92 protein-coding genes, 7 tRNA genes, 1 other RNA gene and 2 pseudogenes (1 of these 102 running past the window's edge) are annotated in these 115,343 nt (G+C 38.1%); 67 read left to right on the forward strand and 35 right to left on the reverse strand.

Annotated features, from left to right (window positions below; translation table 11 throughout):
* The first annotated feature begins 204 nt into the window (after nucleotides 1-204).
* The gene (locus tag GA0116959_RS01295; RefSeq protein ID WP_092717542.1) at nucleotides 205-1,089 is read left to right on the forward strand and encodes a hypothetical protein; all 885 of its coding nucleotides are present in this window, start codon (nucleotides 205-207) and stop codon (nucleotides 1,087-1,089) included.
* Between the two features lie 40 nt (nucleotides 1,090-1,129).
* Here the strand turns inward: GA0116959_RS01295 and GA0116959_RS01300 are convergent.
* Nucleotides 1,130-1,424, reverse strand: a pseudogene (locus tag GA0116959_RS01300) (transposase); the annotation flags it as partial.
* Nucleotides 1,425-1,553: 129 nt separating this feature from the next.
* On the opposite strand from GA0116959_RS01300, the gene GA0116959_RS01305 reads away from it, so the two are divergent.
* The 9 genes and pseudogenes from GA0116959_RS01305 to GA0116959_RS01345 all read left to right on the forward strand — a co-directional run bounded on the left by GA0116959_RS01305 (nucleotide 1,554) and on the right by GA0116959_RS01345 (nucleotide 12,197).
* A complete protein-coding gene (locus GA0116959_RS01305) occupies nucleotides 1,554-2,087 on the forward strand; it encodes a hypothetical protein (protein ID WP_092717546.1) in 534 nt (177 codons plus the stop codon).
* Nucleotides 2,088-2,099: 12 nt separating this feature from the next.
* Complete coding sequence (locus tag GA0116959_RS01310) at nucleotides 2,100-3,242, forward strand: hypothetical protein (RefSeq protein ID WP_092717549.1); 1,143 nt, start codon at nucleotides 2,100-2,102, stop codon at nucleotides 3,240-3,242.
* Nucleotides 3,242-4,282 carry a TRAFAC clade GTPase domain-containing protein gene (locus tag GA0116959_RS01315; RefSeq protein WP_092717552.1) on the forward strand — a complete coding sequence of 347 codons (1,041 nt, stop codon included), beginning with the start codon at nucleotides 3,242-3,244 and terminating at the stop codon, nucleotides 4,280-4,282. Before GA0116959_RS01310 ends, GA0116959_RS01315 begins: the two co-directional genes overlap by 1 nt.
* 2 nt (nucleotides 4,283-4,284) lie before the next feature.
* Nucleotides 4,285-5,151, forward strand: a complete 867-nt coding sequence (locus GA0116959_RS01320; RefSeq protein WP_244878549.1) for a TRAFAC clade GTPase domain-containing protein — start codon at nucleotides 4,285-4,287, stop codon at nucleotides 5,149-5,151.
* A gap of 1 nt (nucleotide 5,152) precedes the next feature.
* On the forward strand, nucleotides 5,153-7,774 hold the full coding sequence (locus GA0116959_RS01325) for a hypothetical protein (RefSeq protein ID WP_092717555.1): 2,622 nt from the start codon (nucleotides 5,153-5,155) through the stop codon (nucleotides 7,772-7,774).
* A gap of 529 nt (nucleotides 7,775-8,303) precedes the next feature.
* Nucleotides 8,304-8,534: pseudogene (locus GA0116959_RS01330) on the forward strand (type IV secretion protein Rhs); the annotation flags it as partial.
* 208 nt (nucleotides 8,535-8,742) lie between these two features.
* Nucleotides 8,743-9,699 carry a metal-dependent hydrolase gene (locus tag GA0116959_RS01335; RefSeq protein ID WP_092717558.1) on the forward strand — a complete coding sequence of 319 codons (957 nt, stop codon included), beginning with the start codon at nucleotides 8,743-8,745 and terminating at the stop codon, nucleotides 9,697-9,699.
* A gap of 41 nt (nucleotides 9,700-9,740) precedes the next feature.
* The gene (locus GA0116959_RS01340) at nucleotides 9,741-10,586 is read left to right on the forward strand and encodes an SDR family NAD(P)-dependent oxidoreductase (RefSeq protein ID WP_092717562.1); all 846 of its coding nucleotides are present in this window, start codon (nucleotides 9,741-9,743) and stop codon (nucleotides 10,584-10,586) included.
* A gap of 15 nt (nucleotides 10,587-10,601) precedes the next feature.
* Complete coding sequence (locus GA0116959_RS01345; protein WP_092717565.1) at nucleotides 10,602-12,197, forward strand: flavin-containing monooxygenase; 1,596 nt, start codon at nucleotides 10,602-10,604, stop codon at nucleotides 12,195-12,197.
* 78 nt (nucleotides 12,198-12,275) lie between these two features.
* On the opposite strand, the gene gltA is transcribed toward GA0116959_RS01345, so the two are convergent.
* The gene (gene gltA, locus GA0116959_RS01350; RefSeq protein ID WP_053579837.1) at nucleotides 12,276-13,553 is read right to left on the reverse strand and encodes a citrate synthase; all 1,278 of its coding nucleotides are present in this window, start codon (nucleotides 13,551-13,553) and stop codon (nucleotides 12,276-12,278) included.
* A gap of 1,005 nt (nucleotides 13,554-14,558) precedes the next feature.
* Between gltA and sdhC the strand changes: the two genes are divergently transcribed.
* From sdhC to GA0116959_RS01430, 15 genes are all read left to right on the forward strand, one after another.
* Nucleotides 14,559-14,957: a succinate dehydrogenase, cytochrome b556 subunit gene (gene sdhC, locus GA0116959_RS01355; RefSeq protein WP_053579838.1), complete on the forward strand. Its 399-nt coding sequence runs from the start codon at nucleotides 14,559-14,561 to the stop codon at nucleotides 14,955-14,957.
* Nucleotides 14,957-15,322: a succinate dehydrogenase, hydrophobic membrane anchor protein gene (sdhD, locus tag GA0116959_RS01360; protein ID WP_053579839.1), complete on the forward strand. Its 366-nt coding sequence runs from the start codon at nucleotides 14,957-14,959 to the stop codon at nucleotides 15,320-15,322. The genes sdhC and sdhD overlap by 1 nt, the downstream gene beginning before the upstream one ends.
* A 12-nt stretch (nucleotides 15,323-15,334) precedes the next feature.
* The gene (locus GA0116959_RS01365; protein WP_092717568.1) at nucleotides 15,335-17,233 is read left to right on the forward strand and encodes an FAD-binding protein; all 1,899 of its coding nucleotides are present in this window, start codon (nucleotides 15,335-15,337) and stop codon (nucleotides 17,231-17,233) included.
* 14 nt (nucleotides 17,234-17,247) lie between these two features.
* On the forward strand, nucleotides 17,248-17,958 hold the full coding sequence (locus GA0116959_RS01370; protein WP_053579841.1) for a succinate dehydrogenase iron-sulfur subunit: 711 nt from the start codon (nucleotides 17,248-17,250) through the stop codon (nucleotides 17,956-17,958).
* An 817-nt stretch (nucleotides 17,959-18,775) separates the two neighbouring features.
* A complete protein-coding gene (locus GA0116959_RS01380) occupies nucleotides 18,776-21,616 on the forward strand; it encodes a 2-oxoglutarate dehydrogenase E1 component (RefSeq protein WP_092718063.1) in 2,841 nt (946 codons plus the stop codon).
* Nucleotides 21,616-22,824, forward strand: coding sequence for a 2-oxoglutarate dehydrogenase complex dihydrolipoyllysine-residue succinyltransferase (gene odhB / locus GA0116959_RS01385; protein ID WP_053579843.1), 1,209 nt, complete (start codon nucleotides 21,616-21,618; stop codon nucleotides 22,822-22,824). The genes GA0116959_RS01380 and odhB overlap by 1 nt, the downstream gene beginning before the upstream one ends.
* Before the next feature lie 94 nt (nucleotides 22,825-22,918).
* Nucleotides 22,919-24,352, forward strand: a complete 1,434-nt coding sequence (gene lpdA / locus GA0116959_RS01390; RefSeq protein WP_092717575.1) for a dihydrolipoyl dehydrogenase — start codon at nucleotides 22,919-22,921, stop codon at nucleotides 24,350-24,352.
* Nucleotides 24,353-24,536: 184 nt separating this feature from the next.
* The gene (gene sucC / locus GA0116959_RS01395; RefSeq protein ID WP_092717578.1) at nucleotides 24,537-25,703 is read left to right on the forward strand and encodes an ADP-forming succinate--CoA ligase subunit beta; all 1,167 of its coding nucleotides are present in this window, start codon (nucleotides 24,537-24,539) and stop codon (nucleotides 25,701-25,703) included.
* Nucleotides 25,704-25,716: 13 nt separating this feature from the next.
* Nucleotides 25,717-26,607, forward strand: coding sequence for a succinate--CoA ligase subunit alpha (gene sucD, locus GA0116959_RS01400; RefSeq protein ID WP_092717581.1), 891 nt, complete (start codon nucleotides 25,717-25,719; stop codon nucleotides 26,605-26,607).
* A 484-nt stretch (nucleotides 26,608-27,091) separates the two neighbouring features.
* Complete coding sequence (gene cysD / locus GA0116959_RS01405) at nucleotides 27,092-28,000, forward strand: sulfate adenylyltransferase subunit CysD (protein ID WP_171250383.1); 909 nt, start codon at nucleotides 27,092-27,094, stop codon at nucleotides 27,998-28,000.
* 46 nt (nucleotides 28,001-28,046) lie between these two features.
* Complete coding sequence (cysN, locus tag GA0116959_RS01410) at nucleotides 28,047-29,663, forward strand: sulfate adenylyltransferase subunit CysN (RefSeq protein ID WP_092717584.1); 1,617 nt, start codon at nucleotides 28,047-28,049, stop codon at nucleotides 29,661-29,663.
* Between the two features lie 81 nt (nucleotides 29,664-29,744).
* Nucleotides 29,745-30,695, forward strand: a complete 951-nt coding sequence (locus GA0116959_RS01415) for a DUF4238 domain-containing protein (RefSeq protein ID WP_092717587.1) — start codon at nucleotides 29,745-29,747, stop codon at nucleotides 30,693-30,695.
* Between the two features lie 138 nt (nucleotides 30,696-30,833).
* Nucleotides 30,834-31,826 (forward strand): NAD(P)H-quinone oxidoreductase, encoded by a 993-nt coding sequence (locus GA0116959_RS01420; RefSeq protein WP_092717590.1) that lies wholly within the window; start codon nucleotides 30,834-30,836, stop codon nucleotides 31,824-31,826.
* A 211-nt stretch (nucleotides 31,827-32,037) separates the two neighbouring features.
* The gene (locus GA0116959_RS01425; protein WP_092717593.1) at nucleotides 32,038-32,244 is read left to right on the forward strand and encodes a hypothetical protein; all 207 of its coding nucleotides are present in this window, start codon (nucleotides 32,038-32,040) and stop codon (nucleotides 32,242-32,244) included.
* A 167-nt stretch (nucleotides 32,245-32,411) separates the two neighbouring features.
* Entirely contained in the window at nucleotides 32,412-33,320 is a 909-nt protein-coding gene (locus GA0116959_RS01430; protein WP_092717596.1) for a helix-turn-helix transcriptional regulator, read from the forward strand.
* 138 nt (nucleotides 33,321-33,458) lie between these two features.
* On the opposite strand, the gene GA0116959_RS01435 is transcribed toward GA0116959_RS01430, so the two are convergent.
* Together GA0116959_RS01435 and GA0116959_RS01440 are read right to left on the reverse strand one after the other, a co-directional pair.
* A tRNA-Leu gene (locus tag GA0116959_RS01435) sits at nucleotides 33,459-33,544 on the reverse strand.
* Nucleotides 33,545-33,556: 12 nt separating this feature from the next.
* A tRNA-Cys gene (locus tag GA0116959_RS01440) sits at nucleotides 33,557-33,630 on the reverse strand.
* Between the two features lie 151 nt (nucleotides 33,631-33,781).
* Between GA0116959_RS01440 and folD the strand changes: the two genes are divergently transcribed.
* Both folD and GA0116959_RS01450 read left to right on the forward strand, forming a co-directional pair.
* Nucleotides 33,782-34,630 (forward strand): bifunctional methylenetetrahydrofolate dehydrogenase/methenyltetrahydrofolate cyclohydrolase FolD, encoded by an 849-nt coding sequence (gene folD / locus GA0116959_RS01445; protein WP_092717600.1) that lies wholly within the window; start codon nucleotides 33,782-33,784, stop codon nucleotides 34,628-34,630.
* Nucleotides 34,631-34,902: 272 nt separating this feature from the next.
* Nucleotides 34,903-35,571: a class I SAM-dependent methyltransferase gene (locus GA0116959_RS01450; protein WP_092717603.1), complete on the forward strand. Its 669-nt coding sequence runs from the start codon at nucleotides 34,903-34,905 to the stop codon at nucleotides 35,569-35,571.
* 27 nt (nucleotides 35,572-35,598) lie between these two features.
* On the opposite strand, the gene GA0116959_RS01455 is transcribed toward GA0116959_RS01450, so the two are convergent.
* On the reverse strand, nucleotides 35,599-36,024 hold the full coding sequence (locus GA0116959_RS01455; RefSeq protein ID WP_092717606.1) for a hypothetical protein: 426 nt from the start codon (nucleotides 36,022-36,024) through the stop codon (nucleotides 35,599-35,601).
* A 344-nt stretch (nucleotides 36,025-36,368) separates the two neighbouring features.
* Between GA0116959_RS01455 and glpK the strand changes: the two genes are divergently transcribed.
* The 3 genes from glpK (at nucleotide 36,369) to glpD (ending at nucleotide 40,593) form a co-directional block, all read left to right on the forward strand.
* Nucleotides 36,369-37,877: a glycerol kinase GlpK gene (gene glpK, locus GA0116959_RS01460; protein WP_092717609.1), complete on the forward strand. Its 1,509-nt coding sequence runs from the start codon at nucleotides 36,369-36,371 to the stop codon at nucleotides 37,875-37,877.
* A gap of 273 nt (nucleotides 37,878-38,150) precedes the next feature.
* Nucleotides 38,151-38,915 (forward strand): DeoR/GlpR family DNA-binding transcription regulator, encoded by a 765-nt coding sequence (locus GA0116959_RS01465; protein ID WP_092717612.1) that lies wholly within the window; start codon nucleotides 38,151-38,153, stop codon nucleotides 38,913-38,915.
* A gap of 145 nt (nucleotides 38,916-39,060) precedes the next feature.
* Nucleotides 39,061-40,593 (forward strand): glycerol-3-phosphate dehydrogenase, encoded by a 1,533-nt coding sequence (gene glpD / locus GA0116959_RS01470; RefSeq protein WP_092717614.1) that lies wholly within the window; start codon nucleotides 39,061-39,063, stop codon nucleotides 40,591-40,593.
* A gap of 83 nt (nucleotides 40,594-40,676) precedes the next feature.
* On the opposite strand, the gene GA0116959_RS01475 is transcribed toward glpD, so the two are convergent.
* Complete coding sequence (locus GA0116959_RS01475; protein WP_092717616.1) at nucleotides 40,677-42,509, reverse strand: phosphoenolpyruvate carboxykinase (GTP); 1,833 nt, start codon at nucleotides 42,507-42,509, stop codon at nucleotides 40,677-40,679.
* A gap of 417 nt (nucleotides 42,510-42,926) precedes the next feature.
* Between GA0116959_RS01475 and GA0116959_RS01480 the strand changes: the two genes are divergently transcribed.
* The 4 genes from GA0116959_RS01480 (at nucleotide 42,927) to groL (ending at nucleotide 46,987) form a co-directional block, all read left to right on the forward strand.
* On the forward strand, nucleotides 42,927-43,865 hold the full coding sequence (locus GA0116959_RS01480) for a diacylglycerol/lipid kinase family protein (RefSeq protein ID WP_092717618.1): 939 nt from the start codon (nucleotides 42,927-42,929) through the stop codon (nucleotides 43,863-43,865).
* On the forward strand, nucleotides 43,846-44,610 hold the full coding sequence (locus tag GA0116959_RS01485; RefSeq protein WP_092717620.1) for a metallophosphoesterase family protein: 765 nt from the start codon (nucleotides 43,846-43,848) through the stop codon (nucleotides 44,608-44,610). The genes GA0116959_RS01480 and GA0116959_RS01485 overlap by 20 nt, the downstream gene beginning before the upstream one ends.
* Before the next feature lie 377 nt (nucleotides 44,611-44,987).
* Nucleotides 44,988-45,278 carry a co-chaperone GroES gene (locus GA0116959_RS01490; protein WP_053579860.1) on the forward strand — a complete coding sequence of 97 codons (291 nt, stop codon included), beginning with the start codon at nucleotides 44,988-44,990 and terminating at the stop codon, nucleotides 45,276-45,278.
* Nucleotides 45,279-45,352: 74 nt separating this feature from the next.
* The gene (groL, locus tag GA0116959_RS01495; protein WP_053579861.1) at nucleotides 45,353-46,987 is read left to right on the forward strand and encodes a chaperonin GroEL; all 1,635 of its coding nucleotides are present in this window, start codon (nucleotides 45,353-45,355) and stop codon (nucleotides 46,985-46,987) included.
* A 66-nt stretch (nucleotides 46,988-47,053) separates the two neighbouring features.
* Here groL and GA0116959_RS01500 read toward each other — a convergent pair whose 3' ends face one another.
* On the reverse strand, nucleotides 47,054-47,806 hold the full coding sequence (locus GA0116959_RS01500) for a copper resistance protein NlpE N-terminal domain-containing protein (RefSeq protein ID WP_092717622.1): 753 nt from the start codon (nucleotides 47,804-47,806) through the stop codon (nucleotides 47,054-47,056).
* Nucleotides 47,807-47,975: 169 nt separating this feature from the next.
* The gene (locus GA0116959_RS01505; protein ID WP_092717624.1) at nucleotides 47,976-48,467 is read right to left on the reverse strand and encodes a copper resistance protein NlpE; all 492 of its coding nucleotides are present in this window, start codon (nucleotides 48,465-48,467) and stop codon (nucleotides 47,976-47,978) included.
* A gap of 283 nt (nucleotides 48,468-48,750) precedes the next feature.
* Here GA0116959_RS01505 and GA0116959_RS01510 point away from each other — a divergent pair, with 283 nt between their 5' ends.
* A complete protein-coding gene (locus tag GA0116959_RS01510) occupies nucleotides 48,751-49,302 on the forward strand; it encodes a 1-acyl-sn-glycerol-3-phosphate acyltransferase (RefSeq protein ID WP_081405786.1) in 552 nt (183 codons plus the stop codon).
* Between the two features lie 126 nt (nucleotides 49,303-49,428).
* Here the strand turns inward: GA0116959_RS01510 and GA0116959_RS01515 are convergent, their stop codons facing one another.
* Complete coding sequence (locus GA0116959_RS01515) at nucleotides 49,429-49,758, reverse strand: hypothetical protein (RefSeq protein ID WP_092717627.1); 330 nt, start codon at nucleotides 49,756-49,758, stop codon at nucleotides 49,429-49,431.
* A 285-nt stretch (nucleotides 49,759-50,043) separates the two neighbouring features.
* Here GA0116959_RS01515 and GA0116959_RS01520 point away from each other — a divergent pair, with 285 nt between their 5' ends.
* Nucleotides 50,044-50,235, forward strand: coding sequence for a membrane lipoprotein lipid attachment site-containing protein (locus tag GA0116959_RS01520; RefSeq protein ID WP_092717629.1), 192 nt, complete (start codon nucleotides 50,044-50,046; stop codon nucleotides 50,233-50,235).
* Nucleotides 50,236-50,325: 90 nt separating this feature from the next.
* On the opposite strand, the gene rsmD is transcribed toward GA0116959_RS01520, so the two are convergent.
* Together rsmD and mrdA are read right to left on the reverse strand one after the other, a co-directional pair.
* Nucleotides 50,326-50,883 carry a 16S rRNA (guanine(966)-N(2))-methyltransferase RsmD gene (rsmD, locus tag GA0116959_RS01525; protein ID WP_092717632.1) on the reverse strand — a complete coding sequence of 186 codons (558 nt, stop codon included), beginning with the start codon at nucleotides 50,881-50,883 and terminating at the stop codon, nucleotides 50,326-50,328.
* Between the two features lie 3 nt (nucleotides 50,884-50,886).
* Nucleotides 50,887-52,899, reverse strand: coding sequence for a penicillin-binding protein 2 (mrdA, locus tag GA0116959_RS01530; protein ID WP_092717634.1), 2,013 nt, complete (start codon nucleotides 52,897-52,899; stop codon nucleotides 50,887-50,889).
* A 222-nt stretch (nucleotides 52,900-53,121) separates the two neighbouring features.
* Here mrdA and GA0116959_RS01535 point away from each other — a divergent pair, with 222 nt between their 5' ends.
* The 4 genes from GA0116959_RS01535 (at nucleotide 53,122) to GA0116959_RS01550 (ending at nucleotide 56,053) form a co-directional block, all read left to right on the forward strand.
* On the forward strand, nucleotides 53,122-53,646 hold the full coding sequence (locus GA0116959_RS01535) for a hypothetical protein (protein ID WP_053579869.1): 525 nt from the start codon (nucleotides 53,122-53,124) through the stop codon (nucleotides 53,644-53,646).
* Nucleotides 53,647-53,706: 60 nt separating this feature from the next.
* Nucleotides 53,707-55,023 carry a DUF445 domain-containing protein gene (locus tag GA0116959_RS01540; protein WP_092717637.1) on the forward strand — a complete coding sequence of 439 codons (1,317 nt, stop codon included), beginning with the start codon at nucleotides 53,707-53,709 and terminating at the stop codon, nucleotides 55,021-55,023.
* Nucleotides 55,024-55,106: 83 nt separating this feature from the next.
* On the forward strand, nucleotides 55,107-55,766 hold the full coding sequence (gene adk, locus GA0116959_RS01545; protein WP_053579871.1) for an adenylate kinase: 660 nt from the start codon (nucleotides 55,107-55,109) through the stop codon (nucleotides 55,764-55,766).
* Nucleotides 55,767-55,864: 98 nt separating this feature from the next.
* On the forward strand, nucleotides 55,865-56,053 hold the full coding sequence (locus tag GA0116959_RS01550; RefSeq protein WP_053579872.1) for a hypothetical protein: 189 nt from the start codon (nucleotides 55,865-55,867) through the stop codon (nucleotides 56,051-56,053).
* Here GA0116959_RS01550 and nth read toward each other — a convergent pair.
* Both nth and GA0116959_RS01560 read right to left on the reverse strand, forming a co-directional pair.
* On the reverse strand, nucleotides 56,050-56,763 hold the full coding sequence (nth, locus tag GA0116959_RS01555; protein ID WP_092717640.1) for an endonuclease III: 714 nt from the start codon (nucleotides 56,761-56,763) through the stop codon (nucleotides 56,050-56,052). The two genes, GA0116959_RS01550 and nth, sit on opposite strands and share 4 nt — an antisense overlap.
* A 3-nt stretch (nucleotides 56,764-56,766) precedes the next feature.
* Complete coding sequence (locus GA0116959_RS01560; protein WP_092718066.1) at nucleotides 56,767-57,561, reverse strand: RnfABCDGE type electron transport complex subunit B; 795 nt, start codon at nucleotides 57,559-57,561, stop codon at nucleotides 56,767-56,769.
* A gap of 346 nt (nucleotides 57,562-57,907) precedes the next feature.
* Between GA0116959_RS01560 and gdhA the strand changes: the two genes are divergently transcribed.
* The gene (gene gdhA, locus GA0116959_RS01565; RefSeq protein WP_092717643.1) at nucleotides 57,908-59,251 is read left to right on the forward strand and encodes an NADP-specific glutamate dehydrogenase; all 1,344 of its coding nucleotides are present in this window, start codon (nucleotides 57,908-57,910) and stop codon (nucleotides 59,249-59,251) included.
* A 76-nt stretch (nucleotides 59,252-59,327) separates the two neighbouring features.
* On the opposite strand, the gene GA0116959_RS01570 is transcribed toward gdhA, so the two are convergent.
* The 3 genes from GA0116959_RS01570 to rlmH all read right to left on the reverse strand — a co-directional run bounded on the left by GA0116959_RS01570 (nucleotide 59,328) and on the right by rlmH (nucleotide 61,674).
* Nucleotides 59,328-60,095 (reverse strand): META and DUF4377 domain-containing protein, encoded by a 768-nt coding sequence (locus tag GA0116959_RS01570; RefSeq protein WP_092717646.1) that lies wholly within the window; start codon nucleotides 60,093-60,095, stop codon nucleotides 59,328-59,330.
* A gap of 153 nt (nucleotides 60,096-60,248) precedes the next feature.
* Nucleotides 60,249-61,025 (reverse strand): dioxygenase family protein, encoded by a 777-nt coding sequence (locus GA0116959_RS01575; protein ID WP_092717648.1) that lies wholly within the window; start codon nucleotides 61,023-61,025, stop codon nucleotides 60,249-60,251.
* Between the two features lie 166 nt (nucleotides 61,026-61,191).
* Nucleotides 61,192-61,674 carry a 23S rRNA (pseudouridine(1915)-N(3))-methyltransferase RlmH gene (gene rlmH, locus GA0116959_RS01580; RefSeq protein ID WP_053579877.1) on the reverse strand — a complete coding sequence of 161 codons (483 nt, stop codon included), beginning with the start codon at nucleotides 61,672-61,674 and terminating at the stop codon, nucleotides 61,192-61,194.
* A 126-nt stretch (nucleotides 61,675-61,800) separates the two neighbouring features.
* On the opposite strand from rlmH, the gene GA0116959_RS01585 reads away from it, so the two are divergent.
* Entirely contained in the window at nucleotides 61,801-62,787 is a 987-nt protein-coding gene (locus GA0116959_RS01585; RefSeq protein WP_244878550.1) for a M28 family peptidase, read from the forward strand.
* Between the two features lie 225 nt (nucleotides 62,788-63,012).
* Here the strand turns inward: GA0116959_RS01585 and lon are convergent, their stop codons facing one another.
* The 3 genes from lon to GA0116959_RS01600 form a co-directional block, all read right to left on the reverse strand.
* Nucleotides 63,013-65,439 (reverse strand): endopeptidase La, encoded by a 2,427-nt coding sequence (gene lon / locus GA0116959_RS01590; protein WP_092717651.1) that lies wholly within the window; start codon nucleotides 65,437-65,439, stop codon nucleotides 63,013-63,015.
* A gap of 145 nt (nucleotides 65,440-65,584) precedes the next feature.
* On the reverse strand, nucleotides 65,585-66,172 hold the full coding sequence (locus tag GA0116959_RS01595) for a 5-formyltetrahydrofolate cyclo-ligase (RefSeq protein ID WP_092717654.1): 588 nt from the start codon (nucleotides 66,170-66,172) through the stop codon (nucleotides 65,585-65,587).
* A gap of 46 nt (nucleotides 66,173-66,218) precedes the next feature.
* Nucleotides 66,219-66,599: a MerR family transcriptional regulator gene (locus GA0116959_RS01600; RefSeq protein ID WP_053579880.1), complete on the reverse strand. Its 381-nt coding sequence runs from the start codon at nucleotides 66,597-66,599 to the stop codon at nucleotides 66,219-66,221.
* A gap of 83 nt (nucleotides 66,600-66,682) precedes the next feature.
* Between GA0116959_RS01600 and GA0116959_RS01605 the strand changes: the two genes are divergently transcribed.
* Nucleotides 66,683-69,547, forward strand: coding sequence for a heavy metal translocating P-type ATPase (locus GA0116959_RS01605; protein ID WP_092717657.1), 2,865 nt, complete (start codon nucleotides 66,683-66,685; stop codon nucleotides 69,545-69,547).
* Nucleotides 69,548-70,097: 550 nt separating this feature from the next.
* Nucleotides 70,098-71,798, forward strand: a complete 1,701-nt coding sequence (locus GA0116959_RS01615; RefSeq protein ID WP_053579883.1) for an NAD-dependent malic enzyme — start codon at nucleotides 70,098-70,100, stop codon at nucleotides 71,796-71,798.
* A gap of 683 nt (nucleotides 71,799-72,481) precedes the next feature.
* On the opposite strand, the gene ssrS is transcribed toward GA0116959_RS01615, so the two are convergent.
* The 3 genes from ssrS to GA0116959_RS01630 form a co-directional block, all read right to left on the reverse strand.
* A non-coding RNA gene (ssrS, locus tag GA0116959_RS01620) (6S RNA) lies at nucleotides 72,482-72,665 on the reverse strand.
* A 99-nt stretch (nucleotides 72,666-72,764) separates the two neighbouring features.
* Nucleotides 72,765-73,049: a cell division protein ZapA gene (locus GA0116959_RS01625; RefSeq protein WP_053579884.1), complete on the reverse strand. Its 285-nt coding sequence runs from the start codon at nucleotides 73,047-73,049 to the stop codon at nucleotides 72,765-72,767.
* A 2-nt stretch (nucleotides 73,050-73,051) separates the two neighbouring features.
* Nucleotides 73,052-73,603: a hypothetical protein gene (locus tag GA0116959_RS01630; RefSeq protein WP_092717660.1), complete on the reverse strand. Its 552-nt coding sequence runs from the start codon at nucleotides 73,601-73,603 to the stop codon at nucleotides 73,052-73,054.
* Between the two features lie 64 nt (nucleotides 73,604-73,667).
* On the opposite strand from GA0116959_RS01630, the gene GA0116959_RS01635 reads away from it, so the two are divergent.
* From GA0116959_RS01635 to GA0116959_RS01655, 5 genes are all read left to right on the forward strand, one after another.
* Nucleotides 73,668-74,300 (forward strand): UPF0149 family protein, encoded by a 633-nt coding sequence (locus GA0116959_RS01635; protein WP_092717662.1) that lies wholly within the window; start codon nucleotides 73,668-73,670, stop codon nucleotides 74,298-74,300.
* Nucleotides 74,301-74,378: 78 nt separating this feature from the next.
* Nucleotides 74,379-75,701, forward strand: a complete 1,323-nt coding sequence (gene pepP, locus GA0116959_RS01640) for a Xaa-Pro aminopeptidase (RefSeq protein ID WP_171256849.1) — start codon at nucleotides 74,379-74,381, stop codon at nucleotides 75,699-75,701.
* A gap of 46 nt (nucleotides 75,702-75,747) precedes the next feature.
* Entirely contained in the window at nucleotides 75,748-76,956 is a 1,209-nt protein-coding gene (locus tag GA0116959_RS01645) for an FAD-dependent monooxygenase (RefSeq protein WP_092718071.1), read from the forward strand.
* Nucleotides 76,953-78,197 (forward strand): FAD-dependent monooxygenase, encoded by a 1,245-nt coding sequence (locus tag GA0116959_RS01650; protein WP_092717668.1) that lies wholly within the window; start codon nucleotides 76,953-76,955, stop codon nucleotides 78,195-78,197. Before GA0116959_RS01645 ends, GA0116959_RS01650 begins: the two co-directional genes overlap by 4 nt.
* Nucleotides 78,198-78,374: 177 nt before the next feature.
* Entirely contained in the window at nucleotides 78,375-78,623 is a 249-nt protein-coding gene (locus tag GA0116959_RS01655; RefSeq protein ID WP_092717671.1) for a hypothetical protein, read from the forward strand.
* Nucleotides 78,624-78,732: 109 nt separating this feature from the next.
* Here the strand turns inward: GA0116959_RS01655 and rsmI are convergent, their stop codons facing one another.
* Complete coding sequence (gene rsmI, locus GA0116959_RS01660) at nucleotides 78,733-79,572, reverse strand: 16S rRNA (cytidine(1402)-2'-O)-methyltransferase (RefSeq protein ID WP_092717673.1); 840 nt, start codon at nucleotides 79,570-79,572, stop codon at nucleotides 78,733-78,735.
* A 402-nt stretch (nucleotides 79,573-79,974) separates the two neighbouring features.
* On the opposite strand from rsmI, the gene GA0116959_RS01665 reads away from it, so the two are divergent.
* From GA0116959_RS01665 to GA0116959_RS01675, 3 genes are all read left to right on the forward strand, one after another.
* On the forward strand, nucleotides 79,975-80,406 hold the full coding sequence (locus GA0116959_RS01665) for a YraN family protein (protein ID WP_092717676.1): 432 nt from the start codon (nucleotides 79,975-79,977) through the stop codon (nucleotides 80,404-80,406).
* Between the two features lie 65 nt (nucleotides 80,407-80,471).
* The gene (locus tag GA0116959_RS01670; RefSeq protein ID WP_092717679.1) at nucleotides 80,472-81,155 is read left to right on the forward strand and encodes a BON domain-containing protein; all 684 of its coding nucleotides are present in this window, start codon (nucleotides 80,472-80,474) and stop codon (nucleotides 81,153-81,155) included.
* Entirely contained in the window at nucleotides 81,145-82,032 is an 888-nt protein-coding gene (locus tag GA0116959_RS01675) for an alpha/beta hydrolase (protein ID WP_092717682.1), read from the forward strand. The genes GA0116959_RS01670 and GA0116959_RS01675 overlap by 11 nt, the downstream gene beginning before the upstream one ends.
* 1 nt (nucleotide 82,033) lies before the next feature.
* Here GA0116959_RS01675 and nudC read toward each other — a convergent pair whose 3' ends face one another.
* The 3 genes from nudC to dnaQ form a co-directional block, all read right to left on the reverse strand.
* The gene (nudC, locus tag GA0116959_RS01680) at nucleotides 82,034-82,807 is read right to left on the reverse strand and encodes an NAD(+) diphosphatase (RefSeq protein WP_092717685.1); all 774 of its coding nucleotides are present in this window, start codon (nucleotides 82,805-82,807) and stop codon (nucleotides 82,034-82,036) included.
* Complete coding sequence (locus GA0116959_RS01685) at nucleotides 82,807-84,453, reverse strand: chemotaxis protein (RefSeq protein ID WP_092717688.1); 1,647 nt, start codon at nucleotides 84,451-84,453, stop codon at nucleotides 82,807-82,809. Before GA0116959_RS01685 ends, nudC begins: the two co-directional genes overlap by 1 nt.
* A 126-nt stretch (nucleotides 84,454-84,579) precedes the next feature.
* The gene (gene dnaQ / locus GA0116959_RS01690; RefSeq protein WP_092717691.1) at nucleotides 84,580-85,980 is read right to left on the reverse strand and encodes a DNA polymerase III subunit epsilon; all 1,401 of its coding nucleotides are present in this window, start codon (nucleotides 85,978-85,980) and stop codon (nucleotides 84,580-84,582) included.
* A gap of 223 nt (nucleotides 85,981-86,203) precedes the next feature.
* Between dnaQ and GA0116959_RS01695 the strand changes: the two genes are divergently transcribed.
* The 6 genes from GA0116959_RS01695 (at nucleotide 86,204) to GA0116959_RS01720 (ending at nucleotide 96,331) form a co-directional block, all read left to right on the forward strand.
* Entirely contained in the window at nucleotides 86,204-89,452 is a 3,249-nt protein-coding gene (locus GA0116959_RS01695; RefSeq protein ID WP_092717694.1) for a LysM peptidoglycan-binding domain-containing protein, read from the forward strand.
* A gap of 27 nt (nucleotides 89,453-89,479) precedes the next feature.
* On the forward strand, nucleotides 89,480-91,318 hold the full coding sequence (locus GA0116959_RS01700) for an extracellular solute-binding protein (RefSeq protein WP_092717697.1): 1,839 nt from the start codon (nucleotides 89,480-89,482) through the stop codon (nucleotides 91,316-91,318).
* Nucleotides 91,319-91,350: 32 nt separating this feature from the next.
* A complete protein-coding gene (locus GA0116959_RS01705) occupies nucleotides 91,351-92,415 on the forward strand; it encodes a microcin C ABC transporter permease YejB (RefSeq protein ID WP_092717700.1) in 1,065 nt (354 codons plus the stop codon).
* On the forward strand, nucleotides 92,415-93,428 hold the full coding sequence (locus tag GA0116959_RS01710) for an ABC transporter permease (protein WP_092717703.1): 1,014 nt from the start codon (nucleotides 92,415-92,417) through the stop codon (nucleotides 93,426-93,428). Before GA0116959_RS01705 ends, GA0116959_RS01710 begins: the two co-directional genes overlap by 1 nt.
* Complete coding sequence (locus GA0116959_RS01715) at nucleotides 93,403-94,992, forward strand: ABC transporter ATP-binding protein (RefSeq protein WP_092717706.1); 1,590 nt, start codon at nucleotides 93,403-93,405, stop codon at nucleotides 94,990-94,992. Before GA0116959_RS01710 ends, GA0116959_RS01715 begins: the two co-directional genes overlap by 26 nt.
* A 94-nt stretch (nucleotides 94,993-95,086) precedes the next feature.
* On the forward strand, nucleotides 95,087-96,331 hold the full coding sequence (locus GA0116959_RS01720) for an NADH:flavin oxidoreductase/NADH oxidase family protein (RefSeq protein WP_092717708.1): 1,245 nt from the start codon (nucleotides 95,087-95,089) through the stop codon (nucleotides 96,329-96,331).
* Nucleotides 96,332-96,552: 221 nt separating this feature from the next.
* Here GA0116959_RS01720 and GA0116959_RS01725 read toward each other — a convergent pair.
* The 8 genes from GA0116959_RS01725 to pyrC form a co-directional block, all read right to left on the reverse strand.
* Nucleotides 96,553-96,628, reverse strand: a tRNA-Glu gene (locus tag GA0116959_RS01725).
* A gap of 11 nt (nucleotides 96,629-96,639) precedes the next feature.
* Nucleotides 96,640-96,715: transfer RNA gene (locus GA0116959_RS01730), tRNA-Glu, on the reverse strand.
* A 127-nt stretch (nucleotides 96,716-96,842) separates the two neighbouring features.
* Nucleotides 96,843-97,736, reverse strand: coding sequence for a hypothetical protein (locus GA0116959_RS01735; RefSeq protein ID WP_092717710.1), 894 nt, complete (start codon nucleotides 97,734-97,736; stop codon nucleotides 96,843-96,845).
* Nucleotides 97,737-97,817: 81 nt separating this feature from the next.
* Nucleotides 97,818-99,236 carry an amino acid permease gene (locus GA0116959_RS01740; RefSeq protein WP_092717713.1) on the reverse strand — a complete coding sequence of 473 codons (1,419 nt, stop codon included), beginning with the start codon at nucleotides 99,234-99,236 and terminating at the stop codon, nucleotides 97,818-97,820.
* 109 nt (nucleotides 99,237-99,345) lie between these two features.
* Nucleotides 99,346-99,421: transfer RNA gene (locus tag GA0116959_RS01745), tRNA-Glu, on the reverse strand.
* Nucleotides 99,422-99,802: 381 nt separating this feature from the next.
* Nucleotides 99,803-99,878 (reverse strand) — tRNA-Glu (locus GA0116959_RS01750).
* Nucleotides 99,879-99,897: 19 nt separating this feature from the next.
* Nucleotides 99,898-100,557: a ribonuclease T gene (rnt, locus tag GA0116959_RS01755; RefSeq protein WP_053579905.1), complete on the reverse strand. Its 660-nt coding sequence runs from the start codon at nucleotides 100,555-100,557 to the stop codon at nucleotides 99,898-99,900.
* Nucleotides 100,542-101,576 (reverse strand): dihydroorotase, encoded by a 1,035-nt coding sequence (gene pyrC, locus GA0116959_RS01760; RefSeq protein WP_092718074.1) that lies wholly within the window; start codon nucleotides 101,574-101,576, stop codon nucleotides 100,542-100,544. The genes rnt and pyrC overlap by 16 nt, the downstream gene beginning before the upstream one ends.
* A gap of 151 nt (nucleotides 101,577-101,727) precedes the next feature.
* Here pyrC and GA0116959_RS01765 point away from each other — a divergent pair, with 151 nt between their 5' ends.
* Nucleotides 101,728-102,987, forward strand: coding sequence for a GGDEF domain-containing protein (locus GA0116959_RS01765; RefSeq protein ID WP_092717716.1), 1,260 nt, complete (start codon nucleotides 101,728-101,730; stop codon nucleotides 102,985-102,987).
* Between the two features lie 54 nt (nucleotides 102,988-103,041).
* On the opposite strand, the gene argG is transcribed toward GA0116959_RS01765, so the two are convergent.
* A complete protein-coding gene (gene argG / locus GA0116959_RS01770; protein ID WP_092717719.1) occupies nucleotides 103,042-104,385 on the reverse strand; it encodes an argininosuccinate synthase in 1,344 nt (447 codons plus the stop codon).
* A 763-nt stretch (nucleotides 104,386-105,148) separates the two neighbouring features.
* Here argG and lldP point away from each other — a divergent pair.
* The 8 genes from lldP to tcuA all read left to right on the forward strand — a co-directional run.
* The gene (lldP, locus tag GA0116959_RS01775) at nucleotides 105,149-106,819 is read left to right on the forward strand and encodes an L-lactate permease (protein ID WP_171256845.1); all 1,671 of its coding nucleotides are present in this window, start codon (nucleotides 105,149-105,151) and stop codon (nucleotides 106,817-106,819) included.
* A 21-nt stretch (nucleotides 106,820-106,840) separates the two neighbouring features.
* Nucleotides 106,841-107,584, forward strand: coding sequence for a transcriptional regulator LldR (gene lldR, locus GA0116959_RS01780; RefSeq protein ID WP_092717724.1), 744 nt, complete (start codon nucleotides 106,841-106,843; stop codon nucleotides 107,582-107,584).
* 5 nt (nucleotides 107,585-107,589) lie between these two features.
* Entirely contained in the window at nucleotides 107,590-108,744 is a 1,155-nt protein-coding gene (lldD, locus tag GA0116959_RS01785) for an FMN-dependent L-lactate dehydrogenase LldD (protein WP_092717727.1), read from the forward strand.
* A gap of 286 nt (nucleotides 108,745-109,030) precedes the next feature.
* Nucleotides 109,031-110,734, forward strand: a complete 1,704-nt coding sequence (gene dld, locus GA0116959_RS01790) for a D-lactate dehydrogenase (RefSeq protein ID WP_092717730.1) — start codon at nucleotides 109,031-109,033, stop codon at nucleotides 110,732-110,734.
* A 179-nt stretch (nucleotides 110,735-110,913) separates the two neighbouring features.
* Complete coding sequence (locus GA0116959_RS01795; protein WP_092717733.1) at nucleotides 110,914-112,947, forward strand: NADPH-dependent 2,4-dienoyl-CoA reductase; 2,034 nt, start codon at nucleotides 110,914-110,916, stop codon at nucleotides 112,945-112,947.
* Between the two features lie 87 nt (nucleotides 112,948-113,034).
* A tRNA-Ser gene (locus tag GA0116959_RS01800) sits at nucleotides 113,035-113,124 on the forward strand.
* Nucleotides 113,125-113,896: 772 nt separating this feature from the next.
* Nucleotides 113,897-114,826, forward strand: coding sequence for a LysR family transcriptional regulator (locus tag GA0116959_RS01805; protein WP_092717736.1), 930 nt, complete (start codon nucleotides 113,897-113,899; stop codon nucleotides 114,824-114,826).
* Between the two features lie 101 nt (nucleotides 114,827-114,927).
* Nucleotides 114,928-115,343: the beginning of an FAD-dependent tricarballylate dehydrogenase TcuA gene (tcuA, locus tag GA0116959_RS01810; RefSeq protein WP_092717739.1), read on the forward strand. The gene runs 979 nt beyond the window's last position; only the first 416 of its 1,395 coding nucleotides appear in the window; it begins with the start codon at nucleotides 114,928-114,930; the stop codon falls past the right edge of the window.

Below are 115,343 nucleotides of genomic sequence, written 5' to 3' on the forward strand. Positions count from 1 at the left end.
TAGTATCTTGACGCAAATCATCAATTTCTTGACGTGTCATTTGATAGTCATCTGGGAATTTAGTCATAAAAACAACTCCAAATTTAAAACATTATCAGTTCAATTAATATTTTTTGAGGACTATATTCCTCTTTTTGTGTTAATCTTACTACACTCAATAATATTAAAAATACCTAGTTTTATATATCGTTCGGAATTATTTAAATGAAAAATATAGATTTATTTATTGTTTTGAGCTTGTGTTTACCATTTGTGGGATGTGTAACAGCGAACTCAATTAAGCCTAGTGATGTAAAAGCTTATAAAACACCAAATCATTTAATCGCTGCTAAGTCTCTCAACGGTAAAGATGGAAATGGTAAGGAATATCTATTTGAGTCATCTGTACCTGATGCTTTAATTCCTTATGTCTATATGAGTAATCTCTGTGCTACTCAAGATGGTCGTTTCTTTCAAATGTCTAAGAGTATGTTTCGCTATTTAAGAGGCACACATATACCTGCTTTGAATAATCAACGTCTAATTTCAGCAACAGGTACATTTATATGTGCATCAAAAACACCATGGAATGTCTCCATTGAACCTGTTTTATCTCGTATTGGTGGAATGGGGCAACCCTTAAACTTTGTAACCCTTAAGACAGCTGTTATTTCTGATAATGAAGTACACAGCAATTTGACTGTATATCAGTCGCAAAAGAATATTGAAGAAAATAATAAAAAGCTAGCTATTGAAAAACACAAACTTGAACAACAGCGATTAAAAAATGACTATGAAAGAAATTTAGTGATTAATGCTCCTAAATCTAAGGATATTGGTCAAACGATTTGTAAAAATGCAGAGTTGTCTGAATTTACTGGGACTATTGTTCTCGGACAAGCCACATATCGCCAAGTTGATGGCTTAGTTATAGCTAGTTTTGAAGGTTTTTCAAATGATTATGTTAATTTGAAAATTAATATGAAGGGCTGGTTGAATAACTTCAATCAAATATCGTCAGGACCAAATGTTTTATATAAACAGACTCCTTTAGAGTCAGGTAGACTGATTTGGGACAGCAAGCAGGGCTGGTATAAGTGTGACCATTAAATATGCACGATGTACAGTTGATATGAGCATGAGATTATAACTCAGTAAAGCCTTTTAGCTTATATACACAAGCAACAGGAATACCTTGTACCTCACGATTTTTCAGTTCTGTCATCACGGATAGTCAGAATTTAACATTCTCTGTCTAAGCAATCCACATACCAAATAATTCTTTCTGCCCATCCATATTATAATGCCTAAAGCAAAATATATAGACTTGCTAATTAGATTGTAGTCTGCCGAAATTTTGCAACGATATAGTCGAGATAAATAACATCATACAAACTGTCTAATACTTTATTTTGCCACTCCGTTACTTTCTTAATCATAGCATCTTAACTGACTTATTAAAAAAATATATGAAAAAATGATATTAATTATTATCGTAAATTTTTAATCGTTAGTTGAAAAAAGACAGTAGAGTCAATATCATAATTTCAATAATTTTTTACTAAGAGCTATAAATGCATACTTCATTTCATCCTAATACAAAAAACTTTTTAAAAGAAAATTTTTCCTCTTATTTAGAAACAAAAAATTTGTGGGTAGAGGCTGGAGGTAAAGCATCAATGATTGCAGATACTCATGATGCTAAAACTAGATGGGAAGACTTATTCCGTAAGATGGATTCTGGCGCAATAGAACCTATAAAGTTGATTATAGGGGCACTATATGGTTACCCACTAAACAAAACATTACTTATTGAATTAAGAAATCAATTATCTGAAGGTGATCTAGATAAAGCAAGAAAATTTCTTGCACTACCTAATAATAATTCAATAATTGATTTAAATCAGATTCCTATAGAGAACGCATCAGCAGCTGTTAGTATTGCTTTGACAGAAAGTATTCAACCTAAAGTTTTAAGCGACAAATATGAAGATGCAGCAACTCAAGAGTTTAAGAAATCATTTGCTAGTAAAGCTGGTGAACTTATTGCTGTAGCAGGAAGTGCTGGATGGACACAAGTTTTTCAAACCATAATTTCAAATTTATAAGGACTTAGAAACATGACAATTGATGAAATTCACACAAAAATTTCAGATAAAATTAATCAAGATATTCTATTAAATTGGGCAGGAAAAAAAGAACTAAAAGAAGAAGATTCAGAGAGTATTAATAACTTTGTTCAAGAGTATAGTGAAGATCTGATTTCTAAAGAATTTATTGAGCTGGCTGAGATAGTATTGTCTGTGATCTATGTATCAAAGGATGGTAAGTCTTTAGAAAAATTGAAAAATGATATTTTTACTAGTATCAGTGAAAAGCATCCTTTACTTTTTCAAGGAATGGCTGACACTGGTGAAAAACCATTAGTATTTGCTAAAAATATTATATTATTAGCAATTAATCAGATGTTTAAAAATGAGATAGAAGAGGGTGAAAATCCTCATAAACTAATTGCACTAAGTATATGTATTGATTTTTTAAAATATTATAGTGCTAATATTAATGTTGAGAATAAATTTAGTCAGGAGTTTATTGATATTATATCTCAGTATAATAGAGATATAATTGATAGGGATTGGGGAAATAAAGTCATATCAAGAGGTACTGTACTGCCCTTATCAAATTTTATTAATTTAACATTTGAAGAAGGTCAGTCAATTCCTAGTGAAGAAAATTATATTTTAAAATCCCACAGTAATTCGGTAAATTTATATAACACTACAAAATCTATAGAAAAAAATTTTATTAATTTCAGAAATTCTGTTATTAGTTCTTATACACAAATTAAACGTGAACAGGATTTATTATGGTGGTTGAATGTAAGTCACACTACAAGCCATCCAGACCATCAATTTTATTCGTATAAAGAATTCTTAAATCCCTTAATCAGTGCTGTATTTATGGCTAATGATTTATGTGAGATAGAATCTTTAGAATTACCAGTTCCAAATAAAGTTAAAGCATTATTATTAGAATCATTATATAAATGTTTTCCAAAAATTATAAATGAAAATGTTGATTTGGTTGTAATTAAGGTGGTTTTTGATGATGAATTTAATATATATCCTAATATTGAAATTCTTCGAAATATATTGAAGTTTTTGGAAAAATATTGTGATTTAAACTTAAATGTTAAACCATCTATGTTTATTTTAAAGATATTGTCACTGGTTGAAATTTCTAAATTAGGATTTGAAGAATAATGTTATATACCTGTGGTAGATCTGAATGTGCTGTTAAAAATTGTTTGGATAATGGTGATATACCATGTTTAGAGGGAGATGCATATGAAGATTGTCAATATATAAAATTAATTAATAATGAAAATAACTTGCAGGAAGATAATGAAGCGAATCAGGTGGTTGAAGAGAGTGAAATAGATTTTAAAAATATATTAAGTAGTAGGGGTTTTATAAAAAGTGAAAATATTAAGTTTTTCGGTCTAGAAGCTGAGCCAAGTATTGCAACATTAATAGGTTTGCCAAACTCAGGAAAAACAAGCTTATTAACTTCAATGTTATACGCATTGCGGATGGACAATGAACAGCAATTAAGTTTTATGGGTTCATCTACATTAAATGCTTGGAGCAATTTAATTAATTTAACTTTATATGCTCACGGTAACACTCCTCGGCATCCAGAAAGGACAATTGACAGATCGGAAACCCAATACCTTCATCTATTAATTAACAAAGATGATATTGGATATGATCTTTTACTAGGTGACACAGCAGGAGAGATTTTTTCAGGTATAGTTGAGAACTATGATACAGAAAGCCAAGAATATAAAAGAATTATAAAATGGATATCAGAAGTAAAAACGCTATTGATTTGTTTAGATAGTTCAGATTATTACACAGCAGATATATGGATATCTAAAGAAAACCATATGATTTTTATTGATAGAATTTCAGAAATTATTGCTGATTTTAATCCTGATGTAAGAGTGGTATTTGTACAGACTAAATATGATAAAGTTGATGAAAATCATAATAATTTCGAATATCATAAAGAAGTTAATGATTATTTTTTAGAAAAATTAAGCGATAATTTAGTGGGTATTGCAAAAACAATTAGTATTACTGCTAATCAAGGTGTTTTACCTAAAGATATTGATAATATATTAGCTTTTTGTATTAATAATTCATATGTTATTCTAGATGAAAAAGTTCACCTAAATATAGATGATAAAATATCAAGTAAAGAAAAATTAATTTATAATCATTTAAAAGAGTGGATTTGATAATGTATAACTTTTTAATCTTAGGTGAACCTGCAGCAGGTAAATCAAATTTTTTAAGAATGTTAGCTTATAACTGGTCATTAAAAAATTCTTCTGTAATACAAACTAAAACACCTTCAAAATTACTGAGTCAAGATATATTGCAAGGGTATGTAGTTGATAGGACACAAGAATCATATAAAAATTTTGAATGGTGTTTAAAATATCAAGATAAGGTAATTAATATAGAATTACCAGAATATAATGGTGAAGAGTTTTTAGCATTAGCACAATCTCCAGAGTGGAGTAAAGAGTGGGTTGAACGTATTGAAGATTGTAATGGTATCATTTTAGTAATTTCTGCAGATAAAGATGAGGTTTATGATTTGGCTCGACCAGCAGAGAGCCAAGTTGAAACCCAAAAAAATGATAAAACTGGGAAAGATAACTTAATAAATAACGATCTAAATTATATTGCTTTCTTTCAGCAACTCTTCTGTTTGAAACAAATTTCACGAAAAACAAAGAAGAAAATACCATTACTTATTGTAATGAATTTTTGGGATAAAGTCATAAAAGATAAAATCGATATAAATCCAGAACAGAAATTAAAAAATGAATTGCCGTGGTTCTATGAGTTTATAAAAACAAACTGGGATACCGAATATTTGAAAATATTTGGAATTAGCCCATTAGGTGATCATGCAGAAAACTTATATGTCAAATCTAAATACCCTGATAAGCCTTTAAAAAAAGTATCAGATGCTAAAGGAAAGTTTGTTAAAAGTTTACCTACTCAGTCGTGGGTTGTAAATAATGATAATCCACAAGAAAAAATAAGAAATTTAAGTTTGCCTTTTATGTGGTTATTTGAAAAAGTTGGAAGTTAAAATGTTTTTTGATTGGGCTTGTATTTATTCTGATGATAAAGTTTCTACAAACAAAGGACATCAATACAGAAGTGGTTCGTTAGATTTAAACTCAAGTCAAAAAACTGAATTAAAAAGCTTTTTTTATATTCCAAGTAATTTCCCAAAAATACCAGTGATTAGTGGGAAATGGTTTGATAATATTAATAAAATGGCAATTGGTGCTACTCAGATATTGCCTAATGAAGGTAGAACAAGTTATTTAACTTTTATTATTTTTCTAAGTAAAGAAGAATGTTCATCAATTATAGATATTTATAATATTCTGAAATACATCATAAATGATCCTACTAAATTGAAAGCTATTTGTGATCTATATGCTAAAGAAAAAATATTTATAGAGTTGGAAGTTAATAATAAAGTTAATGATGAAAAAATAGAAATATATAATAAAGCAAAAAATATAATTGTAACTTTATATGATCTTTACGCTAAAAGGGAAAATGGTAAGCCTGTCGTTCAGGATGGAATTTTAAACAGTCAGGATTATATTTTAATTTTAAGCCTTGTATGGAGTTTTATTTTTCCTTCATTAAGACACGAGTTTCATTGGTTTGGATTAATAAAACATATTGATATCCCTTTTGACGATCTTCCAAAGATTATATTTACTGATAAGATTTCACAACAATGGGAAAGTTCATTTATTTCTAAAAAGATTGTATTTGCTAATGAAATTATTAGTACTCCGTTATCGGAATACTATACTAATAATTTTTTCAATAAAACTGATACTCAAAATATTTTAGATAATTATCTTGGTGGATTGGAGGACTTATATCTTTTAAGTAATTATTTTACATATTTGAAAGGTTTTAATTTGACTGATGATACTACATTTAAAATTAATAATTTACTCTCGGTTTGTTCTTCTCTAAATTTATTATTAAGTAGAGGAGTTATATCGCAAGATTATTTTTCTTCATATTATTTGGTGCTGCAAAAAGATTTATATTTATTGCTGTCTGAAGTAGTAAGTATTAATCAGTTGAAAAGATTTTTCGCTGATAAATATTGTTTGCTCAGTACTGAAAATTTAAAGTTTTTGAAAAATATCATTATTAATTTTATCCAAGCTGGTCAATGTTTAGATAAGGCAATTTTAGCACATTCAGCAAAGTTCGATTGGGTGAAAATATTTTTTTTGGATGTTTATAGTAATATTAATTATAGTCATAAAATGGTAATAAAATCAATTTTATTAACTATTACTCAAGAATTAGATGAGATTAGAAGTAGTATTTTTGTTAATTTTATCTCTCGGTCTAGAGAAACACTATTTAAAAATTTCTTAATATATGATTATTTTAAAGAGGAATTTGTCGTTAGTAGTTATTCTTTATTTATTGATTTTTTTAAAAATGTCGATTGGGGGGAGTTTTCTATAATTTTTTCAATAATTTCACTCACAGTTGTTGAGGATAATAATAAAAAATTATTTGCTGAGATTTTAAAAAAAATAGAAATATATTCTTTATATTTAGAAGAATTTAAGAGCGCCATAAAATCAATATTGGGTAGTGATAAATTTACTGAGTTATATATTGAATTTTCTGAAGTTGTTTTGTTAGATGTATTCATATTATTTTTTGCTGAAAATTTAAAAATTATTAAAGGAACGAAAGTATCAAAAAATATTATTGATATAATTATAAAGATATTACCTACTTTATCTTCAAGTGATAAATCAATTTATTTTAATCAAGAATATTTTGATTTGTTGCTTAAATTTATGATTGATAAACAGTTGAAAGGGCTCATCTCAGTCCTGCTTGTAGAATTAAATGGTGTTAAGGATTTACATTTTTATAATTTAAGTTATAAAGAGCGTGAAATTCTTTGGGTGCTTGCAGGATCAATGAAATATTTACGACCTACTACGTTAAGGTGCATATCTAAAAACACACCCATTACTACAATTGAGACTACTTTATTTAAGGATATAAATATATTTTTGGTTGAAAACAGTGCGAATAGGATAAATAGCTATCTTGTTGATTATTTGAAAGATCCTCGTGTAATTTACTCTGTAGAACATAAAATTGTTTTAAATATTTTATCTTATTACATGAGTTCTTCTGAAATGAATGTATATATTTCAAAAATGAAGGTAAAAAAAGATGCTTTTAAAAGATTTGTTGATATTTTTAAAAGTAATAATAAAACAAAACTTAATAAGCTAAGAGATTATCATAGGATCATAATATTAGAGAATTTATCTTTAGAGGAAAAATTAGATGCTTGCTCACCAAATCACTTAACTGATGTTGATATTAACTTTAGCCAATGGGTTTTTTCATTTCAGGAGTGTTTGACTAATTTAATTAGTTCTAGACTTGAATTGGAAAATATTTGTCAATCATCTGGATTAAAGTATAAGAATTTTCCTAATGGTAATAGTATTTCTGAATTTGTTTCTATAGTTGTTTCTAAGGTTTTTAATCAAAAAATTATAAATCCCAGTGTATTTTTTAATTCTATACAGATTCATATTGGAATTGAAGATAGTGCTATTAACTATGATATTTTGAATAGCTATAAGTTATTTATTTTATTAAAAAGGTATTATGTTTTGAAATTTTAATTTACTCCCTGTTTGTTGTTTAAATTTTATACATATTTGGCTGTTATTTTTTCTTTTATGTAGTCAATATAAAAATGAAATATGTATCAATAATCTTAAGTAAGCTGTTGTTTAAAGTTACTCCATTATCTTAAAGCTTTATAGTATCTATTGTTGTAATGTTATTTTTACTATTAAGTAGTTTAAAAATAGGACTATTTAAGTTCTATTATTATTATAGGGATATTCTATTTTTTATATTTCAAGGAAATTTTATATTTCGCCTTTCAGTTCATTATTTTATCTAGGACCAGTCCACTTAAAGCAATACTTTAATTTATGAGCAAGTTTATTAAAGTATCTAACTTAGATGAGAATGAGTGTTCAAGAAGATGTTGATTTTTTATTAGGGTGTTTTTTGTTCAAATGAAATGATATTAAAAATGGACTAATATACAGAAATTTGTCCATTCCAATTATCTTTGTAATGGACTTGTTTTCGTGTATAGAGTCTATAACCTCTTGATTTTATTTGTCCATCACTAATCAACTTGTAGATAAATTAGCACATGTGTGGCAAATTCAGCAAGGTTTGGCCGTGGTGAGAAAAGCATTATTTGATCGTCAATATCATTATGTTTTAGAGCAGGGTAAGCTCTTTTTAAACTATGGAATTGAACAACAGGCACAAATGGTACAAGACTATTTTATACAAAAACAACGCGGTCAAAATTGTCAGGCTTATGAGGCATGTATTCCGTTCTTGTCACCTAAAGCATGATTCTGTCCTGAACTGCTAAATTGTTGGAAAAATTGTTAGACAAATAATTTTAAAGTCATAATTTGCTAATCAGATGATGTGAATTGCTAATGGCATATAAGGTGCTATCACTTAATTTTTCTATAAGGTTTGGTTTTTATTTTTAAGTTCGAGACACAATTCGACTTAGAAATAGAGGGAATTCAACATAGAAAAATAAGGTGTCACCATGTTATTTACACAATCGATAAAAGCAGTTTTTGCAAAGACATTTGCAGGTGCGCCATTCAATTTAGATCATCAATCTCCTGTTGTACCTATTCGCCATATGAAGTTTGATTTTGATCCTCAGCAGATTGATTATAAATTTTATATGAATGCCGAATTAGCGAGTGCATATTTTGCTTCGTTGTCGATTTTTCTCACCTATGGCGAGGATTTGGTCATTGATACGGCACGTTATCACCGGAATTTCATTCAAAACCCATTACTCAAACAACGCGTGACTTCGTTGATTGGTCAAGAAGCATTGCATTCTAAATTGCATGAAGAGCTGAATGATGCATTTCTACAGGTGGATTTGCCTGTAAAATTGTTTCGCACTTGGGCAGGTTGGGTCTTTAATTACGGCTTTAATCGTTTACCGCAACCGATTAAATTATCATTGATGGCAGCAATTGAGCATTTCACTGCAGTTTTAGCTGAGTATATGATGAATCATGAAGAAATCTTTTTTGCTTCTCAAGATGAAAAACAACGTGCGATATGGATGTGGCATATGCTGGAGGAATCAGAGCATAAAGATATCGCTTTTGATGTGTTTCAGACTTTATCCAATAATTACGCGTTACGTATCGCAGGTTTCTTTCCTGCCCTCGTCACAATTTTAGTCCTGATTTCAGCAGCATCTTTATTGGTTCCTTTTTATCGTAATCCTAAAAATTTAATCAGCCTAGCCTATTGGAAGGATATGCGTCGAAGTGTTGGGCTTATTTTTGGGTTTAAAGAAGGGGTGTACGGAAGCAGTATTTCGCATATTTTTGATTATTTACGTCCTGACTTTCATCCGAATGATCATGATACTTCGGCATTTTTAGAATATTACAAACAACGTTTGCTCAATCCAGTTGATGGTGTTTTAGCGCCTTATTTTATAAAAGAATTTATTCCTGCATTAAAAAGCTAAATCTAAAAAATAAGTAAATATAAAATCAATGGACAAAAAATATGGTTATTTTTTCAAAAAAATCACTACCATCAAAAAAAGCCTATGCCGTGGTTACTGGGGCTGGAAGTGGTATTGGGCGTAGTTTTGCTGTGGAGCTCGCAAAGCGAGGTGGATGCCTGGTTTGTGCAGATATTAATTTAGCTGCAGCCCAAGAAACTGTGGATATGATCCGAACTCAAACTTCCTCAGTCGCTTTTGCTGTTCAGTGTGATGTCAGGGATCCAGAGCAAATTCAGAATTTGTCGGAACATGCTGAACAACTCATGAATCATCCCGTAAGTTTGTTAATTAATAATGCTGGCGTAGGGCTAGGTGGAAAATTTGATGAAATGACCTTGGATGATTGGCAATGGTGTATGGCGATCAATTTATGGGGCGTTATTTATGGTTGTCATTATTTTGTACCAAAATTTAAGCAGCAGGGTTTTGGTGCAATTATCAATGTGGCTTCGGCCGCGGGCTTCACCGCAGCACCAGAAATGACGGCTTATAACGTGACCAAATCCAGTGTATTGGCATTATCCGAAACACTTTCTGCAGAGTTACGCAGTGCCAATATTTGCGTAAATGTACTTTGTCCTACGCTGGTTCCAACCAATATTATGAAAAATGGTCGTTTACCCAATCGCTATTCAGGACTCGCAGATAAATTATTGATGGAGCATTCTTTTGTAAATAGTGATCAAGTTGCAATTAAAACGTTAAATCAATTGGATGCTGGAAAGCTTTATACCATTCCACAACCTGATGCCAAAATTTTGTGGTTGATGAAACGTGTTGCGCCTAGTCTATATATCAAATTACTTGGAATAGGTTATCCAATATTTAATAAATATTTAAAATAATCAGGGGATTGTAAAATGAATATTAAGAGTGAATTTGATACTGGATTAGAACTCGGTGATGCAAATACATTGCAAAACCCGAAACAAACACGTCTAAAAACCAATAAAAAAAACGTTTCAGCTCAGGCTAAAAATATAAAAGATAATCGTGTAAACGTATCTACTCATGTATATGACACGATTATTGTAGGGGCTGGAATTTCAGGCATTGCAGCTGCAATAAAGTTAAAGCATGTTGGCTACGATAATTATATTGTGATTGAAAAGGCTGATCGGGTCGGTGGAACGTGGCGTGAGAATACTTATCCCGGTTGCGGTTGTGATGTGCCGTCTGCTTTATATTCTTATTCTTTTGCACCCAGTCATAAATGGAGTCACTTATTTGCCAAACAACCCGAAATTTTGAGTTATTTAGAAGATGTTAGTGACCAATTTGGAATTGATGAAAAAATTGAATTTAATAATGAACTGATGAATGCGAAATGGAATAACACGCAGAGTGTTTGGGAGTTAGAAACGGCAAAAGGGCAGTATATTGCGAAAACTGTGATTTTTAGCACAGGACCAATTACTGAGCCACAATTGCCAAAATTAAAAGGAATAGAAACTTTTAAAGGAGAAATGTTCCATTCTGCTCGCTGGAATCATCACTATGATTTGAGTGGAAAACGGATTGCTGTCATTGGCACAGGAGCTTCTGCAATTCAGTTTGTACCGCAAATTCAACCTTTGGCAAAAGCATTATTGGTCTTTCAGCGTACTGCACCTTGGGTCTTACCCAAACCTGATTTTATATTAAGTGACCAATTTAAAGCAGTGGTACAAAAATTCCCTAATATTCAGCAGGGATGGCGTGGTGTTGTCAGTACTTCTTTAAATGTAATCAATTTTGGATTAAGACATCCTCGTAGTTTAGAACCCTTTAACTTCTTAGGTCGAAAATTGTTGAGTTTGCAAATTCATGATCCGCAGCTACGCAAACAGGTAACGCCTAACTTTTCTATTGGTTGTAAGCGATTATTATTTGCGAATAATTATTATCCAGCATTGCAGGCAAACAATACTCAACTTATTCCGTATGGCTTGGTTGAAATTGATGGGAATACTGTCATTGCATCAAATGGTGAGCGTCATGATGTGGATGTGATTATTTGGGGAACGGGCTTCGAAGTTTCTCATCCCCCTATTGGGAAGCGTGTGAGTAATGCAAATGGACAATTGCTCTCGGATTTATGGAAAAATAGCTCTCCAGAAGCTTTCTTGGGAACCAGTATTTTGGATTTACCGAATGCTTTTTTAGTGCTAGGTCCTAATATTTTGGTTTACGACTCATTTATTGGTATTGCGGAAGCGCAGCTTGATTACATTGTCAGTGGTTTAATGAAAATGAAGCAGCTTAAATTTACCCGCTTTGAAGTAAAAAAACACATCCTAAGTCAATATAACCATAAAGTACAAAATCAGCTTCAAACTACAGTATTTAATAAAGGTGGTTGTAAAAGCTATTATTTAGATGCGAATGGTCGGAATTTTGCCGCTTGGCCGTGGTCCTTACAAAAGCTAAAACAGCAACTTAAAAGCTTAGATTTAAAAAACTACGATATAAATTAATGATTGTATAATTAAGAATTTAAATATTTTGAGAAATAAAAACCACCCAAAAGGGTGGTTTTTATAAGTCATTAAAAATTAACGACCTTGCATGTCACGTTGAACTTCACCTGTGTAAAGTTGACGTGGACGACCAATTTTGTATGGTCCGCTGTGCATTTCTAACCAATGACTGATCCAACCAACAGTACGTGCAAGCGCGAAAATTACAGTAAACATTTCAGTCGGAATACCAATCGCTTTAAGGATGATACCTGAGTAGAAATCTACGTTTGGATATAGGTTACGCTTGATGAAGTATTCATCAGATAACGCAATACGCTCAAGTTCCATTGCAAGTGCAAGTTGTGGATCATTGATGCCTAGAGCAGCAAGAACTTCATCACAAGTTTCTTTCATGACTTTCGCACGTGGATCGAAGTTTTTATAAACTCGGTGACCGAAGCCCATAAGTTTAACTTCTTTAGTTTTCACTTTTTCCATGAAGCTAGCAACGTTTTCTACAGTGCCGATTTCATCAAGCATCTTAAGAACAGCTTCGTTCGCGCCGCCGTGAGCAGGGCCCCAAAGTGCCGAAATACCCGCAGCGATACACGCATAAGGATTTGCACCAGTAGAACCCGCTAAACGTACAGTTGACGTAGATGCGTTTTGTTCATGGTCAGCATGAAGCGTGAAAATACGATCCATGGCTTTAGCCAGAATAGGGTTAACTTTGTAATCTTTGTCTGCTGGAGTTGCAAACATCATATACAAGAAGTTTTCAGCGTAACTTAAGTCATTACGCGGATACATAAATGGTTGACCAACAGTGTATTTGTAGCTCCATGCAGCAAGTGTAGGAACTTTAGCAATTAAGCGAACTGCTGTAATTTCACGGTGATCAACATTTTCGATATCTAAATTGTTGTGATAGAAGGCAGAAAGTGCACCCACTACACCTACCATGATTGCCATCGGATGAGCATCACGACGGAAACCATTAAAGAAACGACTCACTTGATCATGAACCATCGTATGGTTACGAACTTTAGTATCGAATTCTACTTTTTGTTCAGGAGTTGGGAGTTCACCACTTAACAGCAAATAGCAAGTTTCTAAGTAATCTGCTTTAGTTGCAAGTTGGTCAATTGGATAACCGCGATGCAGAAGAACACCTTTATTACCATCGATGTATGTGATTTTAGATTCACATGCAGCAGTAGCCATAAAACCAGGATCAAAAGTAAAGTGACCTGAGGTCAACACATCTTTAACATCGATTACATCTGGGCCCAATGTACCGCTGTAAATTGGTAATTCAATTTCTTTGCCATCAAGCTGTAAAACGGCTTTTTTGCCAGTTGCTTCAGACATTCAATAGATCTCCTGTCCTGGTGAATGTTTATTTAACTCGCAGTACTCATCTTTTAATGCGCGAATTAAACGGGTCAAAATTTGCTATAAGATTAGTGAGTGCTGAAATTTTGTCAATTATACTTATGGATAAAAAATGACATTTTCATAAAGTCTTGGTCAAAAAATACCCAGTAGAATAAGAGGGTATGCAGCACTGACGCAGTATAATAAGTCATATTGAATAAGAGGTGCAGAAAAAAATATCAGTAAAGGTTTCATTATCAGTCATTTTTTATGGGTAAAAATAATAACGATTACTGATTTTGTTGTTGATTTTTAATCAAAAAACATCATAATTATAATAACTTAGGTGAAAGTATTGATCTTGTTGGGGGTTCGTTATGCATTATTTAAAATCATCAATATTTTCAAAAATAATTTTTATTTAGTGATTGGAGACGAGAATAAATGTATGAAAAACGATTGTTTTTTATTCAATTATTTGCAGTTCAAGTATTTTATTGCACATTAAGTAAACAAAATATGGGGGTAAATAAGAAACTTAATAACAGGGAATGAACGTTTATTATAAGAGTAAAATAGTTTTTGAATAAATATCTTATATTTGCTTAATAAATATTGAATTATTTTTTAAGTGATAATGAAAATAAATATACATAGATAATTATTATTTGTTGATCTTTAGTCTAAATAAAATGAATTTAATTTTTGGGGGTTAGATATAGGGGTAAGCTTATATTTTAATTAAAAAAAACCTCTGATTGGATTTTATATAGGCGAGATATTTAGACTTTTTTGATGGGTTATTTTATGTTAATGATTCTTATTTAATGATTTTTATGCAAAAAGCCAAAAGTGATTGTTTGTATTTTGATAGTTGACGTTTTATAATTCAGTGTCGTTTTAAGTTTAGGGGTTGCGGCATTATAGCAATCACCTAAAAATGCTAGCTTTCCTTCGAATTAATTCCAACAAACTCCGGATGGAGTTTTTACTTACAGGATGCCCGCTGTGAAAAGCAACAGACCTGTCAATTTGTCCATGGGTCAAGTTTTAGAAGTAAACTTAAAATCCCCTGTGGCTATTGCATCAATTCTACACCGTCTATCTGGTGTCATCGTATTTTTACTTGTACCAGTGCTTTTGTGGCTTTTAGACAAATCATTGTCTTCGGCTGAAGGTTTTGCTCAAGTTCAAGCAATCTTCGGTAGCTTCATTGTGCGCTTTGTCGTATGGGTATTTGTAGCTGGCTTAATTTTCCACTTTATTGCGGGTGTTAAGCATTTACTTGCTGACCAAGGTATTGCCGAAGAACTACAAAGTGGTCGAATCGCAGCTACTATTTCATTGATTTTGTCTGCAATCGGTATTGTTGCTGCATTTGTATGGATTGTTCTCTAATGAAAAGTGCTACCGGTTTTACAGGTTCAGGTTCGCGCGATTGGTTCATCCAACGTGTAAGTGCTGTTGTATTGGCTGTTTATACTGTTGTGGTATTTGGTTGGATCCTTTGTAATGGCGGATTTAACTATGAGCAATGGTTTGGCTTTATGATGACATTACCAATGAAGATTTTATCTTTATTGGCGGTCTTATCTCTTGTCGCACACGCTTGGATTGGCATGTGGCAAGTATTCACAGATTATGTGACTACTCGTCAGATGGGTCCTTCAGCTTCAGGTTTACGCCTTGTGCTGACATCAGCAGTCATTATTGCTGTATTTGCATATGCAATCTGGGCGATCCAGATTTTTTGGGCGAATTGATAGGAAAAAATCATGGGCGCTATAACCCCTAAAGAAGACTACACAAATATTCAACACCTCACTTTCGATGCAGTTATTGTGGGTGGTGGTGGTTCAGGTATGCGTGCTTCATATCAACTTGCTCAAGCTGGTTTGAATGTTGCAGTCCTGACTAAAGTATTCCCAACACGTTCGCACACTGTTGCAGCGCAAGGTGGTATAGGTGCATCTCTTGGTAATATGCAAGAAGATAACTGGCACTACCACTTTTATGACACAGTAAAAGGTTCGGACTGGTTAGGTGACCAAGATGCAATCGAGTTTATGTGTCGTGAAGCGCCTAAAGTTGTTTATGAACTTGAACACATGGGTATGCCGTTCGACCGTAATGCAGATGGTACGATTTACCAGCGTCCTTTTGGTGGTCACTCTGCGAATTATGGTGAAAAACCAGTTCCACGTGCATGTGCTGCAGCTGACCGTACAGGTCATGCGTTGCTTCATACGCTTTATCAAAGCAACGTGAAAATGGGTACTCAATTCTTTGTTGAATGGATCGCACTTGATCTGATTCGTAACGAAGCGGGTGATGTACTTGGTGTGACTGCAATTGACCAAGAAACGGGCAATATTGCGGTGTTCCAAGCCAAAGCAACATTGTTTGCAACGGGTGGTGCGGGTCGTGTTTACCGTGCATCTACCAATGCGTACATCAATACTGGTGACGGTCTTGGTATGGCAGCACGTTCAGGTATTCCATTGCAAGATATGGAGTTCTGGCAGTTCCACCCAACAGGTGTTGCTGGTGCAGGCGTATTGCTGACCGAAGGTTGTCGTGGCGAAGGTGCAATCCTTCGTAACAAAGATGGTGAACCATTTATGGAGCGCTATGCACCAACTTTGAAAGACTTGGCTCCACGTGATTTCGTATCACGTTCTATGGACCAAGAAATTAAAGAAGGTCGTGGTTGTGGTCCTAAAGGTGATTATATCCTGTTGGATATGACGCATTTAGGTGCAGATACCATCATGAAGCGTTTACCTTCTGTGTTTGAGATTGGTAAAAAATTCGCGAATGTCGACATTACTCGAGAACCAATTCCAGTTGTACCGACGATCCATTATCAAATGGGTGGTATTCCAACCAATATTCATGGGCAAGTTGTTGTTCCTGAAGGTGCTCCGGATACTAACTTTGAGGCGGGTTACGACAAAGCTGGTGAATCTTACTCAAGTAATGGTGGCGAACGTAACTATACAAAACCAATCAAAGGCTTTTATGCTATTGGTGAATGTTCTTGCGTGTCTGTACATGGTGCAAACCGTTTAGGTACAAACTCACTTCTTGATTTGGTTGTGTTTGGTAAAGCTGCGGGTGAACACATCATTGATTATGTGACTAAACATCACGGTGATGAGTATCAACCGCTGCCAACGACTGTATTTGAAAATACACGCAAACGTATTCGTGATTTAGATGAATCAACTTCGGGTGAAAATGCTCAAGAAGTTGCTGATGCTATTCGTGATATCGTTCAAGATCATGCTGGTGTATTCCGTACCCAAGCGTTGCTTGATGAGGGTGTAAAACAGATTCTTGCGATTGAGCCACGCGTTCGTAATATTCATTTAAAAGACAAATCGAAAGTATTTAACACTGCGCGTGTTGAAGCTTTGGAAGTTGAAAATTTATATGAAGTTGCAAAAGCAACGCTAATCTCTGCGGCTGCTCGTAAAGAATGTCGTGGTGCGCATACTGTGGTTGATTATGAGTTACCAGCAGATCACCCAACGTATTCTTATGGTCGTCGTGATGATGAATGGATGAAACATACTTTATGGTTCTCATCGGATAATCGTCTTGAGTATAAGCCAGTGCGTTACAAGCCAGTATCGGTTGATGCGATTCCACCAGCACCACGTACATTCTAATCAGGAGAATAAAGATGAGTAGAGGTACTCGTACATTTCATATCTATCGCTATGATCCTGATAAGGATAAAGCACCGTACATGCAAACTTACAAGCTTGAGTTAACTGACAAGCATCGTATGTTGCTTGATGCGCTTCTAGCATTGAAAATCCAAGATGAAACTTTAACATTCCGTCGCTCATGTCGTGAAGGAATTTGTGGTTCGGATGGTGTAAACATTAATGGTAAAAATGGTTTAGCGTGTCTTTGGAACCTAAACGATTTACCGAATGAAATCACGATTCGTCCATTGCCGGGTTTGCCAGTGGTTAAAGACTTGGTTGTAGATATGAATCAGTTCTACGATCAGTATAATAAAATTCATCCATTCTTGATCAATAATCAGCCTGCGCCAGCGAAGGAACGTTTACAGTCTCCTGAAGAGCGTGAGCATTTAAATGGTCTGTATGAATGTATTTTATGTGCATGTTGTTCAACTGCATGTCCTTCATTTTGGTGGAACCCAGACAAGTTCTTGGGTCCTTCAGCATTGTTGAATGCATACCGTTTCATTATTGATTCGCGTGATACAGCAACTCAAGAGCGTTTGGCTCGTCTAGACGACCCATTCTCTTTATTCCGTTGTAAAGGCATTATGAACTGCGTATCGGTTTGTCCTAAAGGTCTTAATCCGACCAAGGCAATCGGTCATATCCGTAGCATGATGTTTGATCAAGCAGGATAAGTTCTGTTGTAATAAAAAAGCATGCCTATAGGCATGCTTTTTTATATCTCTCAGATGTGGACTTGTTTTGGATTTATAAAAGTTGTAAAGGATTTGTCCGTCGAATAAATAGGATTGAATGAGTGTGGTGATCTTAAGGGTGATTATAAAATAAGCAAAAAACCAAACAATTGTTGTGAAGTTGTTTTAATTGATAAATTAACAGCGATTCTCTGGTTTGAGTCTGCAAAACTAAATTTAAAAATGTTATCCTATTAAAGTAAATAAAGAGAGCCAGTGTAAAAGTTGTGCTCTTTTTTGCTATGCGAAGGTTTGGTATAGGACTATGGTCTACATTGAATCCGAGTATTATATGAAGCACCATATATTAGATGAAAATAGTGGTGATGTATTTAGCTAATTTATAGGAGGTATGTGTCAAAAAAATCAATTGTAACTAAAGAACATGTTAGGATTTACTGGCAAGTTTTAGGTGAAAAAATTGCATTTATGTACATTTTTTCAACACTTAGGTGGGTCTATAAGGTTTATAAATTAAAGAGAAATCGCTTTAGAAAAAATAATATTGTGTGCTTATTTTTTCTAAGTCGATTTGCAAAAAATTGCTCGGTTTCGGTCGAGTATTCAATGAGTGATGATGCCAATAGGGGCGTTATGATTCATTATTCACATTGGGTTATTCCTAATGTAGTGATAACGCCTCTTGGCTTAATGCCTTGTGCGGACTAATGTCATTTTACCAATTTGATGTTATTAATCATGGGTTCGCTTAAAAAGCATCCTGAAAATGTTTTTGCAATAGGAAATGGGTCCACAAATGCAAGAAGTTGCTGACGCACTGCGTCTTGACACAGAGCTTTCCGCTGACAGTGCAGCGTATATTGAAGAACTTTATGAACATTATTTAACCTCACCAGACTCGGTTGGAGCTGATTGGCGTGAATATTTCGATAAATTCCCTAAAGGTGATCAACCGCATAGCAATGTACGTGAGCAGTTCCTATTATTAGGTCGTAATTCTAATCGTGTTCAAGCCGTTGTTCAAAGTGCAGTGAGCTCAGAACATGGCCAACGTCAAATCGGTGTGTTACAACTTATTGCTGCATATCGTAATCGCGGTCATCAAAAAGCAAAATTAGATCCTTTAGGTTTGGCTAAACGTGAAATCGTTCCAGATCTTGATCTTGCTGCGCATGGTTTAACTCAATCTGATTTAGATACTGTATTTAATACAGGGAATTTATCTATCGGAAAAAATGAAGCGACTTTAGGTGAAATGGTTCAAGCAATGGAAGCAACGTATTGTGCTTCTATTGGTACAGAGTACATGCACATTGTTGACACCAAAGAGAAGCGTTGGATTCAACAGCGTCTTGAAAGTGCAAAAGGTCAATTCAATTTTACTCCAGAACAGAAAAAACATGTTTTAGAGCGTCTGACAGCAGCTGAAGGCCTAGAGAAATTCCTAGGTAATAAATATGTTGGTGCTAAGCGCTTTGGTGTTGAAGGCGGTGAGTCTTTTATTCCAATGGTGAATGAACTCATTCAGCGTGCAGGTTCTGTCGGTTGTAAAGAAGTTGTGATTGGAATGCCACACCGTGGACGTCTAAATCTACTTGTTAATATTATGGGTAAAAACCCAGCTGACTTGTTTGGTGAGTTTGAAGGCAAATCAATTCATAAAAAAGGTTCTGGCGACGTTAAATATCACCAAGGTTTTTCTTCAAATGTAATGACACCAGGTGGTGAAGTACATTTAGCATTGGCATTCAATCCATCGCATTTAGAAATTGTTGGGCCTGTGGTTGAGGGTTCCGTTCGTGCGCGTCAAGTTCGTCGTAAAGATATTGGTGGTGATGATGTATTGCCAGTGATTGTGCACGGTGATGCTGCATTTGCTGGGCAAGGTGTCAATCAAGAAACTTTCCAGATGTCGCAAACCCGCGGTTATACCGTAGGTGGTACAGTGCATATTGTTGTGAATAACCAAGTTGGTTTCACGACTTCTGATCCACGTGATGCACGTTCTACAGAATACTGTACTGATATTGCAAAAATGATTCAGTCCCCAATTTTCCATGTGAATGGGGATGATCCTGAAGCTGTATTGTTTGTTGCTCAATTGGCGCATGATTTCCGTCATACCTTCCGTAAGGATGTAGTGATTGATATGTTCTGCTACCGTCGTCGTGGTCACAACGAAGCCGATGAGCCAGCAGCAACACAACCAATGATGTATCAAGTGATCAACAAGAAAGTGACTACACGTGCACTTTATGCAGATCAATTGGTTCAACAAGCAGTGCTTGATCGTGCAGTTGCAGATCAAATGATTGAAGATTATCGTTCAAATTTGGAAGCGGGTAAGCATGTAGCGAACGCGTTGGTTTTAGAACCAAATACCAAAATGTTTGTTGATTGGAAACCTTATTTAGGTCACGACTATACAGATGATTGGGATACAACATTCCCAATTGAGCGTTTAAAAGAACTTGGTGCAAAAATGCGTGAGCTTCCAGAAGGCTTCGTGATGCAACGTCAAGTGTCTAAGGTGATCGATGATCGCTTAAAAATGCAAACGGGTGAAATGCCGTTAAACTGGGGTGCTGCTGAAACTTTAGCTTATGCAACTGTTTTGGATGAAGGCTATTTATTCCGTTTAACAGGTGAAGATGTTGGTCGTGGTACTTTCTCACATCGTCATGCAAAACTGCATAACCAAGTTGATGGCTCTGTTTACATTCCATTATGTAACTTGAAAGAAAATCAACCTCGTACTGCTATTTATGATTCACTCTTGTCAGAAATGGCGGTATTGGCTTTTGAATATGGTTATTCAACGACTTTACCGAAAAGCTTAATTATTTGGGAAGCGCAATTCGGTGACTTCGCAAACTGTGCGCAAGTGGTGATTGACCAATTTATCTCATCGGGTGAAACCAAATGGGAGCGTGTTTGCGGCTTAACATTGTTGCTTCCACATGGTTACGAAGGTCAAGGTCCAGAGCATTCATCTGCACGTTTGGAACGTTTCTTACAGCTGTGTGCCGAAGACAACATGCAAGTGATTACACCGACTACGCCTGCACAGATTTATCATGCAATGCGTCGTCAAGCGGTTCGACCAATTCGTAAACCTATGATTATCACTTCTCCGAAATCATTGCTTCGTCACAAATTGGCAACCTCTACTTTGGATGAGTTGGCAACGGGTACATTCCAAACTGTGATTGATGAAATTGATCAAATTAACAAAGCGGATGTCACACGTTTAGTACTTTGTGGTGGTAAGGTTTATTACGATTTACTTGAAAAACGTCGTGAACAAGCGTTGACCAATACAGCGATTGTGCGTATTGAGCAATTATATCCGTATCCAGAAAAACGTATTGCTGAAATGCTTGCTTCTTATCCGAATGTAAAAGAAGTAGTTTGGACGCAAGAAGAACCGAAAAACCAAGGTGCTTGGTTATTTATCGCACCACGTCTTTATGATGATGTGATGAAAACAGGTAAACAAGTTCGTATTAGTTATGCAGGTCGTGAAGCTTCTGCTGCACCGGCTTGTGGTTCACCTTATTTGCATGCAAAACAACAAGCTCAGCTGGTTAACGACGCATTGGCGATTGTGGCTGAACAATCAGGAGATTCTAAATAATGGCAACCGAAATTAAAGCACCGGTATTCCCAGAGTCAGTTGCAGACGGAACAATTGCAACTTGGCACAAACAACCAGGTGAAGCTGTATCACGCGATGAAGTGATTTGTGATATTGAAACTGATAAAGTTGTTTTAGAAGTTGTCGCTCCTGCTGACGGTACAATTGCCTCAATCATTAAAGGTGAAGGCGAAACTGTTTTATCAAATGAAGTGATTGCTCAATTCGAAGAAGGTGCTGTTTCTGGTGCTGCGCAAACTCAAGCTGTTCAATCAGAGCAGAAAGTAGAGCAAGCGGCTTCACAAACTGAAGCAGGTGCTTCTCCTGTAGTAGAGCGTGCTCAGCCTGTGTCTGATCAAGCGCCTGCGGTACGTAAAGCGTTGACTGAAACAGGTATTGCTGCGACTGATGTTGCAGGGACTGGTCGCGGTGGTCGCATTACGAAAGAAGATGTTGCTAATCATCAGACTAAACCAGCTGCTGCACCTTTAAGTGTCGCTGTAGGTGAGCGTATTGAGAAACGTGTTCCAATGACACGTCTTCGTAAGCGTGTAGCTGAGCGTCTTCTTTCTGCAACTCAAAACACTGCAATGTTGACGACGTTTAACGAAGTGAACATGAAACCTGTTATGGAAATGCGCAAGCAATTTAAAGATGCGTTTGAAAAGCGTCATGGTGCGCGTCTTGGCTTTATGTCTTTCTTTGTAAAAGCAGTTACTGAAGCACTTAAACGTTACCCAGCCGTAAATGCATCAATTGATGGCGATGATATTGTTTATCATGGTTATTATGATATTGGTGTTGCGGTATCAAGTGAGCGTGGCTTAGTCGTTCCTATTCTGCGTGATACAGACCGTATGAGCTATGCTGAAGTTGAATCGGGCATTGGTGCTTATGCTGCGAAAGCACGTGAAGGGAAATTGTCCATTGAAGAAATGACAGGTGGTACGTTCACTATCACCAATGGTGGTACCTTCGGTTCATTGCTTTCTACGCCTATTTTAAACCAACCACAAACTGCGATTTTGGGTATGCATAAAATCCAAGAGCGCCCTATGGCAGTCAACGGTCAAGTTGAAATCTTGCCAATGATGTATTTAGCGCTTTCTTACGATCATCGCATGATCGATGGTAAAGAAGCAGTAGGTTTCCTTGTAACAGTGAAAGAGCTGTTAGAAGAACCAGCTAAACTCATCCTTGACCTGTAACTAATTTATTATAAATCTTCCTTCAGCTCGCTTGATGAAAGCGGGAAAAGTCCTCTTTAAAAAGAGGACTTAGGGAGAAAGAATGGGGATAAAAATGTCTCAACAGTTTGATCTTGTTGTTATTGGCGGTGGGCCAGGTGGTTATGAAGCGGCAATTCGTGCTGCTCAACTTGGTTTTAAAGTTGCTTGTATTGAAAAACGCATTCATAAAGGCAAACCATCTTTAGGTGGTACTTGTTTGAATGTAGGTTGTATTCCTTCTAAAGCTTTACTCGATTCTTCTCATCGTTATGAAGATACTGTTCATCATTTAGATGATCACGGTATTCATACAGGCGAAGTCGCTTTTGATTTGTCTAAAATGCTTGCGCGTAAAGACAAAATTGTTGACCAATTGACTATGGGTATCGATGGCCTTCTAAAAGGTAACGGTATCGAGTGGTTAAAAGGTACGGGTAAATTACTTGCGGGTAAAAAAGTAGAATTTGTATCTCACGAAGGTGAAACTCAAGTTTTAGAGCCTAAGTATGTCATCCTTGCAACGGGTTCTGTGCCAATCAATATTCCTTCTGCTCCTGTAGATCAAGATGTGATTGTTGACTCAACTGGCGCACTTGAATTCCAAGAAGTACCTAAGCGTTTAGGTGTGATTGGTGCAGGCGTAATTGGTCTAGAGTTGGGTTCGGTTTGGCGTCGTTTAGGTGCTGAAGTTGTTGTATTTGAAGCAATGGATGCATTCTTACCAATGGCTGATAAAGCCTTGGCAAAAGACTACCAAAAACTATTGACTAAACAAGGTATGGATATTCGTGTTGGCGCTAAAGTTGCTGGTACTGAAGTCAATGGTTCAGAAGTGACTGTTCAATATACCCAGGGCGGTGAAGACAAAACTCAAACTTTCGATAAATTGATTGTTTGTGTGGGTCGTCGTGCCTATGCTGAAGGTCTATTGGCTGATGATTGTGGTATTAAACTGACTGAACGTGGTTTAGTTGAAGTGAACGATTGGTGTGCAACTTCTGTTGAAGGTGTATATGCAATTGGTGACTTAGTACGTGGTCCAATGCTTGCACATAAAGCAATGGAAGAAGGTGTGATGGCGGTGGAGCGTATTCACGGTCATGCAGCTCAAGTGAACTATGACACGATTATTTCTGTCATCTATACACACCCAGAAGCGGCGTGGGTGGGTTTAACTGAACAACAGGCGGTCGATAAAGGTCACGAAGTGAAAACTGGTCAATTCGGTTTTGCTGCAAATGGCCGTGCTATGGCTGCTGGTGAAAATGCTGGTTTCGTGAAGTTTGTTGCTGATGCGAAAACTGACCGTCTATTGGGTATGCACGTGATTGGACCTGCTGCATCTGATATTGTACACCAAGGTATGATTGCACTTGAATTTGTATCTTCTGTTGAAGATTTGCAATTAATGACTTTTGGTCATCCAACCTTCTCTGAGGTGGTGCATGAAGCTGCTTTAGCAGTGGATGGACGAGCGATCCACGCGATTCAGCGTAAACGAAAATAACAAAATGGAGCGGCTTAGGCCGCTCTTTTTCTATTTGATGGTTGTATTTATTTGAATAATCATCTAAAAATAAAGATAACAAGTTTTAAAACGTTTTAAAAAAATGCCAATACTGCATTGACGGATGTCGGGGTGTTGGTGGGTCATAACAAAGTGAAAAAGTAGTAAATAAAAAGGTCTTTTAATGAATTTACATGAGTATCAAGCCAAAGCGTTATTAAAAAAATATGGTATGCCTGTTCAAGAGGGTGTACTTGCGACCAATGCAGATGAAGCAGTAGCAGCATTTGAGCAACTCGGTGGAAAATTTGCCGTTATGAAGGCTCAAGTTCATGCTGGCGGTCGTGGAAAGGCCGGTGGCGTAAAAGTCGTAAAATCTGCTGAAGAAGCTGCGGAATATGCAAATAGTATCATTGGTACGCGTTTAGTCACTTATCAAACTGATGCTAACGGTCAACCAGTAAATAGTATTTTGGTGGCTGAAGATGTCTATCCTGTAGAACGGGAATTATATCTGGGTGCCGTGGTTGATCGCTCAAGTCGTCGTGTCACTTTTATGGCATCCACTGAGGGTGGTGTTGAAATTGAGAAAGTAGCAGAAGAAACGCCAGAAAAAATTATTAAAGTAGAAGTGGACCCTTTGGTTGGGTTATTACCATTTCAAGCGCGTGAAGTCGCTTTTGCTTTAAATTTAAAAGATGGTCAAATCAATCAATTTGTTAAAATTATGACGGCAGCTTATCAAGCATTTGTTGAAAATGATTTTGCATTGTTCGAGATTAATCCGCTTTCAGTCCGTGAAAATGGCGATATTTTGTGTGTCGATGCCAAAGTAGGAATCGATTCAAATGCACTTTATCGTATCCCTCAAGTTGCCGCATTACGTGACAAATCTCAGGAAAACGAACGTGAGTTAAAAGCGTCTGAATTTGACCTTAACTATGTTGCGCTAGAAGGTAATATTGGTTGTATGGTGAATGGTGCTGGGCTTGCAATGGCAACTATGGACATCATTAAGTTGTACGGTGGCCAACCTGCTAATTTCTTAGATGTGGGCGGCGGTGCAACGAAAGAACGTGTGATTGAAGCATTTAAAATTATTCTTGCAGATACTTCTGTTCAAGGGGTTTTAATCAATATCTTCGGAGGCATTGTGCGTTGTGACATGATTGCTGAGGCTATTATTGCAGCGGTTCAGGAAGTAAATGTAACTGTACCTGTCGTGGTTCGACTAGAAGGCAACAATGCTGAGTTAGGTGCAAAATTACTTGATGAATCAGGTTTGAAATTAATTTCTGCAAACGGTCTGTCTGATGCTGCGGAAAAAATTGTTGCTGCAGTGAAAGCGTAAAGGAGTATCAATCATGAGCGTATTAATTAATAAAGACACGAAAGTATTGGTACAAGGTTTTACTGGTAAAAATGGTACCTTTCATTCAGCACAAGCCTTGGATTACGGTACTAAAGTCGTGGGTGGCGTAACACCAGGAAAAGGTGGTCAAGTTCATCTAGATTTACCCGTATTTAACACCATGAAAGATGCAGTGAGAGAAACCAAGGCAGATGCTTCGGTTATTTATGTTCCTGCACCTTTTGTTTTGGATTCAATTATTGAAGCAGTAGATTCTGGAATTGAGCTGATTGTCGTCATTACCGAAGGTGTGCCGACTTTAGATATGCTTAAGGCTAAACGCTATTTAGAAACCTATGGTAATAATGCACGTCTTATTGGGCCAAATTGTCCAGGGATTATTACCCCAGGCGAATGCAAGATAGGCATCATGCCAGGACACATTCATCAGTCAGGTAAAATCGGGATCATTTCTCGTTCTGGTACACTGACTTATGAAGCTGTTGCTCAAACGACCAAACTGGGTCTAGGCCAGTCAACCTGTATTGGTATTGGTGGTGATCCGATTCCAGGCATGAATCAAATTGACTGCTTAAAACTATTCCAAGAAGACCCACAAACAGAAGCCATTATTATGATTGGTGAAATTGGTGGAACCGCGGAAGAAGAAGCTGCTGAATATATTCAATCTCATGTGACCAAACCTGTAGTCGGTTATATCGCAGGCGTAACTGCACCGAAAGGAAAACGCATGGGACATGCAGGTGCAATTATTTCTGGAGGTAAGGGAACAGCTGAAGAGAAATTTATTGCATTTGAAAAAGCTGGAATGGCATATACCCGAAGTCCCGCAGAATTGGGTTCAACGATGTTCCAACTTTTAAAAGACAAAGGCTTGGCTTAATTAAATTAAAAATAAAAAACCTCATCATTGAATGGGGTTTTTTATTTTCATTAATTACGGCAGGACTATCCATTAAGGCCTCACTAAAAACTAGCCGTGCTTTCATCTTGAGCCAAAATTTTGGTGATATGGTTTAATGATTAATTTAAAGTGAGCATTTAAAATTTGAAATAAATTTGCTTTAAGATAGTATTGAGTGAGAGAAATGTATAAATAATAAATATCAGAAAGTGAAGCAAAAAATACCGCAAATGATTCCTTCTAAAAATAAATTATTCAAGGATGATTGATGATAAAATAAAAACATCTCTTAAAAATCAGTCATCAAAACTTATACTTATTATTTAAGAAACTTTATATGACAATTTTGCATATCAATATAATAAAACAAGCAATAGTAGTGATAACTAAATCTTTATAATGAATATATATTTTTAAAAGTGTAATAAGTACACGTCGATCTGATCTGGTGTTGTCAATGTCCATAAATAAGGAAAGACTTACTCATCTCAAGCAACTTGAAGCTGAGAGTATTCATATTATCCGTGAAGTGGCTGCCGAATTTGAAAATCCGGTGATGTTGTATTCTATCGGTAAAGATTCTGCAGTCATGCTACATCTTGCCTTGAAAGCCTTTTATCCTGCAAAACTTCCTTTCCCATTATTGCATGTCGATACAGGCTGGAAGTTCAAAGATATGATCACATTCCGCGACAACATGGCGAAAACCCATGGTTTCGATTTGATTGTGCATCAAAATAAAGAAGGCAAAGATGCTGGAATTAATCCCTTTGATCACGGCAGTTCAAAATATACAGATATTATGAAAACCCAAGGCTTAAAACAAGCATTGGATAAGTACAAATTTGATGCAGCCTTCGGTGGTGCGCGTCGTGATGAAGAAAAATCACGTGCGAAAGAACGTGTATATTCGTTCCGTGATACGAAACATCGTTGGGATCCTAAAAATCAACGTCCAGAACTTTGGAATCTTTATAACGGTAAAGTAAACAAAGGTGAAAGTATTCGTGTGTTCCCATTATCAAACTGGACTGAGCTTGATATTTGGCAATACATTTACTTGGAAAGCATTCCATTGGTACCTTTGTATTTAGCTGCAGAACGTCCTGTAGTTGAACGTAGTGGTACACTCATTATGGTTGATGATGAACGTATGCCTTTAAAAGAAGGTGAAGTTCCACAAATGAAATCGGTACGTTTCCGTACTCTAGGATGTTATCCACTGACAGGTGCAGTTGAGTCAACAGCCAACACCTTGCCAGAGATTATCCAAGAGATGCTACTTGCGACCAGTTCTGAACGTCAAGGTCGTATGATTGACCATGATGAAGCAGGCTCGATGGAAAAGAAAAAGCAAGAAGGTTACTTCTAATTTTTCGATCTAAAACCGATTTCTAAGCATTTGTGGAGTTTGAGCAATGTCTCATCAATCTGAATTGATTAGCCAAGATATTTTGGGCTATTTAAAACAACATGAAAATAAAGACTTATTGCGCTTTTTAACGTGCGGTAATGTTGATGATGGTAAATCGACTTTAATTGGTCGCCTGCTTTATGACTCAAAATTGATTTATGAAGATCAATTACAAGCGGTGACTCGTGACTCGAAAAAAGTCGGTACAACGGGCGATGCACCAGATTTGGCGTTACTTGTAGATGGTTTACAAGCTGAACGTGAACAGGGTATTACCATTGATGTAGCGTATCGTTATTTCTCGACGGAAAAACGTAAGTTTATTATTGCGGATACGCCAGGGCATGAGCAATATACACGTAATATGGCAACAGGTGCGTCGACGTGTGACCTTGCAATTATTTTGATTGATGCGCGTTATGGTGTCCAAACCCAAACACGTCGTCATACATATATTGCCAGTTTGCTGGGAATTAAGAATATTATTGTTGCAATCAACAAAATGGACTTGGTGGAATTCTCTGAAACACGTTTTAATGAGATTCAAGCGGAATATGCAGGTTTCGTTGCTCAATTGGGTGATCGTAAACCAAGCAACATCATCTTTACGCCCATTTCTGCATTAAATGGCGATAACGTGGTGAATGTTTCTGAACATACGCCGTGGTACACGGGTCAAACTTTAATGGGTTCGCTTGAATCTGTTGAAATTAACCGTGATACAGCACAACGTGATTTCCGTTTCCCTGTGCAATATGTCAACCGTCCGAATCTTGATTTCCGTGGTTTTGCGGGAACGATTGCGTTAGGCGAAATTAACGTCGGTGATACCGTTGTCGCATTACCTTCAGGTAAGTCTTCAACAGTGAAAGAAATTGTCACTTTTGATGGCAATCTTGAACATGCATTTGCTGGTCAAGCAGTGACATTAACGCTCAATGATGAAATTGATGTTTCACGCGGTAATATGTTGGTACGTGCAGATCAAGGTGTTCCGACCATTTCACGTTCTGTAAAAGCGACTGTGGTGTGGATGGCGGATCACGCACTTGTGCTTGGTAAGTTGTATAACATCAAAATTGGTACGCAAACTGTTCCTGCGAAAGTGACTGCTATTAACTACCGTACTAACGTGAACACACTTGAGCAAATGCAAGTAGATCATCTTGATTTAAATGCGATTGCCAATGTAACTGTTGAATTTGATGCACCAGTGGTATTTGATCGTTACCAAGAGAGCCGTTATACGGGTTCATTTATTTTCATTGATCGTTTAAATAACGTAACGATTGGTGCAGGTATGGTGGAAGAGTCTGTTGAGTGGTCTGCACATAGCAACCCTGTGACAGCAGAAGATCGTGCAGCACGTTTGGGTCAAAAACCTGCGTCTATTACTGTATCAATCAAAGCTTTGGAATATGCACAAGCACTTGAGAGTTTATTGCTTCAACAAGGGATTGTGGCAATTGCGAAAACTGATTTAGATGCTGCGCAAGTTGCATTACTTCGTGAAACAGGTATTGCAGTGATTACCTCTGTGACTGAAGGTACAGATGTTGTGTTTATGCAAGAAGCAGTTGAAGAGCTTGCTGAAAAAATTGTGGAATTGGTTCGTTTATAAGAGTGAGCTGATTCACAAGAAACCCACCTACTGGTGGGTTTTTTGTTTATCATATTTCAAAATAAAAAATTGAGCAAAATTATGAAAATGGATGGCGTGGCAATTTTACAACATTATGTACCGCAGTTTCTTTTAAGAAGTTTTAAAAAAGACCATACTAAAAAAGATCAAATTTATGTTTTGGATAAGATCAGAAAAAAGGTTTACCCATCAAACATTAGAAATATGGCGGGGGAAAGGTATTTCTATAATTTTAAAAATAATGGGGAAGTACAAACCTTTGAAAAATACCTATCTAAAATAGAATCAGATGTAAAAAATATTATAGATAAAATAATAAAAAATAAAAAATTAAGTATTTTGAATGATAAGGAAAGACAGTTAATTAGTGAATATATTTGCATTCAATATATAAGAACAAAAAATCATAGAGAGTTAACGAAGAATTTAATTTTACAGGTTGCGGAACGCTTTAAAGGGCTGGGTATAGCGGGAATAGATAATTTTTCAACTGATGGAATTGATGAAAAAGTAAAAAAAATGTCAATATTGCATATGCTTCAACTTTCAAAAGAGCTTTTACCGTATTTTCAGATAAAAAAATGGTTTTTATTAAATTCATTGGAACATAATTTTTGTATTGGAGATACTCCAGTAGTTTTAAGAAATTCGATAATAAATCCGATGTTTGGAGATCCTGATTTGGGTTTAGCATCAGTAGGTGTGGAAATTTACTTTCCAATCAGTCCATGTATTTGCATAGTTGCTATATGTCCAAGTTTGATGAAGGATTTGGAACGGGCTAGATACTTTCCTAATTATGATTATCCTGGTATGACAATTTTAGGTGCTATTGAGAAAGGAGGATTTTTTAATGTAAATCAAAATTATGTGGAAAGAATTAATCAATTACAATTTTTTGACTCTGAACAATTTTTGTTTTCAAAGGATGAGAAGAGTCTAGAATTTTTCCATAGGTTGACTATAGATAAGCAAAAAGTAATTGTAGGGGAGCGGTTAAGGCTTTACTAACTATAAACATTAAAAAATGCTAAATTTTTTATAAATACCATCTAATTATACATAAGTCCGAGCTGACTTCATTCCTTTCGCGATCTATGTTCAAATAAGCTTAATAAACTTGAAAAGTAAAGGATAAGGAAAGCAATCATGTCACAAAAAATTATGCAGCAAGTCATCATTACCGAATCGGGTGGCCCAGAAAAATTAGCTTATGAAGCGGTCGCTATTCCAATTGCACAAGCAGATGAAGTTTTAATAAAAGTACATGCCTTTGGAATCAACCGTCCTGATATCTTGCAACGTCAAGGTTTATATCCAATGCCTAAAGGTGTAACACCTGTACCGGGCTTGGAAGTGGCAGGTATTGTGGAAGAAGTGGGAAGTGATGTCACTAAATTCAAAGTGGGTGACAAAGTTTGTGGTCTAACCAATGGTGGTGGTTATGCAGAATATTGCGTCGTGCCTGAAAGCCAAACATTGAGTATTCCTGAAGGTGTAAGCTTTACTCAAGCCGCAGCGATTCCCGAAACCTTCTTTACTGTTTGGGCGAACGTCTTTCAAATGGGGCAAGCCAAAGAAGGGGAGACCGTACTTATACATGGCGGAACCAGTGGTATTGGTACAACTGCGCTTATGTTGTGTAAAGCATTAAGCATTAAAACTTTCGCAACGGTAGGTACTGATGAAAAAGTACAATCAATTTCACATCTAACCACGGCTATTAATTATAAAACTCAGGACTTCGAGCAAGTCATCAATGAGAAAACAGAAAATGCAGGTGTTGATGTTATTTTGGATATGGTGGGTGCACCTTATTTAGAGAAAAATTTAAATTTGCTGCGTCGTGATGGGCGTTTGGTCTATATTGCTTTTTTGGGGGGGCGTAAAGCCAAAGAGATTAATCTGGGACATATCATGATGAAACGTTTGACCATCACGGGTTCGACGATGCGTGCACGTTCTACGGCTGAAAAAGCTGAAATTGCTCAAGGCCTAGAAGATACTGTTGCGCCATTTTGGGCGAAAGGGGAATGCTTACCCATGATTTACAAGACCTTTAAATTTGATCAAATTCAAGCTGCACATGCATGCATGGATACGGGTGAACATGTGGGCAAGATAGTGGTAGACATTATATAAAAGAGGTGGGCTAGAAAAAGAAAAGCTGAGTGATACTTGGCTTTTTTAATTGAAAAGTATGATAAAAAATCAAAAAAATCTAAATGTTGATAAATAGTGATCACTATTCGACACAACCTGTCAAAAGTGTGGTGTACATTCACTCTAGATTAAACCTGACTGATTTATTTGGTTTTCTGGGTTAAAAGTAATACACACTAGAGGGTAGAGCGTGAAAATAGTATCGACATCATATACGCGTGCACAAGGTTTTCGAGCACTTAAACGTTTGCACAAGGCTATTATTTATAACCGTATATTACATGTTGATTTGCATAAAATGTACAAAGCATTGATTCATTTGGAACGTTATATGGAACGTTTAAATCAGCAAAAATCTGCAAAAAAAATAAAAGAAAAAAAATTTGATTATGAATAGACAGAAGTGTCTGTATTTTTTAGACTGAATTAGGGGAACTGAAATAATTATAATTAGTTTTAAATTACTTTATTTTAGTGAATAAGATGTCGTCACTAATTTAAAAATGGCAGATTCAACCTGTATTGGTTAAAAATAGTACATATACAAATGTACAGTGAGGGAATATGAAGCGTATTGCTTCAACGCATGAGCGCCTTGCAGAGCGTTTAGCAAATATATTAACCAAATTAAATGTGGGATATCAACTGGGTGTAGTTGAATTGGCTCAGGAATTTCAGGTGAGTACACGAACAATAGAGCGAGATTTTGATCGCTTGAATTCATACTTACCTTTAATTCAGGATGAAAATAGTAAGAAATATTCACTTGACCCTCTATATTTAGGGCGTTTTAAGTTGCAAGATATCCAAAATTTTGCTCAACTTTCAGGGATGAGTGAGCTCTATCCTTCTTTAAATATGTCTTTTTTACGTGGTTTATTGGATGAGCGTGCCAGTCAGGTTTTCTCTGCAAAAGGTTATTATTTTGAAAATGCGGCACAATTTGCTGCACATTTTCAAGTTCTTGCAGAAGCGATTCAACAACGTAAGCAAATCCATTTTACTTATAATAACAGGCCACGTTCGGTATATCCTTATCGCTTAATTCATTATCAAGGCAATTGGTATTTAGCTGCCACGGCTGAAGAGGAATTGCGTGCCTACCGTTTAAGTAAGATCGATCACGTGACGCAACAAATGGCCACACAATTTGAACATGATCCTGATATTTTAGCGCAACTTGAAGATGATGAGGGGATTTGGTTTGGTAGAAATAAGCAGGACGTGTTGGTTTCAGTTCGTCCAGAAATGGCATTGTATTTTAAGCAGCGTCACTTGCTTCCTGAGCAGACGATAGAGGAAGAAGATACAACTGGAGCACTACTGGTTCGTTGTCAAATTCGCCATGAAATGCAACTTTTACCTTTAGTGCGTTATTGGATTCCCTATATTAAAATTATTCATCCATCACATTTTCAAGAAAAATTAGAACAGGACTTAAAACTGTATTTATCTGCGCCTTTTTTAGGTTGAATCAAGCACATATAAAATCAGGGGGTGATAAGCTCTCTTTTTTTATAGTCATTGATTATTTAAATTTATGAGTTCTAGACATAAAAAAACCAGCATTAAGCTGGAATTTTTATTGCACCATTTTAAAAAGTATTAAAATGGTGCCCGAGGCCAGACTCGAACTGGCACGCTTTGTGGGCGGGGGATTTTAAATCCCCTGTGTCTACCGATTTCACCACTCGGGCATTGTACAAGATTGGAGGCGGAGGTCGGAATCGAACCGGCGTACACGGAGTTGCAGTCCGCTGCATGACCACTCTGCCACCCCGCCATCTCTTGTGTTGCACATATTAGCAATCTTTGAAAAAAAAACAATACTATAAATCGTGTAGATGCACATAAATTCGGCATATAGAATAAAATTGAGCAAATAATCATGTATTATTTGCGAAATTGATTCATATCTACTTTGGAGATGTGCCGTGGCATTAGTTTTAGATGGTCGTGCATTGGCGAAAAACATTGAAGCTGACTTGTTAACACGTGTAGAAGCGTTAAAAGCCAAAACAGGTCGTACCCCGATTCTTGCAACCATTTTGGTCGGTGATGATGGTGCATCTGCGACTTATGTACGCATGAAAGGCAATGCTTGCCGTCGTGTGGGTATGGATTCACTTAAAGTTGAGTTAGGCAAAGAAACAACAACTGAGCAATTATTGGCAGAAATTGAAAAACTCAACGCCAATCCAGATGTTCACGGGATTTTATTGCAACATCCTGTACCTGAACAAATTGATGAGCGTGCATGTTTCGATGCAATCTCGCTAGCAAAAGATGTCGATGGTGTAACTTGCTTGGGTTACGGCCGTATGGCGATGGGTGAGGCCGCGTATGGTTCAGCAACACCTGCGGGCATCATGACGATTTTAAAAGAAAATAAGATCGAAATTGCAGGTCTACATGCAGTGGTTGTTGGACGCTCTGCAATTTTGGGTAAACCTATGGCTGCGATGTTGCTGCAAGCCAATGCAACCGTAACGATTTGCCATTCACGCACCAAAAATCTTCCAGAACTTGTAAAACAAGCGGATATTATTGTCGGTGCGGTAGGTAAAGCTGAATTGATCCAAAAAGACTGGATTAAACAAGGCGCTGTGGTGGTCGATGCCGGTTTCCATCCACGGGATGGTGGTGGTGTGGGTGATATTCAGTTAGTGGGTATTGAAGATGTGGCTTCTGCCTATACACCTGTTCCGGGTGGTGTAGGGCCAATGACCATTACCACGCTGATTCGTCAAACGGTTGAAGCTGCTGAAAAAGCTTTAGGTTAATTTTTATAAGACTCCAAAATCAGTTTTATATTGGTTTTGGAGTCGTGATATCGTCATTTGCTGCTGTTCGAGGCAGGACTAAATTCGATAAAAATGTTTCTGCGAAGTATTAAATAAATGATGGTTTCAGTCGAGTTCAGCAAATGGCAATGGTTTTGCCTACTTTTGTCGAAACAAAAGTAGGTCGAACCGAAGGTTATGCACATCATGCGTCTTAACGTGTAAGACCCCGTCGTGCGTTTATTAAAAAATTCAACAAATATAAAGTGTCCATGACCTGTACTTTCCAATTTCCTCAAGCACCCGAGCATCTGCTCAAAGCCTTGCATGAGGTGATTCCAAATTGTGAGCTTTTAGCTCAGCAACTTCCTGAGACACCCATTTCACTGTGGCTCATTCCACCCGTATTCCCAATCGATCGCTTGGATGATGAAGTCATTCGTCGTATTTGGAATGATACACCGTATTGGATTTTTTGCTGGGCATCTGGTTTAGCCATGGCGCAGTGGTTGTTGGCCGAGCCACATCATGTTAAAGATAAAGTTGTTTTAGACTTTGGGGCCGGTTCTGGAGTGGTGGCAATTGCTGCGAAAATGGCAGGTGCAAAACGCGTGATCTGTTGTGATATCGATCAGGTAAGTCTAGACGCTTGTCGTGCTAATGCAGGGCTGAATAATGTTGAACTCGAATATTTAGAGGATTTATATCAAGCTGAGCAAGTCGATGTGCTTCTAGCTGCGGATGTACTCTATGATCAATGCAATCGATATTTCTTGGATGAATTTTTAAAATTCACATCAGAGGTGTGGGTGGCAGATAGTCGAGTGAAAAACTTTAGTCATCCAAAATACCAAAAACTAGAGGAACGTAGTGCCACGACTTGGCCCGATTTGGATGAATCTAAAGAGTTTCGGAATGTCAGTTTTTATAAGACGCTGTAAATTGCATCCTAATTTTTTAATAATCGATTAAGAACAAGTATAACGAACCACGCGTAATGTACTTGGACGTGCATCTAAAGCCTGTCGAGTCGCGTAATCTTCGCTATTATGTAAATCAGGGGTATTGCTTAAGCCAATACTGGTTCGGCTTTGTCCAATTTGACGACCAAACTTTTCAGTCTGTAGGGCAGGATTCGCAATTTCATTGGTGCTTAGAATATTTATTGTATATTGCTTATTCATCCCTAAAACTTTTTGACAAGCCCGCTGTAATTTAGTCTCGTCCATATTTTGATTTTGACGTCCTGCCAATGTGTAGGCTAAGGTTGCTGAATTGCTAGATTGATTTTCAATTTGATAACCGACATTGCCGTTATATGGGCGCGGGGTACTTTGACAAGCGGCTAAACCCAGTGCACTAACTACAAATAAAAATAAAATATAATTTTTCATCAAGTACTTCCTACTATTCTTTGGTTTAGTATCGCATAAATTAACGATTACATCGCTTGAAAGCAGCCTCAATTTTCTAATCTGTATTTGAAATGATGTAATAAAATATATAAATCATTTTTTTATTTTCGTTTTCGAAAAATTACGAATATACTTTGGATGTTTTGTTACACAATACGGCCTAAACTCTTTATTGATTGAGTTGGTTATGTGGTGGCGTCATTAGGCATCGATTATATAAAAGAAAAGGACGTTTTATTATCGGGCTGTTTTTGCGTATTTTTATCTTCAAGTACATAAAAATATAAAATGAGTCGAGATGGGTAAGCTGGGATAGGGTCAAAATGTTAAATCTTCAAAAAAAATATATTGTAGCTTTTGATCAAGGGACTACAAGTTCACGTGCAATTGTTTTAGATCATGATGCAAATGTAATTAGCATGGCTCAGCGTGAATTTACGCAAATTTATCCGCAACCTGGCTGGGTCGAGCATGATCCTATGGAAATATGGGCCACACAAAGTGCAGTGTGGGTAGAAGCCTTGGCTCAAGCCAGTATTCAAAGTCATCAAGTGGCTGCTATTGGTATCACCAATCAACGTGAAACGACGGTAATCTGGGACAAAAAAACGGGCAAGCCAATTTACAATGCAATTGTTTGGCAAAGTCGACAAAGTACTGACATTTGTAGCCATTTACAGCGGGATGGCTGGCAAGACTATATTCGTGAAGTCACTGGACTGGTCATTGATCCATATTTTTCGGGAACAAAAATTAAATGGATTCTCGATCATGTGGAAGGCAGTCGTGAGCGTGCGAAAAAAGGCGAGTTGTTATTTGGAACTATTGATACTTGGCTCATTTGGAAATTAACCAATGGGCAAGTACATGTCACAGATTATACCAATGCATCTAGAACCATGCTCTTTGATATTCAAAAATTAGACTGGGATGAAAAGCTGTTAAACCTGTTGGATATTCCACGTGAAATTTTGCCTGAAGTGAGAAGCTCTTCTGAAGTTTATGGTTATACCCAAAGTGTGAGTGGTCAAGAAGTAGGTATTCCTATTGCAGGTATTGCTGGTGATCAACAAGCTGCCTTGTTTGGACAGATGTGTGTGGAAGCTGGGCAAGCCAAAAACACTTATGGGACTGGATGTTTTTTGCTGATGAATACAGGCAAGAAAATTATCCATTCCAAACATGGGCTTTTAACCACGATCGCCTGTGGTGCAAAAGGAGAGGTTAATTATGCGCTTGAAGGAGCTGTTTTTAATGGTGGTTCATGTGTTCAATGGCTACGCGATGAATTAAGAGTGATTAATGATTCACATGATTCTGAATACTATGCCAACAAAGTTAAAGACAGTAATGGGGTATATGTTGTACCTGCCTTTACTGGACTTGGGGCACCTTATTGGGATCCGACTGCGCGGGGAGCTATTTTGGGAATTACCCGTGGTGTCAGCATGGAACATATTATTCGGGCAACATTAGAGTCGATTGCTTATCAAACTCGAGATGTACTGGATGCTATGCAGCAGGACGCCTGTGAAAAACTGAAAACCTTACGTGTAGATGGTGGTGCAACAGGCAATAATTTCTTAATGCAATTTCAGGCTGATATTTTAGGAACATCTGTAGAGCGTTTGGAGATGAAAGAAACAACCGCTTTAGGAGCAGCATTTCTAGCGGGTTTAGCGACTGGTTTTTGGTCAGACTTACAAGAAATTAAAAAGAAAACGGCAATTGAACGCGTTTTTAAACCTCAATACTGTCTAGACACGACTGAAAAAATGTATAAGGGGTGGTTAAAAGCAGTCGGCCGAACAAGAAACTGGGCAGAAGATTAATTTTTATCATCTAATTTAAAGCCTATTGATCTTTTACCTATGTTTAGGATGGTCGTCTTTGTAGTTTTCCAAGACGTATTTATGAAAGTGATACAGTATTTTTATTGCTTAGGTTTGGCTAAGATTTCCCTCTATGAGGTGTGATAAAACTTGATCACAAGGTCAAGATGATCTGGATTCATGTTTTATCTAAGGCATTTTCACCGATAAGCTCTTGTATAGCCAAAATATTAACAGAGCCTCATGTCTTTTTAATCAAATAAGGATAACGCAGTGAGTTTGATGCTTCGTCAACAGCAAACACTCGATTTGGTTCGAGAACGTGGTTATATCAGCATTGATGAGCTTGCACAGCATTTTGATGTCACGCCACAAACGATACGTCGTGATATTAATCAGCTTGCAGATGCTGGACTATTGAAGCGTTACCATGGTGGAGCGGCATCTTCTGATTCAAGTGTAGAAAATACCACTTACATCATGCGTGCTGGTCAACAATCAGAAGAAAAGCATCGAATTGCTGAAGCTGTGGCTGCAGCAGTCCCTGATCATGCATCTTTGTTTATTAATATTGGCACCACGACTGAAGCAATTGCTCATGCACTCTTAAATCATCAAGGCTTAAAAGTCATTACCAATAATTTGAACGTGGCTAAAATCTTGAGTGCCAAAGCAGATTTTGAAGTGCTCATCGCCAGTGGTCAAGTTCGCCCAGATGGGGGGGTGATTGGACAAGCAACAGCGGAATTTTTCAAACAATTTAAAGTTGATTATGCGTTGGTTGGCATCAGTGGAATTGATGAAGACGGAACATTACTAGACTTCGATTTTCAGGAAGTTTGTGTTTCACAACAAATTATTTTGGGTGCTCGGCATGTTTTTCTGGCTGCGGATCATAGTAAATTTGGACGTAATGCCATGAACCGTTTAGGTGTTTTAAGTGAAGTCGATCGACTATTCACAGACTGTATGCCTGAAGCAAAATATAATAAAATCATTCAAGAATCAGGTGTAATATTAAGTATTGCTGAATCGTAAATATTCAATTTCGAATATAATAGAATTTTAATGATCAAAAAAACATTCGTTTTTAATCCAAATTATCGTGTTTCTTATTGTTTTATTTTAAAAATAATGTTTAAATTTTCATAATTGAAAAATAATGAAAATATAGGGGTCTAATATGAACACATCTACGCACGTAAATGAAAAAATTTATGACCTCGCAATTATTGGTGGTGGAATTAATGGGGTGGGCATTGCTGTAGATGCAGCAGGTCGTGGCTTATCGGTTTTTTTATGCGAACAAGATGACTTAGCCAGTCATACTTCATCTGCCAGTAGTAAACTGATTCATGGTGGTTTACGCTATTTGGAACATAAAGAATTTCGTTTGGTGCGTGAAGCGCTTGCTGAGCGTGAAGTTTTATTAGAAAAAGCACCGCATGTGATTCGACCTATGCGTTTTATTATGCCGCATCGTCCACATTTACGTCCTGCATGGTTGATTCGTACAGGTTTATTTTTTTATGACCATTTGGGTAAGCGTAAAAAATTACTGGGGTCAAACAACGTATATTTTAAAGCAGATAGCCCGTTAAATGCAGCGATTACGCAAGGCTTTGAATATTCAGATTGTGCAGTGGATGATGCGCGTTTGGTGGTTTTAAATGCGGTACAAGCACGTGAAAAAGGCGCAAATGTTGTAACGCGTACCCGTTGTATTTCAGCACATCGTGAAAATGAACTGTGGGTAGTCCATTTGGAAAGCAAACAACAGGGCAAATATCAGATTAAAGCCAAAGCTTTGGTCAATGCAGCAGGGCCTTGGGTCGCAAAATTCATCCATGAAGACTTACATTTGAAATCGCCTTATGGTATTCGATTAATTCAAGGCAGTCACATTATTGTGCCTAAACTGTTTGATGGAGATAAAGCCTTTATCATGCAAAATGATGATCGTCGTATCATTTTTGCAATTCCTTATTTAGATAAATTCACCATGATTGGAACAACGGATCGTGAATATTCAGGTGATCCCGCTTTAGTTCAAATTAGTCCTGAGGAGATTGATTATTTGCTCAGTGTAAGTAATGCGCATTTTAAGAAACAGCTCAAGCCTCAAGAGATTATCAGTACTTTTGCAGGCGTGAGACCTTTATGTGATGATGAGTCAGATAACCCTTCTGCCATTACCCGTGACTATACTTTGGCCTTGTCGAAAGTACAAAAGGGAGAAGCACCACTTTTATCTGTATTTGGTGGAAAACTGACAACTTATCGTAAGTTGGCTGAATCTGCACTTCTACAATTAAAACCTTTTTTCCCACACATGCAGGGGAAGTGGACGGCTCATCATTCTTTACCAGGGGGCGAGCAGATGGGAACGGTAGAGGAGTTAGCAGAAAAAATTCAGCAACAGATTACAGATGCACCTGATGCCTTAACAAGTCGTTGGGCGTCTGCTTATGGCTCACGTATTTGGCAGATCGTGGGAGCGATTGATTCTGTAACTGAGTTGGGTCAGAATTTTGGGCATGGTTTATTTGCCAAAGAAGTTGATTATTTGATTGATCAAGAATGGGCTGTACTGAGTGAAGATATTTTAAAGCGTCGCACCAAACTTTATTTGGAATTTGAGCCAGATCAAGTTGAAGGGTTGGATGAGTATTTAGTCGAGAGTCATAAGCGTCGATCGCAAGAAATTGCAGCTTAATACTCAGATCAATCGTTAATCTTAAATCATCTAAAAATAAAAAGGCCGCAAATAAGCGGCCTTTTTATGGTATTCATCAGTAATTAAACAGAAGTTTTAACTGCTTCTAAAAGTTCATTTTGACGAGTTTTAAGTGCAGCAGGCAAGCGTTCACCAAGTTTGCTAAACAATTCAGTGTGGCTTTCCAGTTCTTTAATCCACTGTTCTTTGTCTTGCGCTGTCACAGTATTGAATTGCTCTTTAGAAAAATCGATACCTGACCAGTTCAATTGTTCGTAAGTTGGAACTAAACCAATTGGCGTTTCAACGGCATCAGCACGGCCTTCACAACGATCAATCATCCACTCAAGAACACGCATGTTTTGACCAAAACCAGGCCATACGAAGTTACCTTCAGCATCACGACGGAACCAGTTTACATTGAAAATTTTAGGAAGTTTGTTGCCAGCAGCTTCAGCTTTTGCACCAACTTGTTCACCAAGCTCTAACCAATGGCTAAAATAATCTGCCATGTTATAGCCAGCAAATGGAAGCATCGCAAACGGATCACGACGTACAATACCTTGTTGACCAACAGCAGCAGCAGTCGTTTCAGAACCCATTGTTGCTGCTTTATAAACGCCATCTACCCAGTCAAATGCTTCAGACACTAAAGGTACTGTATCTGCACGACGACCACCGAAAATGAAGGCAGAAATTGGTACACCTGCTGGATTTTCCCAGTCAGCATCAATAGATGGACATTGACCCGCAGCTACTGTGAAGCGCGCATTTGGATGCGCCGCTTTTTCACCCGCTACATGTGGCTGACCTTTCCAGTTGGTTAGGTTAGCTGGTGCTTCTTTGGTCAAACCTTCCCACCATACTTCACCGTTATCAGTTACAGCAACGTTGGTGTAAATGACATCTTTATTTAAAGTTGCCATGCAGTTTGGATTGGTCTTGGTGTTTGTGCCTGGTGCAACACCGAAGAAACCTGCTTCAGGGTTAATCGCGTATAAACGACCATCTTCACCTGGTTTAATCCAAGCAATATCGTCACCGACAGTTTCGATTTTCCAGCCTTCATAGCCTGCTGGTGGAATGAGCATTGCAAAGTTGGTTTTACCACACGCAGAAGGGAATGCAGCTGCGATATAATGTTTTTCACCTTGTGGATTGGTCACGCCAAGGATCAACATATGTTCAGCTAACCAGCCTTGTTGACGACCCATAGCCGATGCAATACGTAAAGCTAGACATTTTTTACCTAATAATGCATTGCCGCCGTAACCTGAACCATAAGACCAGATTTCACGGGTTTCTGGATAATGCACGATATATTTTTCAGGATTGCAAGGCCATGCAACGTCTTTTTGATCAGCTTCAAGCGGAGCGCCCACAGTGTGTACACATGGAATAAACTCGCCATCTGTACCTAAAACATCATAAACAGCTTTACCCATACGAGCCATTTTCGACATGCTGACAGCCACATAAGGAGAGTCAGTCAATTCGATACCAATGTGGGCAATATGTGAACCTAAAGGACCCATAGAGAAAGGCACAACGTATAAAGTACGTCCTTTCATTGAACCTTCAAATAAACCATTTAAGCGAGTACGCATTTCAGCTGGTGCTTCCCAGTTGTTGGTTGCGCCTGCGTCTTCTTGGTTTTCAGAACAAATATAAGTACGACCTTCAACACGAGCAACATCAGAAGGATCAGAATTGGCTAAGTAAGAACCAGGGTGCTTGTCTTGGTTAAGCGCTTGCATGGTGCCGTTAGCGATCATCAAGTCGATATAACGTTGATATTCTTCTGCGCTACCGTCACACCATTCAATCTTTGCTGGTTTCGTTAATTTTGCAATTTCTTCAACCCAGGCAATAAGCTTAGGGTGACGAACGAATTCTGGTGCGTTCACTTGGGTCATGGTGAGGCCTATCTCAAATGTGTACAGTTGTATGTACAAATAATCATCTAAATGATGGGATACACCATTCAGATTTTATGTATGAAAAAAAGTGGCTGTATTAAAGCATAAAATCATGAAAAAAATAAGACTAAAGCGGTATTATCAATTGAAGGTGATTTTTTATTTAATCTGAATTTAATTTATATTTAACAATTATTTATGGGTTTTTGTCTCGCTTATTTTGTATATTTATTATTTTAATGAGTAATATTTATTTTGGTTATGTTTTTTTAAAACAAGTATTTAGATTAAATTTTTTTATGAGAATTATTATTGATTAAATGAATCAATATTATTCGAATTTTACATAACAATGCTTTTAATTGTTGATAAATTGGACAAAATTAGAGCAACTACTTGAAATAGGTTTAAAACATGTCCGCTCCCTTTAAACCCTTATCGCTACTTTATAATCAAAAGTCCGGCTTTCATGCAACCAATAAGGATGAGGTTTACGAGCAACTTATCACGTGTTTAACCGAATATGGCTATGAAATTCAAGCCTATGAAATTGGTGAAGCGAGTGATTTTGATGATTTAATGAAAAAAATTATTGCACGTCATCAGCAAGATGAAAATTTAGGGGTGGTGGTTGCAGCTGGAGGTGATGGTACTTTAAATGCTGTGGCGGCCAAACTCATGGGAACCAATATTCCGATGGGTATTTTGCCACTTGGTACATTTAATTATGTGGCGCGCTTATTAAATATTCCTTTGGATGTGTTAAAAGCGGCAGAGGTCATTGCAACAGGGCATGCACACGCGGTGCATATCGCCCAAATTAATCAACATATTTATTTAAATAATGCCAGTTTGGGTTTATACCCTTTATTTATTCAAAAACGTGAACTTTATAATCAGCATTTTGGTCGCTTTCCTTTAAATGCTTATACTTCTGCTTTGGATGTGCTGATTCGTGATCGTAAAGAATTAAAGTTGGAAGTTGATATCGATGGCAAGAAATACCCCGTAAAAACGCCACTGATTTTTTTTGGCAATAATCAATTGCAACTTGCAGATATGAATTTACGGATTGCTGAATGTGCTGAAAAAGGCATGGTGGCAGGAGTGGTTGTGGCTAAAAGTGATAAGCGCACATTATTTAAAACGTTATGGCAATTGATCAAAGGGAATTTAGAGCAGGCGTCGGATGTTTATAGTTTTTCTGCTGATACGGTTACCATCCATTCAAAACGAAAAAAATTGACGGTTGCACTGGATGGTGAAATTGTTGAAATGAAACCCCCTCTGAACATTTCTGTTCGCAAAAATGCTTTAAAAATTATGGTGCCTAATGATTTTACATTTGTCTGACTTGCATTTTGGTACAGAAAAGTCGGATTGTATGGCGGCTATTCGTAAGTTTTGCTTGGAACATCAACCCGAGGCAGTCGTAGTGAGCGGTGATTTGACGCAACGCGCACGTTATAAGCAGTTTTATGATTGTAGACAATTTTTGGAAAGCTTAAATCTACCGTATTTGGTGGTTCCAGGGAATCACGATATTCCTTTGTATCATATTTGGAATCGTATTTTTAGCCCATTTATGCGTTATGAAATGTTTTTTGGCAGAATGGAAAAAACATTAGAAACAGCAAATTTTTATCTGATTGGGGTGAATAGTATTCGACGTCGTTACCACACTCGGGGTCACATTTCTTTAAAGCAAATTCAGCAGATTGATCAATTATTAAAACAAGCACCTTCCGATAAAATAAAGCTGATCGTTGCTCATCAACCTTTTTATACGCCACCCGATGATCCGCATGGGGTGAAAGATTGTCCGATGCTTGGGCGTATGGCTTTAAGCTCTTGGAGTAAAAATGGTTTAAATGGATTGTTACATGGACATCTACATCAATCTGCAGTCTATGACCTCAATCAAATTTATAATTTAGGCGCCAATCATCGTGTAATGGATATTCATGCAGGGACGGCAACATCCTATCGGTTGCATCATGGCTTGCCGAATAGTTTGAATGTCATTTACTCCAATGCGGAAGTACAGCATTTTTATTTTGATCCACAACAACAAGAGTTTGTGATTAAAAAATATTGAAAAAACGATGTCTATCAATCAAGCATTTCTCCCTATTCATCCTTTAACATAAAGCGTTTTTTATTATCATGCTCAATGTGTAAGCCCAATTATATTGATCAATTCACTCTGATTAAAGTTGATGTGTGAGAGCGCATACATAGGCTTTTGCGGAGGAAGGAAAGCATTAAAAAACACTGAATAAAGGATTTAATTTAAAAATAGTCGGAATTGATTAAAAAAAGTACAAAAATATAAATATTTTTTCATTTTACCCTTGAAGCGTTTTTTTCCATCCCCACAAAAGTGTCATCGAAATTATTTTGATGATGATCGAATGGAATACAAGACCTCATCATCATTTCACTATAAAAGACTTAAGTCTGATGGAGTTTCAAATGAGCAATATTCGTCCATTGCATGATCGCGTAGTTATTCGTCGTGTTGAAGAAGAAACTAAAACTGCGGGTGGTATTTTACTTCCAGGTTCTGCTGCTGAAAAACCAGCTCAAGGTGAAGTTATTGCAGTTGGTAATGGTCAAATTACAGATAATGGCGTTCGCGCATTAGACGTAAAAGTTGGTGACAAAGTATTGTTTGGTACTTATGCAGGCACAACAGTAAAAGTACAAGGTGAAGAATTATTGATTATGAAAGAGTCTGATATTTTAGCTGTTCTTGAAGGTTAATCCTTAACTCAGCAAAAATCAGATAAGTTTCATTGAATCAGATTGTTAAAAATTAAAAATATTTGGAGTAAGTTATGTCAGCTAAAGACGTAAAATTTGGTGATTCAGCGCGTAGTAAAATGATTGCAGGCGTAAACGTACTTGCAGACGCGGTAAAAGTGACTTTAGGCCCTAAAGGTCGTAACGTTGTAATTGATCGTTCTTTTGGTGCACCGCATATCACTAAAGATGGCGTAACAGTTGCCAAAGAAATTACACTTGCAGACAAATTTGAAAATATGGGCGCGCAATTGGTTCGTGAAGTTTCTTCAAAAACCAATGACATTGCTGGTGATGGTACAACAACTGCAACTGTCCTTGCTCAAGCCATTTTAAATGAAGGTATCAAATCAGTAACTGCGGGTATGAACCCAATGGATTTGAAACGTGGTATTGATTTGGCTGTTCGTGCCGTTGTTGAAAATATTAAAGCAACTGCTAAACCTGCTTCAGATACCAAAGCGATTGAACAAGTGGGTTCAATTTCTGCTAACTCAGATACCACTGTAGGTAAATTGATTGCAGAAGCTATGGAACGTGTAGGTAAAGAAGGTGTAATTACGGTTGAAGAAGGTTCAGGCTTTGAAGATTCTTTAGACGTAGTTGAAGGTATGCAGTTTGACCGTGGTTATATCAGCCCGTACTTTGCCAACAAACAAGACACTTTAACAGCTGAACTTGAAAATCCGTTTATCCTGCTTGTTGATAAAAAAATTAGCAACATTCGTGAATTGATTACAGTTCTTGAAGCTGTAGCAAAAACGGGTAAACCGCTTCTCATTATTTCAGAAGATGTTGAAGGCGAAGCGTTGGCTACTCTTGTTGTAAACAACATGCGCGGTATTATCAAAGTATGTGCAGTAAAAGCACCTGGTTTTGGTGACCGTCGTAAAGCAATGCTTCAAGATATCGCGATTTTGACCGGCGGTACTGTTATCTCTGAAGAGATTGGCATGTCACTTGAACAAGCAACTTTAGAACATTTGGGTACAGCGCATAAAGTGACTGTGTCTAAAGAAAATACAGTGCTTGTAGACGGCGCAGGTAACGCTGCTCAAATCTCTGATCGTGTTCAACAGATTCGTGCACAAATTGAAGAGTCTTCTTCAGAATATGATAAAGAAAAACTTCAAGAACGTGTGGCTAAATTGGCAGGCGGTGTTGCCGTTATTAAAATTGGTGCTGCAACTGAAGTTGAAATGAAAGAGAAAAAAGACCGTGTAGATGATGCTCTTCATGCAACACGTGCTGCGGTTGAAGAAGGTGTAGTTGCTGGTGGTGGTGTTGCGCTAGTACGTGCAGCTAAAGCACTTGATGGTCTAGTTGGCATTAATGATGACCAAAATGCGGGTATCAATATTTTACGTCGTGCAATTGAAGCGCCACTACGTCAAATCGTAGCCAATGCAGGCGATGAGCCTTCAGTGGTTATTAATGCTGTTAAAAATGGCGAAGGTAACTTCGGTTATAATGCAGCTACTGGCGAATATGGTGACATGCTTGAGATGGGTATTTTAGATCCAGCTAAAGTAACACGTTCTGCGCTTGAACATGCTGCATCGGTTGCTGCATTAATGTTGACGACGGAATGTATGATTACAGATATTCCAGAAGACAAAGCTGCAATGCCTGATATGGGCGGTATGGGTGGAATGGGCGGTATGATGTAATTCATACGCGTCACTAGATTGATAAAAACCCCTGCTTTAAGCAGGGGTTTTATTTTTAACGTTAAATCATTTAATATTAATATAAGCAGGTGAACTGGTTTCAGGATAAAAAAATGAGATGAGTTGATAATCAGCTGTCTTGGGCTGAATAGAGATAAGTGGGTCATTTTCAAAATTTGCAATATATTCATTGTATTTATGATCTACCAATATAATATCCTTGGCTTTTAATTTGATGACATTATCTGAATGATTATCTATTTCAAAAAAATAACTTAATTTTATATAGTTGACTGAATCTAACAATAATTTTTCTGACTTATATAAATTTGCCTGTATATCCACATATTTAAGTGCATTATTGACTTCAATATTCTCTACTTTTGTAAGTTGATATTGATCAGCAGAATCTAATGATTTCTTGTGATTATCAAGAGGTTCTATGGCATCAGGGCGTAAATAAAAATAATAGATCTTTTGTGTTTCAGCTTCAGTTAATTGTACTATTTTGGCGTTTTCAGAGTCAAAACTTAGCGTACCCATAGATGTTTTATGGCTGTTTTTTTGCTTTAAGAAACTCACTTCTTTAAGGGTGTAAGTCATATCAGAGTAAAGTTGCAATGACATCCACCTTTTTTCACACTTATCACAAGGAATAAATGCTTGATACTGCGCGGCCCATTCAGGAGTTTGAATCTGTGTTTCTAAATGTTCAGGATGATCTTTATTGTTTTTTTGTAGATTGGATGTCGTAGATTTATCGCAACTATTTAACAGCAGGAGAGAAAGAAAACCCAGTGTAATCTTTATTTTTTGCATAATCACCTTATTCAATTGACGCTGTTTTTTCTAAACATAATCGGGAATCGCCACATTCGCTACTATAAAGTGATTAAATGAGGGTTTATTTGTAGCAAATCATAACGGTTCTATCGAAAAAAAAGCCTTATTACAGGCTTTTCTTAAACTCGAAAGAATGATTTAAAAATTATGGCATTTGTTTTTGCAATTTGTAGTTTAATTTTGAATTGCTTGCTTCACCTGTATCCCGATCACGTGCTTCAGCAAAATTTTCACCAATGAAAAATTTACGATTTTCACCCGCTTTGTCTAGACTAATCATAGAGGGATGATTGGCGTCAAAACTAAAAGTCCCTTTGACCTTAAATTCATTCCCAGTCCCTTTACCTAAATATTCTTCAGTTAATTCGTAGGTTTTGTCTGTTTTTAATTCAAGTTCTGTCTCGATGCCCTCGCAATCGGCGCAAGGGAATACACCTTTGTACTCGCCAGCCCAGTCAAGTGAATGTTCTGCTTGGTCACCTGTAGGAGTGATTTGTGAATGAGCTGTTGTATTCTCACTAACTTGAGTAGCCGTCTGTTCAGGTGCTTGATTTATGTTCTGCGTATCCGTATTGGGTTTGCTACAAGCGGTCAATGCCAGAATGCTAAAAGAAACCAGCAACATTATTTTTTTCATCAGTATATTCCTTATTTATTTCAATACTGTTTGCAAATTAAAGGCTACCGAAAAAAGTAAATTCATTAAATAGAGCTTATGTTTGTACTTTGTATTGCATGTGCTCATTCTTACTTATTTTAGAGAGATATAAAGTGCTGCCTGACTATCTCTCATCATCAAGTAAAGGGTGAAAAATCTAGATTAGTTTGCATTTTTAAAAGATATTGCTAATATCTGCGCTGTTTATTTAAGCGTGGTATTTTTTGTGTTCGAAAAGCTGGCTGAACAAAGTTTAAATTTAATGGGGTGGGAGCTTGATAATCATTGGCCACTTGATTTAGACCAATGTGTCATGATTGCAGCACCGCATACCAGTAATTGGGATGCATTGTATGCACGTCTAGCACTAAAGGCATTAGGGGTGCATGTGCGTTTAACCATTAAAGACAGTTATATGAAGTTACCATTTGGTCCATTTGTTCGCGCAATGGGTGGGATAGGGATCAATCGGACACCTAAAAATGAAGGAGAAGCACGTCCTAGTATGGTCGAGCTGATGGCTGATTTATTTAAACAGCATCCAAAGTTAGTCATGTTGGTCACCCCTGAAGCGACACGCGCAAAACAAGAACAATGGAAAACTGGATTTTATCATGTGGCAATAACTGCAGGTGTTCCGATTGCTTTAGCCTATATGGACTATCAGAAAAAGAAAACCGGAGTAGGAAAAATTGTTTATCCTACTGGGAATTATGAGAAAGACATGGCTGAAATTATGTCTTTTTATGACCAAATTCATGCTAAATTTCCTGAAAATTTCAGTGTGGATATCCGTTATCACTCTAAAAATTAAGATCTTTAATTAAGATCTTAAGCGAAAAATAGACAGGGATTTATTCCTGTCTTCTACTTAGGTCATACTAAAAAAATGTCACGATGTAGTTTTTTATCAAAATTCATAGCACTTCAAAACTAAACTTTATTCTTCAAGTGTAGGTTCAATCCCGCCCAAATTTTCACATGCAGCCTGATAGACTATATATTGTTGTTCAATCACTTCAGTTAAAGGGAGATCGAATAGCTCATTTCCATCTTTATAGCTTTGTACATAAGATTCAGCTTTTTGACGACTTAGCGCTAAGGATTGTTCATAGTAAGCAGTAATTGAAGTATGAGTCATTTGTGCACTTTCAATTTTATTGCACTGAAAATGTGAAAGCATTTTTTCTGCATGCTTGATTTCATTGAAATGGGTTAAGCTACACGCACTCAGAAAAATAATACTGACAAGCAATATAAAGACTTTCATGTTTAAGCGGACGTCAAAAAAGGTGCGTTATTGTATAAAAAATTTTCTATTAAAAAAGCATATAAAAATTGAATCGCTGTTTTTTGAATCGCTTTTTGATTAAATAGATAAAAATTAGGTTGAATTGCAATTTCACTTTAATAAATTTATCTCCATTGTTTATTCATGCGAGCATGAATAAACAATGGAGATAAATCTACTACAGGGAAACATATTCTCCTTTTGCTCTACATGAAGTTATTCAATACTGCTTAAACTTAGATTGGTTTAAAAGGAAGGACTCTCATGAAAAAAATGTTTTTATTGGCGATCTTTGCGGTTTCATTAACAGGCTGTATTGTTGCACCTTATGATGATCATCCGCGTCATTCAGATCGCAATGGGCATAATGATCGAAAACATGGTGATCGTGACTGGAACAAACAGCATCGTCCGCACTGGGATAATCGCTCAAACGCTTCTCATCGTTATGATTAATAGTGAACAGCCTTTGTTTAAGGATAAAACACAAATGAATAAAAAAAGGATTCTTAAAGAGAATCCTTTTTTAATGGTTGAGAGGTTTAGTTAAGTCGCATTCTTTTGATAAAGTCCTGCCCGCACTGTGCCTGCTTTGGTTGTTTTTATCTGTTGCCACGAAGTAGGCAATTTAATTTGGTTTAAATCTCGGTCTGCTTCAATATAAATAAAGCCTTTAGATGCGATAGAAGGGTCAACCAGTACAGCCAATTCTTCCCATAAATTTAGACTATAAGGCGGGTCTAAAAAAACCACATCAAAGTGTTCTTTCAGTGTGGGTAAAACCTGTTGTGCCGTCGCAATTTTTAGTTTTGCATGCTGACTGGTCACTTTTAATAATTGTAAATTATTGGTTAAAAATTCAGCTTGAATACGATTCGGCTCAATCATCACCACTTGTGCTGCACCGCGAGAAAGAGCTTCAAAACTTAACGCGCCTGAACCTGTACAGAGGTCTAGAACCTTGGAATTTTGAATATCCCACATCAACCAGTTAAATAAAGTTTCACGCACACGATCGGGTGTAGGGCGTAAACCGTCAACAGTTGCGAAGGCAAGTTGTCGGCGTTTCCATTCACCACCAATAATACGAAGTTGATTTTTCATAGATTATTCACTTTCTGCCGATTCTGGGCGGCCTGGGGTGGGAGTGGCTTGTGAAGCAGCTTGAGTTGTAGTCTGTGCTGTAGCAGCATCGATATTGGGAAGAGTTGTGCTCGGTAATTCACCCGGTTTTATGCCTGCTGTCATTAAACCGCCACTGACTTGATGTGCTGCTGGCCTAATCGGATTTTTCTTACGTGTTAACATCCAATAGTCCAAAATAGGGCGTGCCAGTTTTGCAGCGGAGCCACCGTGACGACCATTTTCCCAGACGACTGCGATAGCAATATCTGGATTTTCAGCAGGTGCAAAACCTACAAAGAGTCCGTGGTCAAGTTGACGTTCGGTTAAGATAGATTCGTTATAACGCTTACCTTGCGCAATACTTTTAACTTGCGCTGTGCCTGTTTTACCTGCAATTTGATACATATTCGTGCGAATGCCACGACCTGTACCTGTTTGGATGACATCAACCATCGCATCACGCATTTTGATCCAGTCTTCAGGTTGACCATTAAATTGAATTTTCCCGTCGGAACCATTCAGCATGGTAAAAACTTTTGAACCGTGTGTCTCGCGTAATACGTGCGGTGTAATGTGTGCACCTTGATTTGCAGTAATTGCAGTGGCCATGGCAAGTTGTAAAGGCGTAGCGGTAAAAGCACCTTGACCAATACTCACTGAAATGGTTTCACCTTTAAGCCATTTGCTATTGCGCGTGCGCATTTTCCATTCAGGATTTGGATATAAACCCGTATTTTCACTCGGTAAATCAACGCCTGTTTTTTCTCCAAAACCGAATTGACGCATCCACGTGTTCATTTTTTCGATACCCATACGGTACGACAATACATAAAAATATGTATCACAAGATACATTTTGCGCTTTATGCATATTGACCACGCCATGCCCTGATTTTTTATGGTCACGGAAGCGGTGGCTATCACCAGGTAAGGTAAAATATCCAGGATCAGAAATCGCGGTATTCCAATCGACATAGCCATAGTGAATTCCCCCTAAACCAAACATTGGCTTAATGGTTGAACCTGGAGGATAGGCACCTTGAACTGCGCGGTTATAAAGTGGTTGATCGAGATTATCACGCAAGGCACTGTAGTCCGTATGGCTAATCCCAGTTACAAAAAGATTGGGGTTAAAACTTGGGCTTGACACTAAAGCTAAAATTTCACCAGTTTTAGGGTTCAGCGCGACAATTGCGCCACGTCGGCCTGCAAGTTGTTCAGTTGCGACCACTTGTAAACCATAATCAATAGATAAATATAAGTCATTACCACGGACAGGGTCTTTGCGTCCTAAATGACGGAGTACATTCCCATGAGCATCTGCTTCAACTGATTCATTGCCAGGGATGCCATGCAGTAAATGTTCGTAAGAGTTTTCAACACCAATTTTTCCAATTAAGTTGGTGCCAGCATATAAATCTTTATCAATTGATTTTAATTCTTTGTCATTAATTCGTCCGACATAGCCAATCACATGGGCAAATAATTCTCCATGTGGATAATATCGAGTCATCTGAGTATCAATATTAACCCCAGGAAAACGATGCTTAACCTCACTAAATTGGGCAATATCAGTTTCTGTCAAATTTAGTTTGATTGAAACCCGTTCGGTTTTCTTTGCTGTTTTAATACGACTTTTAAAACGGTCAATATCTTCTTGGGTCAAACTGAGAAGTGGGGTGAGGCGTTCAAGCGTGTCATCAATATCATCTACATCTGCACGGCTCATTGTTGCCGAAAAAACAGGATAATTATCGGCCAGTAAAATACCATTACGGTCGTAAATATAGCCTCGTGCAGGGGCTAATGGTTGCAGACGAATTCGGTTTTGATCAGATGCAGTTGAAAACTCATCATAATGCATGAGTTGTAAATAGGCATATCGCACAATCAGCAAGATAAGAAAGAAAATTACAATCCCAACTGAAATAAAAATCCGATTACGATAAATGCGCTTCTCTTGTTGAGCATTTTTTAAAGGAAAGTGCTGTTTCATACGCGATCGACTTAGATACAGGAGAAGGAAAATGGATAAACTATTCTAATGGATATCCGCTGCTTTGAATATTTGTTCAAGTAAACAAATGAGCATAGCGTACGCTGATGTTGACCATACAGACACTAAAATTGTAGCCTGCAGTATATAAGAATTCTAATAATTCTGCTAAAGTCAAAATTGAAAATAAGGGATTGTATTAAAATAAAATTAGGGAAAATGATGAAAAAAATTTATTCTTTGTTGGCTTTTTTTATGCTAACAACTACAGCACATGCACAAGATGTTTCAAATCCATATTTACCAGAGGCTAAGCTGACTGCGGAAAGTGCTTCAGAATGGAATGTAGGTGTGGGATTTACCCAAAAAATGCTTCATTTAAATCTGGAATGGGTTAACCCTTATGGCATAGCCTATACCAAGGGTGGGGTATTTATGGATGATGATTACACACCAGGTGTTCAGGTGGGTTTTCGTTATCCTTACCATCTGACAGGGAAAGATAAAAATGGGTACTACATTGGTGTTTATGCTGGACATGTAGAAACGAAAAAAGTGGATAATGAAGATAAAGTACGTTTAGGCGGTGGTGTAGATTTATCCTATGTTTTACTAAATTCAGAAAGAATTAGCACTTTTAGTGTGGGGATTGGAGCAGGCGAAGAGTTAACTGAAAAATCAGGTTATGTCGTTGCTGAAACTGAACCAAGACTACAATTTTCATATACTCTCAGTATCGGTTTATAGTAAGAATAGTTTTTTATAATTTAATACTTTGTTATTACAAATTTAATATGGATTTCATGCATGTTTGAGTACGTCAACGAATTGTGGCAAACCTTCTTGAATCGCCCTGATTTCTGGGCAGTACTTAGCATTATTCCAGTCACTGCTTTTGTTACTTGGGCGCATGTCTGGATGGCGCTTAAGATGGTATTTTATCCACTTAATTTTTGGGGATTCCATTTAGGCCCTTTACCTGTAGGCTGGCAGGGTATTGTGCCACGTAAAGCAGGTCGTATTTCTGGCATCATTACTGACAATACTTTATCTAAGTTGGGTTCATTGCGTGAATTTTTAGATGCAATGGATCCTGAAGATATGGCAGGCATTATCGGTGAGCAAGTCGGTTTCGAACTTGAACATCTCATTGATGAAATGATGCTTGAACGTAATGCAGTACTTTGGGAAAACTTACCTTATTCGATTAAACGTCGTATTTATGCACAAGCGCACAAGCAGCTTCCTGGCATATTGAGAGAATTGGTGACTGAACTGACCATGAACGTTGAGTCACTGGTGGATATGCGTGAAATGGTGGTTCGTCAAATGGAAGGCGATCGTCGTTTAATGGTGAATATGTTCCTGAAAGTGGGACAAAAAGAAATTAATTTCATTTGGCATATTAGTGCATTAATTGGTATGTTCTTTGGTATTTTCCAAATGATTGTTTGGTTTGTCGTGCCATGGCATTGGACGGTTCCATTTTGGGCTGCCATTTGGGGTTTTCTAACAAACTGGATTGCAATCTGGATGGTGTTCAATCCACTTGAACCTCATTATGTGCGTTATCCACAGTTTTTTGAACGTACTCAAGATCGTAAATTTCCGTGGATTAAACCTGTTATTCCTCGTATCGGAACATACAATATTCAAGGTGCATTTATGAAGCGCCAAGATGAAGTATCTGATGTATTTGCTCGAGTAGTCACAGAAGATTTAATTACCTTAAAATCGATTATGACCGAAATGATGTATGGCGGGAAAAAGAATAAAACACGTCGTATTGTAAAACGTCATATTAATCAAATTATGGAAACTCCTTTGGTGAGAACCTCTTTACAGCTCTCGTTGGGGCCTAAAGAATACGCAAAACTGAAGACTGACTTGATTGATCGTTCGATTGAAATTACGATGGTGCCTGTATGCGATCCCGCATTTAATGCGAGCCGTGCACAAAAAATTTATCAAATGTTTAAAGAGCGTATTTTAGAGTTGACGCCAAGAGAGTTTCAAAATTTATTGCGTCCTGCTTTTCAGGAAGATGAATGGATTTTAATCGTCTTGGGTGGCGTAACTGGATTTATAGCGGGTACAATACATTTGTTTGTGGCTTTTTTATAATTAGATGCTGGCGTGCATGGCGAATAGATCAATTCGGCATGAACAAAGTATCATGTACATTGTTAAAATGAGGATGTTTTTTTATGCGCATTATATTACTCGGACCACCTGGGGCAGGTAAAGGTACACAGGCTCAGTTGATCTGTAAGCGCTACAATGTCCCACAAATTTCAACCGGTGATATGCTCCGTGCTGCAATTCGTGAAGGTACTGAATTAGGTCTCCAAGCTAAAAGCGTGATGGATAATGGTGGTCTTGTATCTGATGAACTCATCATCGGTCTTGTGAAAGAACGTATTGCTCAACCTGATTGTGTAAACGGTTGTATTTTTGATGGTTTCCCACGTACGATTCCACAAGCAGAAGCTTTGGAAAGTGAAGGCATTGTCATTGATCATGTGATTGAGATTGATGTACCTGATGAAGAAATCGTACAACGTCTTTCAGGTCGCCGTCAGCATCCTGCATCAGGTCGTATTTATCATCTTGTTTACAATCCACCAAAAGTAGAAGGTAAAGATGATGAAACGGGTGAAGACTTGGTTCAACGTCCAGATGATTTGGAAGTCACTATTCGTAAGCGTTTAGGTTCATATCATACTGAAACTGAACAATTGGTTGGTTTTTATCAAGGACGCGCAGCCTCTGGTGAAAATGCACCGACCTATGACAAGCTGAATGGTCTTCGTCCAATTGATGAAGTTCAAACAGAGTTGTTTGCAATTTTAGATCAAAGCAAATAATTCTTAGGCCCTCTAGGGCAATGAATGTTTTGACATTAAAAGAGTCCTCCGTCATATTAGGGCTCTTTTAATTTATCTACGATTTAAAGGATAATACTTTGCTGAAAATTGGCTTAATTGTAATGGTCGTTGTGTTTATTATTATTATTTTGGCATTAATTGTTCAAAGTTTTAAGTACTTACGTCAAGTTCAGCAACAAGAAGCCGCAGAAAAGAAAAATAGTCAACCTGAACGACAATTGCATCCTAAATTGCAGCAACCTCAGAAAGAGAAAGACAAAATTTAACTTTTATCTTCAAGGGTTTTTGTAGTAACAAATTTGGAAGCACCAAATTCAAAACGATCTGGCCACTGACATACATCCGAGACCACGCATTCATTACATTTGGGTTTTCGTGCGATACAGCAATAACGACCGTGTAAAATTAACCAATGATGTGAGTCGAGGATAAATTCTTTAGGGATCACTTTCACCAGTCGTTGTTCTACCTCTAATACATTTTTTCCTACGGCAAGGCCTGTCCGATTGCCTACACGAAAAATATGCGTATCGACGGCCATAGTCGGCTGACCAAATGCGGTATTCAGTACGACATTTGCTGTTTTGCGTCCTACACCAGGTAAAGCTTCTAAATCTGCACGATTGTCAGGCACAATGCTGTTGTGCTTTTCGATTAAAATTTTGCAGGCTTTAATGACGTTTTCAGCTTTTGCATTATATAAACCAATCGTCTTGATATATTGTTTTAAACCATCAACGCCTAATGCAAAAATAGTTTCGGGTGTATTGGCCACAGGAAAGAGTTTGTCGGTGGCTTTATTGACACTGACATCCGTGGCTTGTGCAGACAGTGTAACTGCAACCAAAAGTTCAAATGGATTGGAATAATTTAATTCAGTTTTAGGGTGCGGTCTTTGTTCACGCAAACGCTCAAAAAAGATTTGTATTTGCTTTTTTGTCATATTTTTTACAGGTTTTACGCTTGTGGTTAGCATGCTTTAAGCTCCCTGTAACTGATTAAGCTGATGGGTTAAGTCATCTAACATCAGACGTTTTTTCGCATCTTCACGAACACTGAGCTGTTTTTCTAATTTTTTAATTTGGGTACGAATTTTTGCAAGTTCAATGGTGGTTTTTGCATCGAGCATTGCAACAGGTTTTGTTTCAGAAGAAGTAGAAATAACGGATTCGACCTGATGATCTTGTGCGAAAAATTCGGTAAATAAAGCAGAATCAATATCTGCACGTACAGTTGGGCCTTTACGAATTGAACGACGATTTTCCTCACGTTGAATATGAGCGTAATAACGATCTCTTAAATCATGCTGCTCTGCAATCCGTATTTCTTCAGTTAAAACTGTGTGGTTATCTTCAATCAAATCAATACAGTCTACCGGGCAAGGTGGAATGCAAAGTTCGCAGCCGGTACACAAGTCAGTCAAGATGGTATGCATCAACTTTGCAGAGCCAATAATGGCATCTACTGGGCAAGCACTGATACATTTGGTGCAACCTATACATTCATCTTCACGAATAATAGCCTTCATTCGCTGTGGACGACCATCCAGTTGAATTGGCCACACACTTTCTTCTGCGACTAAGAGTGGGCGATTTAATAATAGCGCCAATGCATCAGCGACAGGCTGCCCCCCTGGTACACATTTATTGGCTAATTCACCTTCACTGATTGCTTTGGCATAAGGTAAGCATCCATCTCGATGTCCACATAAACCACATTGGGTTTGGGGAAGCAAAGCATCGATATGATGGATGAGAGCAATTTGCGAATTCATGTAAATAACCAATGCGACTTGAAAAACAGGAGAAATAAAGTAGATAAATCCAATATTTTTAATTTTAACATGTTTTGATTGTTTAATCTTGCGCTCGAATTTAGCGCACATCATGCATTTAAATCGTGCAAAAAAGGATTGTAACTTTAAGGAGAGTCTCAACAAGATCAAGGACTTAAAATGCGTTATAATTGATATAAATATATGTTATTAAATCTTTTTTTTAATTTATTTAAAATAACTGTTGTAGATTGTTTGCAAAAGATATTTAATATTTTGCGCCAAAATTTATCATTTATTGGAAATTTGACCAATTTTAATCCACCTTTCTGCTGAGGATTAAGCGTTGAAATATAACAGCCTTAATGAGTTTCTAGATTACGTCAAATCACGTGATGCACATCAACCTGAATTTCTACAAGCTGTAGAAGAAGTGATGACCAGCCTGTGGCCGTTCATTGAAAAGCATCCAGAATATGCTGCACATGGTTTACTTGAGCGTTTGGTTGAGCCAGAACGTGCCATTCAGTTCCGCGTTTCTTGGGTGGATGACCAAGGTCAGACTCATGTCAATCGTGCTTTCCGTGTTCAGTATAATTCGGCAATCGGACCATTTAAGGGAGGGATGCGTTTTCATCCTTCTGTAAATCTTTCAATTCTAAAATTTTTAGGATTTGAGCAAACGTTTAAAAATGCCTTAACAACACTTCCTATGGGCGGTGGTAAAGGTGGTTCAGACTTTAATCCTAAAGGTAAGTCTGAAGGCGAAATTATGCGTTTCTGCCAAGCCTTAATGATTGAACTTTATCGTCATTTAGGCTCAAATACTGATATTCCTGCAGGGGATATTGGTGTAGGTGGTCGTGAAGTTGGTTATATGGCCGGCATGATGAAAAAATTAAGTAATGACACCTCTAGTGTATTTACGGGTAAAGGGCTGTCTTTTGGTGGTTCTTTGGCACGTCCAGAAGCGACAGGTTATGGCACAGTTTATTTTGCTGAAGAGATGCTTAAAACTCGTGGAGACTGCTTTAAAGATAAAGTAGTGACCATTTCTGGTTCAGGTAATGTGGCACAATTTGCAGCAGAAAAAGCCATGTTCTTAGGTGCGAAAGTGGTATCACTTTCAGATTCTGCGGGTACGGTCTATCTCAAAAATGGTTTCACTGATGAACTTCTCGTTGAAGTTATGGAACTTAAGAACGTAAAACGTGGGCGTATTTCTGAATTTGCATCTAAACACGGTTTTGAATACTTTGAAGGAGAGCGTCCTTGGTCAATTCAGTGTGATATTGCACTTCCATGCGCAACTCAAAATGAGTTAACTGCTGAAGATGCGGAAATTTTGATTAAGAATGGTGTGATATGTGTTGCTGAAGGCGCAAATATGCCATCTACGCTTGAAGCCGTTGAAAAATTCATTGAAGCGAAAATTTTATACGCGCCCGGCAAAGCATCAAATGCGGGTGGCGTAGCAACTTCTGGTTTAGAAATGTCTCAAAATGCACTTCGCTTAGGTTGGACTTTTGAAGAAGTGGACGAACGTCTGCATGCGATTATGAAAGAAATTCATCGCAACTGTGTTAAATTCGGTACGAAAGAAGATGGCACAGTGAATTATGTAGATGGTGCAAATATTGCAGGTTTCGTAAAAGTTGCTGATGCCATGTTGGCGCAAGGCGTATTCTAAAAATATAGGTTTGAATAAAAAAACCGATACACATGTATCGGTTTTTTTCTTTACCTAAAACTAAAAGACAACTTAATTATTTTACAGTCGCTCGTTCTACAGTCATGTCATGGATATAGGCATATTTTGATTGATCTGCTGCAGGATTTTTAATTTCATAACGTTTGATACGAATAATTTGTCGTTCAGCAGGATTATGTTGATAACCTTCAATTTGGTCATAAAACAAGGTCCAATCTTTATCGACTTGTGTTTTAACACCATTTTCTGCGTATTTAATTTCACGTACTTGTAAGCAGGTTTGTGGTGCTACGCCAGTACATTGTTTAGTTTCAGGTGAAATTTCAAGAAAAACAGTTTCTGCTTGAGTTTGATATTTGGTTTCAGCAGTCATTTTGCCACTAAAAGTATATTTTTGACCTGAAGCTGAAATAATGCTTAAAGTCGGTTGTTCAGGATTTTTTAAATCCAAAATAAAAGGTGCAGAGCGTTTACTGAATAAATCTGCTGCCACTTTTTCTTGTTGCATTGACGCGTCATCACAAGCCATTTGAGTTGACATTAAATCGCCTGTAATAATTTGATTATTTTCAGCTTTCCAACTGGTGCCCATGCCATTACAACTGGTCTGTATGCTTAAACGACCTTGAGCATCAAAATGAAGAACCAAAGGTTTAGGTGCTGTTCCTGTAGGCGTGCTCCATTCATAAGAACTGAGCATGGTCGCAGCATTTTTTTGTTGTAAAACGGACACTGCTATATCTCCTGCTTTTTGAATATCACCTGATTGACAGGCTGCAAGGGCTAAAGGAAGTAGAGCAAGGGCTAAAAATTTAAATTTCATTTTGGAAGTACTTGGTTTTGAATAACTTTTATAATCATAAGCGAATGTGCTTTAAAAACAATGGATACATTTTGATGATTTCGGTAGCAAAATGTATCTATAACTAAATTTTTATTGAATGTTAATAAAAAGTTATGATTCTGCGCCATGGTTTTAATCGAATCGATAAATATCCATACCCAAAGAGCCCATACTGAAACTACTATGCACAATATTAAAACGTGAACCTGTTCCCATAGCAAAAAAAAGCGGAGCAAAATGTTCAAGAGTTGGATGATTGCGTTTTACATAAGGAATATTTTGCCAGTCCAGTATTGCTTCATAGTCTTGATGGTTGAGTTTACTCACGACATCATTACGAAAACTCGATGCCCAAACAGGGACTTCCTGAGATTCGCCGTGCCAAGAAAGTTCGGCTAAATTATGGGTAATACTACCTGAGCCAATGAGTAAAATCTGTTGTTCACGCAAAATGGCCAAAGTCTGACCAATTTTAAAAATATCTTTGGCTGACATATTGATGGGTAATGAAATTTCGATGACAGGAATATCTGCATCGGGATACATATGCAGTAATGGCATCCACACCCCATGATCGCGTGGTCGCGTGCTATTGGCATGTGCAGTTAAACCAGCATCTGCCAAAAGATGTAAGATTTTTTCAGCCAATTCGGGTTGACCTGGTGCAGGGTAGTGGATGTCATACAGCGCTGCTGGAAAACCTCGAAAATCATGCCAAGTTTCAGCTCGAACACTGGTACTGATTTCAAGTGCATGACTTTCCCAATGTGCTGACATAACAATAATGGCTTCAGGCTTAGGGAGATTTAAACTCAAACGATGCAGTGCAGGACCTACTTGTTCGGGATTAAGCGCCAGCATGGGAGAGCCATGTGAAATAAATAAACCTGGAAGCGTTTGTAAATTCATATGAGTGCGCCTAATTTAAATAATATCGCTTTAAAACAATAATGCCTAAAAATATGTCGTGGATAAAGTGAGTGATTGCCAACATTCTGTTGCATTAAAAGAACGATAAAATATAGCGCTCTGATGTAAATAAAGATCGAGTATTTATGCTTAGAAACAATCCATATTACCCTGCACGATGATAGGGATGATTGTGATTAATGCTCATCGCACGATAGAGCTGTTCAATCAGCATCACTCGAACCATAGGGTGTGGCAAAGTTAGCTTGGATAAAGACCAATGCCATGCAGCAGCTTTACGAACTGCTTCGGAATGGCCATCTGGCCCACCAATGGCCAAAACCACATCATTGCCTTCTAGCATCCAAGCTTTCATGGTTTCAGCCAGTTTTTCGGTACTGAATTCTTTGCCACCGACCTCAAGTGCTATCAAAACTTCATTTTGCTTCACAGCATTTAAAATACTATCTCCCTCAATTTGACGATACTTTAAGATATCTGCTTCAGAATCATTTTTTCCACGTTTTGCCATGGGTAATTCAATAATCTGTGTTTGCACAAAAGGTTGAATACGTTTGAAATAATCTTCAAAACCAGTGAGCACCCAAGCTGGCATTTTTTGACCAATGGTAATAATGCGAATTTTCATAAGATTTGGTGATATAAAAGTCATGGCTATTATAAACCTGAAACTCAGTTGGAATGCTGATACACAACAAATTGCAATTGAAAATTAAGCTCAGATACGGCATTAATCTTATTCAAGGAATAGAATATGAATAAAAGAGGAAATAACAATAAAATGATTTTTAAAACACCTCAACATTTGGGCTTATTGTGTAGTACATTCATTTTTTCTTTTTTTTTCAGTACAGCAATTTGGGCAGTACCAAATGCCTCACCTGCCAGTACAGATAATTTAAAAGTTTATCTTGAGCAAATTATTGGGCCAGATGATTATCGAAATTATAAAAATATTCAACAGTTACAACGTGTGTCAGCATGGATTAAGGAACAAATGCATTTATTTGGTATTCCATGTGAATATCAAAACTATTCAGTAAATGGCTTGAGCTATCGAAATGTAGTGTGTCGTTTAACGAATGGGCATGCAGATAAAGTGATTGTAGGCGCACATTATGATGTCTTTGGTGAACAGCAGGGCGCAGATGATAATGCATCAGGAGTTGCTGGAGTCATTGAAACGGCACGTATTTTAGTACAACAAAAATCGCAGCTGGCTCAAAATATAGAATTCGTTTTTTATACGCTTCAAGAAGCTCCTTTTTTTAAAACGGAACAAATGGGAAGTTTTATTCACGCCAAATCGATTCAATCTAAAAAAGACCAAATTCAAGGGGTTTATATTTTAGAGATGATTGGTTATTTTGATGAAAACTTGGTACAGGAATATCCAGCTGGTTTGAAATGGGTTTATCCTCAGCACGGTAACTTTATTGCTGCTGTGAGTAATTTACAATCTTACGCATTAGGATCTCAATACTGTCAATCTATGCGAGCGCTGGATCGTTTAGAATGTCAAAGATTTATTGCGCCAGCATTTGTGTCAGGAATGGAGTTTTCAGATCACTTAAATTATTGGAAATTCGGCATACCGGCAATGATGATTACAGATACTGGTTCTTTCCGTAATAAACATTATCACAGCAAAACGGATATCTTAAAAACGCTCAATCTTGCCAAAATGGCAAATGTTGTCGATGGTTTGGTTTATAGTTTGCTCACGCCAATTCAACCATAAAAAACGCAGTCCACGAATTAAACATGGGACTGCGGTCAAAAGGTCATCCACCTGGAGATGTAGATGACCATTCGCTTGAGTAAGCAAAAGAAACACTATAAAGCATTTTGTATCTAGCTTAATCCATGAAGCTAAGAAGGCATTTATTTAAAACCTAAATACACTATAAATCTATTCAGTCAAAAAAAAGAGAGCCTAAGCTCTCTTTTTTGTATTAAATTCGCATTAATGGCGGGCAGCTTTGCCTTCATCAACGGGTTTAACAATCGGATTCTTTGCCAAAGGTTTTGGTATTTCGGTTAAAGCTAAAGGCAAGATTTCATCGATGCTTTTAACTGCTTTAATTTCTAAACCAGCTTTGACGTTATCTGGAATTTCCACCAAGTCACGTACATTTTCCTGTGGAATAAAAACTAACTTAATTCCACCACGATGTGCCGCAAGCAATTTTTCCTTTAAGCCGCCAATGCGCATGGCACGGCCACCTAGATTAGTTTCACCTGTCATGGCAATATCTGCACGCACTGGAATTCCTGTAAAAGCAGAAACCAAGGCTGTGGTTAATGCCAAACCAGCAGATGGACCATCTTTGGGGGTGGCACCTTCAGGTAAATGCACGTGAATATCGGTTTCTTCGAATCGTATAGCTTCTATACCCAACGCATCTGCACGGGTACGAACGACAGTCATGGCAGCGGTAATGGATTCTTTCATCACATCACCCAGTGAACCAGTGGTAATGAATTTACCTTTACCTTTTACAGCCGCAACTTCAATAGACAGTAATTCACCGCCGACTGATGTCCAAGCCAAGCCATTCACATGGCCGACCTGTGCTTCTTCTTCTGCCATACCGTAGTCAAATTTATGTACGCCAAGGTATTCAGATAGATTTTCAGCAGTCACATCAATATGCAGGTTTTTGGCTTTTTTGCTAACCGCTTCTTTTACCACTTTACGGGCAATTTTTGACACTTCACGTTCAAGACTACGTACACCTGCTTCACGGGTATAGCGACGTACAATGTCACGAATCGCTTCTTCATGAATAGTCAGCTCTTTCGCTCGTAAACCATTGTCCTTAATTGCTTTAGGTACAAGGTAACGATCTGCAATGTTCACTTTCTCTTCTTCGGTATAACCTGGTAAGCGAATGACTTCCATACGGTCAAGTAAAGCTTCAGGAATATTCATGCTGTTTGCAGTACAGATAAACATCACTTCAGATAAATCAAGATCAAGATCTAAATAGTGATCATTAAACTTACTGTTTTGTGATGGATCAAGGACTTCAAGCAGTGCAGAAGCAGGGTCGCCACGGTAGTCTTGTGCCATCTTGTCAATTTCATCAAGGAGGAACAAAGGATTCTTTACACCAACTTTTGTTAAAGATTGCACCACTTTACCTGGCATCGCTCCGATATAAGTCCGGCGATGTCCACGAATTTCTGCTTCGTCACGTACTCCGCCTAAAGCCATACGCACAAACTCACGGCCTGTGGCTTTGGCAATCGACTCACCTAGCGAAGTTTTACCGACACCCGGAGGACCGACCAAGCAAAGAATCGGGCCTTTAAGTTTTTTCACGCGTGATTGAACCGCTAAATATTCCACAATACGATCTTTCACGTCATCTAAGCCGTAATGATCTGCATCTAGAATTTCTTGTGCTTTGCTTAAGTTAATGCTGACTTTGCTGGCTTTATTCCAAGGCGTATCTAAAATGGCCTCGATATAATTGCGAACAACTGCAGCTTCACTTGAAGCAGGTTGCATTGCTTTTAGCTTACGGAATTCACTTTCAGCTTTTTTACGCACATGTTCAGGCAAATCTGCTTCTTCAAGACGACGCTCAATTTCTGCAACATCATCTTCAGCACCGCCATTCATGTCGGAAAGCTCACGCTGAATAACCTTCATTTTTTCATTGAGGAAATATTCGCGCTGATTTTTTTCCATTTGACGTTTAACTGAGTCATGTAAGGTTTGCTCAATCTGTTGTTCTTCAGATTGTTGCAAGAGATACGTCATGAGTTCAGTCAAATGTGCTTCAAAGTCATCATGTTCTAAGAATTTTTGTTTAACATCAATATTCAAAGGCACACGGGTAGCCACAAAGAATAACAATTGTAATAAATCATCAATTTTATTTGAGGCAGTAATGAGTTCACGTGCATTGCGCAATTTTGCTTCTGCATATTGAGCAAACAAGGTACGTAATTCTTGTACACGTGTTTCTTGTGAATCAGACTCTATGGTGACGGTCATCGGGCTAATGGCATGTTCGGCTGATAAATATTCATCATTATCGATAATTTTAACCAGCTTAGAACGATGTAAGCCTTCGATCAGAACTTTGATGCAATTCTCATCATTTTCATGATTCACAACTTGTACAATTTTCGCAACTGTACCGTATTGATACAAATTGTCGTGATCAATTTCTTCTGTAAGCGAATCTTGTTGTGCAACGACAAATACGAGATTGTTACTGTTACGAGCCACGTCAACTGCATTGATCGATTTTTCACGACCAACAAATAACGCAATTTGCATGTGTGGATAAACCACCACATCTCGTAGCGCTAAAAGAGGTAATACGCTTGGAACCTGTGTATCTAAGGTTTCTTCATTCATCATAATTTCAGACATGGGCACTCCTAGTGAGTAACAATGGTGTTGCCATATTTTTATAGTGATGGGTATTTCAAAAATTACAAGTGCAGGACAAATGAAAATAGATAAAAAAATGCGAAATTGATCAAGTCACTCTGAGAAGTTGAGCTAAAAAAAGAGTTTAACGATTGAAATATAGATATTTTTTTGGCGTAATGAGGGCGTCTAAAGGCTGATCCCATTTTTCACGAACCAAACGTTGTTGAATGAGTTGAAAGTCATGTGCTATACCCACGCGCAAAGGTTTACAGGATGCACTGGCTAAAGTTTTATCATAAAAACCGCCCCCCATGCCAATGCGAGTTCCATACGGATCGCAGGCAAGTAAAGGCATAATTAAAAAGTCGAGTGTTGATACATGCAAGCCACGACTCATCATTGGTTCTTGCATGCCGAGTGGATGATGTGAAAAACGTTTATTGCGATATTGTTGTTGCGTGATGTGCACCCAAACCAATTGTTGATTCATGTTGCAAATCATAGGTAAATAAACCTGTTTATACTGTTTAAAGCAGTATTCAATGATCTGTGTGGTTTGAATTTCACCAAAGGCATGTAAATAAAGCCCTATTTTTTGTGCGTGCTGAAATTGAGGAAGCCGTATTAGTCGGTTTAAAACCTTTTGTTGTGCTTGTTGTTGTTTAAAAAAATCAACTTTTCTACGTTTAAGTCGAAGTTGTTTGCGTAAGAGTTTTAATTCAACTGACATGTTTATTGACCGCTCTATTCATATTTTTTGTCTTGAATCCAATTTATTAAGCTTTTTTGAGTTCTTTTAAAATTGGGCAACTCGCTGCTTGCGTGGTTTTACATTCATCGACCCAAGTGGCCAAGCGTACTTTAAGGCTATTGAGTTCTTGAATTCTCTGATCAATTTTATTGAGACGTTGTTGAATCACCTGACGGACTTGTTCTCGATCATTTAATTGAAGTTGTAGTAATTCCTGAATTTCACTGAGTTGCAAACCTGCATCTTTGGCTTTTTGAATGAAACTGAGTGTCTCGATATCTTTGTCATTGTAATAACGATAATGCTCTGTGGTTTCAGGCACACGCATTAAGCCGATACGTTGATAGTATCGAATGGTTTCAACATTCAGTTGACAGTGTTTGGCCAGTTTTCCAATGGTGAGCATAAAAATCTCCTCAAATCACTTGACTCCGTACCTAGGTACAGACTTTATGCTAGCACAATTAAATAATCAAATGGGTAAGTCTGATGAGTGAACCAGCTAAATCTTCTTGCTGCACAAAACAAAAATCAAGTCCAGAATGGGTCAGCGTAGATCCTGTCTGTGGGATGAGTGTCACCGATTTGTCTAAACCCAATATTGACTATAAAGGGCAGCGTTATTATTTCTGTTGTAATGGTTGTTTAAATAAATTTGAGCGAGATCCTGAACAATATTTACTGTCAGCTGACGTAAATCAACCGAAAAAAATGGATTGTGCTTCAAAAGCTAAAATTGAAGAAAAAACGACTTCATACTGTGCGACTCAAGATCAACAACCTGTGGTGCAATCATCGGGCTGTTGTGCTGGAAATAAGCCGAAAACAGTAGTTCAATCCATTGAAAGGGTTGTTGATCCCGTTTGTGGTATGCAGGTTAAAACTGATGCTCAATATCATGGTATTTACCAAGATAAAGACTATTATTTTTGTTCTGAGCGTTGTTTAAGCAAGTTTAATATCGCACCTGAACAATATGTGGTTTCAAAGACTCAAAGCTCTTCATGCTGTGGCACGAAAAAACCACCAGAACCGAAAAAACAGTCATCGTGTTGTGTGGGTGGTCATTCTGCAAATTCTTCAGGGCAAACAGAAATAGATCCTGTCTGTGGCATGTCGGTGGACACATCAACCGATTTAAAAACTGATTATAAAGACAAAACCTATTACTTCTGTAACCCATCTTGTTTGGATAAATTTAAGCAAGATCCTGAATTTTATTTAATTCCAATAGATGAGCGCCCTGTACCAGAAGGTGCGGCAGATATGGATTATACCTGTCCAATGGATCCTGAAATTGTACAAAAAGGGCCAGGAACTTGTCCTATTTGTGGTATGGCTTTAGAGCCAATGCAACCAACCTTGGATGATGCACCAAACCCTGAACTGGTGGATTTTAGCCATCGTTTTTGGATGACTTTGCCTTTGACCTTAATTGTTTTTGTCTTGGCCATGGGTTCGCATATTCACGCTTTTATTCCACAGCATATTCAACCGTGGATTGAATTGGTGCTTTCTATTCCTGTGGTGCTTTGGGCGGGTAAACCAATTATTGAGCGTTGCTGGACATCTTATAAAACACGTAACTTAAACATGTGGAGTCTCATTGGTGTTGGCGTCTTAGCGGCCTTTATTTATAGTGTGGTTGCGACCGTTTTTCCATCTCTTATTCCTATGGAAGCCAAAACAGGTCATGGCGTAGCCGTGTATTTTGAAGCGGCGTGTATGATTGTTTCTTTAAGTTTGCTTGGGCAAATGATGGAGCTTAAAGCCCGTGCCAAAACAGCTGATTCATTAAAGTCATTGCTGCGATTGCAATCCAATACTGCAAAACTGGTACAGAATGATCAGGTGGTCGAAGTCGATATTGGCATGGTTAAACAAGGCGATATTCTGCAAATTTCATCGGGTGAGCAAATTCCACTGGATGGTATTGTGGTTGAAGGCAAAACCTATGTCGATGAAGCGATGATGACGGGTGAACCACTACCTGTAAAAAAAGAATTGGATGATCCAGTGATTGGCGGAACGGTGAATCAGCAGGGTAGTATTCGTATTCAAACCACAGCAGTGGGTGCAAATACGACCTTGGCGAAAATGATTCAGACTGTAGCAGAAGCCCAACGCTCTAAAGCGCCGTTACAACGACTTGCCGATGTCTTTGCTAAATATTTTGTCGTTACAGTACTTATAATTAGTGTACTGACTTTTATTGCTTGGATGGTGTTTGGCAATGCACAATTTGATTTAGCGCTGATGTGTGCCGTTGCTGTACTGATTATTGCCTGTCCTTGTGCTTTAGGTTTGGCAACACCCATGTCGGTGATGGCAACCACGGGGCGAGCTGCACAAAAAGGCGTACTGTTTAAAGATGCCGAAGCGATTGAAGCTTTAAGTAAAGTAAATACATTGGTGATTGATAAAACAGGAACATTGACTGAAGGCAAGCCAAGCCTAAAAGAAATTCAATTATTGTCCGATCAGATGACACAAGCTCAAGCTGAACAATGGATTGCATCTATTGAACAGTATTCGACGCATCCTATTGCACAGACTTTGACAAAATTGGTTGCGGCAACCGAACTGCTTAAAGTCAATGATTTTGAAGATGTCACGGGCTTTGGCGTAAGAGGTCAGATTAATGATCAAATGCTATATGTCGGCAGTCAAAAGCTACTCGATCAATTGGGTTTAAACTTAAAAAAGTCTGTTCAGGCTCAGTTGCAACAGCAACGCGCCAAAGGCAATGTGATTAGTTTCTTGGCCAATGAGCAAGAGGTTTTGGCTTATATTTCTATTCATGATGCAGTTAAACCAAATGCTCATCAAGTGATTGCGCAACTGATTGCAGATGGTGTGGATGTTGTGATGGCAACGGGTGATCATGAACAAAATGCAAAATTAGTAGCAGCAGAGCTGGGTATTCAGTATGTCTATGGCAACTGTACACCGACTGAAAAATTAGACATTGTGAAAAAATATCAAGCACAGGGCAAAGTTGTAGCAATGGCAGGCGATGGTATAAATGATGCCCCTGCACTTGCTCAAGCCAATGTGGGTATTGCAATGGGCAATGGAACAGATATTGCCAAACAAACGGCACAAATTACCTTGGTAAAGGGTGATATTCGCGGGGTTGCGGATGCAATTCACATGGCAAAAGCTGGAGTGAAAAACATGAAACAGAATTTGGCCTTTTCATTTTTCTATAACGGTTTGGGTGTGCCTGTGGCCGCGGGTATTTTTTATCCATTAACAGGGTGGTTATTGACGCCGATGTTGGCCGCTGTTGCCATGTCATTAAGTTCACTTTCAGTGGTGATGAATGCACTACGTTTACAAAAGTCAAAATAGTCTTCAATAATTTTAAGTCACTTCAAATGCGGTGATACCCAAGATGTACATCTTGGGTATTTTTTTAGCGTAAAAATGAGGAACTAAAATCAAGTAAAGCAATTCTTGAATAGATCATCAAGATAAAAATCTGAAATAAATGTTGCAGATGTTGAATAAAAAATTCTGAGCTGCCATTCAATCTGCTTTTACATTTTTGATTATTTTATCAAGATTTAAGCTTTTTTAATTTAACGCACTTTAATAGTGCGATTACTATAAATTTAGAAAATGTGTGTAAGTAAATTTTTTACCGCTATACATGACGAATAAAATGATTAAAGCAAGCGAAAAAAAATATTCAAAAGCATCAATTTTTTTATTTATCGGGATATATTGGTTTGAAAAAGCAGATTTTTTTATCTTTATTAGCTTAGAAAATCGTTTGCATATCATTATCAAATTTAAAAATATCGCATTGGGTCAAAATAAGGCTAAGCTACTCACTTATGAAGGTATGAGATATATTTTTCTGTATACCATCTTCATGACAATCGAAATGAGATAGGAAATGACGACAGATAACGTAGCGATTAAACAACCTTTATATATTCCTTATGCAGGAAATACCCTTTTAGAGCTTCCATTATTAAATAAAGGTTCTGCGTTCACTGAACACGAGCGTAGTAAATTTAATTTACACGGTTTAATTCCTCATGTGATCGAAACCATCGAGGAACAAAGTCATCGTTCATATCAGCAATACAGTGCTTTTAATGATGCTATTAATAAACATATTTATTTGCGTAATATTCAAGATACCAATGAAACCTTGTTTTATCACCTCATTGAAAATCATTTAAGTGAAATGATGCCGATTATTTACACTCCAACGGTCGGTGAAGCATGTCAGCAATTTTCGGATATTTATCGCCGTCATCGCGGTATTTTTATTTCGTATCCTGACCGTGATCATATCGAAGAGATATTACATAACGTAAATCGTAAAAATGTCAAAGTCATTGTGATTACAGATGGTGAGCGGATTTTAGGATTGGGTGATCAAGGCATCGGCGGTATGGGCATCCCGATTGGTAAATTGTCTTTATATACTGCATGTGGTGGTATTAGCCCAGCGTATACCTTACCCATTACCCTAGATGTGGGGACGAACAATCAACAGTTACTCAATGATCCTATTTACTTGGGTTGGAATCAGCCACGTATTAGTGGTGATGAATATTACGATTTTGTAGATCATGTGATTGAAGCCATTCAACGTCGTTGGCCTGAGGCATTAATTCAGTTTGAAGATTTTGCGCAAAAAAATGCCATGCCATTATTGAATAAATATCGTGATAAAATTTGTTGTTTTAATGATGATATTCAAGGCACAGCAGCAGTTTCAGTCGGTAGCTTAATTGCTGCTTCACATGCCGCAGGCAAACAACTTAAAGATCAGACCATTACATTTTTAGGTGCAGGTTCGGCAGGTTGTGGTATTGCAGAACAAATTGTGGCTCAAATGATGGCCGAAGGTTTAACTGAGCTAGAGGCACGTGCTCGTGTTTATATGGTCGATCGTTTTGGTTTAATTACTGAAAATCAGCCAAACTTACTCGACTTTCAAAGAAAGCTAGCACAAAAGCCTGAAATTATTGCTGAATGGGGTAATGCCGAAGAAGTCATTTCATTACTCGATGTGGTTAAGAATGCTAAACCAACGGTATTGATCGGTGTTTCAGGACAACCTGGATTGTTTACAGAAGAAGTAATTCGGACACTGGCTGCTAATTGTGAACGCCCAATTGTGTTGCCATTATCGAATCCTACTTCTCGTGTTGAAGCTGTCCCTGCTGATATTATTCAGTGGACGGATGGTAAAGCATTAATTGCAACAGGTAGTCCTTTTGCACCTGTCAATTATCAAGGTAAGATTTATAACATTTCTCAGTGTAATAACTCGTATATCTTCCCTGGTATTGGTTTAGGTGTCATTGCTTCTGGTGCGACGCGTGTGACTGACAGTATGCTAATGGCCTCTAGTAATGCACTTGCAGCTTGCTCACCGAAATTGACGCATCCTGATGCGGATTTGTTGCCTGATATTGATTCAATTCAGCAAGTTTCAAGAATTATTGCGGTGAAGGTTGCACAAGCAGCAATGCAAGCAGGTGTAGCACCGATTATCAGTGATGAAGCTTTGGAGCAGGCGATCAATGACCATTATTGGAAACCAGAATACCGCAGTTATAAACGGTCTACATTTTAATAGCTAAGTTGTTAATGATTGCCCTAGAAGTCTTGTTTATCATCTTAATAAGATTTTTTAGGGCAATATTCCAATTAGATTAATTAAGAAGATATTTATTTCACGGTTTAAAGTATTTTTATTGGTTTAAATCATGATTATTTTTTATTTAAGTAAAATAAATAAATTGATAAAAATGATTATTTATACTAAAGCTAGACTAAATTTAAAATAATAACAAAAATTCATAATCTTTATAATGTACTTAAAATATTCATATAAATTAGGTATATTGAATTCTATATTAAAAATATAAAACCTATAAAAATGGAACAATTAAACCCGTCAGACTTAAAAGCAATATTACATTTTAAACGCGCCAATGTGTATTACCTCCAATATTGTCGAGTAATGCAGCTTAGAAATGCTTGTTTAATTGCTGCGATAACTCAAGAAGTTCACTGCCAGATAGGCAGCTTAGAAAAAGACAATACCGTTGGGGCTTGTATAACACACATTCACTGAAATGTAGGCAATTGAAAAAATATAGAAGGGTTAAGTATTGATGGGGATTATTTATACTATTAAAAAGCTAAGAACTATGAAAATTGAAGTTTAATTTTGCTCTAATACAGATAATTTATAAATTAAATTTGGATTTTCAAAAACAGAAAATTATATTTCACTATTTATTATTTTAAATAAAACACTCCGATGATGCCGCTGCATGTGTCGTTACCCTGAACCCGATGAGTTCAAGGTGGACGCGACGTATACTTGCTGGGTTTCCTACATGAAAGTAGGCATACACTCTAAATATACAGAACACATCCATAAGTTTAAGTATCGGCAGGGGAATAGACCCGCTGGCGAACACCTCAGAGATAAAGCAAGTATAACCAATATTCAGGTGTTGGCAAATATCCAGTGTGCAGGAACTGTAAACTTAGGTTTCAAATGGAGATACTTTGCACATTTTTTTCGAAATTAAGTTAAATTTTCGACATCTTCTAAAATAGTACTCAATAGACGCTCACAATGTGCATACTCTTGCAATGACTTGTTCATCGCTAACACTTCTTGCATGAGTTCTAAAGCCACCATAATAATCAGTTTACTGGGTTCAAGACGGGGTGCTTTACGACGAAAATCATCATATTTCCCATTTAACAATTCAGCTGCACGTTCCAAATCAGCTTTTTCATTTTCTGTGGTCGATAAACGGAACATATGACCCAATACTCGAAGCTCAACTGCAATTTGTTCAGTCATGATTAATTATCCTCACTTACTTCAGTTGGGTGAGCCAGTTGTTGAATTTCTTGGGCATGATGATCTTGTGCAGTTCCTAAAATAGACAACCGTTGAATAATGGTTTCAACTTTTGCTTTGGCATGTTCATTTTTTTGTAACAATCTTTCTCGTTCTTGCTGCAAACCTTGAATTTCATGCTGAGCCAGACGTTGTTCATTTTGCATTTTTTCTTTCACAACACGTAACTCATTACGTTCAGCCAAAATTTCCTGAAAACGGTTTTTAAGATCGGTACAACTTTTTTCTAAACGACCGTAACGATCAGCCAATGACGTCGCATCTGTATTCAATTGCTTGAATTGAGACTGGGCATCGCTTAACTGTTCACTTAAATTGTCTATTTCTTCTTGTTTCTGAGTAATAATGCCATTTTTTTGCACAATTTGGGCATGGTGATGTTCGGCAGAATTTTCTTTTGCCGCACTGAGTGCATTATTTTCACTTTCATAATGCGTAAGTCGTGTTTTCAAAACACCAATTTGCGCCTGGAGACGCTGTAATTCTTCTAACATATGATGGTCGCACAGTATTGCAAACAAAGGTAATATATACGAAGTATAGAGATTGGATAGACGAATGCAAGACGATATTTCAGGTTGGTCAGAATGGTACCGCAATTTTTCAAAAATTGAGGAAATTACAAGCCCAAGTGAGTTACATGGACTCCTTACAGGTATTGTTTGTGTTACCAAAGCGCCAACACGCGAAGAATGGCAACAAATTTTAGCAACACTTGAAATTCCAGAATTGGATGAAAATGTATTAACGCTTTTAACAGATGAGTCAGAAGATATCGCACATGCGTTGTCAGATGACGAACTGGATTATTTACCTTTGCTTCCAGATGATGAGCATGTACTTGCTAGTCGGGTAGAAGCCTTGGCAGATTGGTGTGCAGGTGTAGTACTCGGTTTTGGGTTGGCTTCAGGTCATATTCGTCCAGATGAAATGGAGTGGATTGAGCACCTACAAGATGTTGCTGCTGTCGAGTTCGAAGAATCTGACAATGACGAAGAAGGCGAAGCAAGCTATCAGGAGCTGTATGAATTTGTACGTTTAATTCCAGTCAGCCTATCCTTAGGACGTCAAAAAGTAGAGATTAGCGAAACGGTATTACTGCAAAGTATTCAGCCACAGTTAAAGCGTAATCCTTCTGCTACAGAAGCAAGCAGTGTTGTAGAAATGTTTACACCGCATCGTCCGAGCTAAATCGGGCGATTTTGCTCCAATAACATGCTATTTTTAAAAGCTAAACTTGATTTATAGAAGATAAAAGTAAACTTAATGATGAAACTGACTCAAGCTGATTTTCAGGAACGTCGCGACCGCCTAGCAAAACAAATGGGTCCGCACAGTATTGCGATTATTGCCACCAGCCCAGTTGCGATGCGTAACCGTGATGCAGATTATAAATTTCGTGCGGACAGCAGTTTTTTCTATTTGACTGGCTTTGACGAACCTGAGGCAGTTGCTGTTATTGAAACTTCTGAATCGCTGGATGATGGTTATAGTTATAGCTTGTTTTGTCGTGAACGTGATCGTGAAATGGAAATATGGAACGGTTATCGCGCTGGAGTAGAGGGTGCAGTCGATGAGTATGAGGCAGATGAAGCTTTTGCCATCGATCTGTTAGATGAGGAAATTATTGAGAAATTACTCAATAAAGAAAAATTGTTCTATCGTATTGGCCAGCAAGCTGAATTTGATGCGCGTGTAACAAACTGGATTACTGAGGCAAATGGTGAGTCACGTCGTGGTACATCTGCCCCTTCACATATCATCCAATTGGACCGTATTTTAGATGAAATGCGTTTGCATAAATCAGCGCAAGAAATTGAATTAATGCAAATTGCCTCGACTATTTCAGCGCAAGCTCATACACGTGCCATGCAAACAGTGCGCCCGGGTATGATGGAATATGCGCTCGAGGCAGAATTAAATTATATCTTTGGTCAAAATGGCTGTGTTCCTGCCTATAACAGTATTGTTGGTGGCGGAGCCAATGGTTGTATTCTGCACTATGTGGAAAATGATAAAGCACTTAAAGATGGTGATTTGGTCTTAATTGACGCAGCATGTGAATATCAATTATATGCCTCAGATATTACTCGTACCTTTCCTGTAAATGGTAAGTTTAGTCCTGAACAGAAAGCATTATATGCAATCATTTTAAAAGCACAGCTTGCAGCAATTGACGCAGTACGTGTGGGTCACTCTTATAAAGAGCCACATCACGTAGCTGTTCGTATTATGGTTGAAGGCTTGATTGAACTAGGGTTAATGCAGGGAGACATTGAGGAAATTATTCGTACAGAATCTTTTCGTCAGTTCTACATGCATGGCACAGGGCATTGGCTTGGGATGGATGTGCATGATGTTGGATCGTATAAGCACGAGGGTGAATGGCGTGCTTATGAAGCAGGCATGGTCGTAACCATAGAACCGGGGTTGTATATCGCACCTGATGATGAAACTGTGGATGAAAAATGGCGTGGTATCGGTATTCGTATTGAGGATGATGTCGTAGTAACGGAAAGTGGTCCTCGGGTTTTGACTGCAAGTGTTGTAAAAACAATAGAAGAAATTGAAGCCTTAATGGCTCAAGTTTAATTCATTCATTTCAATAAGCATTAGTAGGCGATCAGGAGTAGATATGGTGCAGCAGCAAGTCATCATCGTAGGGGGGGGAATGGTCGGACTTAGTCTAGCCTTGATGTTAGCCAAAGCCAGCATTGCGGTAAAATTACTCGAAGCCATCAAGTATCCCAATTATGATGATGCTGATCTTGCACCATATCACTCCAGTTTTGATGCTCGTAATAGTGCTTTGTCACGTCGTAGTGTTCAAATTTATCAAGAGCTTGGGTTCTGGGATGCACTTCAAGTGCATGCTACACCTATTTTTGAAGTCAATATTACGGAACAGGGCAGTTTTGGTAAAGCACGTCTAAAAGCAGCACAAGAGAAAGTCGAAAATTTCGGTCAGGTGATTGAAAATGCGTGGTTGGGGCGTGTGTTATTGACGGAAGTCAAAAAACAACCATTGATTGAATTGATTGATGGGGTGCAAGTCACATCTCTCAAACAAAATAAAGATCAGGTATATATTGAAGCGCTACGCCATGACCAATGCTTATCCTTGCAAACTGCATTGTTAATTGCTGCCGATGGTCGCGATTCTTTTTGCCGTCAAGCTTTAGGCATTGGCGCGAGTGAACATGATTATGACCAAGTGGCAATTGTGACGACAGTTCAAACCTCAAAACCCCATCAACATATTGGCTTTGAGCGTTTTAGTGCTTTAGGACCTCTGGCACTTTTACCTTTACCGGGTGAATACCGTCGTTCTGTGGTGTGGCCGGTAAAAAAAGGGACTGAACATGAGTGGTTAGGCGATGAAAATGACCAACACTTTCTAGATGCTTTGCAGCAAACCTATGGTGATCGTGCGGGTAAATTTCAAAAAACGGGTCGTCGTTTTAGTTTTCCTTTGTCACAAGTACTCGCGGAAAAACAAGCGATTGGTCGTGTAGTGTTAATGGGTAATGCAGCACATACTATTCATCCTGTAGCAGGACAGGGTTTTAATCTCTGTATGCGTGACGCTTACGTTTTAGTACGTTCTCTCACTGAACAACTGTCCAAATCAGATGATATTGGTGAACCTACTATGTTGCTTGCATATGAGCAAGCACGATTAAGCGATCAACAACGAGTCATTAAATTCTGCGATTCTGTAGTGCGCGGCTTTAGTCATCAAAATCCAATGTTAAAGTTAATCCGTAATACGGGATTAATTGCTTTTGACATGATTCCCGGTGTAAAACCTTTAGTAGCAAATTATGCGATGGGATTAAAAGCATGAGTCACATTCAAACGGACATTTTAGAGGTTGTGATCGTTGGTGGTGGTTTGGTGGGTGGACTCACTGCTTTATTGCTGGCACAAGGTGGCGTTCAGGCGACTGTATTAGACGCGGCTCCCGTATTGAATGAATCCAAAGTCTTGAGTACAGCCAATCCGCGTGTTTTAGCTTTGAGTCAAGCCACCATTCATTTGCTTAAAACGGTGAATGTTTGGCATGAAATTGCACGTCAAATGCCCTATAGCGGCATGCAAGTGTGGAATAAAAATGGCTATGGTGAAATTAATTTTGGACAGATGAGTTTATATATACCAAGTGAGGTACAAACCTTAGGTTCAATGGTTGAACCGAGTATTCTAAACTTAGCCATTCAGCAAAAAATGCTTGAACAATTAAAAGATTATCGGACGCAAGTTAAAGTAATGCGTGTTGAGCAAGGAATAAATGTTTGGCATATTCATCTTGCAGATGGCACACAACTCACCACGAAATTGGTGATTGGTGCTGATGGCGCCAATTCATTTGTTCGCGACCAAGCTTTTATTGATCTTGATATTTTGGATTACCAACAAGCAGGTTTAACCTGCGCGATACGCACGGCAGAGCCACATTTGCATGCTGCACGTCAAATTTTCCTTGAAACTGGCCCATTGGCTTTTTTACCCATGTCGAGTTTAAAACCTGAGCAAGAGGGTTTTTGGCAGTCTATTGTTTGGACATTGCCTGATGATTTCGCAGAGGAATATGCAGCTCTAGAGGATGACGCTTTTACGGCACTTTTAAGCCGTGAAAGTCACTACATGTTAGGTGAGGTTTTAGAAGCCACTCCACGTGCTCAATTTCCATTAAAAGCACGTGCGGCACAACAATATGTCAAAGCGGGATTGGCATTGATTGGTGATGCTGCGCATGTCATTCATCCATTGGCAGGGCAAGGGGTCAATATAGGCTGTTTAGATGCTGCGATTTTATGTGATGTGCTGCTTCATGACCTTAAACGTGGCGTATGGGCACATGAACAAACCCTAAAGCGCTACGAACACCTGCGTAAAGGGCAAAATGATGCCATGATGCACAGTATGTCAGCGATTGGTTGGATGGAAAAAACCACATTTTTTCCTGTTGTTTGGGCGCGAAATTTCGGCTTAAAACAGGTTGAGCAACGTAGCTCTTTAAAAGATGCTTTTATGTCTCAAGCCAATGGATTAAGCAGTTTGCAAAATACCTGTTATGCGATTTAAGAGGGTAGAGCTACTTTCTATACAAATATTTATATAAGTTTACTTTTTTGATTAAAAAAAATACGTTTTTTGAGTATTTGACTCTATGCGAAACGCTCAGAGATTGTTAAATTTCTTCCTAATTGCAAACCAATTTAGATTGGAATGAAAAACGTCATTTGTGGGGGAGAAACAACAATGACAGATATGAATGATTACGATGATGCAGAAGAAAATGCAGTCGATGATGATGAAGCAAAAGCTGCTGAAAAAGGCGCATCTGAAAGTGAAACCACACTGACCGATGGAGATGTTGCAGAAGCTGAAACACTCACTGTGACGGCTAAATTAAAACAACGTCAAGCGTTAGAAGATGAAGTCGCAGCATTTCTTGCTCGTGGTGGTCGCATTACTGAAGTTCCTGCGGATGAGTCTGCGCAAGATTAAGGCTTTAGCGAAATATTTATCTCTTGAAATCCATCAATTGTTGAAACTATATTCATATATAAAAAAAGCATCACAACTGTGATGCTTTTTTTGATTTTCATTCTTTATTTTAGTCTTTATGGGTCAATTCTAAAGCACGCTGATAAGCCACTTTCTTTTTTATTCCGGTTAAGTCAGCTGCTAATTGTGAAGCTGCTTTAACAGACAAATCTTGTAAAAGGCGATTCAGTAATTGATCTAGCTTTTCTTGTTCCATATCTTTTTCTATAGTGGAGCCGCCCACGACCAACACAATTTCACCTTTTTTCTGGTGATGATCAGATTCAATCCATTCAATTAAATCTGCTAAAGTCATTTTTTTAATGGTTTCAAAGGTTTTGGTGATTTCTCTTGCAAATCCTACAGGACGATCAGCACCAAAAACCTGTGCCATATCTTTAACCGAATCTAAAATACGATGCGGTGCTTCGTAAAAGATTAATGTCTGTGTTTCATCTTTTAATTTTTCTAACTGAATTAAGCGCTGAGATTGTCGTGAAGGTAAAAAGCCTTCAAAACTAAATCGGTCACTGGGTAGGCCGACAGAACTGAGTGCTGCAATTGCAGCACAAGCACCAGGAACTGGAGTCACTCGAATACCATGTTGTTGTGCAGCACGCACCAGTTTAAAACCCGGATCACTAATGAGTGGAGTACCCGCATCACTAATCAAAGCCATGTTTTCGCCGTTAAGCACTCTTTGAATGAGCAGGTCGATTTTATTACTTTCATTGTGTTCATGACATGCAGTCAAAGGTGTGGAGATATTAAAATGCTTCAAGAGTTGAGCAGATGTGCGCGTATCTTCTGCAGCAATAATACTGACCGATTTTAAAACTTCGATGGCACGATAAGTAATGTCATCTAAGTGCCCAATTGGGGTGGCTACAACAAATAATTGAGCACTCATTCGGTTTCTCCAAAATAAAAAAGTCTAAAATCATAAAAATCTAAATACTAAAAATAGTTACTGGTTTGTGGAGTTAGGTTACACAAACTGAAAGCTGGGTCATTTTACCTGAATTTAGGGGTAGGGCATAAGCTTGATTTAGGGTTGAGGTCAGTTGTATGAGTGCTTATTCAGCATTAACTTTCAAAATTGTAGTTAAAACTGTAAATTTAGATTAAAGGGTTAGCTGTTTAATGGGTTAAGTCCGATAAAATGTAAATAATAAGATTTTTTATTATTTGTGTATAAAATCAAAAAAATCAGTTGCTACAAAGCCCAAATCAAAGCATGTGTGACCTATGGTGTGAGCCAGCTTAGATGAAATTTAATAAAAAAATTAATAAAAAATGTGAGTAATTCGCAATGTCAAATGCTATACCAATACATCTTAATTTAGGCCAATGGGCAGAGAAACAAGCATTAAGTTTTTTACAAACTCAAGGGTTTAGCTTAATTGTAGCGAATTATCATTGTCGTTATGGTGAAATTGATCTTATTGTGCAAAAAGATCAAGAGATTATTTTTGTTGAAGTAAAAGCGCGATCAAGCACTCAATATGCACAATCGTATGAAACGATTTCGCTTTCAAAACAAAAGAAAATTATGAAATCGGCATTGTATTTTTTAGAGAATGAACCCCGTTTTTCCGCATTTTATTGTCGTTTTGATGTGATTTGTTTTGATTTTTTTCAACAATTTGCAAAAAAGATACAGCATGATTTTTCTAAATTCCCTTATGATCAACAATGGATTGAAAATGCTTTTACTTTTGATCAAGAGTTTATTAATCTTTGAACAAAATCAGAGCACAAATACTGAAATAAAACCAAATTCAAATTAGAGATGAGGAGTCTTGCTGAGTGTTTAACCGTATTGCAATGACGTTACTGTGTGTAGCAAGTTTATCTGGTTGTGCGAGTTTCATCTCGAGTGGCACAGGGTCATCACCAGTAGGTACAGAAAGTGGTGTTCGTTCACTTGGACAAGTCTTTATTGATTCTTCGATAGAACGGACTGCTAAAATAAATTTATATAAATTGGATGCGCGTTTCAAACAAGCTCGTGTAAATATTGAAAGTTTTCATGGAAATGTTTTACTGACAGGACAAGTACCTGATGCCCATTTAAAGCAGTTGGCTGAAGATAACGTGCGGGCTATGACGGATGTCAAAACTGTACATAATTACATTACCGTGGGTAATCAGATTGGTTATAGCACGATTATGCAAGACACTACGGTCACTGCAAATACGCGTGGCTTGATTATGAAGGCGACTGTGGTTTCAGACAGTAAAGTACGTATTCATACTGAAGATGGTATTTTATATGTGATGGGGCGTTTGAATAATGCCGAAATTACTGATCTGAATCAGGTGTTGGCACAGGTTGGAAATGTGACCAAAATTATTACTCTGATTGATAATATTGAACAATCACGCAGCCTGACGTCAAGCTTTAGTAGCCCACTGGTAAGCGCACAACCGACTGAGCAAACACCAGTGGCGATTGATCCTGATCAAGTTGAGCCTATAAATGCTCAGTAAGATGGCCCAATCTGTAAAATATAGTTTAAATCAAAAAATCGTAAGGGCGAAGTCAGCTTGTCAGGATTTTCGCCTTCACGATTTTGGTAGTTATGCCTTAAACCGTTTAACTCCACGCACAGGATATACGCTACACAAGAATATCGCTTACGGTTTAAAAGCCAGACAACGTCTCGATATTTTTTGTAGCACTAGGCCACGCTCACAACGGCCATTGATTGTCTTTGTTCATGGCGGCGCATGGCTACATGGAGATAAAAAAGACTATCGCTTTGTTGGTGAGGCTTTTGCCAAGGAAGGATATGACGTTGCGATTATCAATTATCATCTTGCACCAGAATATATTTTTCCCAGTTATATTGATGATTTGAGTCTAGCACTGAATTATTTAACTCAACATCAATTGAAATTAAAGATTCAGGCTGAACAAATTATTTTGATGGGGCATTCGGCAGGGGCATTTAATATCATGTCTGCGCTGTATCATCCGCAGCCTTATAGTTTAAAATCCCGTGAAAAAATTCGTGCTGTGGTCGGTTTATGTGGGCCCTATCATTTTGATTATAAGGATGATCCTTTATGCGCAGATGCATTTGATCAGTCGGTCTCTTATCAGCATGTGATGCCTTATTATTTTGTTGAACCTAATAACATCAAGCACTATCTGTTTACAGCATCCAATGATCAGGTTGTAGCAAAAACTAATGCAATTGATTTTGATCATATTTTGAAGAAAAAAGGCAATCATAGTCAAATGATTAGCATTCCTAGAACAGGGCATATTTCGATTCTAGGATCGGTTTCAAGCCTTTTTAGTCGTTACTTTCAAACTAAAAAACAGATTTTACATGTATTAAATGAAGCGCTAGATAATTAATTTATAACCATTTTTGAGTGTCGTCAGCGACGGGAGTGCCTTCGATGACATGTTTAATCATGGCATAGGCGATACTGCCTTTGAATGGAATTTCAGGCAGTTGATCAAATTTAAAAAATTCTGCATCGCTAATTTCTTCTTCTTGCAGCTCAATTTCCCCAGAAGCATACTCTGCACGAAAAGCCAGCATTAAATTGCTCGGGAAAGGCCACGGTTGACTGGCCAAATATTGAATATTTTTTACTTTTAATCCCACTTCTTCTAAAGTTTCCCGGCGCACAGCTTCTTCTAGTGTTTCACCCACTTCGACAAAACCTGCAATCAAGCCATACATGTTGGTTTTATTTTTTGCATTTTTAGCCAGTAATATTTCATCATTGCCACGAGTAATAATAGTAATCACACAAGGTTGCACACGAGGATATTGATGATAACGGCAGCTAGGGCAAATCATGGCATATTCAGAAGGATGAATATGGGTTTGATGTCCACAATGACTACAGAATTTATGATTTTTACGCCATTCTAAAAGCTGAATAGCACGACTGGCATGTTCGAATTGTTGCGTGTTCCAAAGCGTTAATAGCTGTCGTATGGGAACCAATTGTAATCCTGTAGGAATAGGCTCATCTTCAAGCAGATCACGGGCAATCACTCGATCACCCGTATTCATTTGAAGGTCACTTGCTAAACTTTCAACTCGAGGTAGTTGAAAATGGTGATCCACTAAAAGTTGTTGTTGATGGAAAATATAAGCAAGTGATAATTCAGACATTAGGCCACTATTTTTTTCAGGTTTTCACTACTTTTCAATGCTACATTAAACATGGCTTGTAATACAGGTTGTTTGTATTTTAAATTGTCAATCATCATGTCGGCACTGGCTAATGTATCGAGTATTTGATTAATCTGTTCAGGTTCAATATTCGTTGAGCTTTCAGATTGCTGCTGAATAAATTTAGCTGCTGTCTGAATGGCCATATACCCAGTTTCTGCATTTAAGAATATTATTGCGCCTGCAATTTCACAGAGTTGAGTTGGGGTGTTTTGCAACAGTGTTAAATCTTTATCTTGTAAATAATGAACTAAATTTTGGCTACAAAGCTCAATCACTGCTTTAGTTTCGTTGAGTAAAGCAACATGTGCCTCATCCAAACGATCTAAAGAAATATTCATGTTATTTACACGCAGTTGTAAACGGCTTGATGTGTAATGGCGCTCTAATATTCCAATTGAATTCATTGCAGATAAAATACAATTCATTAATTGTTGTGCAAAATTTTCATTTTTAAGGACTTCAGCATTACTTAATAGGCTTGCCTGACGCGATAAGTCGTGATGTGCTTCATTGAGGTTCAGCACTTTGAAAATATTGGCTAGATTGGTGAGTTTGTCTTGTAGCTCTTGAGTTTTTTCAGGCGACATATTTTGATAGTTAAATTCGATATCATTACGTACTTGATGCATTTCTGTGGTTACAAGTTCACTAATGGTATGGATGGTATCCAAGTCTGGGCCATATAAATGACGGCTAAACACTTGTAATTGGGTATCGGTAAGGTGATCTTCAGCGATATTAAGTTGACTGCGAATCTGTTGAGCTACGTTATCTTCCTGACTGATACATAAACTTAAAATGTTGGCCATATCGCTCATAGTGGCATTAAAACGCTCAGGTGCATTGAAATAGTGTGCCATATTTCTTTCAATACTAATCAGTGTACGTAAACGTGGATCATTTAGCAGTAATTGATCAATTTGATTGAATGCAACATGAACCAGTCTCCAATATTGCTTGCTGATTGTGGTGTCGGACAAACCTGCTAAATAGGCACCGACCAGTTTAATTGCTTGAATATCAAATTCAGTTTCTTGTTGTTTGAGCAATTTGTTCAAAGATAATTTATATAAACGATGAACATACTCAGATTTTTCTAATGTGGGTGCTACAGGTAATTGAAAATCAGGGCTTAGAAAATTGAGCAAGGCTTCAATATGCTGACCTTCTGAGGTAAGCGGTTTAGCCAAAGCCATTTCTAGACGATTGAGTGTATCGAGTAAGAATTGTGGAATTTGTACTTCACGTAGACAAATAAACTCAATATAACGCTTTAGCATAGTGGTACCTTCACTTAAGGCAATCACTTCTTGAGTATTGATTTGCGTCGGGTGTTGCATGATTTTACGCATTAACTCGGCAGAATACTCAGCGATTTTAGCCAAATTCGGCATATCAATCAGGGCAAGCACATGTGCGCATTGCTCAAACTGATTGAGTGCATCATCAATACCAAAAGGTAAAACTTGGTCTTCTGCTAAGCTACTTACCGCTGATTCGACTAATTTAATTGAGTTATCAACCTCATTTTTTATTATCAGCAATGCAGTCGGGTCAAAATGAATAGAGGTTTGGTAAGACATTGATCTGCACCTTTCCTAGTGTTTTATCTGATTATGAGCAGCCAATTAAGGGCGAAATTTCTTTATGTCTAACTATAGCGTAACTGCTAAATGTTTAAATACAAAAAACCTCTAAAAATGTAGATTTTATTTTGTAAAAAGACAAGCTGTTCCATGTTTTTCTTCAAATTGTTTGACCCACATCTCATGTTCTTCAAGTTCTTGTTCAGAAGGATAAATAACAGGAAGCTCTAAAATAGGCAGGTTTTCACGTGCATTTTGAGCGTCACGTTGCTCACTTTCACTCAAGCTATCCATATCGAATGCAACTTGACCACCTGTCATGGCCAAATAAACATCAGCTAAAATTTCAGCATCGAGTAAGGCACCATGGAAGGTACGATCTCGTTGAGGAATTTCATAGCGACGCACTAAGGCATCAAGCGAGTTTTTTTGCCCTGGATGCTTATTTTTTGCCATGGCCAAGGTGTCGGTCACTTCACAGACCTCTGATAAGCGCGAAAATCCAGCGCGCTTAAATTCCATGTTTAAGAAGTTCATATCAAAGGTGGCATTATGCGCAATAATTTCGGCACCTTTTAAATACTCAAAAAGAACCTCGGCAATTTCTGCATATACGGGTTTATCTTTTAAAAAAGCATCTGAAATACCATGAATATTTTCAGAGTCACCCACTGGTTTTTGTGGATTAATATAAATATGAATCGAGCTACCAGTAAGTTTGCGATTCACCATTTCAATGGCGCCAACTTCGACAATCCGATCGCTGTCCTGAAAATAAAAACCGGTGGTTTCAGTGTCTAGAATAAGTTGTCGTGGTCCATAAACCTGTTTTGTTCGAGGGGTGATCACAATATGTGGGTGTGTTGTGCTTGATTCAGGCACAGCAACAGAGGCTAAGGTGCTGGCTTGATTATTCGTTTCAGTGGAGAAATTTTCATTTTCAATATGTGCTGACTCCATTCCATCTAAAACTTCACTTTCATCCTGCACATTAGATTCCATTGAGTCGAAGCCGAATGGGTCATCGAGAAGCCAATCTTTTTCATCTTTTTTTTTATCATTTGAACTTTTGTCTGCTTTCAATGCGAGATTTTTCATTGAGGCTAAAGTTTGGTCTGCACCAAGGTTGGCCAGTTGATCGGCCATTTCATTGCCTGCATGACCTGCATGTCCTTTAATCCAGTTCCATTCAATTTCACGACCTTGGCAGGTTGCATCCAACAGTTTCCAAAGATCGGGGTTTTTAACATCTTTCCAGTTTTTCTTTTTCCAGCCATGAATCCATTCAGTTATCCCTTGTTTAACATAATTAGAATCTGTCCAGATAATCAGTTTGGCATCGGTTGGGCAAAACTTAACGCCTTCAATCGCAGCAGTGAGTTCCATCCGATTATTGGTGGTATCAGGTTCACCACCAAAAATTTTATGCTCTTCCGATTCAGTAATAATATAAGCACCCCAACCGCCTAAACCAGGATTCCCCCGACAAGCGCCATCGACATAAAGAGTGATTGTTTGAGCCATAAAACCAAATCCGAAGCAGTAAAAAGAGAATTAATTTGAATGTACTAAAGACTGTATTGTATAACGCAATTACACTGTCGTATTGCATAACCTGATTATTTTTTAATTTCTTGTAACATATATACTGAAATAGCATTAAATTATTGCCTTGTGTCTGTCACATGCTTCACTACAATGTCAGTTCTAAAAAATAAATTTTATACGAGTTGTTTGGATATCTTTTATGTATAAACCAACCGCGATTTTGTTGCAGCCTTCATTTCCTCATTTTTTTAAAATAACTGTCTTGGGGTCAGCGCTTGCTGCTTTGGGTCTGACTGGCTGTTCTTCGAGCCAAAGTGCAACCCAAAGTTCAAAATCGAACATGGTTGGTTCAGGCTATTTAGATGCGAATAGTTTGGACTCATTGGAAGATTTACTTTCCGCAACAGATATGCGTGCGGTAGAAGGTGATCGTCTATTAATTTTAAAACACGGTGATGTGTGGAAACGCATGACGGTGGGTTTTAAAATGGATCAAACCCATTGGGATTCGCGTATTGAAGCGCAGCGTGGGTGGTTTATTTCGCGTCAACCCTATTTAGATCGTTTAAGTGCTCGTGCGTCTCGCTATCTTTATCACACCGTTAAAGAGGCAGAACGTCGTGGTTTACCGACTGAACTGGCATTGTTACCCATTATTGAAAGCTCTTACGATCCTGCCGCGACCAGCAGCGCTGCCGCAGCAGGGATGTGGCAGTTTATTCCAAGTACAGGACGTATCTATGGTTTAAAGCAAACCAGTTTGTATGATGGTCGTCGTGATGTAGTGGAATCAACGCGTGCCGCCTATGAGTTTTTAGGAAGTTTATACAATCAATTTGGTTCATGGGAATTGGCCTTGGCTGCCTATAATGCGGGTCCAGGACGTATTCAACAGGCGATTAACCGCAACAAAGCAGCAGGTTTGCCAACGGATTACTGGTCACTTAAACTGCCTCAAGAAACGATGAATTATGTACCACGTTTTTTAGCAGTTGCACAAATTATTAAAAATCCAAATGCTTATGGTGTGTCACTACCCCCGATTGCCAATCGTCCACATTTTAGAGAAATTGCTGTTGGACCAGTCAATTTAAATGAAATTGCTTCAATCACGGGTTTAAGTCGTGCTGAATTGTATCAGTTGAATCCGGGACATCGAGGAGATCAAATTGATAGCCAAAGCCCAATGCGGATTATTATTCCTGCCGATTTAAGTCCATCAATCGATGCACGAATCAAAAAATTATCACCGAATTCTGGCGGTTTATGGGCCAACACAGCTAAACCATTTACGCCTGAAAAATCTAATCCTCCCACTTTAAATACACAACAGATTACACCTGCTAAAACAGCTCCCCCTGCATTGAAGTCAAATACTACTGTAGTTACAACGGCTTCAAAGACACCTACAGCGTCTAATCCAGTACTTGCAGCAGTATCAAAATCTAAATCAACCCCTCAAGGTTCGGCAGCTTTAGCTTCTTTTGCTGCGAATAGTGATATTCCTAGTGCGCCACGTATTCCTGTTGCCGTGAATCAAGTTGCAAATGTGAAACCTATATCTGTAGAACCTGCATTGTCTGCGGCTGAACGGGAACAAATTTTGGCTGCTGTCAAAGCGGAAGGCGAAAATAAAACGGTAGAACAAGTTTTACAGCCCGTCGCCAGTAAAGCAGAACAAGAAAAGGTGGTGGAGGAGCTAAAAGCACTAGCACCTCAAGGTACAGAAATTGTTGATCCATTTGACGGTAAAATTAAATTAACTGCTATTCAGACCAGTCAGTCGATTGCAGAACAACAAGGTAAAGAATTAACCAGAGGATTTGCATATCCAAAAGGGGTAGCTGAAAATACCCGTGCCGATTCTGAAGAAGCCAAACGGAACCAAGGTAAAAATTACGTTAGAACTGATTCAGAAGTCGTGGTCAGTCCTCCTAAAGGTAAACGCAGTACCTATACAGTGTTACCGGGTGATACTTTAGCCGTGATTGCAATGAAGAATGGTTTGAACTGGCGTGATGTAGCAAAGTGGAATCAGATTGATCCGAAATCTCCTTTGTTTGTGGGAACCAGTATTTATTTATATGACGCAAAACCGCAAAATACAGAGACATCTACTCCTGTAAAATCAAAAGCTGAAAGCTATGTGGTGCAGGCAAATGATAACTTGACAGGGGTGGCAAGTCAGTTTGGGCTTTCGGTGAAACAATTGGCCGATTACAATAATTTATCGCTAAACAGTGGTTTACGTGTAGGGCAAAAACTCAATTTAAAGGAAACTGTTCAAACTTCACCTAGTATCTCAGACACACAAGTGGCGCGTTCTAATGCTGTGTCTAAAATCAAGACTAAACCGTATGTAGTAAAACGTGGTGAGTATTTAAAATTGATTGCGGAGCGTTATGCTTTGTCAAATCAAGAGTTGGCCGATTTAACCACAGGTTTAACTTCGAGCAGTAGCCTTTTAATGGGGCAAAAAATTAATGTTCCTCTTCAAACTATCGAGTCTAAATCGGACAATCAGTCCAATGAAAAAATTAGCTCTAAAATAGACAATGTGAGTGTTGAACCGACTTATAAAGTTGAAAATTATCAAGTACAGCGCGGTGATACGTTAACCAGTATCGCGCTGCAATCGAAAATTTCGTTAACGGAGTTGGCTGAGTTAAATAAAATTTCGAATACTGGCGGCTTACGTTTAGGGCAGGTGATTAAAATTCCAGCAGGATCAACTGTTCCAGAAACGTATACAGTCCAGTCAGGAGATAGCCTATCTGTTATTTCTGCCAAATATAATGTGGGTATGGACTATATTGCGAATCTGAATGGTATCAGTCGTACTACAGGTTTACGGGTAGGGCAACGTCTCAAACTCACAGGGGAAGAAACAGCATCAACTCTTAAAGATGCTAATGTTGAAAAATCCAATACACAAAAAAATAGTGATATTCATTTGGTTAAATCGGGTGAAACACTCAGCAGTATTGCCAAAAAATATCATTTACAGTTGAATTATCTTGCCGAGTTAAATGATTTATCTCGCACTGCAAATGTACGTGTTGGACAGCGTTTAAAAGTTGAAGGTGAAGCGGATCAAGCAGAGACCAAGTCAGAAGTAAAAACGGCCAAAACCTCAAAAAATTCGAAAAATACAGATGCTTATACGGTGAAATCGGGTGAGTCTCTCAATGTGATTGCCAATCGAGTAGGAATATCGGTGGCAGAATTGGCCGAACTCAACGATCTAAATGCACGTTCAGGACTGCGAGTGGGACAACAGATTACGATTCCAAAAGTGGTGACTGAATACAAAATTCAACGTGGTGATACTCTTATTGGGTTGGCAAACCGTTATGGTTTGGATACGGTCAAATTGGCTGAAATGAATGCGATGCAGCCGAATACTCAATTGCGTATTGGTGCAATCATTAAAGTCCCAAATTTATAACGCTGTAAAGACAGGGAGTAGGGAAGAATGTCGTTTGCTATCTTAAAAAGGTGCACATTTATAGGTGGACTGGTTTTTTTAAGCCAAGCGCTCAATGCTGCTTTGCAAACGACACCTTATATTGCGATCCATAGTCAGCCTAAATATGCTGCTTTATCGGTCATGCCTTATGCCAATATTCATGCGCCTAAAGGCGGTTATTTAAGTCAAGCCAGCAATGGCACTTTTGACAATTTAAATAGCATGAATGGTAAAGGGAGTTCGACTGAAGGAATTGATCATCTATTTGATTCACTGATGGCAAATTCGCTGGATGAACCCGGTGTGATGTATCCATTACTTGCAGAGAAGGTAACCTTCGATCCTGATAAAACACGTTATGTCATTTTTCATTTAAATCCGAAAGCACGTTTCAGTGATGGGAGTGCAGTCACTGCACAAGATGTAAAATTTAGTTTTGATGCTTATCAAACCAAATCCAATCCAGGTTTACAAATGTATTTGGCAGACTTGGATAAAACTGAAGTACTGTCCAAATATGCAGTCAAAATGAGTTTCAAGTCGGAAAATAACGCGGAAATGCCACTGATTTTGTCATCTTTGCCTATTTATTCCGCTAAAGATTGGCAAGGCAAAGATTTTACTCGTGTCACCATGCAACCTATTTTAGGTTCTGGTCCATATTTAATTGATCGGATTGATGCAGGTCGAAGTATTACCTATAAACGTAATCCAAATTATTGGGGTAAAGATTTACCTGTGAATAAGGGGCGTTATAATTTTGAACGCTTGAAGTATGTTTACTATCGTAATCTCGATATTGCATTTGAAGGGTTCAAATCTGGGCAATATACGCTGCATGAAGAATTTACTGCACGTAAATGGGTGACCGAATATGATTTTCCTGCGGTAAAAGCAGGAATGGTGGTGAAATATAAGTTTCAGCATCAAAATCCCATTCCAACACAAAGTTTTGTATTTAATACTCGGCGTGCCCCTTTTGATGACATTCAATTTCGTCAGGCCATTAGTAATGCCTATGATTTTGAATGGCAAAATAAAGCCCTTTTTTATGGGCAATATCAACGCTTACAAAGCTATTTTTCGAACAGTGAACTAGAAGCGAAAGGAATTCCAAGTCAGGCTGAAATGGCGATTTTGAAACCACATTTAGCCCGATTAAGTCCCATTCAACGTCAAGGTGTATTGAAAAAATGGCAATATCCTGTTTCGGATGCCAGTGGTTTTAATCGAGTACATTTACTCATGGCACGGCAGCAGTTGCTTCAAGCAGGCTATCGGGTTAAAAATGGTCAATTACTGGATACTAAAGGCAAACCGATTCGTATTGAATTTTTGATTCATCAAGATGGATTGCAACGTACACTCATGCCATTTATACGCAATATGAAACGCTTAGGTGTACAAGTGAGTATTCGTCATGTTGATGTACCCCAATATATTGAACGAATGCGAAGTAAAGATTTCGATATGACGACTAGTGTGATGCCACAATCCCTGAATCCGGGCAATGAACAAGCGCAATTTTGGGGCAGTGCATCGGCAGATCAACCTGGAAATTATAATTATTCAGGGATAAAAAATCCTGTCATTGATACGCTGATTGAGCAAATTATTCAAGCACCTAATCGGGAACAACTGGTGTTGCGAACCCAAGTTCTCGATCGTTTATTACGTGCAGGCTATTATCAAATTCCAACTTATGGTAAAGGTGAAAACTGGTTTGCATATTGGAATATGTATCATCAACCGAAAGTGAAACCCAAGCTCTCAGCGGGAATTGATTACTGGTGGAGCGATGCCGCACAAGCCAAAAAAGTAAACCAATATTTAAGAAAACAATAAGCAATTACCCAGACACAAGGAATATTGTTTCGATGGGCCTATACATATTAAAAAGACTACTGCTGATTATTCCGACGCTGTTTTTCATTTTATTGATTAACTTTATCGTGGTTCAAATTGCACCCGGTGGTCCAGTCGAACAAGCCATTCAACAAGCCGAAGCTTTTCAGGGTATTGGGGCAACAGGTGGCGAAACTGCGTCGACTCAAAGTCATTATGAGGGCGCCAAAGGTTTAAGTGAAGAAATGGTGGCAAAAATTAAAGCGCAATATGGCTTTGATGAACCTGCACCGACACGTTTTTGGAATATGCTGAAAAGCTATGCGAGTTTTGATTTTGGTACCAGTTTTTTTAAAGACAAACCTGTTACACAATTGCTTTGGGAAAAAATGCCCGTTTCTTTGTCTTTAGGCCTTTGGAGTACTCTGCTGATTTATTTGGTGTCTATTCCTTTGGGGATTAAAAAAGCACGTCAACATGGTATGTTTTTTGATAAATCAACTTCAATGTTATTGGCAATAGGATATGCCGTTCCAGCTTTTATTTTTGCAGTTTTATTGATTGTATTTTTTGCTGGTGGTTCCTATTTCCAGTGGTTTCCACTGCAAGGTCTGGTCTCGGACAACTTTCAGAGTTTAAGCTGGTTAGATAAAATTAAAGATTATTTTTGGCATATGACTCTCCCTTTAATTGCAATGGTGATTGGTGGATTTGCGGGACTGACCTATTTGACCAAATATTCTTTTATGGAAGAGCTGAATAAGCAATATGTTTTGGCGGCTCGTTCCAAAGGTTTAACGGAATCGCGTGTGTTATATGGACATGTGTTTCGTAATGCCATGTTGATTGTGATTGCAGGATTGCCTGAGGCTTTGATTGGTATTTTCTTTGTCGGAAACTTGTTTATTGAAATCATCTTTAATTTAGATGGTTTGGGTTTACTGGGTTTTGAAGCGATTCAGCAACGAGATTATCCGGTCATTTTTGGTACATTGTTTTTATTTACCTTAATGGGCTTAATCTTACGCTTAATCAGTGATGTTTTATATCAAGTGATTGATCCGCGTATTAATTTTGATTCAAGAGGTGCTGAATAATGTCACCTTTAATACATGCGCGTCTACAACGATTTAAAGACAATAAACTTGGCTTTGGCTGTCTTATTTTATTTAGCATCATTTTAATATTATCACTGGCATCTGAGCTGATTGCGAACGATAAACCGCTATTGGTTAAATATGAAGATACATTATATGTTCCTGTTTTTAAATCTTATCCAGAAACTGCGTTCGGTGGAATATTTGAAACTGAAGCAGACTATAAAGATCCTGTCGTACAACAGCTGATTAATGATAAAGGTTGGGCTGTTTGGCCGTTGATTCCATATTCTTATCAAACTCCAAATTTAGAATTGGCAGTTCCTGTACCTTCTGCGCCGACTGTACAAAATTGGCTTGGCACAGATGATCAAGGTCGTGACGTGTTAGCACGTATTCTGTATGGTTTACGGGTCTCGCTGCTTTTTGGTTTTGCTTTAACTTTTGCTTCCGCTCTTTTGGGAATTATCGTTGGAGCAATACAGGGCTATTACGGTGGTTGGGTCGACCTAATTGGCCAGCGCATATTAGAAGTATGGGGAGGTTTGCCAACCTTATTTATGGTCATGATTTTGGTCAGCATGTTTACTCCAAGTGTGTATTGGTTATTTTTGATTATGCTATTTTTTGGCTGGACCACCTTAGTTGGACTGGTACGTGCCGAATTTTTGAAGGCACGAAATCTGGATTATGTACGTGCAGCACGTAGTTTAGGAGTGACAGATCGCACCATTATGTTTCGTCATATTCTACCCAATGCGATGAGCTCGAGTTTATCGCAACTCCCTTTTATGCTGACCGCCAATATCACTGCACTGACGGCATTGGACTTTTTGGGCTATGGCTTACCTCCTGATGCTGCATCACTGGGTGAACTTTTGCTTCAAGGGAAATCCAATTTAAATGCACCATGGTTAGCACTCTCAGGCTTTTTTAGCTTGGCCATTGTTTTATCTTTATTGATTTATATTGGGGAGGCGACACGCGATGCATTCGATCCAAGACGTCAGTAATTCAGACACCGTACTGTCGGTCAAACATTTAAAAATTCGACATCAACAACAGGAATTGGTTGAAGATCTTAGTTTTGACTTACATTCAGGTGAAACCATTGCAATTGTAGGTGAGAGCGGCTCTGGAAAGTCAATTAGTAGTTTGGCTTTACTGGGGCTTTTACCGAAAAATTTAGAGGTTGAGGGTCAAGTTTACTTGGGGCAACAAGATGTATTGCGACTTCAACCTGAGCAACTGAGACAAATTCGCGGTCATAAAATTGCTATGATTTTTCAAGAACCGATGACTGCTTTAAATCCATTACATCGGGTTGAAAAGATGATTGGTGAAACTTTATTGCTGCAAGGTTGGTCTAAAAAAAAGACGCAAGCACGCGTTATAGAACTGCTCAAGGATGTTGGAATCCCAGAGCCGCAAGATAAATTACGTCGTTATCCACATGAGCTTTCGGGCGGGCAACGGCAGCGTGTCATGATTGCGATGGCGTTGGCACTTGATCCTGATATTTTGATCGCAGATGAACCGACAACGGCACTCGATGTAACCTTACAAGCACAAATTTTAGCGTTATTAAAATCATTACAACACAGCCGAAATATGGCGATTATTCTGATTAGCCATGATTTAAATTTAGTTCATCGCTATGCAGATCAAGTGGTGGTGATGAAGCAAGGAAAAGTTGAAGAACAGGGTAAAGTTCATGATATTTTTACAGCACCCAAACAGGCATATACCCGAAATTTACTCAATCATGATTTTGGCGAAGCTATACAGATTGCAGAGCAGTCAAATTTGCTGACGCTACATCAAGTAGGCGTTAAGTTCCCGATTAAAGAAGGATGGTTAAATCGGGTGAAAGACTATTTTGTTGCCGTTGAGCCTTTAAATTTAGAATTGGCGCATGGCAAATCGATCGGAATTGTAGGGGAAAGTGGTTCAGGTAAAACTTCACTGGCTTTGGCCATTTCACGTTTAATCAAAAGTGATGGTAAGATTGTATTATTGTCCACTGACTTAAACCAATGCACTGAAAAGCAATTACGCCCATTACGTGCCGAATTTCAGATGGTCTTTCAAGATCCATTTAGCAGCTTAAATCCACGGCTCAATGTAGAGCAAACCATCGGTGAGGGTTTAGGTTTGCATTCACTTTCTGCTCTTGAAATATCTCAACGAATTGATGAAGCTTTAGAAAAGGTCGAATTGCCGCATTCTTTTAGAATGCGTTATCCACATGAATTATCGGGTGGTCAACGTCAACGTGTAGCACTGGCAAGAGCTTTGGTATTGAAACCAAAACTACTGATTTTGGATGAGCCAACCTCAGCATTAGACCGTACTACCCAGCGTGCTATTGTTCAATTACTCAGACGTTTACAGCAGGAGCATCAGATTAGTTACTTGTTTATTAGTCATGATTTACATGTGGTGAAAGCACTGTGTCAAAAAATTTTGGTTTTGCGTCATGCACAGGTCGTAGAGTTTCAAAGTACAACAGCATTATTTTCAAACCCACAAACTGAATATACTCAGCAATTGATTGCGGCAAGTCAGTATGTTTGAATTTACTGACAAGTCATATTGTCAGATTGAACATGATTGAATTAAAGAATAAGTTTAGACTGAATATAAATACAAAACCACTTGGAATATAACTATGAGTCATCTTGCTGAAGTCGCTACAATTCGCAATATCCCATTTAAAAATCGCATTATTAAAGGTGCGATGAGTGAAGCCTTGGCAAATCATGCAGGACAACCTAATCAATTGCATTTAGGTTTATATGAAGCATGGGCAAAAGGCGGTTTGGGTTGTGCAATTACAGGCAATGTTATGGTTGATTTCCGGGCGAAAAATGAACCGGGCGTAGTGGTGATTGAATCAGAACGTGATTTGGCTGAACTGAAAAAATGGGCAGAAGTGGGTAAGCAACATGGCATGGTGCAACTCATTCAACTGTCACATCCTGGGCGTCAGTGTCCGAAAGGCCTCAATAAAGAAACGGTGGCACCTTCTGCTGTGCCTTTTAGTCCCATGTTGGCGACCACTTTTGGTACACCTCGAGAATTACGTGAAGATGAGATTCAGGATATTATTCAACGTTTTGCAAAAGCTGCACAGGTATGTGAACAAGCAGGTTTTGAAGGCATACAGCTTCATGGTGCGCATGGGTATCTGATTAGCCAATTTCTATCACCACTGACCAATAAACGCCAAGATCAATGGGGTGGTTCGATTGAAAACCGAATGCATTTTTTATTGGAAATCTATCAGGCTGTACGTGCAGTCACTTCAGCACAGTTTATTATTTCAGTTAAACTCAATTCTGCTGATTTTCAGCGTGGTGGCATTACTGAAGAAGAAGTTATTTATGTATTTAAAACCATAGATGCTGCTGGAATTGATTTAATTGAAATTTCGGGTGGGTCTTATGAAGCACCTGCCATGGCTGGGGTTAAGTCAGAAAAGCGTAAGGAAAGTTCGATTGCGCGTGAAGCTTATTTTCTCGATTTTGCAGAAAAAATTCGTAAACAAGTGAATTGTCATTTAATGGTAACAGGCGGATTTCGTACCGTTGAAGGTATGAATGCGGCTTTGGATAGCGGAGCCTGCGAGTTTATTGGAATTGCACGTCCATTAGCAGTAGAACCTGATTTAACCCAAGGCTTGATTGCAGGCCAAGATGTACGTTATGCGGTCGATAAAATTAAAACAGGTATTCCGATGATTGATAAAATGGCGATTATGGAAATCATTTGGTATGCCGCACAGTTTAAAGATATTGCTCAAGGCAAAAGCCCAAATCCTAAATTATCACCACTCAAAGTTTTCTTTAAATATGCCAAAGGTAATATTAGTGCGATGATCAAAGGTCGAGTTAACTCACGTCGAAGCGCTTAAATCTTAAAAGATCAAAATAACAAATCGTTTTGTCTTAATCAGATTGACATTAAAAAGACTGATCTGTTTTAAGTGATGAATGCATTTTCGCCAAGTCAATATTTATTCTGAAGAACAAATATTGACTTGGTATTTGAGAAATTTTTAAGTAAAAGTAAAATGAAATAAAAAAGCCTGATTCATCATGATCAGGCTTTTTGTTGAGATTTTAATCTCGAATATGGCGACCCTACGGGGATTCGAACCCCGGTTACCGCCGTGAAAGGGCGATGTCCTAGGCCTCTAGACGATAGGGTCATCTAAAAAATTGGCGTCCCCACGGGGATTCGAACCCCGGTTACCGCCGTGAAAGGGCGATGTCCTAGGCCTCTAGACGATGGGGACGTTTCAGAGGTGGGCGTATAATAGGGTGGATATGAAAAGCTGTCAAACCTTTTTCCAAGATAATCCTTAAAAAAACAATCAACTGAATAAAAATAAAACAAATACTGAGGATTTATCTAAGAATAGGTTATTTTTCGTCTTTTAACCCATCTAAAATACTTTGAATCACGGCTGGATGTTGTAAATAACCTGCGATGCTATGTGGATTATGAATAAGCGTGGTAATCGCTTGATTAATGATTGCTGGTTTAAAATTAAAAGGATCTGTGGAGAGTGGAAAGGCTGTTAAAAAATCGTCAGGTGAATAAAAATTAAACCAGTCACCCCGAAGTTGTGGAGGACGAGCAATGGGCAAAGCTAATTTTTCTTGAATGACTTTAAAGGCCAAGGGAGAGCCTAAAGTAATGAAGCGTTGAATTTTAAAATTCGTAAATTGATGAAGCAAATTATAGGCAATCACAGTTCCCAATGAGTGTGCCACAATAATATGATCTTTATCGGAATGAATGTGATACATAATTCTTTGATGTACTTCATGCATAAAATCTGGATTGGATAAATAGAGATAGGTTTCGATTAAAAATTTATGGATTACAGTGTCATGTAATTTTGGATAATGATTTAAGAATAAACTTAGTTCTTTAAACGCATGATCTTTGGTTAAGGCTGAAATAATAGATAAGCGCTGCGTGAGTGACTTGGATTGACTGGGGTTGAACGTCGGAAGGACGGTAATTCTAGGTTTTTGTTCTTGCACAAGAGTGGTGTTATGTCTTAAATGAAAAGGCAGATGTAAATGGGTCCAAGACTGAGGAAATAAGGTGGCTAAATCTAGCGTATTATATAAGTGATGCTTACTCAGTAAATCTCCATAAAACGGCATATTGATATCTAACGATGTGATATCAAAATTTTGTTGTGCATTATTTAAACCGATTTGGAATATGTTTAACCAATAATGTTTTAATGTTGCTTCATTATAGTTTTGTTGATTCATTCCATGAATAAAAATAATTTTCATACAGCGTCTATTTTTTTATAAATACTATTGTCTGTATTCAGCATAAAAAAAAGAGTGGGTTTTGACCACTCTTTTATAGCATTAATTTACTTTTCGGTAGAAAAGATAATAACTCAGGTAACAGCCTGCAATAAAAAGCAAACATCCAATAAAGCCTGGCAGCATTTCTGGATCGGTTGCCATACTAATGCCAGTAATAAAGCAGAACACGAAACCTAAAATAGGCACTATTGGGAATAAAGGTGCAGCAAAGCCCAATTCTTTCGCTGTACGGCCTTGTTTATACCATTGTCGACGGAAATTGAATTGACTCAAGCAAATGCTCATCCAAACAATGACCATAGTAAAAGCAGCGATACCCAAGAGATTTTTAAAAATAGTTTCAGGTGCAAATTGTTCAGATAATAAACCTGGAATTGCGCCAAACATGGTGACAATAATCGCAACAAAAGGAATACCACGATGATTTAATTTAGAGAACACCGCAGGCAGTTGTTTTTTGTCAGACAAAGACCACATCATTCGTGATGCCGCATATAAACCAGAATTGGCAGCAGAGAGCAGGGCGGTAATAATGACAAAGCGAATAATGTCTTCCGCATAAGGAATACCAATATAAGTAAATACAGTCACGAATGGACTACTACTCACCCCGTGCGCATCCAAACCTGCCAACTGATGTGGTAGCAGTGCACTAATCACCACAATAGTACCCACAAAGAAAATCAGGAGACGCCAAATCGCAGCATTGATTGCTTTAGGAACATTTTTGGCAGGATCTTGGGTTTCACCCGCAGCTACGCCAATTAATTCTGTTCCTGAAAATGCAAAATTGACAATCAACATGGTAGCAAAAATAGGGAACAGACCTTGCGGAAACCAACCCTCAGCGGTCAAGTTACTAAATAAAGGTGCAGAGGTGTGACCGTGGAATGAAAGAACACCAAAAATGGCCAATAAACCTAAAATAATAAAACTGATCACTGTGATGACTTTGACCAAAGACAGCCAAAACTCAGATTCTGCAAACCATTTCGTAGAGCTCATATTGAGTCCAAAAATAATTGCTGCAAAAGTTAATGTCCAAATCCAAACTGAAATTTGAGGAAACCATTCCTGCATCAGCAAAGCTGCTGCAGTAAACTCAGTGCCTAAAGTTGCAGTCCAAGTTAACCAATATAACCAAGTGATCGTATAGCCCGTGCCTGGGCCAATATATTTTTGCGCGTACGTTCCAAATGAGCCAGATTCAGGCATATGTACAGCAAGTTCACCTAAACACAGCATTACAGCATAGGCAATTAAACCACCTAAAATGTACGCAAGAATGGCACCTACAGGCCCCGTTTGTGCAATGACTTCACCCGAACCTAAAAATAACCCTGTTCCGATTGCGCCACCCAGCGAAATCATGACCAAGTGTCGAGTACTCATAGCGCGTTTTAATGGCGCAGAATTGCCCTGATGCGAAGCATCATTCGGAGTATGAGATGACTGCATAAGAGAAAAGAAAGAGAGAAAGGAAGCGAGCTATTGTAGTGAAAAACTACAAATCTGCAATGTAATAATAGTGAATAATGAAGCTTGAATGATCGTATGGCACGATATATGGCGACCCTACGGGGATTCGAACCCCGGTTACCGCCGTGAAAGGGCGATGTCCTAGGCCTCTAGACGATAGGGTCGTATTGAGGTGATGGGTATAGTATGGATTTTTCCCGAACCTGTCAAACTTGTGTAGCCGTTTTTTTGAAATATTGAATTAAGTGGATAAAATTAACACTCTTACTTTAGAAAGTAAGTTTTCTTAATTTAAATTCAAGCTCATTTATAATCAAAGTGATTATTTTATAAAAAATCTAGGTGCAGATGAGGACGAAGATTAAGTAAGAATAAATTCATTGAAAAATGATAAATATTGATCATGTCTAATAATAAATTGAAATTTTTAAAATAAACAGTCAGATGAAAAATTAAAATTATCTTAACTAGAGGGCAGAGGAAAAAGTATTTTGAATAATCTTTTTAATAATGAGTCGATTGAAATAGCAGGATTAAAAAATATATGGCGTCCCTACGGGGATTCGAACCCCGGTTACCGCCGTGAAAGGGCGATGTCCTAGGCCTCTAGACGATAGGGACGTATGAGGATGGCGGTATCTTATTGATCCGCCACCAGTGTGTCAAGTAAGTGAGGTGCGAGTTTGTTCAAAATATAGCAAAACAGTTCAGCTGTTTTCTGTGTGTCGTATAAAGCAGAGTGAGCTTCTTTACCATCAAACTCAATTCCAGCTTGAATACATGATTTTGCCAACACTGTTTGTCCAAACATGACTGCACTTAAAGTCACGGTATCAAACACAGAAAAACTATGAAAAGGGCTCTGATTTTTAGTGCCTGTTCGCGTAATGGCTGCTTGTAAAAAGCCAAGATCAAAATGTGCATTATGTCCAACTAAAACAGCATGGGTGCAATTTTGCTGGCGACGAACCTCATTGACTGCTTTAAAAATACGCTTCATTGCGGTTTTTTCATCTTCAGCCATTGCTATTCGCATAGGATTTGAAGGGTCAATCCCGATGAATTCAAGTGAACGACGATCTAAATGCGCACCTTCAAATGGATTGATATGCGCATGGTATGCTTGACCTGGAACAAATTCCCCTTGTTCATTATAAACAATGGGAATGGCTGCAATTTCGAGTAAAGCATCGGTTTGTGAATTGAAACCTGCTGTCTCAACATCGACCACGACAGGTAAAAAGCCGCGAAAACGCTGACCCATAATGGGTAGGGTTACATCTGTCACACTTTTCTCCATGGAATGGTTTTACCTGCATAAAGCGGGATAATCTGTTCACCATCCAAGTAATCTAAACTTGTCGGAACCACTTGATCTTCTTTGACTAGGGTAATTGTATTGGTATTACGCGGTAGACCATAAAAATCTGCACCAAAATGGCTGGCGAAACCTTCTAAGCGTTCAATTTTACCCACTTGATCAAAAGCCTGAGCATATAATTCAATGGCCGTCGGTGCACTATAACAACCCGCACAACCACATGCATTTTCTTTAGCATCTTTTGAGTGGGGCGCACTATCAGTACCCAAGAAAAACTTAGGATTCGCACTGGTGGCTACTTCTAGCAAAGTTTGTTGATGAGTTTGACGTTTTAAAATAGGCAAACAATAGAAGTGTGGTTTTATACCGCCGACAAGCATGTCATTACGATTAAACAATAAATGCTGAGGCGTAATGGTTGCAGCAACATTACGGTCTTGCTCGAGTACAAAATTGGCAGCTTCACTGGTCGTGATATGTTCAAGAACTAATTTAAGTTTTGGAAATTGTTTCAGTAAGGGAGCGAGCACTTCATCAATGAAGCGTTTTTCACGATCAAAAATATCGACATGCTGATGAGTGACTTCACCATGAAGCAGTAACGGAACTTGATGTTCTTCAAGTTGTTCAATCACAGCATAAACTTTACGAATATCACTGACACCGTTGTCTGAATTTGTCGTTGCACCAGCAGGATATAACTTGATGGCATTCACAAATTCCGAGTCTTTTATTTTTTTAACTTCACTCGGCTCAGTGTGATCGGTAAAATAAAGCACCATGCGTGGGTCGAAATTTACCCCATCAGGTACATGCGCTAATATACGTTCACGATAAGCGATCGCTTCTTCTACTGTTTTTACAGGAGGAACAGTGTTTGGCATACAAATTGCGCGCGCAAATTGATTGGCTAAGTCAGGCACTGTTCGTTTTAAAGCAAGTCCATCACGAAGATGTGCATGCCAATCGTCTGGCTGGAGAAGAGTGATCGTATTCAAGGTCATTTCAATCAAAGAAATAAAACAAATGATAATCTATATAGGTTTAAAATGGTAACGCCAATTCAGGACAAATGGCGAGAGATATACCATTCTGAAGCTAAAAACTATGTTATTTTAAATATTAATAAAAATGACATCATGCTTGCATATGAACGACAAGTATAATTTAGCAAAACTACAAGACGATAAAGAAAAAATAGAACGACTAATTGCACATCAAAGTCGCCGTGTCGGCCACGTTTTTCCGAAAGAAATGGAACATGAGTTTTGGGCGAAAAATTTAGAACGTGCACGCAAACATGTCGAAAAATATGTGTGGAGTGGAGTTCTCGTTTATTTTATTTTTATCGTGGTCATGGTGCCAACAGATTATTTCATCATTGACCAACAATATTTCTTGGATGATTTTGTTCGCTCTCTGATCAGTTTGACTAATGTAGGTCTGTGTTTACTGATTTTATTTTTCTTTGCTTATTTTTCTAAATTGCGTCCTTATTTTACTTACGCCAGTATTTTTCTGATGTTTTGGGCTATTGTTTCAACTTCATGGCTCACCATGACAGCAAAAACCATTGAACTCCAACATCAAGCCATGGCGATTGTGGGTATAATTTATATTCTCAGCTATATTTTGACTGGGGTAAAGCCTATTTACTTGCTATTCACGGGTCTATTGGCAGCGCTGGCGACAATTATTTTGTTTGCTACATTTAATATTCATTTTAATACGATTGCACTTGCACGAATTTTATTCGGAAGTTGTTTGCTGGGTTTTGTCATTAGCCACATGATTTTTGCACGCGAACGAATGATCTATTTATATGCATTACGCGCTAAAATTAGTGAGAATATTCATCGTATTTATAATTCAGAATTATTACATTTAAGTCAGCATGATGAGCTAACTAAAATCTCTAACCGTCGAACCTTTGATGAAACCCTAGATACACTTTTTCAACAGGCGCGTGAAAATGAAACCTCTTTGTCTATTTTATTCATTGATGTAGATTTTTTTAAAAAATATAACGATTTTTATGGTCATCAAAAAGGTGACAATGTCATCTCTGCAATCGCAAAATCGATAAAAAATGCCATACGTCATATGGACTTTGTTGCTCGCTATGGCGGAGAAGAGTTTGTGGTTTTATTGCCAGAAACCAATGCACATGGCGCATATGCCGTGGCTTCAAATATCTATAAAGCGATTGAGCGTTTAGAAATTTCACATGAGAAATCTTCGGTATCCGATTACATTACGATTAGTTTGGGAATTACCGTTTATCAGGGTGAAACTGAAATTAATAAAGATGAATTATTGGTGGTTGCGGATCAAGCTTTGTACCGAGCGAAAGAGTTAGGCCGTAATCAAATTTATTACCAATCGATACGTACGATTCAAACGATCTAACGGTAAAAATGATAAAAAAACCGCCTGATCAGGCGGTTTTTTTGCGAGCAAAAATTATTTATTTTTGTCTTTGAGTTGAGGAACAGCTGAACCTGTACCGACTGCAAGTAGCCCTACGTTGGTATAAAGACCTAACTTGGCACGAGTATCGGTAATATCAAGATTACGCATGGTTAACTGACCAATACGATCCATTGGAGAGAACATTGAATCACCTTTTTCCATGGTTAAGCGTTCAGCTTCATAGGTTAGGTTTTCTGATTCGGTGTTCATAATGGTGTAATCGTTACCGCGACGAAGCTCTAAAGTCACAGTGCCTGTTACAGCTTTTGCAACCCAACGTTGAGCAGTTTCACGTAACATAAGTGCTTGAGAATCGAACCAACGACCTTGATATAACAAACGACCTAAACGTAAACCGTTAATGCGGTACTGTTCAATTGTATCTTCGTTGTGAATACCTGTTACAAGGCGTTCATAAGCAATATGGAGCAGAGCCATACCTGGAGCTTCGTAAATACCGCGAGATTTCGCTTCGATAATACGGTTTTCGATTTGATCCGACATGCCTAGACCATGACGGCCACCAATACGATTCGCTTCGAGAATCAACTCAACAGGATCTTCAATACGTTGTCCGTTCAGTGCAACAGGCATACCTTCTTCAAAAGTGACTGTCACTTCCTCAGATTTTACTTCAACATCATCTTTCCAAAATGCCACGCCCATGATGGGATCAACAATTTTAATTCCAGCATTTAAGTATTCAAGATCTTTGGCTTCATGTGTAGCACCCAACATATTCGAGTCAGTTGAATACGCTTTTTCTTTTGACATTTTATAGTCAAAGCCATTGTCGATGAGGAATTGCGACATTTCAGCACGGCCGCCTAACTCATCAATAAAAGTTTGATCTAACCATGGCTTATAAATTTTTAAGTTGGGATTGGTTAACAAACCATAACGGTAGAAACGTTCAATATCGTTTCCTTTATAGGTTGAACCGTCACCCCAAATGTTAACGTCATCTTCTTTCATCGCGGTAACAAGCATAGTTCCTGTTACTGCACGACCCAGTGGCGTCGTATTGAAATAAGGCACACCGCCAGTACTAATGTGGAATGCGCCACATTGAATCGCAGCAATACCTTCTAATGCAAGCTGTAAACGGCAATCGACCAAGCGTGCTTTTACTGCGCCATAAGCTTCAGCTTTTTTTGGAATAGCATCATAATCATCTTCATCTGGCTGACCTAAATTTGCGGTGTACGCATAAGGCTCAGCCCCTTTTTGTTTCATCCACAATAGCGCCGCTGAAGTATCGAGGCCACCAGAAAAGGCAATCCCAACTTTTTTACCTACGGGTACATTCTGCAAGATCGTTGCATTATCAGTCATTGTTAGTCCTAACGATATAAAATAGGCACCACGATAAATGGGTAGCCAAGGAGAATCTATAGTTGCTTCAATGATAGCACTTTTAGTCAGATTTTTTTTCGTAAAAATAGACAAACAAAAAAATATGTTTAATTTTAAAGGGAATGGATCGCTGCCGTACATCAGATGAAAAGGCTTTTTTGAGCGGTTTTAAATAGCCTGAAATGTAATTTAAAAATGCTGTCTGAAACTGAATAGGAGAATAAAACTACTGAATAATTTTTAGACTCTACAGACTGTATTTTTTTCAATCTTCAATCTTCAATCTTCAATCTTCAATCTTCGATCTTCGATCTTCGATCTTCGATCTTCAATCTTCAATCTTCAATCTTCAATCGATTGCGCTATAAAATTATTGCAAGATGGAAAAGCTATATGAAGCAATGCAAATCAAAAAGAAAAGAACCCAAAAATGAGAGATTGGACTAAAGTTGTAGAGCTAATGAGTTTCCATCTTTTTTTATTAAAAATTAGCTAAAAAACAATAACAACGAATTTTTCTATTCAACCAATACGACTGAAATCATTATTTAATGACCTCACTATTGGTCATACCAATTTTAATTAAATTAGATAGCTATTGATCTTTAATTCACTTGATTTTATTATTTAATCATATTTTTGCAGGTTTTTAATTACTTTAGGTTTTATTGGTCATACCAATTTTAATGAAATCTATAATTCATCAGACCGCTGGTAGCGGACAGATAAGCATTTCAAGGAGATGACAATGCTTCAATCTTGGCAACAAATTTATGACCCTATGGGAAATATCTGGATTTCTAGTGCAATTGCGATGATCCCGATTGTTTTTTTCTTCCTTGCATTGGCTATCTTTCGTCTTAAAGGTAGCGTGGCAGGAACGATTACCGTTATTTTGGCACTTTTGGTTTCACTATTTGCGTATCAAATGCCAGCGACCATGGCATTTGCTTCCTTGGTCTATGGGTTTCTATATGGTTTATGGCCGATTGCGTGGATCATTATTGGTGCAGTATTTTTATATAAAATTTCAGTAAAAACGGGACAGTTTAATGTTATCCGTTCTTCGATTTTATCCATTACAGAAGATCAGCGTTTACAGATGTTATTGGTCGGTTTTGCCTTTGGAACCTTCCTTGAAGGTGCCGCAGGTTTCGGTGCTCCTGTTGCCATTACTGCTGCGTTATTGGTGGGTTTAGGCTTTAAACCTTTATATGCTGCAGGTCTATGCTTAATTGTGAATACTGCACCTGTTGCTTTTGGGGCGATGGGGATTCCAATTATTGTGGCAGGGCAGGTTTCTGGTGTCGATACCATGGAAATCAGTCAGATGGTGGGTCGTCAGTTACCGTTTATGGTGCCTGTGGTTTTAATTTGGATTATGGCCATTATGGATGGTTGGCGTGGGGTTAAGGAAACGTGGCCGGCTATTTTGGTGGGTGGTGGTTCTTTTGCCATCGCACAATATTTAACGTCTAACTTCGTTGGCCCAGAACTTCCAGATATTACTGCTGCGATTGCAGCATTGGTCAGTTTAACCATCTTGCTTAAATATTGGAAACCCAAACATATTTTCCGTTTTAGTCAGGAAGATGGCCAAGATGATGCAAGTTTAGTTGCCAGTCAGCAACAGACATATAGTCTTGCTCAAATTGCCAAAGCTTGGTCTCCATTCATGATTTTAACTGCCATGGTGACCATTTGGAGTGTGAAACCTTTTAAAGACTTATTTACTAAAGATGGTGCATTACACGATTTGGTGATTTCAATCAAAGTGCCTTATTTACATCAGTTGGTACAAAAAATGCCACCTGTAGTACCTGAAATTAAAGATTATGATGCAATTTTTAAATTTGATTGGTTTTCTGCAACGGGAACAGCCATTTTTATCGCCGCAGTGATTACCATCATTTTCTTGAAAATGAAACCAAAAGACGCAGTTACGACATTTGGTGAAACCATTAATGAATTAAAAGTACCCATTTATTCAATTGGAATGGTGTTGGCTTTTGCCTTTATTGCCAATTATTCGGGCATGTCTGCCACGTTGGCTTTGGCACTGGCACATACTGGACAAGCTTTTACATTCTTCTCACCATTTTTAGGTTGGATTGGCGTATTTCTGACGGGTTCTGATACCTCTGCAAATGCTTTATTTGCTGCATTACAAGCCACTACAGCACAGCAAATCGGTGTACCTGAAGTGTTACTTGTAGCCGCCAATACCAGTGGTGGTGTGACAGGAAAAATGATTTCTCCACAATCTATTGCAATTGCGTGTGCAGCAGTGGGGCTTGTGGGTAAAGAGTCTGATTTATTTCGATTTACTGTGAAACACAGTATCGTTTTTACCATAATGATGGGTATCATCATTACCTTACAAGCATATGTGTTCCCATGGATGATTCCATAACACGCAATTGAGGTTCGGCACATGAAAGTCTCTGACAAAGTAGTACAAAACTTACGCATACTGATTGAGCAAGACAATATGCAGGTTGGAGATCGTTTGCCTGCCGAACGTAAATTATGTGAACAATTGGGTGTTTCGCGTTCATCGTTACGTGAAGCCATTCAGCAACTGATCAGTATGGGAATTTTGCTCAGTAAAGTCGGAGCAGGTACTTTTTTACAGCAACTTCCTAACAATTGGTCACAAGATCAAATTGTGCAGCCACTCAGTCTATTGATTGATCAAGATCCTGCTTATCGTTTTGATGTACAGGAAGCACGAACCATTTTAGAAGGTGGAACGGCTTGGTATGCGGCAGAGCGTGCTACGTCAGAAGACTTAAAAAATATTCGTGAATGCTACGATCAAATTGCCTATTTTCAGGCACTGGGTGATGACGATCAGGCAGCAAGGGCTGATGCTAAATTTCATCTTGCGATTGCTGACGCTTCGCATAATTTGGTGCTGATTCAGATGATGCGTAGTCTGTTTGATTTATTGCAATTTAACGTGGTTCTAGGCCGTCGAAAAGTTTATTCAGAATCACATCGTTTTGATCAACTGCATGATCAACACTTTCAGGTGATGGCCGCAATTGAACGCCGAGATCCAGAAGCTGCACAAAAAGCAGTCTGTGGACATATTGAGTTTGTAGTGCAACAAGTACGCTCGATTGATGAGGAAGAAGCCCGTCGTCAGCGTGCGAGTCGATTAAACAGGATATAACTATTATGATTATTTCTTCTACGAATGATTATCGTGAAGCTGCCAAGCGTCGCTTACCCCCGTTTTTATTTCATTACATTGATGGAGGAGCTTATGCAGAACATACGCTTAAACGTAATGTGGAAGACTTATCCAAAATTGCTTTAAGACAACGTGTGTTAAATGATATGTCGTCTTTAAGTCTAGAAACTCAGCTTTTTAATGAAACTTTGTCAATGCCAGTTGCTTTAGCACCAGTCGGATTAACGGGCATGTATGCACGTCGTGGCGAAGTACAAGCAGCCGTCGCAGCAGATAAAAAAGGTATTCCTTTTACGTTGTCGACTGTCTCAGTCTGTCCAATCGAAGAAGTTGCACCTGTAATCAACCGCCCAATGTGGTTTCAACTGTATGTGCTGCGCGACCGTGGCTTTATGAAAAATGCTTTAGAACGTGCGAAAGCTGCAGGTTGCTCGACGTTGGTTTTTACTGTGGATATGCCTGTACCTGGGGCGCGTTATCGTGATGCACATTCCGGTATGAGTGGTCCCAATGCCGCTATGCGTCGTTATTTACAATCGATGATGCATCCACAATGGGCATGGGATGTCGGTTTACATGGCCGTCCACATGATTTGGGCAATATTTCAAAATATTTGGGTAAGCCGACAGGTTTAGAAGATTATATTGGATGGTTAGGCAATAATTTTGATCCGTCTATTTCTTGGAAAGATCTAGAGTGGATTCGTGAATTTTGGGATGGCCCAATGGTCATCAAAGGGATTTTAGATCCTGAAGATGCCAAAGATGCAGTACGTTTTGGTGCCGATGGTATTGTCGTTTCAAACCATGGTGGGCGTCAGCTCGATGGTGTGTTATCCAGTGCCCGAGCGTTACCTCCAATTGCAGAGGCCGTTAAAGGCGATATTAAAATTCTGGCAGATTCAGGTATTCGTAATGGTCTAGATGTGGTGCGCATGCTGGCACTGGGGGCAGATACTTGTATGCTGGGCCGTGCATTTATTTATGCTTTAGGTGCCGCAGGTGGAGCGGGTGTATCCAATCTTTTGGATTTAATTGAAAAAGAAATGCGTGTAGCGATGACATTAACAGGTGCAAAAACCATTGCGGATATTAACTCTGATTGTTTGGTGAAATTGGATCGAGAGTTAGCTGACTAAGTTATTTATTCATAAATTGTTACAACCACAGGTGTTGGTTTGAATTTATTGTTCTGGCGTAGGTAATGTCTTACTTTTGATGGATGAGCAGTGTACTGCGCAAGGTAACAAAATCCTTTGTTGAGCAGAAGGAACGTCCTTGTTCCTCTGCTCAACAGCGGCATCCATGCCGCTAATCACGATAGCTGATATTGGGATAAATCATTCTTATTTTGAAAGTTGGTTTCTCATTTTAGTTATTAGATTTTATTAAAAAGCTAGAAAATCTAAATATGCAGGGTATCAAATGCAAGCTCACTCAGATTTACAACAAACCATTGATAAACTGATCAATATTGTGGGTAAAGCACATGTCCTGACCGATGAGAATGACACACGTTTATATCGTCAGGGGCGCCGTTACGGTTCTGGACGCGTTTTAGCCGTGGTTGTCCCAGCTTCTTTGCTTGAACAATGGCAAGTTTTACAAACAGCAGTCGAAGCAGACTGTATTGTGATTATGCAAGCAGCCAATACAGGTTTAACTGGAGGTTCCACACCATTTGGTGATGATTATGATCGTCCTGTATTGGTACTAAGTACACGTCGGTTGGCAGGTATTCAAGTGATTAACGAAGGTCAGCAAGTCATTTGTTTGCCCGGTGCGACTTTAGACAGATTGGAAAAAGAACTGGCGGTCTTTAATCGTGAGCCTCATTCAGTGATTGGTTCTTCCTGTATTGGTGCCTCGGTTTTAGGAGGTATTTGCAATAACTCGGGTGGGGCTTTGGTTCGTCGTGGGCCTGCATATACTGAACTGGCGCTCTATGCGCGAGTAAATGAAGTAGGTCAACTCGAATTGGTAAATCATTTGGGGGTGAATTTAGGCAGGACACCTGAAGAAATTTTATCTAAACTTGAAAATAGGCATTATCAACTGTCTGATATTGAAAATAATTCAAGTTGTTGTGCTTCTGACCAACGTTATGCACATGATGTAAAACAGATCGATGAAAATAGTCCTGCACGATTTAATGCTGATCCTTCACGTTTGTTTGAAGCATCAGGCTCAGCAGGTAAAATATGTGTATTTGCAGTACGACTGGATACCTTTGAGAAAATTCCAAGCCAAGTTTTTTATGTGGGAACCAACACACAACAAGACTTAACCGCAATTCGGCGGTTTTTACTCAAGGATTTACCACGCTTACCGATTGCGGGTGAATATATTCATCGCGTAGCGTATGACATTGGTGCCGAATACGGCAAAGATACATTTATGTTCATTGAAAAATTCGGTACGGCTAGAGTGCCTGCTGCGTTTGCTATGAAAGATAAAGTCGATGGCTATTTAGACAAAATGCATATGAAAGGCTGGTCAGATAAATTTTTACAACTGATGACTCAGTTTTTGCCCCGTCATTTGCCTAAGCGGATGACTGAATTTCGTGATTTATATGAACATCATTTGATTTTACGCATTGAAAATCAGGACGTGGAAAGGGTTCAACATTTTCTGGCACAATATTTTGATAGCAACCCTACAGGGTCTTATTTTTTATGTGATGAAGATGAAGGCCGTAAAGCTTTTTTGCATCGCTTCGCCATTGCAGGTGCTGCGATACGTTATCGTGATACGCATCGTAGTGAAGTAGAAGACATTGTGGCACTGGATATTGCGTTACGCCGTAATGACCATGAATGGGTTGAAACCCTGCCTAAAGCAATGGATGAGCTGATGATTCATAAACTTTATTATGGTCATTTCTTATGTCATGTTTTTCATCAAGATTATATTGTCAAAAAAGGCGTTGATCCACTCGAAATTGAGCATCAAATGTGGCATTTATTGGATCATCGAGGTGCCGAATATCCAGCTGAGCATAACGTAGGGCATTTGTATATTGCGAAACCTGCTTTAAAAAATCATTATCAAAAACTTGATCCGACCAACAGTTTTAACGTTGGAATTGGTCATACAACAAAATTAAAAAACTGGAAATCATCATAATTTAAACTGGACAACAATGAGATGTCATATTTTAAGTGTAGTTTAAAGAACTACACTTTTTTTTGGGTCAAATTGACAATTCTTTGCTGACAAATTGCTTAAAAAGCCATAAACAAAATATAAAAAGTCGGTAGAGTAGTATGCAACAAGTTGCAAAGCCGACGAAATAAGGATTTATCATGACAACTCCATATGCAAATCTTTTAAAACCCCTTCATTTGGGTTTTACCACCATTAAAAACCGTGTTGTGATGGGGTCTATGCACACAGGTTTAGAAGATCGTTTTTATAATTATCCTAAACTCGCGGCATATTTTGGGGAACGTGCAAAAGGTGGAGTTGGATTGATCATTACTGGCGGTATTTCACCGAACCGTTCTGGTTGGTTGCTTCCTGCTGGCGGCACCATGAGTAATATCGCTGATGTCGCACCACATCGTTTAGTGACACATGCCGTACATAAGCATGGCGCAAAAATCTTGATGCAAATTCTGCATGCAGGTCGTTATGGTTATCAACCTTTTGTGGTGTCATCTAGTCCCATTAAATCACCGATTTCACCTTTTAAACCCCGTCAGATGAGTGAGAAACAGATTGTTTCGACCATTGAAGATTATGCCAACACTGCCAGCATTGCGAAAAAGGCAGGTTATGATGGTGTAGAAATTATGGGATCTGAAGGCTATTTACTGAATCAGTTTTTAAGCCGTCATGTGAACCAACGTGATGACCAATGGGGTGGAGATATTCAAAATCGAATGCGTTTTGCTGTAGATATTGTCAGAGCAATTCGTGAAAAAGTCGGTGAAAAATTTATTATTTGCTTCCGTTTATCGATGCTTGACTTGGTCCATGATGGCAACACTATGGATGAGGTTGTCACTATTGCACAAGCCCTTGAGAAAGCGGGTGTTACTTTGCTAAATACAGGAATTGGTTGGCATGAAGCACGTATTCCCACTATTGTAACCTCTGTACCACGTGCCGCATTTGCAGATTACACAGCAGAAGTGAAAAAGCATGTCACTATTCCGGTCATTGCCTCAAACCGTATTAATATGCCAGAAACTGCGGAAGCCATTTTAGCTGCGGGTAAAGCAGATATGGTGCAAATGGCACGTCCATTCTTGGCGGATGCATTTTGGGTCAACAAAACAGCGACCAATCGTGTGGATGAAATTAATACCTGTATAGCATGTAACCAAGCCTGTTTAGATCATACCTTTAAAAATCAACGTGCCACATGTTTGGTCAATCCACGTGCAGCTTACGAAACTGAATTGGTATACATAAAAACCAAAACACCGAAAAAAATTGCAGTGGTGGGCGGCGGTGTTGCGGGTATGTCAGCTGCAACAGTCGCTGCAAGCCGTGGTCATCAAGTGACTTTATTTGAAGCTGCTCGAGAGGTTGGAGGTCAGTTTAACTTGGCCAAAGTGGTTCCAGGTAAAGAGGAATTTCATGAAACCATTCGCTATTTTAAGGTTCAGATTGAAAAAACAGGAGTGGAGCTGCGCTTAAATACCCGCGTCAATCGTGAACAGCTTGAACGTGAAGGTTTTGATGAGGTGATTGTTGCAACGGGAGTTGTACCGCGTGCTTTAAAAATTGAAGGTAGTCAGGCACCTCAAGTTTTATCTTATGCAGAAGTTTTACGAGGAGCTTTCGTTGGAAATCGTGTTGCAGTGATTGGGGCGGGTGGAATTGGTTTTGATGTATCTGAGTTTTTATTGAAACCTGTACATCAACCGCAGCCACAACCATTGGATGACTGGCAACGCGAATGGGGAATCGATCCAAATCCAAATTATGTTTCGGAAGGTGGGTTACAACCTGCACAAATTGAGCATCCTGTTCGTGAAATTTATTTATTACAACGTAAAACGACAGCTCTTGGGATAGGACTAGGTAAAACTTCGGGTTGGGTGCATCGTGCTCAATTAAAAAAACATGCAGTCAAAATGTTACGAGGTGTCCAATATAAAGCGGTTACAGATGAAGGTTTGTGGGTTGAAACCAATGGCTATGATCAACTTTTACGGGTAGATACTGTTGTGGTTTGTGCTGGTCAAGAATCAGTGAAAGATATTATGCCAAATGAAGGTGAAAATACTTTAGCCAATTACCATATTATTGGTGGTGCAAAATTGGCAGCAGAACTTGATGCCAAACGTGCTATTCGTGAAGGGGCCGAATTAGCAGCTAAATTATAAAGAGTTGGTGAAACAATATTCAGTCAAAGCAGATAGACCTAATTTTTTCTTGTCAGAAATTGAAAAGCTCTGTATTCTTGCCGACATGGAAGCGTGGCAGAGCGGTTTAATGCACCGGTCTTGAAAACCGACGAGGGTTTACCCCCTCCGTGAGTTCGAATCTCACCGCTTCCGCCAAATACCTTAAAAAGCCCTTGTATCTACAAGGGCTTTTTTCTTATCTGTATTTTTACCCCTCAACCTACCCCACATCAAAGTTTGAAGGTAAAAGCAAAAACTGGCTGCTTGAGGACAGGATAGGAAATGAGTATAAAAAACATAAAAATCTAAACTCAATTCTGGTTTTGAAAAAAGACTTTGAATGTAGAAAAAAGGCTGACGAATGAGCCCTTAGATGGAAATGAAAAACTGTATATTGAACATTACCCGTGTATTCTTTCCACATATAAGTAATGCCATTGCAATTATGATGATAAAAACCAAGTGGTTAATGGACTTTTTTAATCAATTTTAGCCATGCTTTTGGACTATACCTTGAAGCTGATAATCCAAACAGGTGAACGCCCATTTTTCTTTGAGCAAAGATAAATAATCCATTTCATCGTCTAAGATATAAATAAATACTTGTGCTATTAACTTATGTTCAAGTTCTTTAACAATTCGACATTGAATATCAAAAAGTATGCCTCTGGGATGTTTTACACCATGATTTTAAATATATCGTCTAAGCCAACAAAAGATAAAAGATTAGGTTTCCTAAATTTTTAATTCGAAAATGAAGGTGATTATTTAAAAATAATAATTGAATTAATGAATTAAACAATTTTTGATTTTTTATCAACTTAAACTAATTCTAGTTCAAAATGAGCGGTAATGATTTTAGATCTAGCTAAAGTCATTACCATATCAGTTATAATTGAATGAATAAGCATATAAGTCAGTGAGATAAATGGAATTAAAACAATTTAAATATTTTATATCAATTGTTGAATCCGGCAGTTTTGGTAAAGCATCTAAGAAGCTTGATGTGGGAACATCGGCATTAAGTCAACAAATATCGAAATTAGAAGATGAGCTTTCCACTCGTTTACTTCAAAGAAATACACAAGGAGTAACCCCTACACCAGCGGGTTTAGCTTTTTATAAGCAGGCACAACTGGTTATAAGGCATATGGGCTACGCGATTGAAGGTGCTCAATCATCACGTTTAACTGGCCATGTAAGTGTTGGTGTTTCACCCAGTATTGCATCTGTTCTGGGTGTACCTTTCATGAAGATCATGGCTATACGCTATCCGGATATTCAAGTGCATCTAGTTGAAAGTTTATCTGGAAATTTATCGCAATTGATTAATACAAGACAATTAGATTTAGCGATTATTTTTACGAATGATGTCGATCAACAATGGTCTATTCAACCTTTACTCAAAGAGCAAATGTTTCTGATGTGTACACCCGAACTTTTAATAAAAAATGGTTTGGATGGTTGTTTAGATCAAGGTGAAATTGATATCGAGCAGATCAAAAAATTACCTCTAGTTCTACCCAGCCAACGTCATGGTCTGCGAAAATTTTTAAATCAAAAATTAGACTCAATCAATGTTAAATATGAAATTGATGGCCTACATTTATTAATGGACTGTGTAGCACATTTAGACGTTGCAACTATTCAACCTAGTAGTGCTTTTTTTAAACCGTTACGTAATAAATTATGCCTATTAAAGGTCATGGAACCACAGCTTGGACGTATTAATTACCTCATTAGTATTGCAGAAGAACAACTATCTCCAGCCAGTTTGGCAGCAAAAGTTGCGATTAAACATTGCATTAAAGAACTTGTTTCAGCGGGTGTCTGGCCCAGTGCCGTCTTAATAGACTAATTAGCTATTTAATAATATTAAACACCCCTTTAATTCAGGGCTATCACAAGTTTCTCTTCTTTCGTCTTAAAGTAAGTAAAATTCGAAAGGGAAGACATCGGATGCATGATGTAATCATTATTGGTGGCGGGAATGCTGCTTTATGTGCAGCACTCACAGCGGTAGAGAAAGGTGCTTCAGTATTATTACTCGAAGCTGCTCCCAAAGAATGGCGGGGGGGAAACTCACAACATACGCGTAACTTACGTTGTATGCACAATGCGCCGCAAGATGTACTTATTGAATCATATTCTGAAGAAGAGTACTGGCAGGACTTACTGAAAGTGACGGCTGGTAAAACCAATGAACACTTGGCACGCTTAGTCATTCGCTCTACCGAAACTTGTCGTGAATGGATGCGTAAACATGGAGTGAATTTTCAGCCACCTTTATCAGGTGCTCTGCATGTTGCTCGGACAAATGCATTCTTTATGGGCGGGGGTAAGGCATTGGTGAATGCTTATTTTCGTAGTGCAAA

The sequence above is a fragment of the Acinetobacter albensis genome, from assembly GCF_900095025.1.
Lineage (GTDB): Bacteria > Pseudomonadota > Gammaproteobacteria > Pseudomonadales > Moraxellaceae > Acinetobacter > Acinetobacter albensis.

Bases quoted from the DNA above. Each gene is read 5' to 3' on its own strand.
- GA0116959_RS01765 (WP_092717716.1), top strand. From the start codon at position 101,728: ATGAACGACAAGTATAATTTAGCAAAACTACAAGACGATAAAGAAAAA.
- nth (WP_092717640.1), bottom strand. From the start codon at position 56,763: ATGCTAACCACAAGCGTAAAACCTGTAAAAAATATGACAAAAAAGCAA.
- GA0116959_RS01625 (WP_053579884.1), bottom strand. From the start codon at position 73,049: ATGACTGAACAAATTGCAGTTGAGCTTCGAGTATTGGGTCATATGTTC.
- GA0116959_RS01305 (WP_092717546.1), top strand. From the start codon at position 1,554: ATGCATACTTCATTTCATCCTAATACAAAAAACTTTTTAAAAGAAAAT.
- GA0116959_RS01505 (WP_092717624.1), bottom strand. From the start codon at position 48,467: ATGAAAAAAATAATGTTGCTGGTTTCTTTTAGCATTCTGGCATTGACC.
- adk (WP_053579871.1), top strand. From the start codon at position 55,107: ATGCGCATTATATTACTCGGACCACCTGGGGCAGGTAAAGGTACACAG.
- GA0116959_RS01455 (WP_092717606.1), bottom strand. From the start codon at position 36,024: ATGAAAAATTATATTTTATTTTTATTTGTAGTTAGTGCACTGGGTTTA.
- mrdA (WP_092717634.1), bottom strand. From the start codon at position 52,899: ATGAAACAGCACTTTCCTTTAAAAAATGCTCAACAAGAGAAGCGCATT.
- GA0116959_RS01630 (WP_092717660.1), bottom strand. From the start codon at position 73,603: ATGTTAGAAGAATTACAGCGTCTCCAGGCGCAAATTGGTGTTTTGAAA.
- GA0116959_RS01665 (WP_092717676.1), top strand. From the start codon at position 79,975: ATGTCAAATGCTATACCAATACATCTTAATTTAGGCCAATGGGCAGAG.
- GA0116959_RS01485 (WP_092717620.1), top strand. From the start codon at position 43,846: ATGATTTTACATTTGTCTGACTTGCATTTTGGTACAGAAAAGTCGGAT.
- rnt (WP_053579905.1), bottom strand. From the start codon at position 100,557: ATGGAGAAAAGTGTGACAGATGTAACCCTACCCATTATGGGTCAGCGT.
- pepP (WP_171256849.1), top strand. From the start codon at position 74,379: ATGAAACTGACTCAAGCTGATTTTCAGGAACGTCGCGACCGCCTAGCA.
- GA0116959_RS01380 (WP_092718063.1), top strand. From the start codon at position 18,776: ATGCAAGAAGTTGCTGACGCACTGCGTCTTGACACAGAGCTTTCCGCT.
- GA0116959_RS01805 (WP_092717736.1), top strand. From the start codon at position 113,897: ATGGAATTAAAACAATTTAAATATTTTATATCAATTGTTGAATCCGGC.
- GA0116959_RS01325 (WP_092717555.1), top strand. From the start codon at position 5,153: ATGTTTTTTGATTGGGCTTGTATTTATTCTGATGATAAAGTTTCTACA.
- GA0116959_RS01475 (WP_092717616.1), bottom strand. From the start codon at position 42,509: ATGACCCAAGTGAACGCACCAGAATTCGTTCGTCACCCTAAGCTTATT.
- gltA (WP_053579837.1), bottom strand. From the start codon at position 13,553: ATGTCTGAAGCAACTGGCAAAAAAGCCGTTTTACAGCTTGATGGCAAA.
- GA0116959_RS01415 (WP_092717587.1), top strand. From the start codon at position 29,745: ATGAAAATGGATGGCGTGGCAATTTTACAACATTATGTACCGCAGTTT.
- groL (WP_053579861.1), top strand. From the start codon at position 45,353: ATGTCAGCTAAAGACGTAAAATTTGGTGATTCAGCGCGTAGTAAAATG.
- GA0116959_RS01510 (WP_081405786.1), top strand. From the start codon at position 48,751: ATGGGGTGGGAGCTTGATAATCATTGGCCACTTGATTTAGACCAATGT.
- lon (WP_092717651.1), bottom strand. From the start codon at position 65,439: ATGTCTGAAATTATGATGAATGAAGAAACCTTAGATACACAGGTTCCA.
- sdhD (WP_053579839.1), top strand. From the start codon at position 14,957: ATGAAAAGTGCTACCGGTTTTACAGGTTCAGGTTCGCGCGATTGGTTC.
- GA0116959_RS01585 (WP_244878550.1), top strand. From the start codon at position 61,801: ATGAATAAAAGAGGAAATAACAATAAAATGATTTTTAAAACACCTCAA.
- sucD (WP_092717581.1), top strand. From the start codon at position 25,717: ATGAGCGTATTAATTAATAAAGACACGAAAGTATTGGTACAAGGTTTT.
- GA0116959_RS01715 (WP_092717706.1), top strand. From the start codon at position 93,403: ATGCATTCGATCCAAGACGTCAGTAATTCAGACACCGTACTGTCGGTC.
- GA0116959_RS01635 (WP_092717662.1), top strand. From the start codon at position 73,668: ATGCAAGACGATATTTCAGGTTGGTCAGAATGGTACCGCAATTTTTCA.
- GA0116959_RS01795 (WP_092717733.1), top strand. From the start codon at position 110,914: ATGACAACTCCATATGCAAATCTTTTAAAACCCCTTCATTTGGGTTTT.
- GA0116959_RS01320 (WP_244878549.1), top strand. From the start codon at position 4,285: ATGTATAACTTTTTAATCTTAGGTGAACCTGCAGCAGGTAAATCAAAT.
- GA0116959_RS01450 (WP_092717603.1), top strand. From the start codon at position 34,903: ATGACCTGTACTTTCCAATTTCCTCAAGCACCCGAGCATCTGCTCAAA.
- sucC (WP_092717578.1), top strand. From the start codon at position 24,537: ATGAATTTACATGAGTATCAAGCCAAAGCGTTATTAAAAAAATATGGT.
- GA0116959_RS01490 (WP_053579860.1), top strand. From the start codon at position 44,988: ATGAGCAATATTCGTCCATTGCATGATCGCGTAGTTATTCGTCGTGTT.
- GA0116959_RS01605 (WP_092717657.1), top strand. From the start codon at position 66,683: ATGAGTGAACCAGCTAAATCTTCTTGCTGCACAAAACAAAAATCAAGT.
- GA0116959_RS01570 (WP_092717646.1), bottom strand. From the start codon at position 60,095: ATGAAATTTAAATTTTTAGCCCTTGCTCTACTTCCTTTAGCCCTTGCA.
- lpdA (WP_092717575.1), top strand. From the start codon at position 22,919: ATGTCTCAACAGTTTGATCTTGTTGTTATTGGCGGTGGGCCAGGTGGT.
- GA0116959_RS01335 (WP_092717558.1), top strand. From the start codon at position 8,743: ATGTTATTTACACAATCGATAAAAGCAGTTTTTGCAAAGACATTTGCA.
- GA0116959_RS01340 (WP_092717562.1), top strand. From the start codon at position 9,741: ATGGTTATTTTTTCAAAAAAATCACTACCATCAAAAAAAGCCTATGCC.
- GA0116959_RS01705 (WP_092717700.1), top strand. From the start codon at position 91,351: ATGGGCCTATACATATTAAAAAGACTACTGCTGATTATTCCGACGCTG.
- GA0116959_RS01560 (WP_092718066.1), bottom strand. From the start codon at position 57,561: ATGAATTCGCAAATTGCTCTCATCCATCATATCGATGCTTTGCTTCCC.
- GA0116959_RS01515 (WP_092717627.1), bottom strand. From the start codon at position 49,758: ATGAAAGTCTTTATATTGCTTGTCAGTATTATTTTTCTGAGTGCGTGT.
- GA0116959_RS01740 (WP_092717713.1), bottom strand. From the start codon at position 99,236: ATGCAGTCATCTCATACTCCGAATGATGCTTCGCATCAGGGCAATTCT.
- cysN (WP_092717584.1), top strand. From the start codon at position 28,047: ATGTCTCATCAATCTGAATTGATTAGCCAAGATATTTTGGGCTATTTA.
- GA0116959_RS01650 (WP_092717668.1), top strand. From the start codon at position 76,953: ATGAGTCACATTCAAACGGACATTTTAGAGGTTGTGATCGTTGGTGGT.
- lldR (WP_092717724.1), top strand. From the start codon at position 106,841: ATGAAAGTCTCTGACAAAGTAGTACAAAACTTACGCATACTGATTGAG.
- GA0116959_RS01700 (WP_092717697.1), top strand. From the start codon at position 89,480: ATGTCGTTTGCTATCTTAAAAAGGTGCACATTTATAGGTGGACTGGTT.
- odhB (WP_053579843.1), top strand. From the start codon at position 21,616: ATGGCAACCGAAATTAAAGCACCGGTATTCCCAGAGTCAGTTGCAGAC.
- GA0116959_RS01710 (WP_092717703.1), top strand. From the start codon at position 92,415: ATGTCACCTTTAATACATGCGCGTCTACAACGATTTAAAGACAATAAA.
- GA0116959_RS01430 (WP_092717596.1), top strand. From the start codon at position 32,412: ATGAAGCGTATTGCTTCAACGCATGAGCGCCTTGCAGAGCGTTTAGCA.
- GA0116959_RS01365 (WP_092717568.1), top strand. From the start codon at position 15,335: ATGGGCGCTATAACCCCTAAAGAAGACTACACAAATATTCAACACCTC.
- glpD (WP_092717614.1), top strand. From the start codon at position 39,061: ATGAACACATCTACGCACGTAAATGAAAAAATTTATGACCTCGCAATT.
- rsmI (WP_092717673.1), bottom strand. From the start codon at position 79,572: ATGAGTGCTCAATTATTTGTTGTAGCCACCCCAATTGGGCACTTAGAT.
- GA0116959_RS01575 (WP_092717648.1), bottom strand. From the start codon at position 61,025: ATGAATTTACAAACGCTTCCAGGTTTATTTATTTCACATGGCTCTCCC.
- lldP (WP_171256845.1), top strand. From the start codon at position 105,149: ATGACAATGCTTCAATCTTGGCAACAAATTTATGACCCTATGGGAAAT.
- GA0116959_RS01310 (WP_092717549.1), top strand. From the start codon at position 2,100: ATGACAATTGATGAAATTCACACAAAAATTTCAGATAAAATTAATCAA.
- dld (WP_092717730.1), top strand. From the start codon at position 109,031: ATGCAAGCTCACTCAGATTTACAACAAACCATTGATAAACTGATCAAT.
- GA0116959_RS01600 (WP_053579880.1), bottom strand. From the start codon at position 66,599: ATGCTCACCATTGGAAAACTGGCCAAACACTGTCAACTGAATGTTGAA.
- nudC (WP_092717685.1), bottom strand. From the start codon at position 82,807: ATGTCTGAATTATCACTTGCTTATATTTTCCATCAACAACAACTTTTA.
- GA0116959_RS01540 (WP_092717637.1), top strand. From the start codon at position 53,707: ATGTTTGAGTACGTCAACGAATTGTGGCAAACCTTCTTGAATCGCCCT.
- GA0116959_RS01420 (WP_092717590.1), top strand. From the start codon at position 30,834: ATGTCACAAAAAATTATGCAGCAAGTCATCATTACCGAATCGGGTGGC.
- GA0116959_RS01685 (WP_092717688.1), bottom strand. From the start codon at position 84,453: ATGTCTTACCAAACCTCTATTCATTTTGACCCGACTGCATTGCTGATA.
- argG (WP_092717719.1), bottom strand. From the start codon at position 104,385: ATGACTGATAATGCAACGATCTTGCAGAATGTACCCGTAGGTAAAAAA.
- GA0116959_RS01735 (WP_092717710.1), bottom strand. From the start codon at position 97,736: ATGAAAATTATTTTTATTCATGGAATGAATCAACAAAACTATAATGAA.
- GA0116959_RS01675 (WP_092717682.1), top strand. From the start codon at position 81,145: ATGCTCAGTAAGATGGCCCAATCTGTAAAATATAGTTTAAATCAAAAA.
- GA0116959_RS01615 (WP_053579883.1), top strand. From the start codon at position 70,098: ATGACGACAGATAACGTAGCGATTAAACAACCTTTATATATTCCTTAT.
- GA0116959_RS01520 (WP_092717629.1), top strand. From the start codon at position 50,044: ATGAAAAAAATGTTTTTATTGGCGATCTTTGCGGTTTCATTAACAGGC.
- GA0116959_RS01535 (WP_053579869.1), top strand. From the start codon at position 53,122: ATGAAAAAAATTTATTCTTTGTTGGCTTTTTTTATGCTAACAACTACA.
- rlmH (WP_053579877.1), bottom strand. From the start codon at position 61,674: ATGAAAATTCGCATTATTACCATTGGTCAAAAAATGCCAGCTTGGGTG.
- glpK (WP_092717609.1), top strand. From the start codon at position 36,369: ATGTTAAATCTTCAAAAAAAATATATTGTAGCTTTTGATCAAGGGACT.
- GA0116959_RS01315 (WP_092717552.1), top strand. From the start codon at position 3,242: ATGTTATATACCTGTGGTAGATCTGAATGTGCTGTTAAAAATTGTTTG.
- GA0116959_RS01480 (WP_092717618.1), top strand. From the start codon at position 42,927: ATGTCCGCTCCCTTTAAACCCTTATCGCTACTTTATAATCAAAAGTCC.
- lldD (WP_092717727.1), top strand. From the start codon at position 107,590: ATGATTATTTCTTCTACGAATGATTATCGTGAAGCTGCCAAGCGTCGC.
- GA0116959_RS01695 (WP_092717694.1), top strand. From the start codon at position 86,204: ATGTATAAACCAACCGCGATTTTGTTGCAGCCTTCATTTCCTCATTTT.
- GA0116959_RS01500 (WP_092717622.1), bottom strand. From the start codon at position 47,806: ATGCAAAAAATAAAGATTACACTGGGTTTTCTTTCTCTCCTGCTGTTA.
- GA0116959_RS01370 (WP_053579841.1), top strand. From the start codon at position 17,248: ATGAGTAGAGGTACTCGTACATTTCATATCTATCGCTATGATCCTGAT.
- sdhC (WP_053579838.1), top strand. From the start codon at position 14,559: ATGCCCGCTGTGAAAAGCAACAGACCTGTCAATTTGTCCATGGGTCAA.
- GA0116959_RS01595 (WP_092717654.1), bottom strand. From the start codon at position 66,172: ATGTCAGTTGAATTAAAACTCTTACGCAAACAACTTCGACTTAAACGT.
- GA0116959_RS01720 (WP_092717708.1), top strand. From the start codon at position 95,087: ATGAGTCATCTTGCTGAAGTCGCTACAATTCGCAATATCCCATTTAAA.
- dnaQ (WP_092717691.1), bottom strand. From the start codon at position 85,980: ATGGCTCAAACAATCACTCTTTATGTCGATGGCGCTTGTCGGGGGAAT.
- GA0116959_RS01345 (WP_092717565.1), top strand. From the start codon at position 10,602: ATGAATATTAAGAGTGAATTTGATACTGGATTAGAACTCGGTGATGCA.
- GA0116959_RS01295 (WP_092717542.1), top strand. From the start codon at position 205: ATGAAAAATATAGATTTATTTATTGTTTTGAGCTTGTGTTTACCATTT.
- rsmD (WP_092717632.1), bottom strand. From the start codon at position 50,883: ATGAAAAATCAACTTCGTATTATTGGTGGTGAATGGAAACGCCGACAA.
- GA0116959_RS01655 (WP_092717671.1), top strand. From the start codon at position 78,375: ATGACAGATATGAATGATTACGATGATGCAGAAGAAAATGCAGTCGAT.